This window comes from Halorubrum sp. B52 (assembly GCF_059752555.1).
This window is the reverse complement of sequence record NZ_MWTG01000007.1, coordinates 1-111937: the sequence shown is the minus strand read 5'-3', so window position 1 is coordinate 111937 and position 111937 is coordinate 1. Positions and strand designations below refer to the sequence as shown.

104 protein-coding genes, 3 tRNA genes and 1 pseudogene (1 of these 108 cut by a window edge) are annotated in these 111937 nt (G+C 70.2%); 54 read left to right on the top strand and 54 right to left on the bottom strand.

Annotated elements, in window-relative coordinates:
• Positions 1-139 carry the 5' portion of a DUF5786 family protein gene (locus tag B4V04_RS02060; RefSeq protein ID WP_144798660.1) on the bottom strand. It extends 47 nt beyond the left edge of the window, so only the first 139 of its 186 coding nucleotides appear in the window; it begins with the start codon at positions 137-139; its stop codon lies beyond the left edge, outside the window.
• A 185-nt stretch (positions 140-324) separates the two neighbouring features.
• Between B4V04_RS02060 and B4V04_RS02055 the strand changes: the two genes are divergently transcribed.
• A complete protein-coding gene (locus B4V04_RS02055; protein ID WP_498228735.1) occupies positions 325-1398 on the top strand; it encodes a polymer-forming cytoskeletal protein in 1074 nt (357 codons plus the stop codon).
• Positions 1399-1428: 30 nt separating this feature from the next.
• Here the strand turns inward: B4V04_RS02055 and B4V04_RS02050 are convergent, their stop codons facing one another.
• On the bottom strand, positions 1429-2193 hold the full coding sequence (locus B4V04_RS02050; RefSeq protein WP_498228733.1) for a ribonuclease H-like domain-containing protein: 765 nt from the start codon (positions 2191-2193) through the stop codon (positions 1429-1431).
• 134 nt (positions 2194-2327) lie between these two features.
• Between B4V04_RS02050 and B4V04_RS02045 the strand changes: the two genes are divergently transcribed.
• Complete coding sequence (locus B4V04_RS02045; RefSeq protein WP_498228731.1) at positions 2328-3071, top strand: SOS response-associated peptidase; 744 nt, start codon at positions 2328-2330, stop codon at positions 3069-3071.
• A gap of 85 nt (positions 3072-3156) precedes the next feature.
• Here the strand turns inward: B4V04_RS02045 and B4V04_RS02040 are convergent, their stop codons facing one another.
• Complete coding sequence (locus B4V04_RS02040; protein WP_498228729.1) at positions 3157-4011, bottom strand: ZIP family metal transporter; 855 nt, start codon at positions 4009-4011, stop codon at positions 3157-3159.
• 122 nt (positions 4012-4133) lie between these two features.
• Between B4V04_RS02040 and B4V04_RS02035 the strand changes: the two genes are divergently transcribed.
• Positions 4134-4388, top strand: coding sequence for a hypothetical protein (locus B4V04_RS02035; RefSeq protein WP_498228727.1), 255 nt, complete (start codon positions 4134-4136; stop codon positions 4386-4388).
• A 60-nt stretch (positions 4389-4448) separates the two neighbouring features.
• On the opposite strand, the gene B4V04_RS02030 is transcribed toward B4V04_RS02035, so the two are convergent.
• The 4 genes from B4V04_RS02030 to B4V04_RS02015 all read right to left on the bottom strand — a co-directional run bounded on the left by B4V04_RS02030 (position 4449) and on the right by B4V04_RS02015 (position 8802).
• Positions 4449-5894: a small ribosomal subunit Rsm22 family protein gene (locus B4V04_RS02030; protein WP_498228726.1), complete on the bottom strand. Its 1446-nt coding sequence runs from the start codon at positions 5892-5894 to the stop codon at positions 4449-4451.
• A 39-nt stretch (positions 5895-5933) separates the two neighbouring features.
• Entirely contained in the window at positions 5934-6707 is a 774-nt protein-coding gene (locus B4V04_RS02025) for a prephenate dehydrogenase (RefSeq protein ID WP_498228724.1), read from the bottom strand.
• A gap of 75 nt (positions 6708-6782) precedes the next feature.
• Positions 6783-8042, bottom strand: coding sequence for an MFS transporter (locus B4V04_RS02020; RefSeq protein ID WP_498228722.1), 1260 nt, complete (start codon positions 8040-8042; stop codon positions 6783-6785).
• A gap of 91 nt (positions 8043-8133) precedes the next feature.
• Positions 8134-8802, bottom strand: a complete 669-nt coding sequence (locus tag B4V04_RS02015; protein ID WP_498228720.1) for a thioredoxin domain-containing protein — start codon at positions 8800-8802, stop codon at positions 8134-8136.
• Between the two features lie 116 nt (positions 8803-8918).
• Between B4V04_RS02015 and B4V04_RS02010 the strand changes: the two are divergent.
• A pseudogene (locus B4V04_RS02010) lies at positions 8919-9212 on the top strand (DUF5779 family protein); the annotation flags it as partial.
• A 114-nt stretch (positions 9213-9326) separates the two neighbouring features.
• On the top strand, positions 9327-10301 hold the full coding sequence (locus tag B4V04_RS02005) for a nucleotidyltransferase family protein (RefSeq protein ID WP_498228718.1): 975 nt from the start codon (positions 9327-9329) through the stop codon (positions 10299-10301).
• 47 nt (positions 10302-10348) lie between these two features.
• Here the strand turns inward: B4V04_RS02005 and B4V04_RS02000 are convergent, their stop codons facing one another.
• The 5 genes from B4V04_RS02000 to B4V04_RS01980 all read right to left on the bottom strand — a co-directional run bounded on the left by B4V04_RS02000 (position 10349) and on the right by B4V04_RS01980 (position 16529).
• Positions 10349-10561, bottom strand: a complete 213-nt coding sequence (locus B4V04_RS02000) for a DUF8145 family protein (RefSeq protein WP_498228716.1) — start codon at positions 10559-10561, stop codon at positions 10349-10351.
• A 119-nt stretch (positions 10562-10680) separates the two neighbouring features.
• Complete coding sequence (locus tag B4V04_RS01995) at positions 10681-12147, bottom strand: DHH family phosphoesterase (protein ID WP_498228714.1); 1467 nt, start codon at positions 12145-12147, stop codon at positions 10681-10683.
• A gap of 111 nt (positions 12148-12258) precedes the next feature.
• On the bottom strand, positions 12259-14952 hold the full coding sequence (locus B4V04_RS01990) for a TRAP transporter permease (RefSeq protein WP_498228712.1): 2694 nt from the start codon (positions 14950-14952) through the stop codon (positions 12259-12261).
• A gap of 82 nt (positions 14953-15034) precedes the next feature.
• Positions 15035-15538: a DUF1850 domain-containing protein gene (locus tag B4V04_RS01985; RefSeq protein WP_498228710.1), complete on the bottom strand. Its 504-nt coding sequence runs from the start codon at positions 15536-15538 to the stop codon at positions 15035-15037.
• A gap of 1 nt (position 15539) precedes the next feature.
• Positions 15540-16529, bottom strand: coding sequence for a TAXI family TRAP transporter solute-binding subunit (locus B4V04_RS01980; RefSeq protein WP_498228708.1), 990 nt, complete (start codon positions 16527-16529; stop codon positions 15540-15542).
• Between the two features lie 160 nt (positions 16530-16689).
• Between B4V04_RS01980 and B4V04_RS01975 the strand changes: the two genes are divergently transcribed.
• Positions 16690-16763, top strand: a tRNA-Lys gene (locus B4V04_RS01975).
• 377 nt (positions 16764-17140) lie between these two features.
• Entirely contained in the window at positions 17141-18322 is a 1182-nt protein-coding gene (locus tag B4V04_RS01970) for a CaiB/BaiF CoA transferase family protein (protein ID WP_498228706.1), read from the top strand.
• Positions 18323-18355: 33 nt separating this feature from the next.
• On the opposite strand, the gene B4V04_RS01965 is transcribed toward B4V04_RS01970, so the two are convergent.
• Together B4V04_RS01965 and B4V04_RS01960 are read right to left on the bottom strand one after the other, a co-directional pair.
• Positions 18356-19171, bottom strand: coding sequence for an enoyl-CoA hydratase/isomerase family protein (locus B4V04_RS01965; RefSeq protein ID WP_498228704.1), 816 nt, complete (start codon positions 19169-19171; stop codon positions 18356-18358).
• 132 nt (positions 19172-19303) lie between these two features.
• Positions 19304-19720, bottom strand: coding sequence for a thiol-disulfide oxidoreductase DCC family protein (locus B4V04_RS01960; protein WP_498228702.1), 417 nt, complete (start codon positions 19718-19720; stop codon positions 19304-19306).
• A 162-nt stretch (positions 19721-19882) separates the two neighbouring features.
• Here B4V04_RS01960 and B4V04_RS01955 point away from each other — a divergent pair, with 162 nt between their 5' ends.
• From B4V04_RS01955 to B4V04_RS01920, 8 genes are all read left to right on the top strand, one after another.
• On the top strand, positions 19883-21592 hold the full coding sequence (locus B4V04_RS01955) for an HTTM domain-containing protein (RefSeq protein WP_498228700.1): 1710 nt from the start codon (positions 19883-19885) through the stop codon (positions 21590-21592).
• Between the two features lie 157 nt (positions 21593-21749).
• On the top strand, positions 21750-23861 hold the full coding sequence (locus tag B4V04_RS01950; protein WP_498228698.1) for a PAS domain-containing protein: 2112 nt from the start codon (positions 21750-21752) through the stop codon (positions 23859-23861).
• A 57-nt stretch (positions 23862-23918) separates the two neighbouring features.
• Positions 23919-24692 (top strand): response regulator receiver protein, encoded by a 774-nt coding sequence (locus tag B4V04_RS01945; protein WP_498228696.1) that lies wholly within the window; start codon positions 23919-23921, stop codon positions 24690-24692.
• A 101-nt stretch (positions 24693-24793) separates the two neighbouring features.
• Positions 24794-25534, top strand: coding sequence for an SDR family oxidoreductase (locus B4V04_RS01940; RefSeq protein ID WP_498228694.1), 741 nt, complete (start codon positions 24794-24796; stop codon positions 25532-25534).
• A gap of 315 nt (positions 25535-25849) precedes the next feature.
• On the top strand, positions 25850-26443 hold the full coding sequence (locus B4V04_RS01935; protein ID WP_498228692.1) for a DUF8114 family protein: 594 nt from the start codon (positions 25850-25852) through the stop codon (positions 26441-26443).
• Positions 26440-27333 (top strand): RNA methyltransferase, encoded by an 894-nt coding sequence (locus tag B4V04_RS01930; RefSeq protein ID WP_498228691.1) that lies wholly within the window; start codon positions 26440-26442, stop codon positions 27331-27333. Before B4V04_RS01935 ends, B4V04_RS01930 begins: the two co-directional genes overlap by 4 nt.
• Positions 27334-27470: 137 nt before the next feature.
• Positions 27471-28100 (top strand): AzlC family ABC transporter permease, encoded by a 630-nt coding sequence (locus tag B4V04_RS01925; RefSeq protein WP_498229931.1) that lies wholly within the window; start codon positions 27471-27473, stop codon positions 28098-28100.
• Complete coding sequence (locus B4V04_RS01920) at positions 28097-28480, top strand: AzlD domain-containing protein (protein ID WP_498228689.1); 384 nt, start codon at positions 28097-28099, stop codon at positions 28478-28480. The genes B4V04_RS01925 and B4V04_RS01920 overlap by 4 nt, the downstream gene beginning before the upstream one ends.
• 45 nt (positions 28481-28525) lie before the next feature.
• Here B4V04_RS01920 and B4V04_RS01915 read toward each other — a convergent pair whose 3' ends face one another.
• From B4V04_RS01915 to B4V04_RS01905, 3 genes are all read right to left on the bottom strand, one after another.
• Positions 28526-28894: a DUF8147 domain-containing protein gene (locus B4V04_RS01915; RefSeq protein ID WP_498228687.1), complete on the bottom strand. Its 369-nt coding sequence runs from the start codon at positions 28892-28894 to the stop codon at positions 28526-28528.
• A 63-nt stretch (positions 28895-28957) separates the two neighbouring features.
• A complete protein-coding gene (locus tag B4V04_RS01910; protein WP_498228685.1) occupies positions 28958-29308 on the bottom strand; it encodes a DUF8066 domain-containing protein in 351 nt (116 codons plus the stop codon).
• Between the two features lie 72 nt (positions 29309-29380).
• Positions 29381-31312: an aldehyde ferredoxin oxidoreductase family protein gene (locus tag B4V04_RS01905; protein ID WP_498228683.1), complete on the bottom strand. Its 1932-nt coding sequence runs from the start codon at positions 31310-31312 to the stop codon at positions 29381-29383.
• 276 nt (positions 31313-31588) lie between these two features.
• On the opposite strand from B4V04_RS01905, the gene B4V04_RS01900 reads away from it, so the two are divergent.
• The gene (locus B4V04_RS01900; protein ID WP_498228681.1) at positions 31589-32101 is read left to right on the top strand and encodes a VanZ family protein; all 513 of its coding nucleotides are present in this window, start codon (positions 31589-31591) and stop codon (positions 32099-32101) included.
• 15 nt (positions 32102-32116) lie between these two features.
• On the opposite strand, the gene B4V04_RS01895 is transcribed toward B4V04_RS01900, so the two are convergent.
• A complete protein-coding gene (locus B4V04_RS01895; RefSeq protein WP_498229929.1) occupies positions 32117-34006 on the bottom strand; it encodes a bifunctional metallophosphatase/5'-nucleotidase in 1890 nt (629 codons plus the stop codon).
• Positions 34007-34231: 225 nt separating this feature from the next.
• Here B4V04_RS01895 and B4V04_RS01890 point away from each other — a divergent pair, with 225 nt between their 5' ends.
• A complete protein-coding gene (locus B4V04_RS01890; protein WP_498228679.1) occupies positions 34232-35326 on the top strand; it encodes an archaeosine biosynthesis radical SAM protein RaSEA in 1095 nt (364 codons plus the stop codon).
• 171 nt (positions 35327-35497) lie between these two features.
• Complete coding sequence (locus B4V04_RS01885; protein ID WP_498228677.1) at positions 35498-35701, top strand: DUF8106 domain-containing protein; 204 nt, start codon at positions 35498-35500, stop codon at positions 35699-35701.
• A 44-nt stretch (positions 35702-35745) separates the two neighbouring features.
• Here B4V04_RS01885 and B4V04_RS01880 read toward each other — a convergent pair whose 3' ends face one another.
• The gene (locus B4V04_RS01880; RefSeq protein ID WP_498228675.1) at positions 35746-36609 is read right to left on the bottom strand and encodes a 5-formyltetrahydrofolate cyclo-ligase; all 864 of its coding nucleotides are present in this window, start codon (positions 36607-36609) and stop codon (positions 35746-35748) included.
• 154 nt (positions 36610-36763) lie between these two features.
• Here B4V04_RS01880 and B4V04_RS01875 point away from each other — a divergent pair, with 154 nt between their 5' ends.
• On the top strand, positions 36764-37480 hold the full coding sequence (locus B4V04_RS01875; RefSeq protein WP_498228673.1) for a DUF4013 domain-containing protein: 717 nt from the start codon (positions 36764-36766) through the stop codon (positions 37478-37480).
• Positions 37481-37689: 209 nt separating this feature from the next.
• On the opposite strand, the gene B4V04_RS01870 is transcribed toward B4V04_RS01875, so the two are convergent.
• Positions 37690-39315 (bottom strand): Na+/H+ antiporter NhaC family protein, encoded by a 1626-nt coding sequence (locus B4V04_RS01870; RefSeq protein WP_498228671.1) that lies wholly within the window; start codon positions 39313-39315, stop codon positions 37690-37692.
• 316 nt (positions 39316-39631) lie between these two features.
• Here B4V04_RS01870 and engB point away from each other — a divergent pair, with 316 nt between their 5' ends.
• Positions 39632-40252 carry a GTP-binding protein EngB gene (engB, locus tag B4V04_RS01865; protein ID WP_498228669.1) on the top strand — a complete coding sequence of 207 codons (621 nt, stop codon included), beginning with the start codon at positions 39632-39634 and terminating at the stop codon, positions 40250-40252.
• Between the two features lie 375 nt (positions 40253-40627).
• Here the strand turns inward: engB and B4V04_RS01860 are convergent, their stop codons facing one another.
• Positions 40628-41674, bottom strand: a complete 1047-nt coding sequence (locus B4V04_RS01860; protein WP_498228667.1) for a hypothetical protein — start codon at positions 41672-41674, stop codon at positions 40628-40630.
• A gap of 30 nt (positions 41675-41704) precedes the next feature.
• Positions 41705-42445 (bottom strand): DUF1405 domain-containing protein, encoded by a 741-nt coding sequence (locus B4V04_RS01855; protein ID WP_498228665.1) that lies wholly within the window; start codon positions 42443-42445, stop codon positions 41705-41707.
• A gap of 113 nt (positions 42446-42558) precedes the next feature.
• Between B4V04_RS01855 and B4V04_RS01850 the strand changes: the two genes are divergently transcribed.
• Positions 42559-43218, top strand: a complete 660-nt coding sequence (locus B4V04_RS01850) for an FxsA family protein (protein ID WP_498228663.1) — start codon at positions 42559-42561, stop codon at positions 43216-43218.
• Between the two features lie 106 nt (positions 43219-43324).
• Positions 43325-43398, top strand: a tRNA-Ile gene (locus B4V04_RS01845).
• Positions 43399-43515: 117 nt separating this feature from the next.
• Here B4V04_RS01845 and B4V04_RS01840 read toward each other — a convergent pair.
• Positions 43516-43977 (bottom strand): DUF6653 family protein, encoded by a 462-nt coding sequence (locus B4V04_RS01840; protein WP_144798610.1) that lies wholly within the window; start codon positions 43975-43977, stop codon positions 43516-43518.
• Positions 43978-44076: 99 nt separating this feature from the next.
• Complete coding sequence (locus B4V04_RS01835; RefSeq protein WP_498228661.1) at positions 44077-45078, bottom strand: arsenic resistance protein; 1002 nt, start codon at positions 45076-45078, stop codon at positions 44077-44079.
• Between the two features lie 180 nt (positions 45079-45258).
• On the opposite strand from B4V04_RS01835, the gene dhaK reads away from it, so the two are divergent.
• The 3 genes from dhaK to dhaM are packed head-to-tail and all read left to right on the top strand — an operon-like array spanning position 45259 to position 47416.
• Positions 45259-46260 (top strand): dihydroxyacetone kinase subunit DhaK, encoded by a 1002-nt coding sequence (gene dhaK, locus B4V04_RS01830; protein ID WP_498228659.1) that lies wholly within the window; start codon positions 45259-45261, stop codon positions 46258-46260.
• Complete coding sequence (dhaL, locus tag B4V04_RS01825) at positions 46257-47036, top strand: dihydroxyacetone kinase subunit DhaL (RefSeq protein WP_498228657.1); 780 nt, start codon at positions 46257-46259, stop codon at positions 47034-47036. Before dhaK ends, dhaL begins: the two co-directional genes overlap by 4 nt.
• Positions 47036-47416, top strand: a complete 381-nt coding sequence (dhaM, locus tag B4V04_RS01820; RefSeq protein WP_498228655.1) for a dihydroxyacetone kinase phosphoryl donor subunit DhaM — start codon at positions 47036-47038, stop codon at positions 47414-47416. Before dhaL ends, dhaM begins: the two co-directional genes overlap by 1 nt.
• Positions 47417-47419: 3 nt before the next feature.
• Here the strand turns inward: dhaM and ptsP are convergent, their stop codons facing one another.
• The 3 genes from ptsP to yqeC all read right to left on the bottom strand — a co-directional run bounded on the left by ptsP (position 47420) and on the right by yqeC (position 50303).
• On the bottom strand, positions 47420-49129 hold the full coding sequence (gene ptsP, locus B4V04_RS01815; RefSeq protein ID WP_498228653.1) for a phosphoenolpyruvate--protein phosphotransferase: 1710 nt from the start codon (positions 49127-49129) through the stop codon (positions 47420-47422).
• Complete coding sequence (locus tag B4V04_RS01810) at positions 49126-49452, bottom strand: HPr family phosphocarrier protein (protein ID WP_498228651.1); 327 nt, start codon at positions 49450-49452, stop codon at positions 49126-49128. Before B4V04_RS01810 ends, ptsP begins: the two co-directional genes overlap by 4 nt.
• A gap of 95 nt (positions 49453-49547) precedes the next feature.
• The gene (yqeC, locus tag B4V04_RS01805; protein ID WP_498228649.1) at positions 49548-50303 is read right to left on the bottom strand and encodes a selenium cofactor biosynthesis protein YqeC; all 756 of its coding nucleotides are present in this window, start codon (positions 50301-50303) and stop codon (positions 49548-49550) included.
• A gap of 104 nt (positions 50304-50407) precedes the next feature.
• Between yqeC and B4V04_RS01800 the strand changes: the two genes are divergently transcribed.
• On the top strand, positions 50408-52291 hold the full coding sequence (locus tag B4V04_RS01800; RefSeq protein ID WP_498228647.1) for an aldehyde ferredoxin oxidoreductase family protein: 1884 nt from the start codon (positions 50408-50410) through the stop codon (positions 52289-52291).
• Between the two features lie 17 nt (positions 52292-52308).
• Here B4V04_RS01800 and B4V04_RS01795 read toward each other — a convergent pair whose 3' ends face one another.
• The gene (locus B4V04_RS01795) at positions 52309-53511 is read right to left on the bottom strand and encodes a redox-regulated ATPase YchF (protein WP_498228645.1); all 1203 of its coding nucleotides are present in this window, start codon (positions 53509-53511) and stop codon (positions 52309-52311) included.
• 95 nt (positions 53512-53606) lie between these two features.
• Entirely contained in the window at positions 53607-53864 is a 258-nt protein-coding gene (locus B4V04_RS01790; RefSeq protein WP_498228643.1) for a DUF5789 family protein, read from the bottom strand.
• A gap of 115 nt (positions 53865-53979) precedes the next feature.
• On the opposite strand from B4V04_RS01790, the gene B4V04_RS01785 reads away from it, so the two are divergent.
• A complete protein-coding gene (locus B4V04_RS01785) occupies positions 53980-54522 on the top strand; it encodes a universal stress protein (protein WP_498228642.1) in 543 nt (180 codons plus the stop codon).
• 39 nt (positions 54523-54561) lie between these two features.
• On the opposite strand, the gene B4V04_RS01780 is transcribed toward B4V04_RS01785, so the two are convergent.
• The gene (locus tag B4V04_RS01780) at positions 54562-55554 is read right to left on the bottom strand and encodes a biotin--[acetyl-CoA-carboxylase] ligase (RefSeq protein ID WP_498228641.1); all 993 of its coding nucleotides are present in this window, start codon (positions 55552-55554) and stop codon (positions 54562-54564) included.
• Positions 55555-55692: 138 nt separating this feature from the next.
• On the opposite strand from B4V04_RS01780, the gene B4V04_RS01775 reads away from it, so the two are divergent.
• Positions 55693-56040: a 2Fe-2S iron-sulfur cluster-binding protein gene (locus tag B4V04_RS01775; RefSeq protein ID WP_498228639.1), complete on the top strand. Its 348-nt coding sequence runs from the start codon at positions 55693-55695 to the stop codon at positions 56038-56040.
• 161 nt (positions 56041-56201) lie between these two features.
• Positions 56202-56774, top strand: coding sequence for a DUF8526 domain-containing protein (locus B4V04_RS01770; protein WP_498228637.1), 573 nt, complete (start codon positions 56202-56204; stop codon positions 56772-56774).
• Positions 56775-56818: 44 nt separating this feature from the next.
• Here B4V04_RS01770 and B4V04_RS01765 read toward each other — a convergent pair whose 3' ends face one another.
• A complete protein-coding gene (locus tag B4V04_RS01765; protein WP_498228635.1) occupies positions 56819-57775 on the bottom strand; it encodes a DMT family transporter in 957 nt (318 codons plus the stop codon).
• Between the two features lie 182 nt (positions 57776-57957).
• On the opposite strand from B4V04_RS01765, the gene B4V04_RS01760 reads away from it, so the two are divergent.
• A complete protein-coding gene (locus tag B4V04_RS01760; protein ID WP_498228633.1) occupies positions 57958-58440 on the top strand; it encodes an Lrp/AsnC family transcriptional regulator in 483 nt (160 codons plus the stop codon).
• 485 nt (positions 58441-58925) lie between these two features.
• On the opposite strand, the gene gatE is transcribed toward B4V04_RS01760, so the two are convergent.
• Both gatE and B4V04_RS01750 read right to left on the bottom strand, forming a co-directional pair.
• Positions 58926-60809 (bottom strand): Glu-tRNA(Gln) amidotransferase subunit GatE, encoded by a 1884-nt coding sequence (gene gatE / locus B4V04_RS01755; protein WP_498228631.1) that lies wholly within the window; start codon positions 60807-60809, stop codon positions 58926-58928.
• A gap of 664 nt (positions 60810-61473) precedes the next feature.
• Positions 61474-61558 (bottom strand) — tRNA-Leu (locus B4V04_RS01750).
• A 186-nt stretch (positions 61559-61744) separates the two neighbouring features.
• Between B4V04_RS01750 and B4V04_RS01745 the strand changes: the two genes are divergently transcribed.
• Together B4V04_RS01745 and B4V04_RS01740 are read left to right on the top strand one after the other, a co-directional pair.
• On the top strand, positions 61745-62305 hold the full coding sequence (locus B4V04_RS01745; protein ID WP_498228630.1) for a DUF420 domain-containing protein: 561 nt from the start codon (positions 61745-61747) through the stop codon (positions 62303-62305).
• Positions 62306-62350: 45 nt separating this feature from the next.
• Positions 62351-62887, top strand: coding sequence for a metal-dependent hydrolase (locus B4V04_RS01740; protein ID WP_498228628.1), 537 nt, complete (start codon positions 62351-62353; stop codon positions 62885-62887).
• 15 nt (positions 62888-62902) lie between these two features.
• Here the strand turns inward: B4V04_RS01740 and B4V04_RS01735 are convergent, their stop codons facing one another.
• The 5 genes from B4V04_RS01735 to B4V04_RS01715 form a co-directional block, all read right to left on the bottom strand.
• Positions 62903-63604 carry a halocyanin domain-containing protein gene (locus tag B4V04_RS01735; protein ID WP_498228627.1) on the bottom strand — a complete coding sequence of 234 codons (702 nt, stop codon included), beginning with the start codon at positions 63602-63604 and terminating at the stop codon, positions 62903-62905.
• 66 nt (positions 63605-63670) lie between these two features.
• Positions 63671-65170: an amidophosphoribosyltransferase gene (gene purF / locus B4V04_RS01730; protein ID WP_498228625.1), complete on the bottom strand. Its 1500-nt coding sequence runs from the start codon at positions 65168-65170 to the stop codon at positions 63671-63673.
• Between the two features lie 148 nt (positions 65171-65318).
• A complete protein-coding gene (locus B4V04_RS01725; protein ID WP_498228623.1) occupies positions 65319-65702 on the bottom strand; it encodes a DUF5820 family protein in 384 nt (127 codons plus the stop codon).
• Positions 65703-65774: 72 nt separating this feature from the next.
• A complete protein-coding gene (rqcH, locus tag B4V04_RS01720) occupies positions 65775-67982 on the bottom strand; it encodes a ribosome rescue protein RqcH (RefSeq protein WP_498228621.1) in 2208 nt (735 codons plus the stop codon).
• An 85-nt stretch (positions 67983-68067) separates the two neighbouring features.
• Complete coding sequence (locus B4V04_RS01715; RefSeq protein WP_498228620.1) at positions 68068-69822, bottom strand: tRNA uridine(34) 5-carboxymethylaminomethyl modification radical SAM/GNAT enzyme Elp3; 1755 nt, start codon at positions 69820-69822, stop codon at positions 68068-68070.
• A 123-nt stretch (positions 69823-69945) separates the two neighbouring features.
• Between B4V04_RS01715 and thiC the strand changes: the two genes are divergently transcribed.
• Entirely contained in the window at positions 69946-71394 is a 1449-nt protein-coding gene (thiC, locus tag B4V04_RS01710; protein ID WP_498228619.1) for a phosphomethylpyrimidine synthase ThiC, read from the top strand.
• 75 nt (positions 71395-71469) lie between these two features.
• Positions 71470-72987, top strand: a complete 1518-nt coding sequence (locus B4V04_RS01705) for a DUF790 family protein (protein ID WP_498228618.1) — start codon at positions 71470-71472, stop codon at positions 72985-72987.
• A 36-nt stretch (positions 72988-73023) separates the two neighbouring features.
• Here the strand turns inward: B4V04_RS01705 and B4V04_RS01700 are convergent, their stop codons facing one another.
• Positions 73024-73566: a DUF7122 family protein gene (locus B4V04_RS01700; protein WP_498228616.1), complete on the bottom strand. Its 543-nt coding sequence runs from the start codon at positions 73564-73566 to the stop codon at positions 73024-73026.
• Positions 73563-74492, bottom strand: a complete 930-nt coding sequence (locus B4V04_RS01695; protein WP_498228615.1) for an RsmB/NOP family class I SAM-dependent RNA methyltransferase — start codon at positions 74490-74492, stop codon at positions 73563-73565. The genes B4V04_RS01700 and B4V04_RS01695 overlap by 4 nt, the downstream gene beginning before the upstream one ends.
• Before the next feature lie 116 nt (positions 74493-74608).
• Here B4V04_RS01695 and B4V04_RS01690 point away from each other — a divergent pair, with 116 nt between their 5' ends.
• A complete protein-coding gene (locus B4V04_RS01690; protein ID WP_498228613.1) occupies positions 74609-75349 on the top strand; it encodes a proteasome assembly chaperone family protein in 741 nt (246 codons plus the stop codon).
• A gap of 23 nt (positions 75350-75372) precedes the next feature.
• Here B4V04_RS01690 and B4V04_RS01685 read toward each other — a convergent pair whose 3' ends face one another.
• Together B4V04_RS01685 and B4V04_RS01680 are read right to left on the bottom strand one after the other, a co-directional pair.
• Complete coding sequence (locus tag B4V04_RS01685; RefSeq protein ID WP_498228611.1) at positions 75373-76734, bottom strand: isochorismate synthase; 1362 nt, start codon at positions 76732-76734, stop codon at positions 75373-75375.
• Positions 76735-76817: 83 nt separating this feature from the next.
• Positions 76818-77456: a molybdopterin-dependent oxidoreductase gene (locus B4V04_RS01680; RefSeq protein WP_498228609.1), complete on the bottom strand. Its 639-nt coding sequence runs from the start codon at positions 77454-77456 to the stop codon at positions 76818-76820.
• A gap of 298 nt (positions 77457-77754) precedes the next feature.
• Between B4V04_RS01680 and B4V04_RS01675 the strand changes: the two genes are divergently transcribed.
• The 3 genes from B4V04_RS01675 to B4V04_RS01665 all read left to right on the top strand — a co-directional run bounded on the left by B4V04_RS01675 (position 77755) and on the right by B4V04_RS01665 (position 80335).
• On the top strand, positions 77755-77970 hold the full coding sequence (locus B4V04_RS01675; RefSeq protein WP_094522403.1) for a DUF7120 family protein: 216 nt from the start codon (positions 77755-77757) through the stop codon (positions 77968-77970).
• A 110-nt stretch (positions 77971-78080) separates the two neighbouring features.
• Positions 78081-78359: a UPF0058 family protein gene (locus B4V04_RS01670; protein WP_144798579.1), complete on the top strand. Its 279-nt coding sequence runs from the start codon at positions 78081-78083 to the stop codon at positions 78357-78359.
• Positions 78360-78433: 74 nt separating this feature from the next.
• Positions 78434-80335, top strand: coding sequence for a rhomboid family protein (locus B4V04_RS01665; RefSeq protein ID WP_498228608.1), 1902 nt, complete (start codon positions 78434-78436; stop codon positions 80333-80335).
• A gap of 21 nt (positions 80336-80356) precedes the next feature.
• Here the strand turns inward: B4V04_RS01665 and B4V04_RS01660 are convergent, their stop codons facing one another.
• A complete protein-coding gene (locus B4V04_RS01660; RefSeq protein WP_498228606.1) occupies positions 80357-80980 on the bottom strand; it encodes an METTL5 family protein in 624 nt (207 codons plus the stop codon).
• A gap of 3 nt (positions 80981-80983) precedes the next feature.
• Complete coding sequence (locus B4V04_RS01655) at positions 80984-81385, bottom strand: DUF7961 family protein (RefSeq protein ID WP_144798576.1); 402 nt, start codon at positions 81383-81385, stop codon at positions 80984-80986.
• Positions 81386-81675: 290 nt separating this feature from the next.
• On the opposite strand from B4V04_RS01655, the gene B4V04_RS01650 reads away from it, so the two are divergent.
• The 4 genes from B4V04_RS01650 (at position 81676) to B4V04_RS01635 (ending at position 86328) form a co-directional block, all read left to right on the top strand.
• Positions 81676-82632: a transcription initiation factor IIB gene (locus tag B4V04_RS01650; RefSeq protein ID WP_144798575.1), complete on the top strand. Its 957-nt coding sequence runs from the start codon at positions 81676-81678 to the stop codon at positions 82630-82632.
• Positions 82633-82757: 125 nt separating this feature from the next.
• Positions 82758-83192 carry a universal stress protein gene (locus tag B4V04_RS01645; RefSeq protein WP_498228605.1) on the top strand — a complete coding sequence of 145 codons (435 nt, stop codon included), beginning with the start codon at positions 82758-82760 and terminating at the stop codon, positions 83190-83192.
• 27 nt (positions 83193-83219) lie between these two features.
• Positions 83220-85118, top strand: a complete 1899-nt coding sequence (menE, locus tag B4V04_RS01640; protein ID WP_498228603.1) for an o-succinylbenzoate--CoA ligase — start codon at positions 83220-83222, stop codon at positions 85116-85118.
• A gap of 61 nt (positions 85119-85179) precedes the next feature.
• The gene (locus tag B4V04_RS01635; RefSeq protein ID WP_498228602.1) at positions 85180-86328 is read left to right on the top strand and encodes an acyl-CoA dehydrogenase family protein; all 1149 of its coding nucleotides are present in this window, start codon (positions 85180-85182) and stop codon (positions 86326-86328) included.
• A gap of 25 nt (positions 86329-86353) precedes the next feature.
• On the opposite strand, the gene B4V04_RS01630 is transcribed toward B4V04_RS01635, so the two are convergent.
• Positions 86354-87028: an MBL fold metallo-hydrolase gene (locus B4V04_RS01630; RefSeq protein WP_498228600.1), complete on the bottom strand. Its 675-nt coding sequence runs from the start codon at positions 87026-87028 to the stop codon at positions 86354-86356.
• Between the two features lie 145 nt (positions 87029-87173).
• On the opposite strand from B4V04_RS01630, the gene B4V04_RS01625 reads away from it, so the two are divergent.
• Positions 87174-89012, top strand: a complete 1839-nt coding sequence (locus B4V04_RS01625) for a MutS-related protein (RefSeq protein WP_498228599.1) — start codon at positions 87174-87176, stop codon at positions 89010-89012.
• On the top strand, positions 89005-89475 hold the full coding sequence (locus B4V04_RS01620) for a DUF8009 family protein (protein WP_498228598.1): 471 nt from the start codon (positions 89005-89007) through the stop codon (positions 89473-89475). The genes B4V04_RS01625 and B4V04_RS01620 overlap by 8 nt, the downstream gene beginning before the upstream one ends.
• Before the next feature lie 287 nt (positions 89476-89762).
• On the opposite strand, the gene B4V04_RS01615 is transcribed toward B4V04_RS01620, so the two are convergent.
• The 4 genes from B4V04_RS01615 to B4V04_RS01600 form a co-directional block, all read right to left on the bottom strand.
• The gene (locus B4V04_RS01615) at positions 89763-90848 is read right to left on the bottom strand and encodes a class I SAM-dependent methyltransferase (protein ID WP_498228597.1); all 1086 of its coding nucleotides are present in this window, start codon (positions 90846-90848) and stop codon (positions 89763-89765) included.
• A 13-nt stretch (positions 90849-90861) separates the two neighbouring features.
• Positions 90862-91467 carry an OsmC family protein gene (locus tag B4V04_RS01610; RefSeq protein WP_144799916.1) on the bottom strand — a complete coding sequence of 202 codons (606 nt, stop codon included), beginning with the start codon at positions 91465-91467 and terminating at the stop codon, positions 90862-90864.
• Positions 91468-91690: 223 nt separating this feature from the next.
• On the bottom strand, positions 91691-92500 hold the full coding sequence (locus B4V04_RS01605) for a helix-turn-helix transcriptional regulator (RefSeq protein ID WP_498228595.1): 810 nt from the start codon (positions 92498-92500) through the stop codon (positions 91691-91693).
• A gap of 339 nt (positions 92501-92839) precedes the next feature.
• Positions 92840-97582, bottom strand: a complete 4743-nt coding sequence (locus B4V04_RS01600; RefSeq protein ID WP_498228593.1) for a DUF7997 domain-containing protein — start codon at positions 97580-97582, stop codon at positions 92840-92842.
• A 111-nt stretch (positions 97583-97693) separates the two neighbouring features.
• On the opposite strand from B4V04_RS01600, the gene malA reads away from it, so the two are divergent.
• From malA to B4V04_RS01585, 3 genes are all read left to right on the top strand, one after another.
• Positions 97694-99793: an alpha-amylase MalA gene (gene malA, locus B4V04_RS01595; protein ID WP_498228591.1), complete on the top strand. Its 2100-nt coding sequence runs from the start codon at positions 97694-97696 to the stop codon at positions 99791-99793.
• A gap of 121 nt (positions 99794-99914) precedes the next feature.
• On the top strand, positions 99915-101405 hold the full coding sequence (gene malQ, locus B4V04_RS01590; RefSeq protein WP_498228589.1) for a 4-alpha-glucanotransferase: 1491 nt from the start codon (positions 99915-99917) through the stop codon (positions 101403-101405).
• A gap of 4 nt (positions 101406-101409) precedes the next feature.
• A complete protein-coding gene (locus B4V04_RS01585) occupies positions 101410-102441 on the top strand; it encodes a sodium:calcium antiporter (RefSeq protein WP_498228587.1) in 1032 nt (343 codons plus the stop codon).
• 4 nt (positions 102442-102445) lie between these two features.
• Here B4V04_RS01585 and B4V04_RS01580 read toward each other — a convergent pair whose 3' ends face one another.
• A complete protein-coding gene (locus B4V04_RS01580) occupies positions 102446-102658 on the bottom strand; it encodes a PLDc N-terminal domain-containing protein (RefSeq protein WP_144798562.1) in 213 nt (70 codons plus the stop codon).
• 159 nt (positions 102659-102817) lie between these two features.
• Between B4V04_RS01580 and B4V04_RS01575 the strand changes: the two genes are divergently transcribed.
• The 5 genes from B4V04_RS01575 (at position 102818) to B4V04_RS01555 (ending at position 107208) form a co-directional block, all read left to right on the top strand.
• Positions 102818-104086: a Zn-dependent hydrolase gene (locus B4V04_RS01575; protein ID WP_498228586.1), complete on the top strand. Its 1269-nt coding sequence runs from the start codon at positions 102818-102820 to the stop codon at positions 104084-104086.
• Between the two features lie 76 nt (positions 104087-104162).
• Positions 104163-105119 (top strand): mechanosensitive ion channel family protein, encoded by a 957-nt coding sequence (locus B4V04_RS01570; protein ID WP_498228584.1) that lies wholly within the window; start codon positions 104163-104165, stop codon positions 105117-105119.
• A gap of 295 nt (positions 105120-105414) precedes the next feature.
• Entirely contained in the window at positions 105415-106419 is a 1005-nt protein-coding gene (locus B4V04_RS01565; RefSeq protein ID WP_144798559.1) for a transcription initiation factor IIB, read from the top strand.
• Between the two features lie 107 nt (positions 106420-106526).
• On the top strand, positions 106527-106706 hold the full coding sequence (locus tag B4V04_RS01560) for a DUF7836 family putative zinc-binding protein (RefSeq protein ID WP_144798558.1): 180 nt from the start codon (positions 106527-106529) through the stop codon (positions 106704-106706).
• Positions 106707-106974: 268 nt separating this feature from the next.
• A complete protein-coding gene (locus B4V04_RS01555; protein ID WP_094522443.1) occupies positions 106975-107208 on the top strand; it encodes a UPF0058 family protein in 234 nt (77 codons plus the stop codon).
• Positions 107209-107379: 171 nt separating this feature from the next.
• Here the strand turns inward: B4V04_RS01555 and B4V04_RS01550 are convergent, their stop codons facing one another.
• Both B4V04_RS01550 and B4V04_RS01545 read right to left on the bottom strand, forming a co-directional pair.
• On the bottom strand, positions 107380-107766 hold the full coding sequence (locus B4V04_RS01550) for a DUF555 domain-containing protein (RefSeq protein WP_498228581.1): 387 nt from the start codon (positions 107764-107766) through the stop codon (positions 107380-107382).
• Between the two features lie 88 nt (positions 107767-107854).
• Positions 107855-108781, bottom strand: a complete 927-nt coding sequence (locus tag B4V04_RS01545; protein ID WP_498228580.1) for a DNA-3-methyladenine glycosylase family protein — start codon at positions 108779-108781, stop codon at positions 107855-107857.
• A gap of 166 nt (positions 108782-108947) precedes the next feature.
• Here B4V04_RS01545 and B4V04_RS01540 point away from each other — a divergent pair, with 166 nt between their 5' ends.
• Positions 108948-109445, top strand: coding sequence for an SRPBCC family protein (locus B4V04_RS01540; RefSeq protein WP_498228579.1), 498 nt, complete (start codon positions 108948-108950; stop codon positions 109443-109445).
• A gap of 16 nt (positions 109446-109461) precedes the next feature.
• On the opposite strand, the gene B4V04_RS01535 is transcribed toward B4V04_RS01540, so the two are convergent.
• Positions 109462-110349: a DMT family transporter gene (locus tag B4V04_RS01535; RefSeq protein ID WP_498228577.1), complete on the bottom strand. Its 888-nt coding sequence runs from the start codon at positions 110347-110349 to the stop codon at positions 109462-109464.
• A gap of 107 nt (positions 110350-110456) precedes the next feature.
• Here B4V04_RS01535 and B4V04_RS01530 point away from each other — a divergent pair, with 107 nt between their 5' ends.
• A complete protein-coding gene (locus B4V04_RS01530; RefSeq protein ID WP_498228575.1) occupies positions 110457-110753 on the top strand; it encodes a DUF8124 family protein in 297 nt (98 codons plus the stop codon).
• 44 nt (positions 110754-110797) lie between these two features.
• On the opposite strand, the gene B4V04_RS01525 is transcribed toward B4V04_RS01530, so the two are convergent.
• Entirely contained in the window at positions 110798-111688 is an 891-nt protein-coding gene (locus tag B4V04_RS01525) for a hypothetical protein (RefSeq protein ID WP_498228574.1), read from the bottom strand.
• Positions 111689-111937: the final 249 nt, after the last annotated feature.

Sequence of the window (111937 nt, the reverse complement as noted above, 5' to 3'; positions counted from 1 at the left end):
CCAGGTCGTCGGTGGACGCGCCGCCCTCGATGGACACCTCGCCGTCGTGGTCGTGCTCGTGGACGTTCACGGCGCCGTCGTCGTCGGTGTCAACGTCCTGATCCTTCTGCTCGCTCTCGTCGTACGATCCGAATCCCATACCGAACCCTCCCGCGCCGGACTCAAAAGGGTAGTGACCCGATGGCGGTCCGAGAGGGAGTCGCACGCGCGGCGCCCGGGATTCCGCTCGCGACCGCCGGGGGCGTCGATCCTTCACGCGCCGCGCGTGTGACGCGCGTCGGACGACCCCACACCGTTTATACGCGCGGAGGGAGTTCTCCCGGTGTGTCGCTGCGAGGAGACGGTCCGATAGAGGAGCTCGCGGTCCCGTCCGAGACGACCGTCGAGGAGCACGACCTCGTCGTCGACGGCGACGTGCTCGTCGGCGGCCAGTCGACGGTGGAGTTCGGCCTCCGCGGGCGCAACGTCGCGATCGGCGAGCGGGTGCGCGTCGGCAACGACATCGAGGCCGAGGGCGACTGCCGGCTCGACACGTGGTGTACCGTCGACGGCAACGTGCTCGTCGGCGAGGACGCGTACCTCGGCGAGCGGGTCACCGTCACGGGCCGGCTGATGGTCTCCGGAGACCTCGACATCGGCGACGACGTGTCGATCGAGGAGGGGTTCGAGGCGAACGGCTGGATCGTCATCCGCAACCCCGTTCCCACCATCGTCTTCTACTTCATCGTCCTCTCACAGCTCCTGCGGGTCGGCGAGACCGACGCGGCCGACGAGCTCGCCGAGGCGCTCGCCGACGGCGACGACGTGCGCGACCCCCTGCTGGTCCCGCGCGGCGCCGAGATATCCGACGACGCGTGGCGCGTCTCGACGCCCGCGACGGTCGGCGACGACTGCCGAATTCACGGCAATCTGCGGGCGGAATCCGTCCACGTCGGCGAGCGGAACGAGGTGTTCGGCTCGCTCCGCGCCCGCGAGGGCGTCACCGTCGGCGCCGAGACGGTCATCCACGGCGACGTCACCACCCGCGGCGGGACGGTCACCATCGAGGCCGGCGCGCGGGTGCTCGGCGACGTCTCAGCCGGCGACCTCGTCGTCCACGACGGCGCCGAGATCGACGGCTCCCTCCGGGCCCGCGGCGAGATGAAGCTGATCCAAGAGACGGAGAGTGCGACGGACGACGACGAAGCGGCAGACGACGAACCGACGGAGTCGGCCGACGACGAAACGGACACGGAGGGCGAAGAGGCCGAGAGCGACGAGGCGGACACGGAGGGCGAGAACGCCGACGACGAAGCGGACACGGAGGGCGAGGACGCCGACGACGAGGCGGACGCCGAAAGCGACGTGGAGTCGGAGACGACGGAGATGCCGGTCGACCCCGACGCCGAAGCGACGTAGCGGGCCCCGTCGATCGATTCTCGGACCGCCCTACCGCTCGGGAGCGACGCCGACGAACACGTCCTCGTGGAGCCGCTCGCAGACGACGTCGGCGAGCGTTCGGAGGTTCTCGGTGTCCTCGCGGTTGTACGAGACGAGCGTGTCGAGCGCGTCGGCGTCGCCGCGCTCGTACTCGCGCCAGAGTCGGACCGCGTCCCGCCCCGAGATGTCCGGGCGGTCGCGGTCGATCCCGATCTCCTTCTCGATGGGCTTTAGCCCCCCGGAGAGCCCGATCCGCTTGCAGGGGTACATCAGGTCGAGATGGGGCGTGTCGACGTCGATCCCGAAGGAGGTCTCGAGGAAGGGGACGTCGAAGCGCGCGCCGTTGAACGTCGCGAGCAGGCTCGCGTCGGCGAACCGCTCGCGCAGGCGGTCGGCGGTGAGGTCGTCGCCGGCGACGAGCGTCGTCGTCTCCCCGTCGCGGTGGAAGCTCACGGTCGTCACCCGGTCGCGGTGCTCGTCCAGGCCGGTCGTCTCGATGTCGAAGAAGCAGGTCTCCTCGCGGAAGTTCTCGTAGAGCCGCCAGCGCTCCCCGCTCGGGAACGCGCGGTCGAAGTAGGCCGCGTCGCCGTCGTCGAGGCGCGTCAGGGCCTCGGCGATGAACGACTCGATCCGGTCGGCGGTGGTCGAGCCGACGCCCGCGACGTCGACCGCGGGGTCGAACTCCTCCCACGCGGTGACGCCCTCGCGCCAGAGACGGCGCTCCGTCGTCTCGCCCACTCCCTCGACCGGGATGAAGCTGTTCTCGATGCGCATACCCGACCGCGGCGTCGCGCGGGCAAAAACCCGACGGGAGGCGACGGGATGAGAGAACGGCAGGCGGCCCGGACGGGGACCGACGGCGAGGCCGACCGCTGCTTAAGTATCGGCGGCGCCAACTCCCGCCATCAATGTGCGGCCGCTATACGCTTTTCACACCCGCCGCCGACCTCGAGGCGCGGTTCGGCGCCGACTTCGGCGGCGTCGAGCCCAGCTACAACTGCACTCCCGGCCAGGAGCTGCCGGTGATCGCCGACGAGGACCCGACCGCCGCGACCCGGATGGAGTGGGGACTGACGCCCTCGTGGGCCGACGAGTCGTTCGGCCTGATCAACGCTCGCGCCGAGACGGTCCGCGAGAAGCGGAGCTTCGCCGACGCCTTCGAGCGGCGGCGGTGTCTCGTCCCCGCCGACGGCTTCTACGAGTGGGTCGACGGCGGCGGGCCGGACGGAGACAACGAGCGAGGCGACCCCGGGAAGACGCCCTACCGCGTCGCGTTCGAGGACGACCGTCCGTTCGCGATGGCGGGGATCTACGAGCGGTGGGAGCCCCCGGAGCCCGAGACGACGCAGACCGGGCTCAGAGCGTTCGGCGGCGGGTCGGACGACGGCGGCGAAGGCGACGGCAACGACGGCCCCGCGGAGACGTTCACTATCGTGACGACCGAGCCGAACGACCTCGTCGCCGAACTCCACCATCGGATGGCGGTGATCCTGGATCCTGACGAGGAGGAGACGTGGCTCCGCGGCGACGCCGACGAGGCCGCCGCGCTGCTGGATCCCTACCCGGCCGACGAGCTGACGGCGTACCCGGTGTCGACGCGGGTGAACTCGCCCGGAGTCGACGCGCCGGAGCTGATCGAGCCGGTCGACTGAACACCGCGTCCTCGACGGTGTCGGCGTGTCGGACGGGGAGGCGGAGTCCGGGGCGGAGTCCGGAGCGGTCGACCGCGGAGCGCGGTCAGGCCGCTAGCGAGATGTCCAGGTACAGCATGATGACGACGCCCGCCATGAGCCCGAGCGTCGCCACGCGTTCGTGACCGCTCCGGTGCGTCTCGGGGATGATCTCGTCCGAGATGACGAACAGCATCGCTCCAGCGGCGAACCCCATCGCGTACGGCAACAGCGGCTCCACCACCGTGACGGCGACGGCTCCGAGCACCGCCAACGGAATCTCGATGACTCCGGCTCGTACCCCGGCGATCGCGGCGTACAGTCGGCGGTCGAGGTCGGCGTTTATCGCCGCCACGGAGACGGCCAACCCCTCGGGAATGTTCTGGAGGCCGATGGCGAGCATCAGCGACAGCGCGCCCCCGAGCCGCGCCGGGTCCGTCCCGGCCGCACCGAACCCCACGCCGACGGCCAACCCTTCGGGCATGTTGTGTAGCGTGATGGCGAGGATGAACAAGACGACGCCGGTCAGCCGCTCGTCGGTGACCGGAAGCGTCTCGTTCGGCTTCGCCGCGTCCGTTCGACGGGAGCCGGTGAGGAGGTAGTGCGCGTGGGGGACCAGCGCGTCCGCGCGGTCGAGAAACAGCGCGCCGATCCCCACGCCGATAAGCGTCGGGACCGGATTTCCGCCCGAGTACTCCTCGATGCCCGGGAGGATGAGGCTGGTGAACGCGGCGGCGAGCATGACGCCGGCCGCGAATCCGAGCATCCCGTTGAGGGACCGCTCGGACGGGTCTCTCCAGACGAGAACGAGCGACGCCCCGAGGAGATTCATCGCGGCGATGACGACGCCGCCGACGAGCGCCTGCATCACCGGTGACGTCCCGGCGACCCGGACGAACACCTCCGTGAGTTCGAGCGCCATCGTCTGCCGGTACATCAGATTGAGCTTATAAATACCCACCGAGGTACCGAGGGAGTCGGTCTTCGGCGGCTCTGCGACGGTGGGAGCAACCTTTTAGTTCCTATCGGATAAATGAGGTATAGATGCCCTCCCCCCTCCAAGCAGGTCTTCCCGGCGGTCCGGAGCTGATCGTCGTCCTCTTACTCGTCGCGGCGCTGGCCGTGCCGTGGGCGCTCGCGTCGCTGCTCGTCTACCTGGACGCGACGGATCGGAACAGCCGCCACGCGCTCGCGTGGACGCTCGGCGCGTTTCTCGGCGGCGTGGTCGTCTGGGTCCTCTACTTCGCCGTCCGCGACGAGGTCGGTCCGAGCGGATCGGTCGTGCACGGCCGCCCGTGATCGCGGGGTGACGGGGCTCGCGAGCGGCGCCGCCGAGTCGTGGCGGAACCGACCGCCACCTCAGGGCGCGACCAGGTCGACGACCGTCTCGTCGTCGACGACGACGTTGTACGCGCCCTCGTCGTCGTTCCAGAGCACGAGGCCGTTCTCGACGAACACGACCGCGCCGTAGTCGGCCCGCCGGAGGTCCTCGTTGAGCGCGGTCTCGCGCGTGCAGACCAGGTAGTGGTCGACCGTCTGCGAGCCGTCGCCGACGCGGTAGAGGGCGTTGTCGCCCGCGCTGAGGTCGTGGCTGAGCTTCACCGCGAGCAGGTTCACGCGGTCGGTGACGTGGTCCTCGGAGTCCGCCATCCGCGCGCAGCGGCCGTCGCTCGCACGGACGTCGACGCGGCGCTTCCCGTCGGGACGGAGGATCGCGTACGCGAACTGCACGTCGACGTTGACGAACTCGCCCGGCTCGTCGGTCGACCCGCGCTCGGCCGCCTCGTCGAGCCGCCGCTGGAAGGGGGGCACGTCGAGGTCGTCGGCGACGTCGAACGACCAGCCGCCGTCCGAGGGGGTCGCGTCCGGCCAGAGCCGGAGCGTGGGCGAGTACGTCTCGACGCCGCTCGTCGGCGTGACGACCGCGCGCTCGATCTCCCGGAGCCCCATCGCGGTGTTGCGGTCGGCGGGCGCGAAGGCGACGACGCTCCCGTCGTCGGCGAGGCGAGCGAGCGCGGCCTCGACGACTGCGACCGGGTCCGCGAGCTCCGAGAGGACGTTCCCGAAGACGACGAGATCGAAGGGGTCGTCGGTCTCGGCGGCCGCGGAACCGCCGCCGTCGACCCCGAGGAACGACTCCGCCGTCGTCTCGTGAATCGTCGGCCGGAAGTTACGGCCCGTCTCGTCGAGCAGGCGATCGAGCACGTCGGCCGCGGCGCTCGGCTCGACGGCGTGGTAGTCGACGACGGCGTCGTCGGGCAGGTAGTCGTGGAGGCCGAGCGCGGGGCCGCCCACGCCCGCGCCCACGTCGAGGACGCGGAGCGTCCGGTCGAGCAGCCCGTTCTCGACGAGGTCGTCGAGGACGTACCCGACCGTCGCGTAGTAGGCGGGGAGGTGGTAGATCGCGTACCCGAGCGCCGCCACTCGGTCGTACTCGACGTCGTTCTCGTAGAGGTAGTCGGTCTTCAGCCGCCGGACCGCCTCGCGCAGCTCCGCGCCCGACTCGCCGCGGTGCCAGTTCGCGCCGAACTCGGCGACGAGGAGGTCTTCGAGGGCGAACGCGTAGGACTCCGGGAACGCCGTCGGCGCCCAGCCGGGATCGGGGATCGGCCCCTCGGGGACCGGCTCGAAGCTCCCGTCGTCGCGCTCGCGCAGCCGGAGGTCGAACGCCTCCTCGCGGAGCGTCTCGCGGACGACCGCCGGGTGCGGCGTCCCCTCGACGTACTCCGCGATCTCCTCGGGGTCGATCGGTCTGACGTTGCGCAGGTAGTTGGCGTTGTTCCGGACCGCCTCTCTGTCTATCATGGGTGGGTCACTCGTCGTCCGCGTCGGGGTCGCGTCGGCTCACTCGTGCCGCTCCCGGCCCTCGCGGTCGCCGCGGGCCGCCTCGTACAGGTCGGCGAACGCCTCGGAGTCGGCGTCGGCGATCTCGCGGGCCGCCGCGGCCACGTCGTCGGCGCCGTCGAAGGCGCGCTGGATCTCGGCGTACACCTCGGGCGCGCCCTCGGTGACGGTGTCGGCGACCTCGTCGAGCGCGGCCGAGACCGGGGTGTGGAACTCCTCGCGCACGTCGTCGCCCGCGAGCCGCCACGCGAGGACGGCCGCGTGCGCGCCGGCCTGCACCGTCTCCATCGCCCGGTCGTGCTCCGCGGCCGTCGTCTCGAACACCTCGTTGCCGCCGGCCTCGATCGCCGCCGCGATTCCCTCGACGACCGGGCCGCCCTCGTCGACGACGCAGGCGACGTTACCGGGGACGCGCGGCGGCGCGAACAGGGGGTGGAAGCTCGCGCGTTCCAGGTCCGACGCGTGCTCGCGCATCGCCGCGATCGCGTCGGTCATCTCGCCGGAGACGTCGAGGATCGCCCGCTCCGCGCGGGGCGCGTACGCCTCGACCGCGGCCGGGACCGCCGACATCGGCACCGCGAGACACACCGCGTCGTGGGTCGTGTCGCCGTCGGCCGGCACCGCCCTGGCGTCGCGCGAGGCGGCGGCGTCGCGGGCCACGTCCGGGTCGCGGTCGGCGAACGCGACCGTCGGGTCCACCGGCGACTCGTCGGCCGACACCGTGTCGGCGATCCACCGGCCGATCTCGCCCGCGCCCACGACGAGTAGGTCCATCGGTTGCCCGAACGGAGGGCGCGCGAGGCTTAAAAAGGCTCGACTCGGGCGGCGGGCGCTACTCCACGAGCGTCGCTACTCCGAGGTCGACCGCTCGGCGCCGCCGCGGAGCCCGAGGAGTCCCTCACCAGGCGCGAGCGCCCGAACGGCCGGGAACAGGGCCAGTGCGATGGCGAGCTCCAGCCCGCCGACCGCGAGGAACGCCGGGGTGTAGCCGAACGCGTCCGTGGCGCCGCCGCCGACGAGGAAGCCGGCGAGGAAGCCGAGCGAGCCGAACACGTTGAACAGCCCCATCGCCGCGCCGCGGGCCTCGGGCTCGACGAGGTCCGTGACGAGCGCCATCGTCGCCGGCGCCATCAGCGCGCCGCAGACCCCGACGAGGACCATCAGGCCGGCCGCGAGGGGGTACGTCGGCGCGACGCCGACCCCGATCGTGACGACCCCGTACGCCACCGAGCCGACCACGACGGGGAGGAACCGGCCCACCCGGTCCGACAGCGACCCGAACGGGGACTGGAGCAGCGCGAACGGGACGAAGAAGAGCGCGAGCGTCGCCCCCGCGCCGGCGGCCGAGAGGCCGAACGTCGCGGGGTCCTGGAAGTAGTAGACGCCGACCAGCGCGAAGAAGCCGGCCGTGAGCCGGTCGACGAACCCGAACGCCAGCGGGACGAGCAGTCCCCGGGTCGTCCGCGCCCGCGAGAGCACGTCGCGGAAGCCGGCGTCTCCGGCGGCGCCCTCAGCTCCGTCAGTACCCGTCTCGCTCCCCACCGCTCGGTCGTCGACGGTCGCCGCGAGCAGGCCCGCGCCGGCGAGCACCGCCGCCCCGGCGTACACGGGGTAGAAGGGGTCGAGGTCGGCGAGCGCGCCGCCGACCACGGAGCCGACCGCCGCGCCCAGCCCGATCGCCGTGCCGGCGGCGCCCATGTTGCGTCCGTTGCCGCCGCGGAGGTCCATCAGCGACGTGATCGCGAGTGAGAACGCGCCGATCGTGAGCGCCCCGCCGACGACGCGGACGGCGAGCGCCGCCCGGAAGCCGAGGCCGATCTCGGGCACCGCCGCGAGCGCGACGTACGAGGCGGCCCCGCCGAGCGCGCCGGCGACGATCAGCGGGACCCGCTTTCCGAGCGCGTCGCTGAGGGCGCCCCAGACGACGGCGAAGGAGACGAACGCGCCGAACTCCGCGACGAGGAACCACATCCCGGCGTCGATGCCGGCGGGCGCGCCGAGCGCGACCACGAGGCTCGGGACCCCCGGGTAGAGTAGGACCTGCGATATCAACACCGCGAGCACGACGGCGCCGAGCAGGCGTCGCTCCCCGCGGTCCTCGTCGCTCATTGACTTATAAATGGAGGCGGACGGACAAAAGGCCGACGCACGGGCGGACGGCGGCACCGACCGGGCCTGCGCGCGCGCCGAGGGCCTCCGGTTACAGCGCCGATTCGATCGCGGCCGCGACCGTCTCCGCGCGGTAGTCGTCGGTCGGCTCGCCGTTCACGAAGATTGTCGGCGTCCCCTGAACGCCCATCGACTCGCCCTCGCTCCGGTCGCTCATCGAGGCCTCCTCGTACGCCACGAACTGCGCGTCGGCGATGGCGGCGCAGGGGTCCGCGCCGGCGGCGTCGGCGGCGGCGCCGATCGCCTCGCCGCTGTAGCTGCCCTGCGACTCGAACGCCGTCGAGGCGAACTCGAAGAACGCCTCCGGACCCTGACGCGCGCCCACGCCGCGGGCGGCGCTGGCGACGGGGACCGCCCACGCCTCGTTGACGGGGATCGGGAAGTCCCAGTGCTCGTAGCGCACCTCCCCGGGAGCGACGTACTCCTCGCGGATCGCCGGGAAGTGCTCCAGCTCGTAGGTGGCGCAGTGACCGCAGGTGAAGTCCACGAACGACTGCACGACGACGTCGGACTCGGGGTCGCCGATGACGGGCCGGAACTCCAGGTTCGGGTCCGTCGGCTCGGCGAGGTCGCAGTCGTACTCGCCCGTGTCGATCGAGTTGCTCCCGCCGCCGTCGCCTCCGCCGCCGAGACACCCCGCCGCGCCGACGACGCCGACCGACGCCGCGCCCGCGAGCAGGGACCGCCGCGTGCGTTCCATATCGTCCGCTGGGGTCGGCGCGCACTTAACGACTCCGCGACCCGACCGCGGCGCTCGGCCTCCGACGCGGCCGCACGGGTCCGAACGTTTTTGCCGTCGCCTCGCGACCCTGAGGTATGAGCGACTGGGACCTCGACTTACGCGACGCCGAAGAGCAGATGGACGAGGCGATCGCGGCGGCCGGCGACGTCGTCCTCGGCGTCCTCGACGGCACGACCGACCCGGAGGAGTGGGTCCGCAGCGTCGACTACGGCAACACCCTCGTGCTGTCGATCGACGGCGACCTCAACGAGCTCGCCGCCGGATTCGCCCGCGAGGTGAAGGACATGGGCGGCGAGCTGATGCACTTCCGCGGGTTCCTCGTGGTCACCCCGCCCGGGGTGGGCATCGACACCGACCGGCTGAGCGAGTAGGTCGCGTCCGCCGCTTCCCACTCGGGGACCGTCCCCCCGTACGCCCCTGCCGCGTTTTCGGTGGTTGACAGGAGCAAAAGAAGTATGCCACCGGGGTGAGACGGGGGTGATATGAAAGCCGTCGTACTCGCGGGGGGATACGCGACCAGACTCTGGCCGATCACCGAGCACCGTCCGAAGATGTTCCTGCCGGTCGGCGACAACACCGTCATCGACGAGATCTTCGAGGACTTCGAGGCGGACGACCGCGTCGACGAGGTGTTCGTCTCCACCAACGAGCGCTTCGCCGACACGTTCGACGAGTACCTCACGGACAGCCCGTTCGAGAAGCCGACGCTCTCGGTCGAGGAGACCGTCGAAGAGGACGAGAAGTTCGGCGTCGTGGGGGCGCTCGAACAGCTCGTCGACCGCGAGGGGGTCGACGACGACCTCATCGTCGTCGCCGGCGACAACATGATCAGCTTCGACTTGGCCGAGTTCGCCGACTTCTTCGAGTCGAAGGGGACGCCGACGCTGGCCGCCTACGACGTCGAGGACCGCGAGCGCGCCAAGTCCTACGGGCTCGTCGAGCTCGACGGCGACGAGGTCGTGAACTTCCAGGAGAAGCCCGACGACCCGAAGAGCACGCTCGTCTCCATCGCGTGTTACGCGTTCCCGGCGGAGACGCTCCCCGACCTCTCGACGTACCTCTCGGACGGGAACAACCCCGACGAGCCGGGCTGGTTCCTCCAGTGGCTCCAGGGGCGCGGCCCGGTTCACGCGTTCACCTTCGACGGGGCGTGGTTCGACATCGGCACCGCCGACAGCTACCTCGACGCGGTCGAGTACGCCCTCGACGGCGGCACGCTCGTCGCCGACGACGCGACCGTCGAGGGCTCCGACCTCGGTGACGTGGTCCACGTCATGTCGGGCGCGACCGTCACCGACTCGACGCTCGACCGCTCGGTCGTCTTCCCGGACGCGACGATCACCGACTCCGAGATCCGCAACTCCGTGATCGACGAGGGCGTCACGCTGGAGGGCGTCGATCTGTCCGGCGCGCTGATCGGCTCGTACACCTCGATCACCGACGGCGACGACTTCTGACCGACGGCGACCGAACCGCTCGTCGCGCGGCGCTATTTGCGTTCCGACTACTCGCCAGCCGAGGCGTCGGCCTGTTCGTGTGTGTGATGATAACAGTCGAGCTCGGGGCCGCCGCCGTCGCTCGCGGGGTCGAAACACACCCGCCGGTACCGATCGTTGTCGAGGAGGTTGACGACGAACCCGTCCGCGTGGCGGGACACGGACTCGTAGGGGTCGCCGCAGGCGGGGCAGGTCGCGGGCGGGTCCTCCGGAACGTGCATGGTTGGCGCGGCGCCTCGCGCGTCGGGAGTACGGGACAGACGAGTAAAACGGATCCGGCGGTCGCGGCCCGACCGGTCGGCGTCGTTCCCGCCGTCGATTCCGCTACGACCCGTTCACCCTACGACCCGTTCCCGCCGTCACCGGTCCCGCCCTCGACGCCGAGCGCGTCGAACAGCTTCCGGCGGACGGCCTCCTCCGTGAGGTGCAACAGGGTGTCGCGGTTCTCGCCGCTCGCCTCGATACCGGTGAAGATGCCGAGGGGGATCGAGAGCGACCCCTGCGTGGAGTGGCCGGCGGCGTCGCCCATCTCCGAGAACGCCTCGTCGAGGACGTTGCCGATGTTCAGGCGGATGTCCTTGGAGCGCGCGGCGAGGTAGATCGTGTCGTCGGCGATCCCGAGGACGGCGGTCGTCGTGATCCCTTCCAGGTTGAGCAGGTGTTGGGCCGCCTGCGCGAGCGCCTCGCGGTCCCTGATGAAGCCGGCCGTCGAGAAGAGGTGGCTCCCCTGTACCTCGCGGTTCTGGATCGCCTCCGCGAGCACGTCCAGCGTCTCGGGGCTCATCGACGGCGACTCCACCTGTTCGAGCGTGTCGTGGTTCGCGAACGGGTGGAGGTAGGCGGCCGCCGTCAGGTCCGCCGGCGTCGTGTCCCGCTTGAAGTCGAGCGTCTCGGCGCGGATCCCATAGAGGAGCGCCGTCGCGACCGCCTCGGTGGGCGACTGGTCGAACTCCTGGAGGTACTTCGTGAGGATCGTCGACGTCGAGGAGACGTTGGTCCGCACGTCGACGAACCGGGCGTCGAACGGGACGTCGGCCTCCAGGTGGTCGATGTACACGTCGATCTCGACGTCGAAGTCGAAGCCGTCGTCGGCCGACTTCGCGAGGTCGACCGCGGCGACCGTCTGGTACTCGGAGAGGTCGGGCGCGTCCGACCGCGCCACGAGGTCGATCCCGAGGAGGTTGACGAACGCCCGGTTCTCCTGGTGGCCCACGTCCCCCGAGTAGAGGATGTCGGCCTCGACGCCGAACGCGTCCGCGATCGCCTGGAGCGCGGTCGCCGACGCGATCGAGTCCGGCTCCGGATTGTCGTGGGTTAAGATCGCCATCCGGCCGCCGCCCTGCTCGATGATCTCCGCGAGCTGGCGGGCCATGTACTCTAACTCGCCGGTCTCGAGCGACTGCAGGGCGCTGTCGGCGATCACCGTCGAGGGATTGATCACCACGTCGGCGCCGCGCTCGCGGAGCTCGTCCTCGCTGACGGGGTCGGAGGCGCGGACGACGACGTAGTGGTCGCCGCCGACGTCGCGCACCGCCGAGACGGCGGCCTTGTTCGCCTCGACGTCGCTGGCGAGGATCAGCACGATGTCGCGGTCGTCGAGCTCGTCGACGACGTCGGGCTCGGCGATGTCCTGCACGCGGGCGTTGAGGTCCTGGTCGCGGAGCGCCTCGACGCGGCTCTCGTCGCGGTCGAGGATGAGGACGTCCTTGCCGCGGCTCGTCAGCTCCTCCGCGACCGCGTGTCCGACGCTGCCACAGCCGAGGATCGCGTATCGCGTCCGCGCCGATCCGGATGCCCCACTACTCATTGCACGTGATTTCCCCGGGACGACACTTAACGGGTGCGCTCTCCGCGTGGGACGGTCAAGGCGGGAACACGGAAACGAGACGAGCGGACGGGACGCGTGCCGTCGCGCCGCCTACTGCGCCGCGACGTCCGACGACTCCTCGACCGGTTCCGGATCGACCGATTCGCGGCCCGCGCGCCGCCGGTTGCGGATGAGCCCGACGACGAGCATCGCCGCGCCGACGCCGCGAGCGATCAGCTCGTTCGTGACCGAGTAGAGGCCGACGTCGACGCCCGCGAGCCCCAGGGCGGCGCTGGCCGGGAGCAACACCATACCGGGCACCGACAGCAACACCGCGGCGACGATGAGCGAGACGCGCGAACCCGAGCGCACGTCCGTGTGGTAGTACCCGATGATCGCGACGCCGAGCGCGTAGACGCCGGCGAACACCGCGAGGATCGGCGCCGCGACCTCCGGCAGGAAGAAGCCGAGGTCCCCAACGTCTGCGCCCGTCAGGATCGACCCCTGTCCGTCGGTCGTGCGGAGCAGGAGGATCCCCGGCGAGAACACGAAGGCGAAGGGGACGAGGATCTTGTTCAGCGACAGCAGGAACGCCTGCTTGCCGGTGTCGAAGGGGTCGGACTTCGCGATCCCGGCCGCGGCGTACGCGGCGACCATCACCGGGGGCGTCACGTCGGCCATCAGCCCGAGGTAGAGGACGAACAGGTGGACCGCTAAGATCGCGATCCCGAACTCGGGGAGGACCGGACCCAGCAGCACGACGATGATGATGTACATCACCGTCGTCGGCATCCCCATCCCGACGATCACGGCCGCGAGGCCGGCGAGGATCAACAGGAGGACGAGCGACCCGCCGCTCACGCTGATGATGAGCGCCCGGAGGCTCCCCCCGAGTCCGGTGATGCCGATGACGCCGGGAATGACGCCCGCGGCGGCCACCGCGACGACGACGATGGTCGCGGTCTTCGCGCCGGAGTCCATCGCCTTCAGCACGAACGCCCCGAACTGGCCGGCCCGCGAGTCCGCGACCTCCAGACCGGTCCGCTCGTCGAACCACGTCGCGGCGCCGACCACGTCGTCGTCGAGGTCGAGCAGCGGCGCGTCCCCGCTCGGGTCCGCCAGGAGGAACGCGAGGCTGATCGCGGTGACGACGGTCGGGAGCGACGCGGCCGCCGCCCCGAGCGCGGCGGTGATTCCGAGGTCGACCGGCTCGGCGCCGTACAGTACGCCGACCGGCGTCCGCCCCGCGTAGAATAACGAGACGGCGAACAGCGCGTAACCGGCGGCGATGCCGCCGACGAGGTACGTTCCGGTCCGCTCGTTGTAGGCCGCGACCATCGCGATGAGCGCCACGGTCGCGACGATCGTGAGCCATCCGGCACGCCCCACCGAGAGCCGGGCGATCACGAGGTAGTGCAGGAGGAGCGCGAGCGGGACGAGGTAGAACCACCCGCGGCGCATGTGCGGGCCCATGTCCAGCAGCTCGGACCGCTCCAGTCCGCCGATCCCGCGCTTGGCGGCCTCGAAGTGGACCATCACCCACATGCCGAAGAAGAAGGCGATGGCGGGCAGCGTCGCGGCGATGACGACGTCCCGGAACGGCGTTCCGGTGTACTCGACGATGAGGAACGCGGCCGCGCCCATCACCGGCGGCAGGATCTGACCGCCGGAGGAGACCGACGACTCGACGGCGCCGGAGAACTCCGGCGAGTAGCCGGAGCGCTTCATCAGGGGGATCGTCAGCGCGCCCGTCGTCACGGTGTTCGCGACCGACGACCCGGAGAGCATCCCCATGAAGCCGGAGGCGACGACGCTCGCCTTGGCCGGGCCGCCCTTGCGCGTGCCCGTGATCGAGTACGCCAGGTCGATGAACCACTTCCCGGCCCCGGACATCTCCAGGAACGCGCCGAACAGGATGAAGATATAGATGAACCGAACGGAGACGCCCACCGGGACGCCGAGGATCCCCTCGACCGTGTACCAGAGGTTCTGGACGATCTGGTTCCAGCGGAGCTGCGAGGTGGCGAAGGTCCGCGCAACCGGCAGGTCCCGCGGCAGGAGGTAGCCGTACTTGGCGTACAGCAGGAAGAGACTCACGAGCAGCGTGAGCAGCAGGCCGAGCGCCCGCCGCGTCGCCTCCAACACCAGGAGGATCGCGAGCACGCCCATCAGATACGCGAGGCTGTAGTCGGCGAGGAAGCCGAGCTCCAGCGCCGCGAGCCGCGGAACGACCTCGCCGAGCGTCCCCGCGCCCCCGAGTCCCCGCACGCGGATGACGTCCGTGATCTCGTCGTACTGCGTGACGTAGTAGATCGTCGGGAACGTCGAGAGGAGGATTAACAGGAGGTCGGACGGGGTGATCCGCGTCGACTCCTCGTCGACGAAGGCCCACCAGACGGCCCCGCGGACCGCCTCGGCGGCCCGAGTCGCCGGCGAGTCGCCGACGCGGCTCCGAACCGCCGCCGGAAGCGCTCCGATCCGTCGTGTGACCGCCCCCGACCCGGTCGATCCGGGGAACAGGAGAAACGCCATCACGAGCGCGAAGTTCACGTGGATCGCCCGGATCTGCAGCGACGCGAGCGACGCGAGTTCGACGACCCCGAAACCGGGGACCGTGAACTCGAAGACGAACCCGCGCGCGCCCAGCCACAGCTGGAACGACGAGAAGAGGATCCCGACGACCGCCACGGCGATCAACGGGATCCCCGTCAGCGACCGCCGGTTGTCGATCTCCTCGAAGACTTGGTCCGCCTCGTCGCTCTCATCCGGATCCGGTTCGACCGCGTCAGATGTGTTCGTCGTCACAGTTGTGGTGTCCTCCGGTGTGTGTCGCGTCCGCCGCGCCGTGCGTCCGCCGCGCGGCAAGGGGTCGCCCTCGCGACCCGTTTCAGCGTCGTTCGACAGTCAGTTCGACCGCGCCGTCGTCGCTCATGGCCGCGATGTCGTACCGCTCGCCGCCGACGATCAGGTCGTGGTCGGCGACCGATCCCGTCTTGAGATGAAGCGTTTCGTACGTCGTCGACGGCGGGTCGTACACGTACCGCCCGTCGCGCTCCGTCACGTCGGCCTGCGACGGGAGCCCGGCGCCGAACGAACTGAACTCCATCCGCGTCATGACGAGCCCGTCGTCCGACGCGACGTACACGTCGCAAACGAGCGTCTTCTCCACGCTGTGGGTGTACTCGATCGCGATCTCAGTCTCGTCGCCGACGGGGGCGGCGAGCAGTTCCGCGCCGTCGTCGTCGGTCACGACCAGGGTCCGTTCCCCGGTTCCGGGGTCGGCGCCGCCGAGGGCGACGCCGGCGAGGATCGCGAGCAGTGCGAGGACCGCGGCGCCCGCGACGAGGAGCGACCCGCCGTCGATCGCCGTCGCCCGCGATCCGGGAGTCACGCTACTCGAAGTAGCGGGCCGCTCCCTCGTGCAGTTCGATCGACATGCCGTCCTGCGCCGAGTCGGCGGAGATGAAGTCCGTCTTGATCGACAGCTGGTCGAGGTTCTCGAAGATGGCCTCGGTGACCGCCTCGACGGTGTCCGCGGAGAACTCCGACCGCGTCGCGATCATCGCCTGGACGGAGACGGTGTCGACGTCCTCGTCGATGCCCTCGTAGGTGCCGGCGGGGATGGTGTCGTCCGCGAACCAGGAGGCGTCGTCACGGGCCGCCTGCCGCTCCTCGTCGGACATGTTGAGGATCTGTACGTCGGTCGTCGTCGCGAGCTCCTCGACCGCGCCGACGGGCCAGCCGCCGACGACGAACGCGGCGTCGACGTCGCCGTCGCGGAGCTGGTTGGCCGCCTGCGTGAAGTCGGTGTTCTGCTCGTCGAAGTCGTCGGTGGTGAGTCCGCCGGCCGACTCGAGGATCTGGAGCGCGTTCACCTGCGTCCCGCTGCCGAGGTCGCCGGTGTTGACGCGCATCCCCTCCAGGTCGGAGAGCGAGCTGACGTCTGCGTCGGGGTTGAGCAGGACGTGGATGGTCTCCGGATACAGCGTCGCGACGCCGCGGAGGTTCTCCACCGGGGAACCGTCGAACGCGTCGAGCCCCTCGCCGTTGCGGGCGAAGTAGGCGATGTCGTTCTGGATCAGCGCGAAGTCGGCGTCGCCGTTGCCGAGGCTGCCGACGTTCTCGACGGACGCGCCCGTCGAGGAGACCTCGACCGGGAAGTCGGTCTGGTCCTCGATGATCCCCTCGAACTCGCCGGACAGCGGGAAGTACGTCCCGCCGGTGCCGCCGGCGTGCCAGCGGATGACGTCGCCGCCGTCGCTCCCGTCGCCGCCGTCGCCGCCGTCGCCGGAACAGCCGGCGATTCCGACGACGCCGGCCGCGGCCGCGCCTCGGAGGAGTGTCCGCCGGTCGATCCGGCCGTCGATTTGATTGTCTAACATACGACAGTTGATACACAACAGGAGTTGATAACGGTTTCCCATGAGACCGTCGCGCTCGCACGCGATCGCCGCTCGGTCCCAACGGTTCGCGGCGTGACCGACGTCTCGGGCGGCGTCGAATGAAAAGGCCTTTTACCTCGTCAGGGGTAGAATTCGGTGAGGGCCGGTAGCTCAGTTAGGGAGAGCGACGGACTCTTAATCCGTCGGTCGCGTGTTCAAATCGCGCCCGGCCCGCTTCTTCATCGAGCGATTCCGAGTCGCGCGGATCGCATGACGGCACCCTGACCGATTCAGGTCCGTCGCATTTGCGGGTAGATTTCGTTCGGTGACCGAACGGTCCCCCCTCACGTGTGGCATCTACGATCATAGCCCGCTCCCACTTCGGTGTAACGTTGTTTCAAATTCAACATACTACGTAGGCCACTCGGTCATTTTGAACCGACCGACGATCGGTCTGATCTCGGTTTCTATTCGACTGTGACAGTCGGTGACTAGTTGTGAGTCTCTGTTGAAACCCTCGGTAGACGCTGTATTCTACCGCGGTCGCGTTCCTTGAGCTCGGTCGAGGAATGGTCGATAACGTTTTATAGTGATCATCTGTTCCACGCCATGTGCCACCGATACGCCCTCTCAATGATATCACCGTTGTCGAACTCGGCCAGGTTGTCGCAGGCCCCTTTGCGACGATGACGCTCGGCGATCTCGGTGCCGAGGTGATCAAGATCGAACCGCCGGGACGCGGTGATCTTGCCCGGAGCGTCGAGCCGGCACCGGAGTATTTCGATACCGTCAATCGTAACAAGCGAAGCGTCGCCCTCGATCTCAAATCCGAGTCGGGACAGGCCGTCGCGCTCGACTTGCTGGCGGAGGCGGACGCATTCGTTGAAAACACCAAGCCGGGGCGTATCGACACGTTCGGGCTCGATCTCGAGTCGGTACGCGCGGTCAACCCGGAGATCGTCTACTGCACCATCACTGGGTTCGGCGCGGAGAGCCCTTACGAGAACGTTCCGGCCTTCGACATGATCATCCAGGCGATGAGCGGGATCATGGCGCTGACCGGACGCGAGGGCGAAGCGCCCCTGTGGTCGGGGCTCCCGAGCGGCGACCTCGCGGCGTCGATGTACGCAATTCAGAGCGTTATCGCGGCTCTCTACGCACGGGAGGCCGGAGAGATTGACGGCGAGTACGTCGAAGTGCCGATGCTCGACGCGGCGATCTCCTGGTTATGCTCACGGGCGGCGTACACCTTTCGCCACGACGAGCCCCGCCCCCGAACGGAGCGACATACCGGGATGGCGCCGTTTGGCCCCTTCGAGTGTGCCGACGGGCGGATCGTCGTCGCCGCGGGCACTGACCCGCTCTGGCAGGAGCTCTGTACAGTGATCGATCGCCCCGACCTCGCGGCGGACGACCGCTTCGGATCGATCGCCGATCGGCTTGAGAACCGCCCGGCGCTGATCGACGAGCTCGACGCGACGTTCGCCGAGACGTCCCGCGAGCAGTGGCTCGAGCGACTCCATGATCGACAGGTTCCCGCTGCCCCGATCTACGATACGAAGGAGGTCTGGGAGGACGAACACGTCCTACAGCGGGGACTGCGAACGGCCATGTCTCGGACTGACGCTCCCGACGCCGACGTTATCGCTCCGCCCGCACGCTTCGAGCGACTCACTTCGGATTGTCGCGACCCACCGCCGGAGCTCGGCGGCGATACCGACGCTATCCTGACCGATCTCGGATACGACGAAGCGGCGATCGACCGCCTCCGATCCGAGGGGGCTGTCGAGTGACCGTCGGCGAGTAACGAGCGGTGGCGCGTCGTGTTACGGTTTCTCCGTTTCGTTCATCCACTTGATGGCCGCTCCTACCCCTTCCTCCTCGCGGATCTCGAAGAATTTCCGTCCGGGACCGGTCTGGTGAGAGAGCGTCGCGAGATAGCCGCTGTTTCTGACCGCCGGTCGGTACCCCTGCGTCTCGATCACGTCGTTGAGCATGTGCTTCGTGATTTGGACGGTCGCTCCGGGCGTCTTCTTTATCGCCTCGACCTCGGCCAGCGCCTCGTCCATCAGTTCGTCGTGCGGGACCGTTCGGTTCACCATCCCGATGCGTTCGGCCTCCTCGGCGTCGATCGTCTTGCCGGTGTACATCAGCTCACGAGCGTGCTTGATTCCGATGACGAAGGGGTAGATCAGGGACAGCGACAACCCGCCCATCCGGACGCCCGGGTAGCCGAACGTCGCCCGATCGCTCCCGATCGTGAGGTCGCAGGTCAACGCCAGATCGCTCCCGCCGGCGAGCGCCGCGCCGTTGACGGCCGCGATTACCGGAACCGTGAGTTCGTGGATCGTCGTGAAGAGCGGCAGGATCTGCTGTTGGCGCTCCAGGCCGTCCTCGACGGTCGGCACGCCTTCCTCGTTTGTACCGCCGGATTCCGAGAGGTCGTATCCGGAGGAGAAGGCGTCGCCGTTGCCCGTGATCACGACCGCCCGAACCCCGTCGGCCTCCTCGGCGGCCTCCACCGCGTCCGCGAGTTCGACGACCAAGGCCTCACTCAGCGCGTTTTTCTTTTCCGGGCGGTTCAGACGGAGTATCGCCGCGCCGTTAGTGATCTCGTATTCGACGAGCCTGTCTTCGGACATTCTCGGAAGATCGCCGGGTCACCTAATCAAAACAGCGGTGTCTGTTACGCTTACGGGGTTCGCCATCACGGCCGTCGGTGAGCCGCCCGTCCGGACGGCGGGAGGCCTCACCGGCGGTCCGAGCGGCACCGATCACTCCAGAAACCGCGACTCGACGTCTCCGGACGGCATCATGCACCGATCCTTCTCGCCGAACCACCGGTATCGGTGGTCGGCGACGAAGTCATAGATCCGGTCGCGGACCGATCGGGGAACGTACCGGAACGGAGAGAGAAGCCGATACGCACCGCCCAACCCCGTCGCGATCTGGATGATCGCCGACGACTTCACGTAGCTCTCTCCGTCTTCGATCAGGACGACCGATTCGAGTTCGTCGCTCGGGAGGTCGTGTTCGGCAAGCAGCGCCTGTCCGACGTCGGACTGGAGGGAGGCGAAGCGGTACTTCGCTTCGTCGTCGCGGGGGAGTATGAACTGCACGAATCCGCTACAGAGGTTACAGACGCCGTCGAAGAGGACGATCGCGTCGGCGTCCGGGGGCTCTGCGGCCATGGCGACGAAGTACGCGGCCGCCCCAGTTCACGCTTTCGGTCACCGCGGTCCGGTCTCCTCTCGCCGGCGGGAGACCCGACGAGGGTCAAACGAACGTTTCAACTTACAACAAGCTTATGCCGGCTGAACTGAGATTCCTGCTGAACTCTCCGCTACGAAATTATGGAACGAATGCCCTCCACCGCCACCGCTCGGTCCCGACTCTCGAACGGCCTCAGTCGACTCTCCGCGGCGCTCGCCGCGCGCGTCGCGGTCGATCTACGCGCGCTCGCCGCCTTCCGGATCGGGCTCGCGGCGCTGTTGCTCGCCGACCTCGCGCGGCGCTCGCGCTCGCTGACCGCCTTCTACACCGACTACGGCGTGCTCCCCCGGCGAGCGTTCTTCTCGGACTACTCGACGAGCCAGACGCTGTACGCGCTCTCGGGCGAGCCGTGGGCCGCGGCGCTGCTGTTCGCCGTCGCCGGCGCGTTCGCCCTCGCGCTGCTCGTCGGGTACCGAACGCGGCTCGTGACGGTCGTCTCGTGGCTGCTGCTGCTCTCGCTGCACGCCCGGAACCCGATGGTGTTGAACGCGGGCGACAGCCTGCTGCGCATGCTGCTCTTCTGGGGCGTCTTCCTCCCGCTCGGCGCGCGCTGGTCGGTCGACGCCGCCCGGCGGGCGGACGCGCGGGTCGAGACGGGATCGGACGCCGATTCCGCGGCGGAAAGCGGCGTCGGGCCTCGGGCGGAGAGCGACGCCGCGTCCGAGACGCCGGGTCCGAGCGGTCCCGCCGTGGCGAGCGTCGCCACGATGGCGGTCCTGCTGCAGATGCTACTGATGTACGTGACGAACGCCGTCCACAAGCGGGAGGGCGACCTCTGGATGAGCGGCGAGGCGGTCGCGTACGTCATGCAGGCCGACCACTTCACCTATCTGCTCGGCAACCACGTCGCCGATTTCCCCGGCCTGTTGCGCGCGCTCACGGCCCTGTGGATCGGGCTCCTGTTCGCGTCGCCGCTGCTGCTCCTGCTCACCGGGGTTCCGCGCGCCGCGATCGCCTCGCTGTTCGTCGGCATGCACCTCGGGATGGCGGTCACGATGCGGATCGACCTGTTCCCGATCGTCGTCGTCGTCGGCTTCATTCCGTTCTTCCAGACGCCCGCGTGGGACGCCGCCGAGCGCGCAGTCGCCCGTCTGGGGTGGTCGAGGTCGCTCGCGCGCTGGCGCGCCCGCCTCGAGTCCCGGGCGAGAGCCGTTCCGTCGCTTCCCCGACGCCCGTCGCTCCCTCGACGCGAGTCGTTCGCCCGCCCGACCGCGTCGGAGCGCCTCGACGGCCTTCGCAGCGCGGACCTCACCGCGGGCCTCGCCCGCGGACGCGTCCTCTTCTCGACGGTCCTCCCGTACGTCTTCCTCGTGTTGATCCTCCTCTCGGGCGCGCAGGCGGTCGACTACGCCGAGGTCCCCGACCCCGGCGAGGACGTCTTGGACGCCGTCGAGATGGACCAGTCGTGGCGGATGTTCGCCCCCGACCCCACCCACACGACGCGGTGGTTCGTCGCGCCCGGAACCCTCGAAGACGGGACCGAGCGGGACGTGCTCAGAGACGCGACGGTCGATTTCGATCGCCCGCGGCGCGCGGAGACCACCTACCCGACTTCGCGCTGGCGCAAGTACCTCACGAACGTCTACTCCGCCGACAACGAGAACCACCGCTCGTACCTCGCGAACCACCTCTGTGAGGAGTGGAACCGGACCCACCAGACGGGCGTCGAGAACGTGACCGTCTACCAGCGGTACGAGCGGACCGACCCCTACAACGGAACCGTCGAGGCCGGGGGCAGGGTCGAGCTGATCGAGTACGACTGCTCGGGCGAGTTCGTCCAGAACGAGTGAGGTCGGACCGTCTGGACGGGCGCGGAGGCGATCGCTCGCGTCCGCCGACCATTGGTAATCCCCCACGTCACGCGATTGGCGGCCAGAGAGGGCGCTGCGATGCTACTACTGATAATTGGGGTTGTAGATTTTTATTCTTCACCGTAGTCGCCCAGGTATGGAGCCCCGAACGGAATCGGTTCGGACGGTCGTTCACGTCGGCCCCGCCGTGGACCGGGTCCGGGAAGCGGCCGCGAAATCGACGGTCGTAGACGGACCGGACCGCGTCGTCACCGTCGATCCCGAGGCTATCGAAGACGCCTCGGCGGACCCGGCCGACGTACGGCTGATCGTCTGCGAGTTGACCCCGGCGTCAGGCGTCGATCCCCTCGTCGCGATCCGCGAGGCGTTTCCCAACGTCCCGTCGCTCGCGGTCACCGGCGACGACACCGCTGTCGACGACGCGCTCGCGGCCGGGGCGACCGACGTGCTGGTCCGCCGGGACGGCGTCGACGAACCGACGCTGCTCGCTCGACGGATGGACACAGTCTCGACCACGCCGACGCGGCCGCCGCTCGCCGCCGAGCCGACCGAACGTCTCCTCGACACGATAGACGACGCGTTCTACACGCTCGACACGGACGGCGCGCTCATGCGGTGGAACGACCGCCTCCGAGAGATCACGGGATACGGCGACGACGAGTTGGAGAGGAAGAACGCGCTGGAGCTCTTCGCCGGCACCGACAGAGACCGGATCGGAGACGCCATCGAGACCGTGTTGGAGACCGGTACGGCCGCCGTCGAGGCGGAGCTGATCGCGAAGGACGGCACGGCGACTCCGATAGAGTTTACGGGCGCCATCGTGACCGACGCCGACGGGACGCCGCGGGGCATCGTCGGCATCGGTCGGGACGTGACCGATCGCCGGGAACGCGAGGACCAGCTGTTGCGGCTCCGACAGGCCGTCGAGACGGTCGTCGACAGCGCGCCCCTGACGCTTTTCGAGGTCGAGCCCGACGGGACGGTCCCGACGGTCCGTGGCGAGACCCTGTCGCGGCGGCTCCGCCGTCGGGTCTCACCCGGAGACGACGTCGCGGAGGTCTTCGGCGACCAACCGCGGATCCGCCGCGCGGTCGACGCCGCGTTCGCGGGCGAGTCCAGCCACGATCTCGTCGAACTGCCCGACGCGACGCTCGAAACGTGGCTCCAGCCGTCACTGGACGAGACCGGCGCCGTCAGTCGCGTGATCGGCATGACCCTCGACGTGACGGAGCGGGAGGAACGAGCCGGCATGCTCGATCAGATCCAAGCGAACGCCGGCGAGGTCATCTGGATGACCTCTCCGAGCAAGGAGTCGATGGACTTCATCACCGATTCCTACGAGACCGTCTGGGGGCGCTCGCCCGAGACGCTCGTCGAGGACGCCACGTCGTTCGTGCAGGCGATCCATCCCGACGACCGCGAGCGGGTCGAGACGGCGTTGGCCGAACAGCGCGAGGACCCGGACGCGTACGAGGAGACGTATCGGGTGACCCGACCGGACGGCGAGGTCCGGTGGGTCCACGACCAGTCGTCCGGCGTCTACGAGGACGGTGATCTGACGCGTATCGTCGGCATCGCGACGGACATCACGGTCCGGAAACGCCGCGAGCGGGAGCTCCGGTTGAAAAACCGCGCCATCGAGACCGCGCCGGTCGGGATCGCGATCCACGAGGTGACCGGATCGAAGGGCCCGATAACGTACGTGAACGAGGCGTTCAAAGCGACGACGGGATACGAGCACGACTCGATCGCCGGCGAGGGCCTCTCGGTGCTCGTCGGCGGCGGGACGGACGACGGTCGCATACGGGAGCTTGAGACGGCGCTCGAGGCGGGCGAGCACCGGTCGGTGACCTCCGTGCTCCACCGCGCGGACGGGACCCCCTTCTGGGGCCGGGTCGCCGTCGCTCCCGTCGTCGAGACGGACGGCGACGTGACGCACGCGGTCACGTTCATCCGGGACGTGACGGAGTCGAAGGAGCACGAGCAGTCGGTTGAACGGCACCTGTCGGAGTTCGGTGAAGTGCTCTCGGAGGATCTCGGAGTCCCGTTGCGGGAGGCGAAGAGACACCTAGACGCGGCGGTCGACGACGGAACGGACGAGGAGCTCCGACGGGCGACGCGGTCGATCGAGACCGCCATCTCGCTCGTCGACGACCTCGCGACCGTCCACTCGTTCTCGGTCGAACCGCGACACCTCTCGGAGTCGATGCAGGGGTCGGCGCCGGGGTCCACCGCGGGGGACGAGTGAGATGAACGACAGCCGAGGTCGCTCGGCCGCTCGATCGCCGGTCGGTAGGCGATCCCCGTGAGTCACCCGGCACCGGCGATCGTCGTCTGCGAATCGAACAGGACGAGAGCGGACCTCTACAGTCTCTGGCTCGACGACCGCGAGGTCCGACAGGCGCTGACGCGGTCGCAGTTCGTCGAGGCGTTCGACGTCGATACCGCGGTCGTCGTGTTGGAGCACTCGTTCGGCGACGAAGGGGCGGAGCCGATACTCGAGCGAGTCGGAGCGCAGGCGCCTCACTGCCGCGTGGTCGGGATCCGAGACCGGTCGAACGCGACGCCGGAACTGGGGTACGACCGCGAGATCGAACGACCGGTGTTCGAGGCGGAGCTCACCGAGTCCGTCGCGGCGCTGTTCAACCGCGCGAACTATCACCTGCTGCTCGACCTGTACTACAGGACCACGGTCGTGATCTCGACGTACGAGTGGCGGGCCGACGGCGACCTGTCGGACGACGAGCGGTACGGGCGACTCCGAAACCGGGCCGATCGCATCCAGAACTACTTGAACGGGCTCCGGCCGCGGATGAGCGACGAGGACGTCCGCGCCGTCGCACGGGGGATCACGATCGCCGGCGTCGACGCCGCCGACGCCGTCGACGCCGACGCGACGATCGAGAGCAAGTACCGGCCCGACGACTGCTCGCGGTGCGGACAGGACTGGAGCAAACCGATAGACGGCGGCGATTCGGCCGCGCGACTGGCGGCGTACGTGTGGCGCTGCGTCAACTGCGGGCACGTCGACATGCGCGCGGACCCGAACCACCAGCACGTCAGCTCGTTCAGACGCTGAACCGGGAGAGGCGGCCGATCCGGCGGTCGGCGGTCCGACGAACGACCCCCGAGTTCACCGCGACGCGATCTTTTATCAGCGATGTCGCCGACAGCGTACCCATGGTGACACTCGACGACGCGGCGGTGCTGGTGACCGGCGCGAGCTCCGGGATCGGCGAGGCGACGGCGCACGCGCTGGCGTCGCGAGGCGCGGACGTCGCCCTGCTGGCCCGCCGACGCGAGGCGCTGGAGTCGCTCGCGGCGGATCTGGAGGCCGACCACGGCGGCAGCGCGCTGGTCGTGGACGGCGACGTGCGCGACCGGGCGACGAGCGAGGCCGCGGTCGAGGCGGTCGTCGACCGGTTCGGCGGGCTCGACGCCGTCGTCTCCAACGCGGGGGTCGGCCGCGGCAGCGACGTGGCGACGATGACCGACGAGGAGTACTTCGCCATGCAGGAGACGAACGTCGACGGGACCTTTTTCCTCGCGCGAGAGGCGATCCCGCACCTGAAGGAGAGCCGGGGGACGCTCGTCGTGGTCGGGAGCTTCGCGGGCCAGTACCCCCGCTCGTTCAACCCGGTGTACGCCGCGACGAAGTGGTGGGTTCGGGGCTTCGCGCACAGCGTCGCAGCGCAGGTCGGCGAGGACGGGGTCGCCGTCTCCGTCGTGAACCCCTCCGAGGTCCGCACGGAGTTCGGCAGCGAGGACGGCGAGCCGTTCGAGGAGCGGTTCGAGCCCGGGACGGTGACCGAGCCAGAGGAGGTCGCCGAGGCGATCGCCTTCGCGGTCACCCGCGAGGGGTCGTCCGCACAGGAGATCGACCTCTTCCGCCGGGACAAGTTCGGCGACACGCTGTCGTAGGGGGACGCGAACGCCGACGGCGGCGGTCGGAGCCTCACTCGTCGACGGCGGCGATCAGATTCACTCGTCGTCGGCGTCGATCGGCGCGCCGCACTCCGGACAGACGTCGTCGGCCCGCGTGACGGCGAGGTCGCACTCGGGGCAGAACCGACGGTCGCAGGCGGGGTCGCCCATGCCCGAGAGACGTCGCTCACTCCGCATAAACCCGGCGGGGGCCGCCGGGAGCCGATCCCCGAACGGGGCGCGTCCGGCCGCCGGAGAGTCGCTCGGCCGGGGAAGGACGCGCTTTTATCCGCGCCACGTGTAGCGTCGCGCATGGCGAAAGTGAGCGTCGGCCTCCGCGGATGGCGGTTCGACGAGGAGGAGATATTCACCGGCGACGGCGAGCTCAAGCCGCTCGACGAGATTCCCGAGGGGCCGCGCGAGCGGCTCTTCAGACTCGTCGGTCTGGTCGAGGAGCCGTGCGACGTCTGTTATCTCGAACACGGCGAAAGCGAGGTCCACCGCTGTAACCAGGCCGAGATCGTCTACGGGGAGCCCAACGGAGAGGTGCTGCTCTGCCCCGAACACGAGCCCGACCTGATCTACTGGTACCGCGAGGAGGGCGGCAGCGAGTACGCCGGCGGCCTGGAGTTCGGCGACCGCTTCCACGAGTGGGTCGCGGCCGGCAACGAGGCCCCGGAGGGGTACGGCTCCGTCGAGCACGTCGAGGAGGACCCCGACGGGCTCCCGGACCTGCCGGACCAACAGGAGATCCAAGAGCGCGTCGAGCAGGACTTCGAGGGCGACCGGATCGACATCCTCGAACTCGCCGGCGAGGGAGGCGACGGGGGTTCCGAAGACGACAGACTGAGCGAGGACGACCTCGACGACGTCGACCTCTCGACCGACTACCCGTCGAACCGATGAGCGGAGCGGACGAGGGCGGGAGCGTCGAGCGCGACGAGGCGGCCGGTGAGGGCGACGACGTGACGGGCGACGGCGACGACGCGACCTTCGAGAGCGACGGCGACGACGTCGCCCGCGAGACCCGCCGCGAGCCGGTCGTGGTCGTCGTCGAGCCGGAGACGCCCGGTAACGTCGGCACGATCGCCCGAGCGATGAAGAACTTCGGCCTCTCCGACCTCAAGCTGGTCGACCCGCCGGAGCTCACCGAGGACGGCGAGGCGTACGGCTTCGCGGGCCACGCCCGCGAGGACGTCCTCCCGGACGCCGACGAGATCACGTTCGACGAGGTCGTCGAGAGCTACCACACGGTCGGCACCACCGCCATCACCGGCGAGGACGACCGGAGCCACGAGCGGTTCCCGTTCAAGACCCCCGCCGAGCTCCGAGAGTCGCTGAAGGCCGTCGACGCGCCCACCGCGATCGTGTTCGGTCGGGAGGGCCGCGGGCTCAACAACGAGGAGCTCTCGCGGCTCGACGAGGTGTGTTCGATCCCCGCGGACGACGACTACCCCGTCTTGAACCTCGGGCAGGCCGCGACCGTCCTGCTGTACGAGCTCCGCGAGCTCACCGTCGACGAGACGCAGCTCCCGGACACCGCGGTCACGCGGGCCCCCGAGGGCGACGTGGAGCGCTTCCACGAGTTCTTCGGCGAGTTCCTCGAAGCGACCGGCCAGCGCGAGCACGTCCGCGAGAAGAACGCGCTGCTGATGCGCCGGCTGCTCGGGCGCGCGCACCCGACCGAACGCGAGGTCCACTCCCTCCTGGGGACGTTCCGCAAGGCGAACGCGAAGCTGGAGCACGCGGAGCACCTCGCCGCGAAGTACGACGAGCCGGTGTACCCGCGGGAGTGACCGTGGAGGGAGAGATCACCGAGGGCGACGCCGACGGCGACACGACCGACGGCGGCGCCACCATCGACGGCGACCCCGGAGACGAGACGCTCGTCGACGGCGACCTCTGGGCCGGCGTGCGCGACGTGTCGCCGCTGATGCTCGGGATCGTGCCGTTCGCGCTCGTCGCCGGCATCGCGGCGGTCGACGCCGGCCTCGGGCTGGCGGAGGCGGTCGGGATGTCGGTGATCGTGTTCGCCGGCGCCTCCCAGCTCGCCGCGCTCGACCTGCTCGGGTCGAACGCCCCGCTGGCGGTCGTCGTCGGCACGGCGGTCGTGATCAACGTCCGGATGGTGATGTACTCGGCCTCCATCGCGCCGTACTTCGCCGACTACGGCCGTCGGCTCCGGGCGGGCCTCGCGTACGTGCTCACCGACCAGGCGTACGCCATCTCCGTCGCGGAGTTCGAGGAGAACCCCGGGCGGAACCGCTGGCGGTACTACCTCGGCGCAGGGGCGTCGCTGTGGGTGGTCTGGCAGATCGGGACGGTCGCCGGCGTCGTGGTCGGCGCCGGCGTCCCGGACGCGTGGGGGCTCACGTTCGCGGTGCCGCTCGTCTTCCTCGCGCTGCTCGTCCCCGCGATGAAAGACAGACCCACCACCGCGGCCGGCGTCGCCGCCGGCGCGGTCGCGGTCGTCGCGGCCGGGCTCCCGCTGAACCTCGGGCTGCTCGTCGGGGCGGTCACCGGCATCCTCGTCGGCCTCGCGACGGAGGCGCGAGAGCGATGACGGGCGCACCCCTCGGCGCGCTCACGCTCGGCCAGTCGGGCGGCCTCGGCGCCTCCGCGCGCGTCTGGATCGCCATCCTCCTCATCGGGGTCGCGACCTACGGGTTCCGGCTCTCGTTCATCCACCTGTTCGGTCGGATCGACGAGGTGCCCGCGCAGATAACACGCCCCCTGCGGTACGTGCCGCCGGCGGTGCTCGCCGCGCTCGTGCTCCCCGACCTCGTGACGCTGCGCCCCTCGGTCGCCGCGACGCTCCTCGACGACCGGCTGATCGCGGGCGCCGTCGCCGGCGTCGTCGCGTGGCGGACGGAGAACGTGTTCGCGACGATCGCGGTCGGGATGGCGATGCTGTGGCTGTTCAGGTTCGTCGTCTTCGCGTGAGGCGTTCGGCCCGGCCGCCCGTCGGCCCGGACGCCCCCGGCGCCCTCAGTCGATCCGCTCCGGATAGCGCCGCGCGAGGAGGGCGACCGCGACGGCGCAGACCGCGGCGAACGGGACCGCGGTCGCGACGCTCACGAGCCCGCGAGCGGGCGGCACGGCGTACGACACGGCGGCGACGGCGAGGAGCGCGTAGCCGAACGCGGCGATCCCGAGCAGCGTCGGCCGGGCCCGGGGCGAGCGCCAGAGCCGCGTCCGCGTCGCGGCCCCGGTGACGATCCCGGCCGCGAGGCCGACCGGGAGCCCGACGATCGCCGAGAACGCGATCCGGGCCGCGAGCGCCTCTGTGAGGACGGCGGCGACGACGAGGAACGTGGTGAGCGCGACGCCGAGCGCCGCGAGGGGACGGGCGTTCATAGCGCACCGGATCGGTAGCTCACGACTTAAGTGACGCGCCGGATTCCCAGTTCGGGGACCGATCTATCGCTCGCGCTCCGTGAGCCGGTCCGTGGAGGCCGCTTCGCGGTCGGAGGGCCGGTCCCCGGACGATCCCGCCCTCCCGGTCGCGGAATCGAACCGGGACTCCCGCTCGGCCTCGCGCTCGCGAACCGCGGCGATCCGCTGGGCCGCGTCGGCGAGCGCGTCGAGCGCGGCGAACGCGCGGTACCCGAGGTAGAGACCCATCGGGAGGAAGACGCCGACGATGACCCCGAGCAGAATCTGTGCGACGATCAACACGGAGTAGACGAACGTCAGGAGGGCCGCGGCCGCGACGGCGATTCCGATCCGCGTGCGGAGGGCCTCGGAGGGGGAGAGCGGGTCGTGCGCCATGGGCGTCGCTACCGACCCGAATCACTTAAAAATAAACGCGGAGCGGACCGTTGCGCCGCGGCGCGGTCGCGTTCAGTCGTCGGCCGGGGCGGCGGAGTCGCCGGCGGAGACGCCGGTGCCGGGGCCGATGTCGATGCCGAGCGCGTCGAGCTTCTCGTCGGGGACGACGCCGTCGACCCAGCCGCGGGTCTCGTAGTACTCGGCCTTCATCTCGTCGAGCTCGCAGAGCTCGCCCTCGCTGGCGCCCGTGCCGGGGATGGCGTCCGGGTGCCCGTCGATGAAGCGGTTCGGCAGCGTGTCGTCCGCGCCGTCGAAGCCGGCGAGGTTGTTGAAGTAGCGCTCGAGGTTGTAGACGCGCTCGCCCGCCTCGAACAGCTCGTCCTCGCTCACGTCGCGGCCGGTCATGCCGTTGTACTGGAGGACGTACTCCTCGATCCCCTCGGCGAACGCGCTGAACTTGCAGATGTCGAAGGAGTCCGACACGGCGTGCAGGTCCTGGAAGGTGGCGGTGAGCTCGCCTTTCCCCTCCCACTCGTACGGGTCGACCTTCTCCGGGATGCCGAGAATCTCGGCGGCCGGCGTGTACCCGCGCAGGTGGCAGGCGCCGCGGTTGGAGGTCGCGTACGCGATCCCCATCCCCTTCATGCACCGCGGGTCGTAGGCGGCCATCGTCTGCCCCTTCACCGAGAGCTTGTTGCCGTGGGCGTCCTTCGCGTCGGCGACGCGCTCGGGCCCCTCCGCGAGGAGGTCGCCGAGGTCCGAGGAGCGGTGGCCGATCTCGTCGAGGAGGTCGATCATCGTCTCGGAGTCGCCCCAGTCGAGGTGGCCGACGCCGTCGAGCTTCCCCTCCTCGCTCATCTCCATCGCCATCGCCATCATGTTGCCGGACTCGATGGTGTCGATGCCGAGGTCGTTACAGCGCTCCAGCATCAGCGCGATCTCGTCGCGGTCGGTGTGGCCGGAGTTCGGGCCGAGCGCCCACGCGGACTCGTACTCGTACGACTCCGTGCGGACGTTCATCTCCTGGCCCTTGTGCGTGACGTTGACCTCGACCTCCTTCTTGCACGCGACCGGGCAGGAGTGGCACGTCGGCTCGTCGACGAGGATGTTCTCGCGGACGTTCTCGCCGGAGACGCGCTCGGCGTCCACGTCGACGCCCTCCGCGTCGTTGTACGCCTCCGTCGAGGTGTACTTCGCGTTCTTCGAGGGGAGGCCGTCCATCTCCTCGGTCGCGTTCATCAGGACGTTCGTCCCGTACATCGAGAGCCCGCCCTCGTTGGGCGCGGTGACGTCGGACTCGCGGATGACCTCCATCGCCTGCTGGTAGCCCTCCTGGAACGTCTCGGGGTCGGCCGGTTTCGGCATGTCGGTGCCCGATTTCACGACGACGGCCTTCACGTTCTTCGCACCCATGACCGCGCCCGTGCCGCCGCGGCCCGAGGCGCGATCGTCCTCGTTCATCACGCAGGCGTAGCGGACACCGTTCTCGCCGCCCTGCCCGATCGCCATCACGGAGAGGTTCTTGCCGACGGAGCCGTCGACCTCCTCGCCGAGCGCGTCGATCGTGTCGTGGACGCCCTGGCCCCAGAGGTGAGAGGCGTCGCGCACCTCGACCTCGCCGTCCTCGACGAGCAGGTAAACGGGGTCGTCGCTCTCGCCGTCGAGCAGGATCCCGTCGAGTCCGGCCCACTTGAGCCGCGCGCCGGACCAGCCGCCGTGGTGCGAGTCGGTGACCGTCCCCGTCAGCGGGGACTTCGTCACCAGCGCGATCCGGCCGCTCATCACGGTCTGAGTCCCCGTGAGGGGGCCCGTCATGAACGCCAGTCGGTTCTCCGGCCCCAGCGGGTCCACGTCCGGACCGGCGTCGAAGACGTACTTGACGCCCAGCCCGCGCGCGCCGATGTACTTCTCCGCGTCCCCGTCGTCGATGCCTTCGTAGCTGACGTCGCCGTCGCCGAGATCGACCTGTGCCACTCTGTCTCTGTAGCCGCCCATTTCAGTCATGTAATGCTCGTTCATTATAGACGGACCGTAGTGGGTTAGTTGTTCACCTCTTGACGTAGCCGATATCGGTTACTATTCCGCGCGCGTCTGGCGGGCGAATTTTATATATGCGGCACGTCGCCGGCGCGGTCGTTATCCGAAGACGGTGACCCGATCGGGGGATCGATCCGGAAGCGGCCCCGGCGTCGTATAAGCGAGCGGTTTCGGCGGGGAAGCCTCTCGGTGGCCGTTCCCCCAGGCCGTGAGCCCTAACTCCCTTCGAGGCGAACCGCGAGCGTGACGGGTTCCGACCGCGATCGGCGGGCCGAGACCGACGGGCCGGTCGCGGTCACCGGACGGACCGCGGAGCGACCGCGACCCGTCGCGGCCGCGTTCGCGGTCGTCGTGTTCGTCGGCTCGCTGGTTCCGGTTCCGACGACGCCGGGAGAGAGCGGCGGCGCGCTCGGCGAGATCGGTAGTGCGCTCGGCGAGATCGGTAGTGCGCTCGGCGAGGTGGCCGGCGCGTTCCCGGTCGAGATCGGGGTCACCGCTCCGTTTCACTTCCTCGGCTACGCGGTGCTCGCCGCCCTGCTCATTCGCGCGACGGAACGGGAGCCACGGGTCGCTTCGGTCGTCGTCGCGGTGACCGCGGCGACGGCGTTCGGCTTCGGGATCGAGCTCGTGCAGGCGCCGCTCCCGTGGCGATCGTTCGCGTGGAGCGACGCCGCCGTCAACGCGGTCGGTGCGGTCGTCGGCGCTGGCGGGCACGCGTTCCGACGGCTCGGGTCAGCCGAACGAACCGCACGGTGACCGCGACCGAGTCCCTCACCGTCCGACGGAAGCAGTGCGAGCGCGATCCCGCTTCCGCACGACGGCCTCGACGTCGGCGTTGAGCCGCGAGCGCTCGAAGTAGACGTGGTCGAACTCGCTCGACTCGTACTCGCCGTAGAGGTCGAGTGCGACGCTCTCGCTGCCGTCAGCGTCGTCGAGGATCTCCCCGAGCTCGCCGTCGTCGACCCGGACGATCAGGTTCTCTTCCTCCTCGTCGAAGGCGACGTTCTCGGCGTCGAGATGCTCGCCGTCGGGCGACCACACCGCGACGGTGTCGTTCGCGACCGACTCGACGTCCGCCGGCGCTTCGAACCGTTCGACGACCTTCCCGCGCTCGTCCGCGGTGACCGACGCGTCGGGGAGGTCGCGGTCGACGCGCTGCATCCGGCCCTCAACCGTGGGGGCGACGGTGTCGCGCTCTCGTAGGTACTCGACGACGAGCGTCACGAGCAGTTCGTCCGTCGCTTCGATCACGGGCTTGTCTTCGAGCGGATATCCGCTCCCCCCGTTGGCCATGAAGCTGTTGACGGCCACAGCGTAGGTCTCGTCGGAGTCGAGCGGCTCGCCGCCGACGCGGACGTCCCGGATCTGATCGTCGACGCCCTCGTGGGGGACCCACTCGAAGCGCACGCCGCTGACCTGCTGGGAGATCTCCTCGCCGAAACTCTGCCCCGTTTCGCTCTCCAGCGTGACGACCTGGCTCTCCAGCGTCTCGACGAGCTCCTCGCCCGTCAGCTCCAGCGTGACGAGCGTGTTCGGGAACGGCAGCGTGTTGAAGATATCACCGCCGGTGATCTCGCCGGGACCGTACACGGAGTCCGAGCGGATGCCGCCCGCGTTCGTGATCGCGACGTCGGCGTCGGCCCGCTCGCGCATCGCGTCGGTGATCAGGTTGCCGTATCCGGTCTCGCGGTGGTAGTTCGAGCCGAACGTCGCGTCGAGCGGCGTCTCGGTCTCCACAATCACCGAGTCGAGCCCCACGTCCGCGCGGTAGTCGTTGATGATCCGAGAGGCGGTGGGATCCCTCTCGATGTCGTCGGAGACCTCGATCAGCCGCCCGTCGAACGAGGTAACGTCGCCGTCGGAGATCGTCAGTTCGATCTCGCTGAGGTAGGCCGCTCGGGCCCGCGCCTCGGAGATGATCGACCCGTCGACCTCCTCGGGCGGGTAGAACTGCTCGTCGTCGCCGACCACGACGACGTCGATGTCGTCGTCCGCGTCGGCTTCGGCGAGCGCCTCCGCGTCGTCGATGCCGGTGTGCGCGAGCGCGACGACGACGTCGACGCTCTCCTCCTCTTTGAGTCGCTTCGCCTCGGCGGGCCCGGTCTCGGTGTAGTCCTCGATAGTGACGCCTTCCGCTTCGAAGTCGATGTTCGTCTTGCCGGTCGTCGCGCCCTCGTCGGCGAGTCCGATGATCCCGACGCTGACGCCGCCGCGGTCGACGATCCGCGTCGACTCCGTGCCGTCGAACGCCTCCCCGGTATCGCTGTCGACGAGGTTCGTCGCGAGCCAGGGGAACTCGGAGTCGGCCGTCACGTCGGAGACGGCGTCGAACCCGTAGTCGAACTCGTGGTTGCCGATCACGTCGGCGTCCGGTTGGACGTTGTTGAGCACGTCGACAGGCGCCCGCCACTGCGAGACGGGACTGAGCGCGTGCGGCCCCACCTGATCGCCGCCGCCGACCACGACGACCGGGCCGTCAGCGGCCTCACGGCGCTGCTCGATAAGCGTCACCAGCCGCGGGAAGTCCTCGTCCTCCGCGGCCGCCGTCTGGACGTCGTTGTACGACAGAATCGTCAGCGTCGTCGCTCCGTCTCCCTCTGCGGCCGCCGCCGATCCCGACACGAGCGACCCGCCGAGAACGATGCCTCCCGCTCGAAGCACGTCGCGCCGTCCGTAGTCACGGTCCCGTGACATCGTTTTCTCCAATTTGGCGACATTTATAAAATCTTTCTATAAATTGGAATATAGTTATCACGAGCGGCCCATTCCGGTAAATATACTCGAACCGTCGCAGTGAGACGCCGCGGCGAAACCGACGCGGCGACGGCGACCCTCCGAGTCCGCGATGACGACACGGCTTTACGCGCTCGCCCGCTTCTTCCGGTAATGAGCAAGCCGAGCCCCGACGCGTACGAGCAGGGGCGCGGGATGGACGCGCACAACGCCGTGATGCGCGACATCCGCGCCGAGCGCTCGGAGACGTACGACCCGACGCAGCCGACCCGCGTGTGGATCGACGAGGACAACACCCCCGACGGGGTGGTGAACTCCCTCACGATCATCCTGAACACCGGCGGCTGCCGATGGGCCCGCGCCGGCGGCTGCACCATGTGCGGCTACGTCGCCGAGTCGGTCGAGGGCGGGAGCGTGGCCCACGAGGCCCTGATGAACCAGATCGAGGTGTGTCTCGACCACGAGCGCGAGGAGGCGGACGCGCCCGCCGAACTGATCAAGATCTACACCTCCGGCTCGTTCCTCGACGAGCGCGAGGTGCCCGCGGAGACCCGCCGGGCCATCGCCGAGACGTTCGCGGACCGCGACCGGATCGTGGTGGAGTCGCTGCCGGACTTCGTGAGCCGGGAGAAGATCGGCGACTTCGCCGACCACGGGATCGCGACCGACGTGGCGGTGGGACTGGAGACGGCCACCGACCGGGTGCGCCACGACTGCGTGAACAAGTACTTCGACTTCGCCGACTTCGAGGACGCCTGCGCCGAGGCGGCCGCGGCGGACTCCGAGTTCGCCGCCGACGTGGGGATCAAGGCGTACCTCCTGATGAAGCCGCCGTTCCTCGCGGAGCCGGAGGCCGCCGCCGACATGATCGACTCGATCCGGCGCTGCGCCGATGTCGACGGCTGCCACACCGTCTCGATGAACCCGACGAACGTCCAGCGCTACACGATGGTCGACGAGCTGTTCTTCGAAGGCGGCTACCGGCCGCCGTGGCTCTGGTCGGTGGCACACGTCCTCGAGGAGACCGCTGACGTCGACGCCATCGTCGTCTCCGACCCCGTCGGGCACGGCTCCGACCGCGGCGCGCACAACTGCGGCGAGTGCGACGACCGCGTCCAGACCGCGATAAAGGACTTCGACAAGCGACAGGACCCGAGCGTCTTCGAGCAGGTCTCCTGCGACTGCGAGGCGACGTGGGAGCACGTGATGGCGGCGGAGACGAGCTACAACATGCCGCTGGCGCGCTAGGGACCGTCGATCGGAAACGACGGTGGCAGACGCCGCTTGTGTTTATTCAACTTTCCGAAACGATCGTAGCGTTTTGAACCGAATATCGGCGTATTTTTGATTCACAGATCGGAATATACCGAACGATCAGGTCGAACAAGACCCATATACGTCCGGATACTACGGGGAGACATGAACGCAGTCGCCAGCGGTCCCCGGTCGTCCCGCCGGAAGTCGGTCCTCTTCTGTGCGGAGTGCAGCTTCCAGAACCCCGTCTCGGAGGGGTGGCTCGTCGTCAGCGACGGCGACGAGCGCACCATCGTCTGCCCCGAGTGCGGTCACGTCGCCGACCACCGCACGGAGCGGTCCGCGCCGTCGACGAAGTGCGCGGACTGAGGAATCCGAACTGAGCGGTCCGCGGTCGGCCGACCGAGTCCCTCCTATTTTCGCTCCGGTGCCCGCTCGGCGAGCACCGGGATCTCGTCCAGTCGCTCCGAGTCGAGCGCGTCCCAGTCGATCCCCGACGGGCGCTCGTACGGCGTTTCGGTCCGGACCGTTCGCTCCGGCGTGACGATCAAGTCGAGCGGCACGTCGTGGGCGTCCGGAGCCGGGAGCGAGGGTGACGGGGCGGTGCCGCCCTCGTTGCGGACCTCGCCGGCGAGAGCGGACCCCGGCCCGTCGATCACGGAGAGCTCGTGGACCGTGGTCGCCACCGTCGTCGCGTCGTCGTCGGGCTTCACCCGACTGCCAGAGGCGCGGAGCGCCTCTCTGTCGACCGCGTCGAGCTCGCTGAGCACGCCCCACTCGAGGTCGCTGTACCCCTCGCCCTTGCCGATCCGCGCGCCGTCGGTCGCGACGGCGACGGAGCCGGCGACCACGAGGTCGACGTGCGGGACGTCCTCGGGGGCGACCGGCGTCCCGTGCGTCGAAATCCCGGAGACGGTGGTGGCGTCGTCGATCGTCGGGCGATCCGTGTCGCCGTCGTCGGACGTCTCGTCGTCCGGACTCGCGAGGTCCCCCGGGTCGAGCCGGAGGAACGGGTCCGGGTCGCGCAGACGCGGCTGCGCGACGTACACCGTCTTGCCGGCGCGGAGCGCGGCGCGCCTGACCGGGAGCTGCGGCGCGTCGGGGTTGCATTTGAGCGTCTCGGCCGCGGCCCACTCGTCGGTCTCGGTCAGTCGCTCGCACGCCGCGTCCGCGCCCGCGAAGTTCGGGATCCGGTCGTGGGGCGGGAACGGGAACCGCGCCTGGTCGCCCGCCTCGAACGCGTCCCAGACGGCCTCCCGGACGGCCTGTTTGTCCATGCGGGAGGGAGCGCGCCCGGCGACAAGTAATCCCCGAACGCGGCCCGACCTGGCGGGCGTCGCCGGTCGCGACTCGGGCCGACCCGCGACCGATCGATCGACCGGGCAACAGTTACCGCCGCGCTTATGTATCAGATCGGTGTTGATTCGGCGTATGTTGGAAGACGGACTCTCGTATCCGGTACGCGGCGACTGGATCGGCCGAATCGTCATCGGCGGCGTGCTGGGGTTCCTCTCGGTGCTCGTCGTCCCGGCGTTCCTCATCGTCGGCTACCTCGTGCGCGTGCTGGAGAAGACGATCGGCGGCGACGAGGTGCCGCCGGAGTTCACCGACTGGGGCGACCTGCTGATGACGGGCGTGATCGGGACGATCATCACGATCGCGTACACGGTGATCCCGGCGGTCGTGTACGGTGTCGTTGTCACGGTCGTGTTCGGGACGGGCGGCGCGATCGGCGGTGACGTCGGCGCGCTCGTCGGCGTGGTCGGCGTGCTGCTGGCGCTGGCGTTCGTTCCGGTGCTGTTCCTCGTTTACTACGCCGTCCCCGCCGCGCTGTCGGCGTACGCGGCCCGCGGCGAACTGGGCGCCGCCTTCGACCTCGACCTCCTGAAGCCGGCGCTTTTCAGCACCGAGTACCTCGTCGCGGTGCTCTCGCCCATCGTCGTGGCCGTCGTCGTCTGGATCGCCACCGCGGTGCTGGCCGTCACCGTCGTCGGCCTGGTGCTCGTTCCGTTCGTCCAGTTCTACGGGCAAGTGGCCGTCTTCCGGATGTTCGGCTCGGCGTTCGCGGCCGTGAACGACCGGATCGAGGGCGGCTCGGTCGGCGGGGAGACGGTGACGGTCGACGACGACGCCGGCGCCACGGCCTGATCGGGTGGTCGGAGAGCGGCGACCGCGGCCCGGCGGTCGTGACAACCTCGATCTGGCGGTCGCGACGACGTTTTTTGAATCGGTCAGCCCTCCAGAGGCGGTCAGAAACCGGTCAGTCGTCCACGCGGGGCGTAGAAAAAGTCGCGGTCGGCCGCGCGGTCAGGTCGGCCGCGCGGTCAGGTCGGCCGCACGGCCAGGGCAGCCGCGAGTTAGTCGTCGTCGGTGGCCGACCGGCCGCCGGCTCGAACCGTGCGGGTCGCCGCCACGTCCTTCCGGTTCGCGTCGAACTCGGAGAGCACGTACACCAGACCGACGAGCGTGGCCACGCCGATCGGGAGCAGCACCAGCGGCGTGATCCGGGTGGCGCCCCACACCGTCAGCAGCGACGCGGCCACGATCAGCACCGTCGTGGCGTAATAGATCTGGGTGCGGACGTGATCGATGTGGTCGGCGCCGGTGAACGTCGACGAGAGGATCGTCGTGTCGGAGATGGGCGAGCAGTGGTCCCCGAAGATGGCGCCGCTGAACACGGTCCCGATCGCGACGGGGAGCAGCGCCGGCGTGGCGCCGCCGACGCTCCACGCCAGCGGGACCGCGATCGGCGTGACGATCGCCATCGTTCCCCACGAGGTGCCGGTCGAGAACGCGATGAACGCGGACGCCAGGAGCACGACGACGGGGAGCAGCGTCGGGGTCACGAAGTTCTCCGCGATGTTCGTGACGTAGATCCCCGTGCCGAGCGCGGTGGTGACCGTCCCGATCGTCCACGCCATCACGAGGATCGTGAGCGCGGTCAGCATCATTCCGAAGCCGTCGATCACGGTCTCCATCGCCTCGTCGAGGTTGGCGAGGCCGCTCCCGACGCCCATGACGAGCGCGACGGCGACCAGCGTGAACGTTCCCCACAGGAGCGCGTCGACGAACGCCGCGTTGCCGGCGATCTCGAACACCGACGCGCCGGGCTCCGAGGCCCCGAGCCCCGTGTAAGCCGCGCCGCCGACCACGACCGCCATCAGCGAGAGCGTCGGGACGGCGAAGTACCGGAGCTGCGGCGAGTCGGTGAGCACGTCTCCGAGGCTGTCTTCGGCGCTCTGCATCGGGATCGCCCCGTCCCGCAGGACCTTCCCCTCCGTCGCCGAGCGGTGTTCGGCGTCGAGCATCTCGCCGAAGTCGCGCCCGGTGAAGACGACGATCCCGACCATCACGACGGCGAACAGGCAGTACATGTTGAACGGGATGCTCTGTAAGAACAGCGCGAACGCGTTGGGGACATCGCCGGCCTCGACGGAGACGCCCGCGGCGCTGTACCCCTCGCGGATCATGCTCAGTTGGTACGCGACCCAACTCGAGATGCCGAACGTCGCGACGGGCGCGGCCGTCGAGTCGATGATGTACGCGAGTTTCTCGCGGGAGATCTGCACCTCGTCGGATATCTCTCGCATCGTGGTGCCGACGATCGCCGTGTTCGAGTAGTCGTCGAAGAACCAAAGCATACCGAAGATCCACGTCGCTCCGCCGACCTTCCGTTGGCTGTCGAGCCTGGCGGTGACCGTGTCGGCGATGGCGTTCGCCCCGCCGAGCCGCCAGATGAGCGCGACGCCGGCGCCGAGGAACAACACGATCAGTATGATCTTCGCGTTGAACGCGCTCTCACCGATCGAGGAGACGAGCCAGTCCAGCGTCTGCGTCACGCCGTGGCTCGTCGTGAAGATCACGCCGCCGGACCAGATCCCCAGGAACAGCGAGAGGACCGGCTTCCGCGTCACGATCGCGAGCACGATCGCTAGGAGCGGCGGCACCAGCGAGATGGCACCGAACGTCTCGGCGCCCGTCATGCGCCTCCCCCCGAGCGATCCGGTCCGGGCGAGGGAGACGACCGACCCTCGACGGACGATCGCGACCCCCGTCGCACGCGTTCCGGCGCGTTGACGCGGGGTTGCTCCGGCTTCGTCGGACCGATACGACGGTTGCGAGCCCTCGTCGAGAGCACCATGTTACTATGACCCACACCGGGGCGAAGGTTATAAATATATTGGAAATTTCACAATAAATATTATATAATGTGTGATATGATTCGGCTCCGTTCGACGTAGCGTCCGGTTCTCGGCCGACGACGCGCCTTTTAAACCGCTCAGTCGCCCATGGGCGCGTATGTTCGAAGACCGGCCGGACCGCGACGCCGAAGTCGTCCTCGTGGGGCGCTCGAACGTCGGCAAGTCCACGCTGATGCGCGAGCTGACGGGTCACGACTTCTCGACAGGCGGCAAGCCGGGAGTCACCCGTCAGCCGAACCACTTCGACTGGGCCAGCGAGGGGTTCATGTTCACCGACCTGCCCGGGTTCGGCTTCATGTCCGGGGTCGAGGAGGAGCACCGCGAGGCGATCAAGACGAACATCGTGCGCTACCTGGAGGAGAACGCCGACTCGATCCTCGCGGGCGTCGTGGTGATGGACGGGAAGGCCGCCGTCGACATCATCGACCGCCACGCCGAGCGCGGGAACATCCCCCACGACGTGGAGATGTACGGCTTCCTGGAGGACGTCGGCGTCGAGCCCATCGTCGCCGTCAACAAGACCGACAAGATCGACGACCTCGACGAGCGGCTCGACGAGATCTGCGACCGGCTGGGGCTGTACCCGCCGTGGCAGCAGTGGTCCGACCGGATCGCGCCGATCTGCGCGAAGCGCGGCGACGTCGAGGCGTTAGAGGAGTGTCTCCGGACGCGCTTCCACGAGCACAACCGCGACGACCTGCTGAAGTTCGTCTCGTAATCGGGCGGTTCGGGTAGGACCGTGAGTTCGGTTCGAGAGGTCGCGGGCGTTCGTTTATAAGTCGATACTGGTTGCTCGGCGGTGACCACCTCCAAAGCCCCAGCCACGAGGACTCGCGCGGCTCGCTGCGGTCCTCGACCGGTCGCTTCGCTCACAGTCTGCGGTCCTTGCGTCACCGTGCGTCGTCCTCGTGGCTGCCTCTTTGAGTCCCACCCCGCCCAGCACCGCACAGCCTCACGCCTCCCCAGCCTCGCGGCTCCCTACGGTCGCCGCGTCCCTCGCGCGTGCTCCTCGCGGCCTATCGGCCGCTCGGAGGCACGCGCCACCACAGTCGATTTATAAATAGTGCGTGTCGGTACCCCGGAGCTAACAGTCTTAGAACTCGAAGCCGACCGCGTCGCGGTCGGGCCGGATCGGGCTCTTCGGATACGGCGGCGACGCCTCGGGATCGTTGAACGGGCGGGGAGCCACGTCGTTCGGGGCGTCGGGGTAGAAGAGCGCGGCGAGCGTCTGGATCGCGATCCGCCCGCTGGCCAGTTCGAACTGGCCGCCGCTGTACGGGCGGATGCCCTCTCGTTCGCAGTACGCGATCGTCTCGAACAGCGATTCGAGGGTGCCGAACCGGGAGGGTTTGACGTTGCAGTAGCCGGGGTCGACCGGGAGCGATTCGAGGCTTTCGACGCCGTCGATCGGGTAGTCGAAGGAGAGCCGATCGGCCTGCGGCTCGACGAGGGGGCTGGTCTGCGGCGTGAACGCCGGGTCCTCGACGATCGCGGCGGGGAACGCGGCGAACACGTCGCGATAGAGCTCGGGGTCGGGCTCGGCGTCGACGTCGGTGCCCTCGTACCAGCCCTTGAGGTCGAGGATCCGGACGGCGTCCGTCTCCCTGAGCGTCACGAACGCCTCCTCCGGCCAGTCGGGGGTCGGGTCGAGCTTGAACTCCAACTCGTCGTCGAGTTCGAGCAGTTCCTCGACGCGGTCAGTCGTCGGCGGTTCGCCGAGCCGGGTAGAGACGACGAATCGGACCGGGTCCGGCTCGATCCCGAGGAACTCGCCGAGCGACTCGTCGCGCTGCCGGAGCGCCAGGTCGAGGGCAGCGCTCTCGACCGCCCACCGGCGGTAGTTCCGGAAGTACTCCCGCGTGGGGGGCTCGTGGGCGAACAGGTCCTCGTCGTCGAGGCGAGCGGAGAGCTCGTCGATCGTCCACTCGCCCTCGATGTCGATCGGGTCGGTCCCCACGAGGGCCGCGTGGTCCTCGGTCTCGTAGGTCACGTCCTCGCCCCGGCCGACGACGCCGTCGCCGGCGAGCCGGAACTCGGTCGTGGTGCGCTCGAACCCGCTGGTGGTCTCGCCGGTGTATCGGCGCCGGTCCACCGACTCGATCGTCACGGACAGCTCGGCGATCTCCTCGTAGGCGCTCATGAGTCGTCAGACGCCCTCGGAGGACTTAAATCAGGGACGCGGACCGTCGCCGTCGGGAGTCGCTGCGCCGCCGTCGCGTCCGTACCGCGCCCGGAGCGTCTCGACGTGCGTCCCGAGCGTCCAGAACAGCGGGATCACGGTGAGCGCGACCGCGCCGGCGGCCGCGACCTGCAGCACCGTGGTGGTGAACCACGGGGTGGCGTCGGCGTACGGCAGCGAGGTGTGGGTCACGCCGCCGGTGACGGGGACGAAGTAGTCCATCAGGAGGTCGACGGTGTACCACGCGGTCGCGACCGCGATCGCCTTCGGCGGGAAGTCCGTGATCCGGTGGAGCACGAACGCCTGCACCACCATCCCGAGGTGGCTCACGAGGAGGAACGCGTACAGCGGCGGCCCCGACGTCTCGACGAACCGCGGCGCGAAGACGACGAGCACGTACGGGGTCCACAGCCCGAGCTTGATGTTCCCGAAGAACGCGAGCGTCGCGAGGGTATCGCTCGACCGCCCGACGGCCCACGCCCCGAGCGCGAGTGCGATGAGCAGCGTCGCGCCCGGGCTGTCCGGGACGAACGCCCACATCTCGACGGGCACCTCTTGGAACTGGAATCGGTAGTACCAGAAGCCGAACGCGGTGCCGACGAGGTTGATCGCGACGATGACCCACGCGAACCGGAAGGCGACGTCCTCCAGCGCCTTCGGCAAGGGCGCGACCCACCGCGGCAGCGACTCGCGCTCCGGGGGGTCGCGTCCGAGCGCGCCGACGATATCCATACGCTCGGGTCGGACCCGTCGCTCAAAGCCGTGGCGGTCGCGGAACGCGAGCCCGGGCGGGGCCGTCGACCGGACGAAAAGGGCTATGAGTCCCCGGCCGGAACGCTCGTGGTATGCGCCCGCGCACGCTGCTCGCGCTGCTGCTCGTCGTCCCCCTCGTGGACGCGCTGTTCCTGATCGTGGTCGCGACGCGGCTCGGGTGGGCGGTCACGGTCGCGCTGGTCGTGTTGACCGCCGTGCTCGGCATGCTCCTCTTGCGCGCCGAGGGCCGGGCGACGCTCGCGCGCGTCCAACGCAAGCTGGCCCGCGGCGAACCGCCCACCGACGAGCTGCTCGACGGCGGCCTGCTGATCGCCGCCGGCGCGTTCCTGCTCACGCCCGGGCTCGTCACGGACGCGGTCGGCTTCCTGCTCGCGCTCCCGCTCTCCCGGGTCCCGATCCGGATGGCGCTCAAGAGGTACGTCGTGGTGCCGTACCTCGACAGCGAGACCGGCGGCTTCGCTTCCGGCAACGTGTACATCGGCGGGTTCCCCGGCGACGGGGACGGAGCCGGCGCCGGCGGCTTCACGATGGGGGGCGGGTTCGGCGGCGGCGACGTCTCCGGCGACGATCCCGACGACTTCCCCGGCGCGGGCGGCGCCGGCGGACGCGGCGGCAGCGGAAACGGCGGGAGCGACGACGGCGGCGACCGCTTCGACGACCCGGACCACGCCGACGACGTGGTCGACGTCGACTTCACGGTCGAAGACGAGGAGTCCGAGCGAACCGACTGACCGCGAGACGGTCGCGACGAGGGGCGTCGAAACCGCGAGACGGCGGGGGAGTGTCGAAAGGAAACCCTTAAAATCCTACCCGCGCAACCACTGAATGCGCTCACCTGGGCCAATAGCTCAGTCAGGTTGAGCGCTCGGCTGATAACCGGGAGGTCCACGGTTCAAATCCGTGTTGGCCCACCTACTGCGCGCGGTCTCCGACCGCGCGGGATTGGTGGGCTGGGACTCCCCAGCCACCCAATTTCGTCGTTCTAACTCTCCAGAGGTGTCGCTATCGATGTCAGTCGCTCGCCTCGGCTACTCGTCGGTCGTGCGATCGTCGACGCCTCTCTCAGTGGCCGCCTCGTAGCGACGCACCAGAGCGCCGACGTACCAGAACTTCAGTCCCATGGAGACCGCACCGGCGAGCGCCGTCCGCGCGGGCTCTTCGCGGGACGCGGCGAGGAACGCGTACGCCGTTATCGGGACGTTGAGGAGGTTGAGAAAGCCGGGGTACGAGAGGGTGAGAGTACCGTTCCCCCGTTCGGTCCACCAGCGTTCGGCGAGGACGACCCGGGTCATCCACGCGTCGTCGTCTTCGACGGGCGAGAACAGCACCGGGTTAATGACGGTGAAGACGACGGCGACGGCCGCGAGCCGCCCGTTCCGGTGATACACGGCCGCGAGGAGGGCGGGAAGTACGAGGACGCGGCTCCAGCCGCTCTTGGGGTTCGAGTGCCGTTTCCAGAAGGCGTCCCTGAGCGAGTCGATGCGAGGCATACGCGCAGAGTCGTCGGCGATCGATAAGTAGGTCCGCTCTCTCACGGGACCTCACGGACCGATCGCGGAGACCCGGGAGGTCCGATCGGAGAGAATCGCTCACTCCCCCGACCGAATCGCGCTCAGCGAGATCCGCTCGGGCGCCTCCGGAAGCAACCACGCCGGCACGACTCGCGTGAGCACGACCATCCCCGTCAGCTCGACGAGCGTCTGCGTCACGACGACGGCGGGCGCCAGCTCGTAGCCCGCGGGAAGCGCTAACGCGAGCGGGAGCACGACCAGCGAGTTCCGCGTGACGGACGTGAACGCGAGCGCCCGGCTCGCCCCGACGTCGAGCCCGACCAGCCCGGCCGCGACCCGCGCGAGGAGCGGCATGACCGCGAGGAAGGCGACGTACACGGGTACGACCGCCGCGATCTGCCCGATCGACTCGCTCACCCGCGGGAACTGCGAGGCGACGACGACGAACAGCGTCGCGCCCATCGCCGGCACGGGGAGCCACCCCATCGCCCCCTGCCACGACGCGCCGCGCCCGGACCGCTCCGCCCACGCCTCGGTGAGCCACGCCAGCGCCAGCGGCAGCGCGATGATCGTCAGGAACGCCTCGACGAACGGGCCCGCCTCGATGACCGCGGCGACCTCCCGCCCCATGAACAGCCAGAGGTACGCCGGCAGCAGCGCGAGCTGGACTAACATTAGCGCCGGCGTGATCGCCGTGATCCGCTCTGAGTCCCCGCCCGCCAGCTCCGTGAAGGTGATCACGTAGTCGATACACGGCGTCAGCAGCACCATGAACGCGCCGACGAGGATCGCGGGGTTCGCGGGGAGCGCCCGCGTCAGCACCCAGACGACGACGGGGACGACGAGGAAGTTGACCGCGAGCGCCGCCGCGAGGAACCGCCCGTCGGTGAACGCCCGCCGCAGCCGCACGAAGGGGATCTCGAGGAACGTCGCGTAGAGGAGGACGACCAGCACGGGGTCGATGAGCCGCTCGACGAGCGGCGCCGCGCTCGGTCGGCCGACGGCGACCGCCAGCGCGAGCGCGACGGCGACCGCGTAGACCGCGACCTGCCGGCGGCGCAACGCCCGTTTGAGATCCATTTGCCGGCCCTTCGAGGCTCGCGGACAAGCGGCCTTCGTTTCGGGTCGCATGTTCGGCGACGACCGGGAGATCGACCCGCCGACGGCGATGACCGAACACCGAGTTCCCGAAAAGATCGGCGCAGAGCGTCCGAGGCGCCACTATCTTTAACAGAGCGCGGAGTGTCATTGAGAGTGATTATGAAGAAGCTGATCAACGACCCGGACGACGTCGTCGACGAGATGCTCGACGGGATGACCGCGGCGTACCCGGACCGGCTCCGCCGGCTCCCGGACACGCAGGTGCTCGTCCGGGACGACGCGCCGGTCGACGGGAAGGTGGCGCTGGTGACGGGCGGCGGGAGCGGCCACGAGCCGACGCACGCGGGGTACGTCGGCGACGGCATGCTCGACGGGGCGGCCGCGGGCGACGTGTTCTCCTCGCCGACGGCCGACGAGTTCGAGGCGCTGATCGGCGCCTGCGACGCGGGCGACGGCGTCCTCGCGATCATCAAGAACTACGAGGGCGACGTGATGAACTTCGAGACCGCGATCGAGCTCGCCGAGATGGAGGGGGTCGAGGTCGAGAGCGTCGTGGTGAACGACGACGTCGCCGTCGAGGACTCGCTGTACACCTCCGGGCGCCGCGGGGTCTGCGGGACGATCCTCGTCCACAAGGCCGCGGGCGCGAAGGCCGCCGAGGGCGCCGACCTGTCCGAGGTCAAGCGCGTCGCGGAGAAGGTGATCGACAACGTCGGCACGATGGGCACCGCGCTCACCTCCTGCGTCACCCCGGAGAAGGGCGAGCCCACCTTCGACCTCGGCGACGACGAGATCGAGCTCGGCATCGGGATCCACGGCGAACCGGGCACCGAGCGCACCGAGCTGATGCCCGCCGACGAGATCACCGAGGCGCTGACGGAGGCGGTCCTCGACGACCTCGACCTCGACGACGGTCAGGAGGTGCTCACGATCGTCAACGGGATGGGCGGGACCCCGCAGATGGAGCTGTTCGTCGTCAACCGCCGGCTCCAGGAGCTGCTCGGCGAACGCGGCCTGGAGACGTGGGACGCGTGGGTCGGCGACTACATGACCTCGCTCGACATGGCGGGCGCGTCGGTCACCGTCTGCGCCGTCGACGACGAGCTGAAGGAGCTGTTCGGCGCGCCGGTAGACACCCCCGCGCTCACTCGGACCCAATGAGCGAGGAGGAAAACGGGGAGGCGGCGTCGGGGGCGACGAGCGACGGCGCCGCCGTCGTCGCAGCGGTCGAGGCGGTCGCCGACCGCATCGAGGCGGAGCGCGACCACCTCACCGAGCTCGACTCCGCCATCGGCGACGCCGACCACGGCGGAAACATGGCCCGCGGGTGGGCGGCCGCCGCCGAGGCCGCCCGCGACCTCGACGACCCCGATCCGCAGGCCGTCTGCAGGACGGTCGGGAAGACGCTCATGGCCGAGGTCGGCGGGGCCTCCGGCCCGCTGTTCGGCGGCTCGTTCGTGTTCGCGAGCGCCGAGCTCGACGACGGCGTCACCGCCGAGAGCGCCGTGGCGTTCGCCGAGACGTACCTGGAGAAGGTCGAGGACCGCGGCGACGCCCGGGTGGGCGACCAGACGGTGGTCGACGCGCTCACGCCCGCGGTCCACACGTTCAAGAAGTCGGTCGAGACGGACGACCTCCCGCCGCTCGAAGCGCTCGCGAAGGCGGTCGACGCGGCCGAGCGCGGCGTCGCGTTCACCGTTCCGATCCGGGCGCGGAAGGGGCGCGCCTCCTACCTCGGCTGGCGCTCGGTCGGCCACCAGGACCCCGGCGCGACGAGCGCGCTGTTCATCCTCGAAGAGCTGCTCTCCACCGCCGCCGACGCGCTCGACAGCGAGGTCCCCGACGTCGACGCGACCTCGCCGACGATCCCGGACGAGGCGCCCGAAGCGGCGGCGGGCGACGGAGGCGGCGACGCGCCGCCGGGGGACGGGGACTGATGGTCGGGCTCGTCGTCGTCTCTCACAGCGAGCGCGCGGCCGAGGGGATCGCCGAGGTGGCCGCCGAGATGGCCGGCGACACCCTGATCGAACCGGTCGGCGGCGACGGGCAGGGAGGAATCGGCACCGTCCCCGACGCGATCGAGGCCGCCATCGACGACGCCGACGACGGCGACGGGGTCGTCGTCCTCGTCGACCTGGGCAGCGCCGTGATGAACGCCGAGGTCGCCGTCGAGCTGAGCGACGCGGAGGCCGTCATCGCCGACGCGCCGGTGCTGGAGGGCGCCGTCAACGCGGCCGTCGCCGCCACCGACCCGTCCGCCACGCTCGACTCGGTACGGGAGCAGGCCGAGGCGGCCCGCGGGATGGAGAAGCTGTAACGCTCACTCCGCGTCGAGGCCGAGAACGTCCACTACCTCGCGCCGCGTCTCGCAGGCGAGCGCCTCCTCGGCGAGCGCGCTCGCTTCCGCCGAGTCGACCGCCCGGACCCGCTCTTTCACCGCCGGGACGGTCACCGCGCTCATGCTGAGCTCGTCGAGACCGAGCCCGACGAGCAGCTCCGCGAGCGCCGGGTCGCCCGCCATCTCGCCGCACATCCCGACCCACGCGTCGGTCCCCGCCGCAGCCGACGCCGTCCGGTCGATCGCCCGCAACACCGCCGGGTGGAGCGGGTCGTGGTAGTCGGCGACCCCGTCGTTCTCGCGGTCGGCCGCCATCACGTACTGGGTCAGGTCGTTCGTGCCGATACTGAGGAAGTCGAGGCGCTCGGCGAGCGCGTCGGCGAGGAGGACCGCGGCCGGCGTCTCGACCATCGCGCCCAGTTCGGGAACCGCGTGGTCGACCCCCTCTGCGTCGAGGTCGGCGGCGACCGACTCGACCGCCTCGACGGCCGCCTCGACCTCCTCGATCCGGGAGACGAGCGGGAACATCACGGCGAGCCGCTCGTCGTCCGCGGCACCCCCGCCGCCCTCGCTCGCGGCCGCCCGCAGGAGCGCCCTGAGCTGCGTCTCGAACAGGTCGCGGTGCTCGTCGAGCGAGAGCCGGATCCCGCGTCGACCGAGGAACGGATTCGTCTCGTCCGGCAGGTCGAGGTACGGAACCCGTTTGTCGCCGCCCACGTCGAGCGTCCGGACGACGACTCGGTCGTCGGGGAACGCCGAGAGCGCGGCGGCCACGGCCTCGTACTGCTCGTCCTCGGTCGGCGGCGAGTCGCGGTCGAGGAAGAGGAACTCCGTCCGGAACAGGCCGATCCCGTCGGCGCCGCGGTCGACCGCGGGGGGGAGCTCCGCCTCGTTCCCGACGTTCGCGGCCACCTCGATCGGTCGGCCGTCTGCGGTCGCGACGCGCTCGGTGATCGCATTCGTCTCGCCCCCGCCGACCTCGGCCCGCGTCTCCGCGTCGGGGTCGACGACGACCTGTCCGCCCGCCCCGTCGATCAGGAGGTCGGCGCCGTCTTCGACCTCGCGGAGGGATTCGCCGATGCCGACGACCGCCGGGATCGACAGCGAGCGCGCGATGATCGCCGCGTGCGCGGTCCGGCCGCCCGCGACGGTGGCGATCCCGGCGACCGCGTCGGGATCCAGCTCCGCGGTGTCGCTCGGCGTGAGTCGCTCGGCCAGTAGCACGGTGCCGTCCGGGAGGTCGCCGAGGTCGACGAGGGAGTCGGCGTCCAAGAGGGCGCGGAGCAGGCGGTCGCGGACGTCGCGCAGGTCGTCGGCGCGCTCGGCCATGGGCCCCTCCAGCCCCTCGAACTGTTCGATCGCGGCCGCGAACCGATCGTCGACGGCGCGTTCGGCCGGCGTCCCGCCGCCGATCGCGTCCTCGACGTCCCCCACGAGTTCCGGGTCGTCGAGGAACTGCTCGTGCGCGTCGAAGACGGCCGCCTCCTCCTCGCCGACGCGCTCCGCGGCCCGGTCGCGGGCGCGTTGGATCCCCTCGCGCGCCTCGTCGCGGGCGCTCTCGAACCGCGCCAGTTCGGCGTCCGCGTCGACCGCGGAGGGGTCCGGGAGCGTCAGGTCCGCCTCGGGCCGATACCAGCGAGCCGCGCCGACGCCCGACAGCGGCGTGCTCCCGACGCCGGTGAGCGTCCTCACGTCGGGTCACCGCCGTCGGCGTCGGCCTCGTCTCGGTCGCTCTCGCCGTCCGCCTCCTCGACTTCGCTCGTGAGGAGGTCGCATATCGCGTCGAGCGCGTCGGCCGCCTCCGCCCCCTCGGCGACGACGCGGACCGACTCGCCGTGGGCGACGTTCAGCCCGCTCACCGAGAGCATGCTGTCCGCGCGGACGAGCCCGTCGTCGCCGTCCTCGACGCGACCGATCGAGACATCGGCGTCGAACCCGTTCGCGGTCTGCACCAGCTTCGAGGCGGGCCGCGCGTGGAGGCCCGCCTCCGGCACCACCGTCACGGTACGTTCCATGGGAACGGGTAGGCGAGGCTCGTCCTTATAAGTGCGTTCGGCGATCGTCTCGCGGCGCGAGACCGCCCGAGTTCGCCCGGCGGAACCGACCGGATTCACTCGACGACGTCGACGACCTCGCCCGCGATCATCCGCGCGAGCACGACCCGGGGCACGTCGGCGCGCTCGTGAACGACCCGAGCGATCTCCCGCGCGGTCTCCTCGTCGGCGTCGTCGTCGACCGCGTTTATCAGGGGAATCGCCGTCGCGTCCGGCGGCACGTCCTTCAGCCCGCCCGCGTCGTGGGCGAGCACGCGCCCGACCAGTTCGGGGGTGATCTCGTCGCCGACCGCGGCGTCGGTGATCGCGGCCACGCGCTCCGGCCGGTGGACCGCCTCCGCGGTCAGCGGCTCGCCGACCGCCCCCACGCTCGCCACCGGCACGACGCGGTTCGCGCCCGGCGGGACCTGCGGCTCGCGCTCGTTCGGTGCCTTCAACAGCCGCGTTCGGGCGCCGTCCGCCTTCACCAACACTGGCCCGTCGTGCGCGGCAGAGATCTCGTCGACGACGGCGGGGTCGTACCCTCGATACCGGTCGTCGCGCTCGCGCTCCGGGACGAGTCCGAGGGGGAAGGCGCCCTCGGAGCCGCCGTCCGCCCCGTCCGTCCCGACCGCGTCGAGCGCGGCGACCGGGTCGTCGGTCACGCGGACCTCGGCGACCTCGCGGTCGAAGATCGGGATCCGCACCGTCGCCGTGAGCACCGCCCGGTCGAGCCGGTCGGCCAGCGCGTAGAGAGTGGTCTTCTTCCCGCCGGCGCCGACGAGACAGGTCGTTCCCGCGGCCGCCCCCAGCGCGTCGACGACGTCGTCCATGGCCGGCGGTACGGGCGCCCGGGGCGAAAGCGCGTCGGTCGCTGCGGGCGGACCGTCCGCGGCGGCGTGTGGTTTAATCCCGTCCGAGCGCGACGGTGGTCACGATGACCGTCCCGGACCGGATCCTCCGCGTCGACCTCTCCGCCGGCCGGGTGCGCAGCGAGCGCGTCCCGGCGGCGTGGCGCGAGCGGTACGTGGGGGGGAAGGGGCTCGGCGCGCGCTACCTCTACGAGACGGACCCCGGCGTCGACCCGGAAGCGCCGGCGAACCGGCTCGCGTTCCTCGTCGGCCCGCTGACGGGCCACCTCCCCGGCGAGCCGCGCTACGCGGCCGTCACGAAGTCGCCCCTCACCGGTGCGTTCCTCGACTCCTACGGCGGCGGATCGTTCGCGAGCCGGCTGGCGGGGTCGCTCGGGGACCACCTCGGTGTCGTGATCGAGGGCGCCGCGGACGACCCCGTCGCGCTCTCGATCGGCGGCGGCGAGGCGACGATCGAGCCCGCGGGCGACCTCGAGGGGCTCGACGCGGCCGAGACCGACGCGGCGTTTCCCGACGCCGCGGTCGCCTGCATCGGCCCCGCGGGCGAGGCCGGGGTGCGCTACGCGACGATCGCCTCCGACGGCGGCGACCACCACGCCGGCCGCGGCGGCGCGGGCGCCGTGATGGGATCGAAGCGCCTGAAGGCGGTCGTCGCCCGCGACCCGCCGCCGGAGACGCCGCCGGCGCTGCGCGACCTCCGCGACCGCGACGCGGAGCGGTTCGCCGACAGCGACGCGGGGCGGTGGCTCGCCGCGGGCGACACCCTCGAGACGGTCTCATTCGCCGACGAGACCGGCGTGCTCCCGACGCGCGGGTGGCAGGCGCGCCGGTTCGACGGGGCCGACAACCTCGGGGTCGAGCGCGCGAGCGAGCGCGCCGCGGGGCGCGAGCGCCCGGACGAACCGGTCCCCGGCGGGTTCCGGGTCCCAGCAGGTGGCGGCGAGGGCGCCGACGGGGATTCCGATCCCGACGAGACCGTCCCCCGCGGCGGCACCCCGATCGCGCTCGGGGCGGGGCTCGGGATCGACGACTTCGACGCCGCCGCGGCGCTCGGGGGCGTCTGCGACCGGCTGGGGGTCGACGTTATCTCCGCGGGCAACGCGGTCGCGTGGGCGGTCCGCGCGAGCGAGGCGGGGCTGATCGACCCCGCCGATCACGGCGTTGACCGGAGGCTCTCCTTCGGGGACGAGGCGGCGGCGCGGGCGCTGATCGAGGGGATCGCCTCGCGGGCGACGCCGCTCGGCGACGCCCTCGCCGACGGGGTCGAGGCCGCGGCCGACCGGTTCGGCGGCGCGGACCTCGTCCCGACGGTGAAGGGGATGGAGCTCGCCTCCTACGACCCTCGGGGCGCCGCGACGATGGCGCTCGCGTTCGCGACGAGCGACCGCGGCGGGTGTCACCGGCGCGCCCGCCCGGTCGAGACCGAGGCGGTGGCGGATCCGGGATGGGACCCCGACGAGCGCGCCGCGGCCGTCGCCGACGAGCAGGACCGCCGCGCCGCATTGTGGTGTCTCGTCGCCGACGACTTCCTCGCGGACGCCTTCGGCCCGGAGACCGCGGCCGAGTGGTTCGCGGCGCTCGGCGACGAGCGCGACCCCGAGGACCTCCGGCTGCTCGGCGAGCGCGTGTGGACGCTGGGGCGGCTGTTCAACCTCCGCGAGGGGTTCACGCGGGCCGACGACGCGCTCCCCGAGGCGCTGACGAGGGACACCGCGGGCGGACCGGGTCGCGAACGCGACGGGGATTCGGATGGCGGGCGCGACGGGCTCGACCCCGAGGCGTTCGAGGCCCTCCTCGATCGGTACTACGCGTACCGGGACTGGGACCGGGAGGGGCGGCCGACGGCGCGGCTGCTCGACCGGCTCGGACTGGGAGACCTACCGGACGCGGCGACGCCGGTCGGGGCGGCCGAGGACGTACCGGACCTCGGCGGCGACGGCGACCGCTGAAAAACGGCTCTCGCCGACTACGGCGCGGCCTGCTTCGTCGAGACCAGCTCGATCACGTCGCGGTGGTCGAGCTCGTGGCCGGTCCCGACCTGGCGCCCGCTCCGGCAGTCGGTGCCGTGGAGGAGCCCCTCGCCGATGTCCGAGTGGATGTGGAACGCGAAGTCCTCGGTCGTGGACCCCTCGGGCAGGAGGAAGCAGTCGCGGAAGACGCCCTTCTCGTCTTTGCTCCCGTTCGCGGTGCCGGGGAAGACCGCGATGCACCCGAGCACGTCGAAGACGGCCGCCTCCAGCGCGCCCTGCACGCCGGTCCCGTCGTAGTCGGCGACGAATTCGCCGATCCGGTCGAGGCCGGCCGCCTGCTCGCCGGAGACGTCGCCGACGACGTCGAACGCGCTGTCGCCGGGCGTGTAGTCGACGACGCCGGCCTCGTTCGCGTTCTTCAGCGCCTTCTCGGCGTGGGCGCTCGCGGGGACGAAAGAGAGGTGGTCGTAGTCGGGATCCGCCGTGATCTCCTCCCAGTTCGCCTGCGCCTCGGGCGTGTCCATCTTGTTGGCGGCGACGACCATCGGCTTCGTGCGCTTGCGGATCTCGCGGGCGAGCGACGCCTCGTCGGCGTCGTCCCACGTCTCGGGGTCGAGTTCGAGCCCCTCGGCGAGGATGACGCGTTTCATCCGATCCTTGTCGATGCCGAACGCGGACATCTGCTCGGCGAGCTCCCTCTCGATGGCGGCCTCGGAGCCGTGGTAGCGCGTCTCGAACTTCTCGAGCCCCTTGCGGAGCACGTCGAGGTACCACTCGTCGAGCTCCTCCTCGAGGAAGTCGATGTCCTCGCGGGGGTCGTGGCCCTCGGTCGTCTCGCCCTCGATGTCGGTCTTGCCGGAGAAGTCGACGACGTGGATCAGCACGTCGGTCTCGTTGAGGTCGGTGAGGAACTGGTTGCCGAGCCCGCGCCCCTCGTGGGCGCCGGGGACGAGCCCGGCGACGTCGACGAGCTTCACGGGGACGTAGCGGGTCCCGTCTCGGCAGACGCCGACGTTCGGCGTGCAGCTCTCGTCGAACTCGGGGGCGGCGCAGTCGACGCGGACGTACGCCTCTCCGACGGTCGGGTCGATCGTGGTGAACGGATACGCGCCCTCGGGCACGTCGTTCATCGTCGCGGCGTTGAAAAACGTCGACTTCCCCACGGAGGGCTTGCCGACGAGGCCGATCCGATAGCTCATTACCCGCAGTGCGCGACCCGCGCCCAAAAGCGATGCGAGACGCGACGTGGCGTGGTGGAGGCTAACGCGGTTCGTTCGCGGCCCGAGCGGTCCGCTCAGGCGTCGCCGTCGGACTGGCCGGGCTCGCCGACCGCCTCGATCGGCAGGACGTTCTGGAGCGCGGCGAAGGCGTCCTCGGGGCTCTCGAACCGCTCCTGATCGATCTCGGCGAGGAGCTCGCCGAGGTCGGCGTCGCCGTCGGCGAACAGCACGGTCGTCCCCGCGCACGACTCGGCGAGGTCGCTCCGGGCCGCCGGGAAGGAGTGATCCTCGAATTCGGCCTCGACGCGCGACAGGTTGATCTCGGTTGTCATGGACGGATCTCGCTTCGGAGCGCCTTAAGCGCGCGCCTCGGTGGGATCGCCGCCAAAGAACCGGCAAAGCCTGCAAAGAGTTATGCGGTCGCAGTTTCATGTTATATGTGAACAGATGTCACTTTACGACCGGATCCTGGTCCCGACCGACGGTTCGGCCGAGGGGGAGCGCGCGGTCGCGCACGCGCTGGACCTCGCCGCGGTCCACGGCGCGTCGGTCCACGCCGTCCACGCGATCGACACGGCGAGCTACGCGGGGATGCCGATGGAGGCCTCGTGGGAGGGGGTCGGCGACCTCCTCCGAGGCGACGCCGACGAGGCCGTGGACGCGGTCGAGGAGCTGGCCGACGGGACCGGCGTCGACGTGGAGACGGCGGTCGTCGAGGGGTCGCCCAGCCGCGAGATTATCCGGTACGCCGAGGGCAACGCCTGCGACCTCGTCGTGATGGGCACCCACGGCCGCGGCGGGATCGATCGGCTCCTGCTCGGGAGCGTGGCCGAGAAGGTCGTTCGCGGGTCCGCCGTCCCGGTCCTGACGGTTCGGCTCGACGGCGACGTCCCGGGCGAGCCGAGCGTCGCGGAGGCCGCCGGCGAGGACGCGACCGCGAGCGACGGGTCGACCGACGACGCCGAGTCGGGGGCGACCGGCCGGACGTGAGGCCGACGGGGGCGCGTCGGTCCCGACGTCCCGCCGCGGTCAGCCGTCGGCGTCGCGGAGGTGCTCGCAGTCCCCGGCGTGGACGCGCCGCGTCCCGTCGTCGGCGTCGATCACGAGCGCGCCCGGCGACTCCACGTCGACCGCGGTCCCGACGACGGGACCGTCGAGAGTCTCCACACGGACGCGCCGCCCGAGCGTGCTCGCCCGCTCGCGCCACGCCGCGAGGATCCGGTCGGAGCGGTCCGCGGTCTCCGCGAGCGCCGCGAACCGCTCGAGCAGCGTCGCCGCGAAGCGCCGCCTGTCGACGTCGCCGCCGGCCTCGGCGCGCAGCGAGGCCGCGTCCGCGGGGAGCGCCTCGGGGTCGAGGTTCGCGTTGACGCCGACGCCGACGACGAGCCACGACACTCGGTCGGCCTCGCCCTCCATCTCGGTGAGGATCCCGGCGAGCTTGCGACCGCCGCGTCCGGGGCGCTCGGCGGCGTCCCCGTCCCCTTTCTCGGTTCCCTCGTCGCCCCCGACGAGCACGTCGTTCGGCCACTTGATGTGCGCGTCGACGCCGACTTCGCGGCAGGCGTCGACCGTCGCGACCGCCGCGGCGAGGGTGAAAAGCGGCGCGCGTGCGGGCGGGACCGTCGGCCGCGTGACGAGCGAGAGCCAGACGCCGCCGCTCGGGGCGACCCACTCGCGGTCCAGCCGCCCCCGACCGCCGGTCTGCTCGTCGGCGACGACGGCGACGTCGGCGGCGCCCTCGCTCGCCAGCTCGCGAGCGCGGTCGTTCGTCGACGGGAGGCCGTCGTGGTACTCGACCGAGTACGGCGCGTCGAGCCCGAACTCGATCCCGGCCGCGCTGTATGCGGGGTCCGCGGGGGCGACGTATCCCTCCGGCGTCGACTCGACGGCGAACCCCTCCCCGCGGAGCGTTTCGACCGCCTTCCACACCGCCGCCCGCGAGACGCCGAGCTCCGCGGCGAGCGCCGGGCCCGAGACGGGGCCGTCCGCAAGGGCGTCGAGCAGCGCGCGACGCGTGTCCATGTCGACGCCGTCGGCGCGGCCGTGGAAAGCCGTTCCGGGTCGCCCGCGCGACGCGCCGTTGTCGCGTGCGAGGGATCCCGTGTCGCCCGTGAGAGACCCGCTCACCTATGGGTCCGCGGGCGTAATCACGGGTGTCGCATGACCGAGGCCGACGCCGAGACCGTTCCCCTGATCGTCGTCGACGGCGACGAGCGCACCGAGCTGGCGGTCGAGCCGGGACGGAACCTGCGGCGCGCCCTGCTCGACGCCGACCTGTCGCCGTACGCGGCCGCAACGCGGCGACTGAACTGCGGCGGGCGCGGACTGTGTGCCACTTGCGGCGTCCGGATCCGCGAGGGGCCGCCGCCGGACCACTGGCACGACCGCCTCGCGGCGCGCTTCGGCTACCCGCGGCTCTCCTGTCAGGTGGCCGTCGACGGGCCGATGACGGTCGAACTCGTCGACAAGCGCGTGTGGGGGCCACGGGAGCGCGACGGGAACGACTGACGCGAGGATGGCCGGGCCCCGCGTCGCGGTCGCTCGGCCCGGAGACACCTCGTTTCCGGTGAAAACGGCGGGGAGTTCGATGTCGTCGCGCGGCGCGCGAGGCGGCGAGGCGATCCGCCCGTGTGCACAAGACACAAGGCCTCACAGGCGAACGCTCCGGTATGCAACCCTCCAAGGAGGAAGAGGCGTCCGACGGCGACCCGATGGACGACCTCGACGACCTCCTCGACGACGACCTCGCCGGGAGAGAGTCGACGTCCTCGCCGGACCGCGGAGAGCCGGAGGCCGCGACGGGCGGGTCGTCCGGACGGGCGGTCGACGCGGGCGACGACGGCGGGCGCGTCGGAATGAGCGGCCGTTGGTTCTCCGGGAAGGCGTTCGCGCTCTCGCTCGCCGCGGTCGCGGCAGGCGTCTTCCTCGGCGGCGCGATCCCCCTCATCGGCGGGACGGTCGGCTCGGCCGGGGGCGTGTTCCTCGCGGCGTTCCTGATCGGGCTAGCGCTGTCCGCCCGGCGGTACGTCGAGATGGGGGTCGCGGGCGCCGCGGCGGGAGCGCTCGTCGCCGTGACGAACGTCCTGAACGTCGGCTTTCTCCCGATCGGCGTCGACTACCTCCAGCAGTGGGGGCTCTCCCTGCTCGCGATCGGAGGCGGGCTCGGGCTCGTCGTCGCGCTGCTCGGCCACTACCTCGGCCGCGACCTCCGCGCCGGCCTGACCGCGGACGTCGAGGGGTGAGCGGTCCGATCGCCGGAATTCCGGCGGTCGGGTGCGGACGGCCCCTACTTTCGCCCGGTCAGCGCGGGCCAGTGATACGCGTCGAACCCCACGTACGCGGCGATCTCCCGGCGTTCGAGCGCGAGGAAGCCGGCGAGGATCGCGACGAAGCCGACGATCGCCTCCCCCCCGATCAGGCTGCCGAACAGGACCCAGCTCCCGACCGCGGCGACCACGGGCTCGGCGTAACCGACGAGGTGGAGCTGCGCGGGACCGACCGCGTCGAGCAGCGCGAAGTAGATCAGGAAGGCGACGACGCCCGACAGCAGCGTGAGGTACGCGAGCGAGACGATCGCGGTTCGGTTCCACTCGATCGCCGCCGGCGACTCGCCGAACGCGGCGGCGCCGACGAACAGGAGCCCGGCGCCGAGCACCATCGCCCACCCCTGGAGGGCGGCGATCGGCAGGTCGGTCCGGAGCGGTCGGAGCAGCACCGCGCCGAGCGAGAAGGCGACGGCGCCGGCGAACGCGAGTCCGACGCCGAGCAGGGTGGAGCCGCCGACCCCGGCCGCCGTCGGGTCGGCGATCACGACCACGCCGAGGACCCCGAGCGCGAACCCGCCGATCTCGACGGGACCGAGCCGCTCGCTCGGGAGGAGCAGGGCGGCGAACACCGCGGTCAACACCGGCGCGAGGCTCACGACCACCGCGGTGACCGCCCCGGAGATGTAGAGCTCGCCGACGTACAACAGCCCGTGGTAGGCGGCGATCACGAACGTCGCCGCGACGCCGACGCCGAGCCACTCGTCGCGGCCGCTGGGGACCGTCCGACCGGACGTGACCGCGGCGACGCCCAGCACGATCGCCCCGGCGATCGCGTACCGAACGCCGGCGAACAGCAGCGGCGGGAAGTAGTGTAATCCCGCCTCGATGGCGACGAACGAGGTGCCCCACAGGGTCGCGAGGAGGACGAACGCGGCGACGATAGATTCCGAAGTGGAGAGGAGGTTCCGTAGCTTCATTGAGTACCAGTTCGAAGTTTCTCGTGATGTTTAAACTATTCTCCTAGATCCATCGATATCCAGAATGAACAATCACGCATACGAACTGAATGCAATGCGGTCCCGAAACGAGAGCGCTTCTTGGATTCGACTACAAGTGTATCGGTCGGAATATACAACAATCCCTCACGCGAAGGGGCCGTATGGACGAGCGCGACGTGCGGCTGTTGAAGGCCATCTCGGACCTCGGCACCGGAAGCCCCGAGCGGCTCCACGAGGAGACGGGGATTCCGGTGTCGACGATCCACTACCGGCTGAACAACCTCCGCGAGGACGGGGTGATCGAGAACGACCTGTACGACCTCGACCACGAGGCGCTCGGTCTCGGCGTCACCGTGATCGTCGAGGTGCTCGCGAGCTACGAGGGGTCGTACGAGGAGTTCGCGGAGGAGCTGCTCGCCGTCGAGGGCGTCACGGAGGCGTTCTTCACGATGGGAGAGACCGACTTCGTCGTGCTCGCGCGGCTCTCGTCGTCGGACACCGTCGAGCGCCTCATCAGCGACTTCGAGGCTATCCCCGAGGTCGAGCGCACGAACTCGACGTTCACCATCGCGACCCTCCGGGACGAGCCGCGCGCGCCGGCGACGTACGACCTCGACACGCTGATCGCGGAGCTGACGGACTGAGGAGAAGGCGATCTCACGCGTTGGCGACGGCATTTTAAAGGAGAACTGGGAGTTGCGACGATTACATATAATGGATGTGCGGTGGCGCGCGCCTCCGAGCGCCCGCAGGGCGCGAGGAGCGTCGTGCGAGGGACGCGGCGACCGAAGGGAGCCGCGAGGCTGGGGAGGCGTGAGGCTGCGGTTGTGGTGCGGGGTGGGACTCAAAGGGGCAGTCGCGAGGGCGAAGCCCGGCGACGGTAGCACCGCAGCGAGCACCGCGAGCGAGGAGCGTGGTTCGAGAGAGCAAAGCTCTCTCGTCATCACGAGACGCCGAAGGCGTCTCGAACGACACCGAGCCGCGCGAGTCCTCGCGGCTGGGGCTTTGGAAGAGTTCACCGTCGGTCCGGTGTCAACTACGTATCGCCGAGCGGCTGGGGCTTTCGAGATGGTTACTGCAACGCCAGTAGCAATAGCTTAAAAACGATCGTCGCACCACACGTCAATGTCTACGACCGCTTGCCGATCTCCTCGCGGAGCACGTCGGAGACGACCTCGCCGTCGGCCTTGCCGCGGAGCGCGCCCATGGCCTCGCCCATCAGCCCCGAGAAGGCGCCCATCCCCTCCGCCTCGATCTGGTCGGCGTTGCGCTCGACGACGTCGACGACCGCATCGCGCACCTCGGCCTCGCTCACCCCGGAGAGCCCGGCCTCCTCGACCGCTTCTTCGGCCGTGAGCTCCGGATCCTCGGCGAGCGTCGTCAGCACCTCGGGAACGCCCTCCTTCGCGAGGTCGCCGCCCTCGACGAGAGCGAACAGGTCGAGGAAGTGCTCGTCGGTCAGGTCCTCGACGGGCGCTCCCTCGCGGCGGATCTCCGTCGTCGTCGACTCCAGCGTCGACGCCGCGAAGGTGGGGTCGACGCCGCGGTCAACCGCGGTCTCGAACAGCGGGAAGCGCCGCCCGAACGCGACCTGCTCGGCGAGCCCCCGATCGAGGCCGAACGCCTCGACGTAACGGTCGGTCTTCTCGTCTAAGAGCTCGGGCCGGTCCACGTCCGACGGGTCGGGCTCGACCGGCGGCACGTCGGTCTCGGGGTACATCCGCGCGGCGCCGGGCAGCGGGCGGAGGTACCGCGTGGTCCCGTCCTCGTTGGCGCCGCGGGTCTCCTCGGGGACGCCCTCGATCGCGGCGACGGCGCGGTCGGCGGCGGCCTCGATCGCGAGGTCGGCCGTCTCCGGGTCGGCGGCGACGATGGCGACCGCGTCCTCGGGGCCGGCGCCGACCGCCTCGCGGAGGGCGTCGACCTCCTCGTCCGTGACGCCGTACGCCGGCAGCTCGTCGGTGTGGAAGATGCCGCCCGCGCCGTGGCGCTTCGCGTGGTCGGAGAGCTCGGTGCCGAGCCGGCGGTCGGGCTGGAGCTCGCGGCCGACGAGCCCGTCGAAGCCGAAGAGGGGGACCGCCGTCACCTTCCCGCCCGCGTCGAGCGCGCCCCGGATGACGCCCGACTCCGTGTCGGCGAAGACGTCGGTCGCGTCCGCGACGTCGCCGACGCTCGCGTCGCGCTCGCGGAGCTCGTCGCGGATCGCGAGCAGCTCCGCCTGGCGACCGACCTCGCCGCGGACGATGTCCTCGATCCCCTGCAGGTCCTGGACGCCCTTCACCTCGACGCGGGCGCCCTCGGCGATGGAGACGTTCACGTCCTGCCGGATCGTGCCGAGCCCGCGCTTGACCGCGCCGGTCGACCGGAGCAGCATGCCGATGCGCTCGGCGGCCTCGCGGGCGCCCTCGGGGGTCCGGATGTCCGGCCCGGTGCCGATCTCGACGAGGGGGACCCCCAGCCTGTCGAGCGAGTAGACGACGCCGTCGTCCGTCTCCTCGACGCGCTTGGCCGACTCCTCCTCAAGCATGAGGTCGACGACGGACACGCGCCCCTCGCTCGTCTCGATCTCTCCCTCCTGGCCGAGGAGGATCGAGCGCTGGAAGCCGGAGGTGTTCGAGCCGTCGATGACGAGCTTCCGCATCACGTGCGCCTGGTCGACCACCGAGACGTCGAGCAGGTCGGCGATCTGCAGGGCGACCGACAGAGCCTCGTCGTCGACGCGGCGTGGCGGTTCGTCGTCCTCCTCAACGAGGCAGGTGGTGTCGTACGCGAGGTAGGTGAACTCGCGGTCGACGCGGCTCTCTTCCATCGCGGCGTCGTCGAGTTCGCCGAGCTCGCTCTTCGTCGGGTGGAGCCGGCGGGTGATCTCCCGCTCGGCGTCGGCGGGGTCGCGCTCGGTCGTCGGAGAGTCGCAGAACAGCTTCGTCTCCGTGTCGAGCTGCTGGTGGATCTCCAGCCCGGCGACGAGCCCCAGCTCCTCGTGGTCGTACTCGGGGGTCGCGTCCTCGCTCATTACGCGTACCTCCGGCAGGCCGGGACTAAAAGGGTGGCAGTTCGGGCGAGCGGTGGGCGGAGCGGTGGTGGCTGAATCGGATCGGTAACGCCGAGATGATATTTAAATAAGCGTGACCGACTGCGACGATCAGTAAAAAAAAGGCGGTGGCGCGCGCCTCCGAGCGCCCATCGGGCGCGAGGAGCGCGTGCGAGGGACGCCGCGAACGCCCGAAGGGCGTGAGCGGCGAGGCTGGGGAGGTGTGAGGTGCGGTTACTGTGCGGTGTGGGGCGGGACTCAAAGGGGCAGTCGCGAGGACGAAGCACACCGACGCAAGGACCGCAGGGAGCAAACGGTGTGAGCGACTGAGGACCGTGGTTCGAGAGAGCGGAGCTCTCTCGTCATCACGAGACGCCGAAGGCGTCTCGAACGACAGCGAGGTGCGCGAGTCGTCGCGACTGGGGCTTTGGAGGAGGTCACCGCAGGCTCATCACTCACATATAAACAGCCGACGGCAACACCTCGATCCGACTGATAACCGACCACGCTCACGGAGTAATACACCGCCGCCGGCGAAACAGAGACGAAGCCGTCGCTCGAATCGTAGCGGTCGGTCGGAATTGTGCGTGGGTGCTGTCGTAGAGACAACACCGTGCATCGGTGTGGCGGGTGTGCCGCCGAGCGATGCGTGGGACCGGATTTGAACCGGCGGACCTCTACAGGACAGCGCCCTCAACGCTGCGCCGTTGGCCTGGCTTGGCTACCCACGCTCGCGGTGTTCTGTCGCGTTCTCACGTACCCTTCCCCCAATTAAAAGCCCTTCCATTCGGCAGTGCCGTGTCGGGGAGTGACACCGGGCGACGGGGCGAGCCGCGTCGCGGTTCCGATCGAGCACGTCACTGGTCGGACGCACCGGAACCGGCACGCGTTTGGGGGAGGCGACCCTCGAATTCGCCATGTCCGAGTGGGCCCGCGAGAACGTCCCGCTTTTGACCGCGCTCTGCTCCGCCGCCGCGCTCGCCGTGGTGTTCGGCGCCGTCGGCGGCGCGATCCCGAGCGCTCTCCTGCCCCGCGCGAGCGACGCCGTCCTCGCCGCCATCCCGCACTTCAACGCCGCCGTCTCGGCGACGGCCATCGTCACCATCGTCCTCGGCTGGCGGGCCATCGCGCGCGGCGACGTGCGCCGACACCGCGCGCTCATGCTGACGTCGTTCGGCCTGTTCACGGCCTTCCTCGGCGCCTACCTCTACCGGCTGATCCACGTCGGCACGACCGAGTTCCCCGGCCCCGAGGTCGTCTACACCTACCTCTACCTCCCGTTCCTCGCGATTCACATCCTGCTCGCGATCCTGTGTCTCCCCTTCGTCTTCCACGCCCTCCTGCTCGCCGCGACCCGACCGTACGAGGAGCTGTACCACACCCGACACGCGCAGGTCGGCCTCGTCGCCGCCGTCCTCTGGCTGGTCTCCTTCGCGATGGGGATCGGCGTGTACGCCATGCTGTACCACGCGTTCTGAGGCGGCCGCCGAGGGTTGAAGCCGCCACAGCCCGTACGAATCGGCGTGCTGTTCGCGACCCACCTCCTCGTCGCCGTCGGCATCGGGTGGTTCGCGGGACACCCGCGAGTCCGGCGGCGTTTCGCCGGCGGTGCGGCGCCGACGCTCTCGACCGCACCGCCACTCTCGGTCCGGTGGCTCGTCGCCGGCGCCGCGCTCCCGGACGTGGTCGACAAGCCGCTCGGTACGCTCGGCGTCTTCGACGTCTACCAGTCGATCGGGCACTCCGCGCTGCTCGTCCCGCTCGCCGTCGCCCTAGCCGCGAGGCATCGACACGGGCTCGCGGTCGCGGTCGGCTGGGGGTCGCACCTCGCGCTCGACGCGCTCCACGTGGTCGTGAACGGGCGGGCGGGCGACGCGCTGTTCCTCGCCTGGCCGCTCCTCACGCGGTCCGATCCGCTCGCGATCCCGCCGGGCGAGTTCGCGCTGTTCTACGTCGGGACCCCCTCTTTCTTCCTCGAAGCGGCTCTGTGGCTGGCGGCCGTCGCCCTCGCGGTGCGTTCGCGGTTCGCCGCCGGCGCGGATCAGAAGAACGGTCAGTGAGTCGGGTTCGGTCCCCTACTCCTCGTCGTTCGCCATCCGGTGGGCCGCGTAAAAGAGGGGGACGAGCAGCGCGCCGGCGAACCCGAAGCCGAGCGCGAGCGCACCGATGTCGCCCGCGCTGAGGACGCGGCCGCCGCCGCCGTCGCCTCCATCCCCACCGTCGCCTCCATCGTCGCCGTCACCGCCGTCACCGCTCCCGCCGTCCCCACCGTCGCCGCCGTCTCCGCCCGCGTCCGGCTCGACGAGGTCGTCGTCGACTGACCCGATCGCGACGGCGCCCTTCATCCCGACCGCCTCGTGGGGGACACAGAGGTAGTTGAACGTGTCGCCCTCGGAGACGTCCTCGAACGTGTGCTCGAAGGTGGTCCCCTCGTCGGCGACGGCCTCGCCGCTGTTGAACGTCTCGTCGTTGGCGACGACGTTGTGCGCGCCGCCCTCGCCGGTCCACTCCCAGACGACCGTCGTCCCGGGGTCGATCAGGATCGCCGCCGGGCCGAACTTGAGCCCGTCGACCGCGCCGACGTCGACCGTGACCTCGTCCTGGCCGGTGTAGTCGTGAGTCCCGTCGTAGTTGTCCACGTCGTCGAGCCAGCCGTCGTACTGGGCGGCGGCGGTTCCGGAACCGGCGGCGAGGCCGGTCGCGGCGGCGGCGCTCGCGGCGCCGACCCTGAACAGCCCGCGGCGGCTCATCGTCGCGTCGTCGGCGTCGGATGTCATACCCGTACCTCCCGGCGTGGGCGTATTTAAATTCCCGATTCCGGGCTCACACCGCGGGAAGTCGAGTCAGTCGTCCGCCGGAGTGGGATCCGGCCCGACGGCGTCGAGGTCGCGGTCGCTCTCCTCGCCCTCGACGTCGAACGGGTACTCGCCGGTGACGCAGCCGAGACAGAGGTCGGCACGGCTCTCGCCCAGCGCCTCGGCGACGGCGTCGATCGAGAGGTACGAGAGGGAGTCGGCGCCGACCTCCTGCCGGATCTCCTCGGTGGACGCGTCGGCGGCGATCAGCTCGTCGCGGGTCGCCATGTCGATGCCGAAGTAGCAGGGCGCGATAATGGCCGGCGCGCCGATCCGGAGGTGGACCTCCTCGGCGCCCGCCTCGCGGACGAGCTCGACCAGCTGGGTCGACGTCGTCCCGCGGACGATGGAGTCGTCGATGATGGTGACCGACTTCCCCTCCACGGTCGATTTGATCGGGTTGAGCTTCAGCCGGACCGCGCGCTCGCGCTCGTCCTGTGTCGGCATGATGAACGTGCGCCCGACGTAGCGGTTCTTCATCAGCCCCTCGGCGAACTCGATACCGGCGTCGCCCTCCGGACGGGCCTCGCCGTCGGCGGTCGTCTCGCCGGCCGCGTCGGCGTAGCCGGAGGCGAACGCCCGGCCGGAGTCGGGCACCGGCATCACCACGTCGGCCTCGACGCCGGACTCCTCCCAGAGCTTCCGCCCGAGCTTGCGCCGCACCTCGTACACGAGGTTCTCGTCGATGACGGAGTCGGGGCGCGCGAAGTAGACGTGCTCGAAGAAGCAGTGGGCGGTCGACTCTCGCTCGACGAGCTGGTACGTGTCGTACCCCGTCCCGTCGGGGTCGAGGACGACGAGTTCGCCCGGGCGCACGTCCCGGATGAGCTCCCCGTCGAGGGTGTCGATGGCGGCCGACTCGCTGGCGAGCACGTAGCCGCCGTCCACCTTCCCGAGGCAGAGCGGGCGGTTTCCGAGGGGGTCGCGCACGCCGAGCACGGTGTCGTCGTGGGTGATCGCCAGCGAGTAGGAGCCGTGGATGCGGTTCATCGTGTGTTTGACGGCGCGCACCAGGTCCTCCTCGAGGAGGTTGCGCGCGAGGTCGTGGGCGATCACCTCGGTGTCGCCGTCGGAGGTGAACGCGTGACCGGCGGCGGCGAGCTCCTCGCGGACCTCGTCGGCATTCACGAGGTTGCCGTTGTGCGAGAGCCCGAGCGAGCCGGACTTGAAGGAGACGGAGAACGGCTGCGCGCAGCTCTTGTCGAGGCTGCCGGCGGTCGGGTACCGGACGTGGCCGATGCCGGTCCCGCCCGACAGCGACGCGAGGTCCCCCTCCTCGAACGCGTCGCCGACGAGCCCGCGCTCGACGTGGCTGTGCTGCTGGAACCCGTCGTGCGTGACGATCCCCGCGGACTCCTGGCCGCGGTGTTGGAGCGCGTACAGCGCGTAGTACAGCGGCCGCGCGGCCTCGCGGTCAGCGAGCGAGATGCCGACGACGCCGCACTTCTCTCGCGGCTCGTCAGCGGTGTGGTCCCCACCGGCGTTCATGTACGCGACGGTGGGGTGGCAGGCGATAAAAATCCTCGTGTTCGTGGTGCTATCGGGATCTACGCTGGGAGATATATCCACGAACACGGATCGAAACGGGCAAATCGGCCGACTGACCCGCCCCGCCCACACCCAGTCGGCGCCGCGTTCACTCCTCCCGAATTAACTCGTCCAACCGCTCGAAGTACTCCTCCCGCGGCACCTGGTAGGCGGCGCGGTAGTCCACGTCGCCGGCGGCGAACCGCTCCGCGACGGCGACGGCGGCGGCCGCGCCCGCCTCGCGGTCGTCGCGGGTCTCCGAGACCGCCTCGACCTCGGGCTCCAAGAAGAGGACCACGTGCCACTCGTCGGTCGCGTACTGGCCGGAGCCGGGGCGCGCCTTGCGCGCGCCGTTCGTGAGGTAGATGGTCGGCAGGCACTCGGCCGGGAGGTCGTCGCCGTCGAACACGTCGGGCCGGTAGACGAGGATGGCCCGCCCGCTCGGCTCCTCGTTCCACACCCGCCAGCCGTCCGGCAGCGCCTCGAAGCTCATGGGCGGAGTCGGGCGCGGAGGCTTGAAAGGGTCGCGCTCCGGGGCGAGCGCGGCGACGGTCCGCAGCCAGCCTCAGTCGACGATGTCCGACCCGCCCGCCGGAATGAACTCCTGAAGCTGGTCCGCGCTCGCGACCTTGCGGACGAACGACTGGTCGGCGAACCGCCCCTTCAGCTCGCGGTAGACCATCATCGCGGCGTCGTTCTGCGCGTACATCCCCGGCTCCAGCGTTATCGAGGTCGCCGCGCGGTCGACGATCGCCGACGGCGGCCCGCCGATGGCCCGGGTGACCGGCTCGCACTGGACGCCGACGGCGACCCGGCAGGGGACGTCCTCGAAGTAGGTGCGGTCGCCGCGGATCACGAAGCTCCCCTTCTCGATGTACTCGCCGCTCTCGGGCGTCTTCGACACCTGGTCCGGCTCGACCATGTAGGCGTCGCCCGCGCCGCGGCCGTCCTTCCAGTCCGAGGAGTACGAGACCGCGAACTGCGCGGCCTCCCGCAGCGTCTGGTCGGAGAAATCGACCGGGTCCGCGGACTCGGAGGGTCCGGCGGCCTTCAGCAGGGTCACCGGCCCCCCGTGCGCCTGCGTGTGGAAGAACCGGTCGTGTTTGCCCATGTACTTCTTGACGAGCTCCTCGTTCTGGTCGGCGTTGCGCCCGCCGATGACGAGGTAGCCCGACGAGGTGTGGAACCACCGGAAGCGGTCGTACCAGTCGTCTGGGCTCCGGATCGGAATCGAGGCGCGCGAGAGCCAATCGGTCTCGTACTCCTCGTCGTCCTCGTCGCCCTCGTCGTCGCCGCCGGCGTCGCCGTCGTCGGCCGCCTGCGTCGCCTCCCACTCCTTCTTGCGCTCTTTTACCGCCTCCAGCTCGCGGCGGGTCGACTCGATCGCCTCCATCGCGCCCTCCCTCTTCCCCTCGATGCGCTTCGCCTCCTGATAGAGCCGGTCGGCGTTGACCTCGACGCCGGCGCTCGCGTCGAGCTCGACGCGGACCGAGTCGGCGTCCTCGCCGTCATCGTCGCTTCCGGCCTCGAGCGCGACCGTCACGGTCCCCTCGCCGCCGTCGACGTCGACGACGGCCTCCGCCGCCGGGATGCCGCGCTCCGCGCCCGCGTCGAGCGTCTCGGCGATCTCGTCCCACGGGACCTCGTTCTCGCGGGCCTCTTGGACCGTCGAGAGCACCTCGTCGACGAGGTCGTAGTTGGCGTAGAGGAGCTCGGCGCGCTCGCGCTCCGCCTCCGCCTGCTCCTCGAACCCCTCGATCGCCCCCTTCTGCTGTTCGATGATCCGCTCCTGTTTGGCGATCTCTCCCTCGAAGTCGGGCCGAGAGGGGCTCGCGTCCGACGGGGCCTCGCCCGCGTCGGTGTCCTCGTTTTCGAGCCGGTAGAAGTACTCGTCGACGGCGGCGTTGAACGAGTCGAAGCCGACGCTCGGGAGCCCCTCGTGCTCGGAGAGCGGGAAGGGCGTGACGTCGACGACACGCGGGTCGCGGTCCTCGTCGCCGTCCCTCTCGTCTTCCTCGTCGAGCGCCTCCTCGTAGACGCGCGGGTCGATGTCGCCGGAGCGGAGCCGGTCGCCGATCCGTTCGAGCGCCTCGTGGAGCGCGCGGAGCTGGTCGTCGGTCGCCTCCTCGATCGGCGTCTCCTTCGGGACGCCGGCGCGGGTGCACACCTCCTCGGCGTAGAGCCCGCCGAGGTTGAGCTGCGTGGCGAGGGTCCGCACCACGTCGCTGTCGGACTCGCGCATGTGTCGCTCGAACCCGCCGAGGCTCACGTCGAGGGGGTTGAGCCGCGAGGCGGGGTACTCGTACTGCGCCCCGGGCGCGACGGTTCGGGACTTGAGCCGGACCGTCGACAGCGACCCCACGACCTCGCCGGTCTCGTCGAGCGCGGCGACGTTGCCCTGCCCGAACAGCTCGGCGACGAGCGTCGTGTTCTCGTCCTCGCGTTCGAACTCGAAGGTGAGGATCCGGTCGAACTCGTACTGCTCGACGCCCGCGAAGTCGGCGCCGGACATGCGGTTGCGCAGCATCTTCGCGAAGTTCGGCGGGCGGCCGGGCGCGTCCGCGACGTGGTCGGCGTCCGCGACGTGGGCGCGCTTCACGTCGCCCACCTCGATCATGAGCTCGACGCGGCCGCGGTCGAAGTCGCGGAGCTTCAGCCGGAGCAGGTCGTCGTCGTAGAGGTACGCCTTGTCGACCTTCGCGCCCTCGTACCGATTGAGCTCGGTGACGAGGGCCGCGAGGTCGATGCTCGACAGCTCCCGCTTCTGGTCCATACACGACAGAGACTCGCGGGCCGGAAAAAGGCGTGTCGTTGTGGGTGCGGGGCGTCGAGGAGCGGGCGGACGGGCCGGCGGCCGGCTACAGACGTTTCGACACGTACGGCCCGTCCTGGCGGTAGCCGAGCTTGTTCCGGTAGTACTCCCGCGCGCCGATGCCGGAGATGACGGCCATCTTGCGGTAGCCGGCGTCGCGGGCGAGCTCCTCCGCGCGTTCGAGCAGCTTCGTCCCGTACCCCCGATGCTGCCAGTCGCCGTCGCCGCCGATGGCGACCTCGCTGCCGTACACGTGCAGCTCGCGGATCAGCGCGGCGTCCTCGAGCTCCCGGCGGATCGCGTCGTCCTCGGTGCCGGGCGCGCCGGGCTGGTCCGGCGCGAACGAGGGGAACCGCAGGCGACAGAAGCCGACGAGTAAGTCGCGGACCGGGTCCTCGAACGAGATGAAGTGCTCCGTCCCGCCGCCCGCCTCGTAGGTCATCACGTCCAGTTCGACGTCGTCCGGATCCGGGTCGGCGTCGTTGTGGCCCACCTCGCGGGCGCGGATGTCGCGCTGGACGATCCCCTTCTCCTCGGCCCGCCGATCGGCGAGCTGTCGGAGGTTCGACTTCCAGACGCCGCCCTCGATGAAGTCGGCGGGGATATCGCGCTGGACGCGCTGGAGCCGGGTGTACTTCGGGACGTGGTCCATCGCCTCGGCGACGACGTCGGCCGCCTCCTCGTTCGTCAGGGGGTCGAACTCCTCGCGGCGCCACCGGTCGTACACGCGGGTCCCCTCGACGACGAGCGTCGGGTAGATCTTCAGGTAGTCCGGGCGCCAGTCCGGGTTCTCGAACAGCTGTCGGAAGTCCTCGACGCACATCTCCCGCGTCATCCCCGGCTGGCCGGGCATCATGTGGAACCCCACCTTGAACGCGGCGTCGCGCAGGCGGCGGTTCGCCTTCCGGGAGGCCTCGTTGCCGTGGCCGCGGTGCATCTCGCGGTTGATCCGCTCGTAGGTGGTCTGGACGCCGACCTCAACCTTGGTGCCGCCCAGATCGAGCATGCGGTCGATCTGCTCCGGGTCACACCAGTCGGGCTTCGTCTCGAACGTGGTGCCGATGTTGCGGATCTCGTTGGTCTCGTTCTCGGCGATCACGTCCTCGAGGTACTCGAACTCTGTCTCCTCGGGAGCGGGCGCGAACGACTCGCCCTCGGCGGGCTCGGGCTCCTTCTCGAGGTCGTAGTCGTTCATCGCCTGGAGCGCGCGCTTGACGAACCACTCCTGGTAGTCGTGCGAGCGCGCGGTCATCGTCCCGCCCATCAGGATGAGCTCCACCTTGTCGACCGGGTGGCCGATCTTCCGGAGCTGTTCGAGCCGGAGCGTGACCTGTCCGTACGGGTCGTAGTCGTTCTGCTCGCCGCGGGCCGCGGCGGGCTCGTGGCCCGTGTACGACTGCGCCGAGGAGAACTCGGAGGCCGGCCCGCCGGGGCAGTAGAGGCACTTCCCGTGCGGGCAGAGCTTCGGCGAGGTCATGATCGCGACCGGCGAGACCCCGGACGCGGTCCGGACCGGCTTCCGCTGTACCACCTCGATCACGTCGTCGCGGGCCTCGGACGGGGCGTGGTCCAGAATCTCGGTGTTCTTCGGGACCTTCGGCGAGGAGAACTCCGAGCAGGCGTCGAGCTTGGCGGACTCCAGACCGTCGCGATCGATCTCGCCCGCGAGGATCCGGTCGACGAGGTGCTCGCAGGTGCGGACGAACGCCTCGGACTCGGCGTCGGCCGCCTCGCCCGCGTCCGCGTTCCCGCCGTCGTCCTCGCCGCCGGCGTCCGCGTCACTCGCCGCGTCGGTACTCATTACGCTCCGATCGACGGGTTTCGGAGTTAAGCGTGTCGCACCCGCTCGCGTCGACCGGACCGGGGCGGCGGGACGAGCCCCTCATCCAAGGATATATTAGTTAGTGGTATAACTAAGTAATCAATGTCCTCGACACAGATTCAGCGGGCTCGGAGCGGCGAGGTCACTCCGGCGATGGAGCGCGTGGCGGAACGCGAAAACCGCGATCCGGAGTTCGTCCGTCGACAGGTCGCGGACGGGCAGGCGGTGATTCCGAACAACCACGCGCACGACTCGCTCGATCCGATGATCATCGGTCGAGCGTTCGCCACGAAAGTCAACGCGAACATCGGGAACAGCGAGACGACGAGCGACCGGACGGCGGAGCTCGAAAAGCTCCACGCGGCGGTCCACTACGGCGCCGACACGGTCATGGACCTCTCGACGGGCGAGCGCTTAGACGAGACCCGCGAGGCGAACGTCGCGTACTCGCCGGTGCCGGTCGGTACGGTGCCGATATACGAGGCGGTGAAGCGGGCGGACGACCCGTCCGAGATCACCCACGAGCTGCTGCTCGACGTGATCGAGAAGCAGGCCGAACAGGGGGTCGACTACATGACGATCCACGCGGGGGTGTTGATGGAGCACCTGCCGCTGACCGACGGCCGCAAGACCGGGATCGTCTCCCGCGGCGGCTCGATCCTCGCCCAGTGGATCGAGGAGAACGGGATGCAGAACCCGCTGTACGCGAAGTACGAGGCGATCTGCGAGATACTCGCCGAACACGACGTGACAATTTCGCTCGGCGACGGCCTCCGGCCCGGCTGTCTCGCCGACGCGAGCGACGAGGCGCAGTTCGCCGAGCTCGAAACCCTCGGTGACCTCACGCGCACCGCGTGGGACCGCGGCGTGCAGGCGATGGTCGAGGGACCCGGCCACGTCCCGATGGACGAGATCGCCGACAACGTCGAACGACAGCAAGAGGTGTGCGACGGCGCCCCCTTCTACGTGCTCGGTCCTCTCGTAACGGACGTCGCACCCGGATACGACCACATCACGAGCGCGATCGGCGCGACCGAGGCGGCGCGTGCGGGCGCGGCGATGCTCTGCTACGTCACGCCGAAAGAGCATCTCGGCCTTCCCGACGCGGACGACGTGCGAGACGGGCTCGCGGCGTATCGGATCGCGGCACACGCCGGCGACGTGGCGAACGATCTCCCCGGCGCGCGCGACTGGGACGACGCCCTCTCGGAGGCGCGCTACGAGTTCGACTGGCGCCGGCAGTTCGACCTCGCGCTCGATCCCGAACGCGCTCGCTCGTACCACGATCAGACGCTCCCCGGAGACAACTACAAGGAGGCGCGGTTCTGCTCGATGTGCGGCGCGGAGTTCTGCTCGATGCGTATCGATCAGGACGCCCGAGACGCGGACGGCGAGATGGGCGCCATCGACGGAGCGACCGACCTCGACGGCTCCGCCGCCGCGGCGGTAAACGTACCGCCGGTCGGCACGCACGACACCGGCCGCGTTCCGGACGAGATCGAGATCGACGGCGTCACGTTCACGCCGGACACCGGACACGCCGACGACTGACGGACTCTCGAACGACGCCCGCGCCCCTCGACCGGATCCGCCCGTTTTAGGTCGACCGGACCGTACCACGGGAGCGTGCTACGCAAGGACCTCCTGCGCGTCTCGCGGGCCGGCGGCGGCTACCGCCCGCGCTTTACGACTCGCGAGCACCGCCCGCTCGCGGCGCGGGTGCTCGGGACGTTCGAGTCCCGCGTCGGGGAGCGCCGCGGCGCCCTCGACGACGCGCTGGCCGCGCTGGAGGCCGACGCCGGCGACGCCGGCGGCGACTTCAAGCTCGTCCGCGGGCTCGCCGCGCTCGTCGAGCGGGAGTGCGCGTTCGAGACGCGGGCGGCGGTCCCCCCGCGTCGCGTGCGGCGGGCCGCGTTCGAGGCCGCGGAAGCGGTCGGCGTCGCGAGCGAGGCGGAACGGGAGGCCGCGGTCGCCCGCGCCGCCGACGCGCTGGGGATCGAGCCGGCGGACGTGGAGGCGTCGCTGTACGCCGACCGCGACGTCAACGAGGTCCTCGTCGACGCCGACGTGCGGTGGGGCCCGGACTCGCTCCTGACGCAGTACGACCTCTCCTTGGCCCAGACCGCCCTCTTCGACGCCACCGAGGTCCGGATTCGGTCGAACGACCCGAAGCGGCTCGTCTCAGCGGTGAAGCGGCTCCGGCTGATGTACGAGCTGGAGAAGACGCCCGAGGGCCGCGAGCTGGTCGTCACCGGGCCGGACGCGCTGTTCTCGCGGACCCATCGCTACGGGACCGCGTTCGCGCGGCTGCTCCGCACCGTCGCGGAGTCGGCCGAGTGGGAGCTGACGGCGACGATCGACGACCGCGGCCGCGAACGCACGATGCGCCTCTCCGACGGCGACGTGACGGTTCCGGGCGTCGAGCCGGTCGCTGAGCCCGACTTCGACAGCGGGGTCGAGGCCGACTTCGCCGGGCGGTTCCGCGGGCTCGACCTCGACTGGACCCTCGTGCGGGAGCCGGAGCCGCTCGAAACAGGGACGCGGGTGATGATCCCCGACTTCGCGTTCGACTACGACCACGCCGACTTCCGGCTGTTCTTCGAGGTGATGGGCTTTTGGACCCCCGAGTACGTCGAGAAGAAGCTCGGTCAGCTCGCGGACGTGGAAGAGGTGGACCTGCTGGTCGCGGTCGACGAGAGCCTCGGCGTCGGCGAGGAGATCGCCGCGCGCGACCACCGCGTCGTGAGCTACTCGGGGACCGTCCGCGTGAAGGCGATCGTCGACGTGCTCCGCGAGTACGAGGCCGAGTTCGTCGCCGACGCGGCCGCCGACCTCCCCGCGTCGCTGTCGCCGGACGCCGACGCGATCGCGCTCGACGACCTCGCGGCCGAACGCGGCGTGAGCGTCGAGGCGATCGAGGGCAAGGCGTTCCCCGACCACGAGCTGGTCGGGCGGACGCTCGTGCGGCCGTCGGTGTTGGAGGCGGCGAGCGAGGAGATCGAGGCGGGCATGGCGCTCTCGGCCGCCGAGTCGGTCCTCGACGGCCACGGGATCGACGACGCGAGCGCCGCCCTCTCGCGGCTCGGATTCCGCGTCGAGTGGGAGGGGCTCGGCGGCGGGACGGTGCGGGAGAAGGAGGAGTAACGGAGCGAGTCGACCGGGGCACCCGACGCCGCGGCGCTACTCCACGACCGGCAGGTCCGCCCGGCTCCCCTTCGGCACCACCGACCGCAGCTCGTCGTAGAGGTAGAGCCCGACGCCGATCGGCTCCTGCCCGCCGGCTATCTCGTGGGTCGCGATCAGGTACCCCCAGTCGCCGTCCCACTCCGGGAGGTCCTGGTCGTCGCCGGCCATGAAGGTCACAGCCCGCTCGGGGCCGAGTTCGATAGCGTTCTTCGTCGCGTGACCCCCGAACCGGGTGGCCGCCCGGCTCGTCGGCTTCCAGTGCTCCTGACGCGTCCGGAGGAACGTCATGCCGATCGCCTCCACCTCGCTGGGGTCGGTCGCCTCGCCGTTGAAGATCCACACCTTCCCGGCGCCCTTCTCCCAGAAGCTGTACCCCTCGAAGACGCTCGGGTCCACCCCGAACCGCTCCGCCCACCAGTCGAGCACCTCCCGCCGGCTCGCGCGCCCGTCGACCTCGCGGTCGTCGGGGGTCTCCGGCAGCCGGTCGAAGCGCTGGCCGTCGTTGGTCGGGTCGTCGGCGGGGGCGTCGTCGGTCACGCTCCGACCTCCGTGCTCTCGCCGCCCACGCGCAGCTTCGCGCAGAAGAACCCGCCCGTGTCGTTGTGGTGGGGGTAGACGCGGTGCGCGCGCGTCACCGACTCGTCGTACGTCTCGTCCTCCCACTCGGTGACGCCGGGAACCGTGTCCAGCGGGAGGTCGAACGCGACCAGCTCGCAGTCCTCGTTCGCGGTGACGTGGTCGAGCACCGCCTCGTTCTCCTCGGGCGCGAACGTGCAGGTGGAGTAGACGACGGTGCCGCCGGGCCGGGTCGCCTGCACGGCGCGCGCCAGGACCCCCTTCTGGATCCCGGCGACCGCGTGGACGTGATCGAGGGTCCACTGGTCGACGACGTCCGGGTTCTTCCGGCAGGTGCCCTCGCAGGAGCAGGGGGCGTCGACGAGGGCGCGGTCGAATTCGTCGAACGCAAGCGGCTTCGTCGAGAAGTTGCGGGCGTCCTGGTTCGTGACGATCGCGTTCGTGATCCCGAGCCGTTCGGCGTTGTGCCGGAGCGCGGAGAGCCGCCCGAGGTTGTTGTCGTTGGCGACGACGGTGCCCTCGTCGTCCATCGCGTCGGCGATCTGGGTCGTCTTGCTGCCGGGGGCCGCGCAGGCGTCCCAGACGCGTTCGCCGGGCTGCGGGTCGAGCGCGAGCCCCGGCAAGACGGAGACCTCCTCCTGGCCGTGGGTCCAGCCGTGGATGTACGGCCAGTTGCCGCCGGGGTTCCCGTCCGGGAGTCGAAAGAGCCCGTCGTGCCACTCGACGGGCTCGTAGGCGACGCCCTCCTCCTCGAAGGCCTCGCGGACCCGAGCGGGCGAGGCCGCCATCTCGTTCACGCGGACAACCGAGGGCAGCGGCCGGTCGCAGGCCGCGCGGAACGCCGCCGCGTCGTCGACGAGCGGCTCGTACCGCGCTAACGGATTCATGGCCTCCCTTTCGCGCCGGCCCGTTAGTCGGTTTCGGGACGGGCGCGGCCGGAGGTCCCGCGCGCTCGCCCTCTCGCCGCCGTACCTTTAGGTCGCTGCCCGGAGTAGGCGAACCCATGGCACGCATCTCCGTCTTCGACGACGACGTCTCGCTGGAGGAGCCGACGCTGGTAGAGGGGTTCCCCGGAGTCGGTCTCGTCGGGAAGATCGCGACGGACCACATGATCGAGGCGCACGAGATGGACCACTACGCGAACGTCCACTGCGACGGGCTCCCGCGGGTGGCCGTCTACCGCGAGGACAACCGGGCGCTGACGACGCCGGTCCGGCTGTACGTCGACGCGGAGAACGACCTCGTCGCGCTCCGCAGCGACGTACCGGTGAACCCCGGCGCCGCGACCGAGGTCGCCGGCTGCCTGGAGAGCTGGTTCGCGGAGACGGCGACGTTCCCGATCTTCCTCTCCGGGCTCGGGAAGGAGAAGGGGGAGGCGCCGCCGGCGATCTACGGCGTCGCGACCGGCGACGGCGGCGACGCCCTCGACCGCGCCGACGTCGGGGACCCGCCCGAGGCCGGGCTCGTCTCCGGCCCGACGGGGGCGATGCTCGCGGAGTCGCTGGAGCGCGACCGCGACGCCGTCGGGCTCGTCGTCGAGTCGGATCCGCAGTTCCCCGACCCCGAGGCCGCGCGCGTCCTCATCCGGAACGGGATCGACCCGATCGCGGGCACGGAGACGCCGACCGACGGGCTCGTCGATCAGGCGTCCGAGATCCGGGAGGCGAAGCAGGCGTTCGCCGAGCGGATGCAGCAGGCGACCGAGGAGAGCTCGCAGGCCGAGCCGCTGAAGATGTTCCAGTAGGTGGCGCGCGGATACGCGTGGCCTCAGTCGTCGTCCGCGACGACCGAGCCGGTCCCCGCCTCCAGCTCGTCGAGGATCGGCCGGTACTTGAGCTGGATCTCGTCCCACTCGCGGTCGGGGTCGGAGTCGGCGACGAGCCCGACGCCGGCGAAGAGGGTGGCCCGCCGGGCGGTCGCGACCGCCGAGCGGATCGCGACCGCGAACGCGCCGTTACCCGCGGCGTCGATCCACCCCACAGGCGCGGCGTACCAGCCGCGGTCGAACGGCTCCGTCTCGTGGATCGTCTCCAGCGCGCGGTCCGGCGGGAGCCCGCCGACCGCGGGGGTCGGGTGGAGCGCCTCGACGAGCTCGAGCACGTGGCGGTCGTCGCTGAGCTCGGCCGTGATCGGCGTGTGGAGGTGCTGGACCGTCGCGAGCCGACGGACGCGACGCTCGCCCGCGGAGACCGACGCCGCGAACGGCTCCAGCTGCTCGCGGACGGTGTCGGCGACGAGCCGATGCTCGTGGACGTTCTTCGCGTCGTCGAGCAGCTCCCGGGCGAGCCACTCGTCCTCCTCGGGGGTCTCGCCCCGGCCGGTGGTCCCCGCGAGCGCGTCGGTCTCGACGGTCCGCCCGCGAAGCGAGACCAGCCGCTCCGGGGTCGCGCCGAAGAAGGCGCTCCCGCCGCCGTCCGGCTCGAAGTAGTATCGGTGGCAGTCCGGGTACTTCCTCGCGAGCCGCTCCAGCGTCGCCGCTCGCGGGAACTCGGCCGCCAGGTCCGCCTCCAGCGCCTGCGCGAGGACGACCTTCCGCAGGTCGCCGCCGCGGATGCGGTCGACCGCGGCCTCGACGCTCTCGCGCCACGCCTCGCGGCTCGTGGTCCGACGGGTCTCCGCGATGCCGGGGCGCGGCGGGTCGCTGCCGTCGACGTCGACCGCGGAGAGGCGCTCGACCTCGTCCGCGAGCCGGTCTTCGACCGCGTCGACGGCGGCGTCCGGGCCGGCGGCGTTCACGGTGAGCCACGTCCCGTTGTCCGCGAACGTGAGCTGGACCCGCGGGAGCACGAAGCGCGCCTCCGGGAACGGGCCCCACGGGTCGCCGTCGCAGGCCCCCTCGTGGAAGGCGAAGCCGCCGAAGACCCGGGGGCGAGCGGCCTCGGTCCCGGCGTGGACGTCGCCGGAGTCGAACAGGTCGGCGGCGGCGCTACGGATCTCGGCGAACCGCCGCGGGCCGTTCGCGGTCAGCGTCGCGGCCGCACCGCTCCCGAGCACGAGGGCGTCGTCCGGGGCGCTCCACGTCGTCCGCGGCGCCGAGAGGGCGTCGAACGCGGCCGCGAACGGGGGCGCGTCGACCGCGGTCGTGCGGCTGACGAGGGGCGGAGCCGACGTCGAACGCGCCCGTTCCATTGAACGACGGTCGGTACCGCGGCCCCTTTATCCTGACTATCGCGGGGGTCGGCGGGGGCGTCGATCTCGGGGGCGTCCGATCGTCAGCCGTACCGCTCCTCGTTCCACGGGTCGGCGGTGTCGCTGTAGCCGCGCTTCTCCCAGTAGCCGAGCTCCTTCTCCGTGAGGAACTCCACGCCGGAGACCCACTTGGCGCCCTTGTACGCGTACTTGTGCGGGGTGACGACCCTGATCGGCCCGCCGTGGTCCGCGGGGAGATCGTCGCCGTCGTAGCCGTACGCGAACAGGACGCCGTCGCGCGTGCACTCGTCGAGCGAGAGGTTCGTCGTGTAGCCGTCGAGCGCGTGGAAGAGGACGTGTTCGACGTCGTCGCCGACCCCGGCGCGGTCGACGATCTCGGCGAACTCGACGCCGGTGAACTCGCAGTCGAACTTGCTCCACCCGGTCACGCAGTGGAAGTCCTGTCGCTGGGTGACGGCCGGGAGCTCCCGGAACTCCGAGAGCGAGTACGCGAGGGGGTCGTCGACGGCGCCCCAGACCTCGAACGCGAACGTCTCGGGGCTCCACGAGGGCGTCCCGCTCTTCGAGAGCACCGGGAAGCGATCGGTCTCGCGCTGGCCCGGGGGGAGTCGGTCGTCGCCGTACTCGCGGTAGAGCCCGGTGAGGTCGTCGACGTCGCCGTCGGTGTCGGCCGCGGCGTCCGAGGCGCCGGATCCACTCATACGCCGGCGTAGGCGTCGCGCCCACCTATGGGTATCGCTCCGCGTCGCGCTCCCGACTCGGGGAGCGACGCCGGTGGCGGGAACGTCGCCGTCGCTCGCGACGACGGAAGACCGCCGATCGAGCGGCGGGAACTCGGGTGCGGCGAAACGTGTCGTATATGTTCTAGAAATTTCGTATAACGGATCTAGAGTTTAGATATTTCGAACTGAAGTTTCAGATCTGCCGCCGTGAGATTTCCCATCTCCGTATCGTCGACGCCACATTTATATACCCATTGCCATTACTCCCGGGCAGGAAATGCCACGAGTAGAGATAACCGTGCCGGAGCATCTGGAGATGCAGATCGCCCAGATGGTCGAGCAGGGAGAGTTCCTCAACCGGGAGGAGGCGGTGGAAGAGCTCCTTTCGACGGGGATCAAGGCGTACAAGACGAGCGGACCGAGAGACGAGGACGACTCCGGCGGGTTCGAGGACGAGGGCATGATGGGCCACGAAGACGAGTACGTGTTCTGAGTCGACGACCGGCTCCGCGGTCGGCGTTTTCGTTCGTGTCCGACGACGCCCGACAGCCGTGCGTATTCCCCTCAACAACCCTTAAAGTGTCTACGCCCCGTATCACGGGTATGCACAAAGACGAGCTCCTCGAACTCCACGAACAGATGGTGACGATCATGGAGCACTTCCGCTCGCACGAGACCGTCGACGGCTCGCTGTTCGACCCGTACGACGAGTTGGAGGTCGACCCCTCGCACGTCCACAAGTCGAAGAGCGAGCACAAACACGCCGTGTTCGTGCTCGGCAACGCCCTGGCGAACGCGATGAGCGAGGACGAGTTCTCCCCCGCCGGCCGCGTCGGGAAGCGCATGGAGGAGCTCGCGGACGACGCCGAGAGCAAGATCTGAGGGCGCCGCTCCTCCGGACCGCCCTCGACGACTGACCCGCGGATTGATATGCGACCGACCGCTCCTTCTCCCACATGGTCTCGGAGGCGCTGACGTCCGACGCCGCTCACCTCGCCGTCGGCGGCGCGCTCGTCGCCGTTTCGCTCGCCGTCGTTTATAAAACGGACCGACCGAACGGGGCGTGGACCCGCGCGCTCCGCTCGCGCTTCCTGCTCGGCGTGCCGTGGGGGACCCTGGTCGCCGTCGCCGGCGTGATCGGGGTGTACCTCTTCGTCCAGAGCGGGCTGGAGAACCCGGACCGCCCGGTCGTGATCCCGTTCCGCTCGTGGTCGTACCTCTACCCCGAGGGGGTCCTCTGGTCGAGCTTCGCGCACGCCGGCCGGGGACACATCACGGGAAACCTCCTGTCGGCGCTCGTCGCGGGGGGAATCGCCGAGTACGCCTACGGTCACTTCCCCGGCGGTCGCGACGTCGACGAGGAGACGGGAACGCTGCGAGGGGCGGTTCCCCCGCGCGAGTCGCTCCCCTCGCGCGAGTCGCTTCGACGGCTTCGGTCGGAGGGAGGTACCGGGTTCGGCCTCGGTGCCGTCGGGCTCCCGACCCTCGCGTCGCTCTCGGCGCTTGCGTCGCGCACGGACGCCGATTCGCTCGCCGAGAACCCGTACGTCCGCGCGTTCGCGGTCGTTCCGGGGGCGATGGCGCTGTTCGGCGTCGTCGCCGCGCTGTTCGCGCTGGGGCCGGTCATCGGGTTCTCCGGGGTCGTCTTCGCGCTGTGGGGGTTCGCGCTCGTCTTCCATCCCGTCGGCACGATCGTGGCGCTCACGGGCGCGACGCTGGTGAACGTCGCCTACGAGACCCTCCGGAATCCGGTCGTCACCGCCGGGGCGAGCGGCTTCTACGGGCCGCCGGGGTGGGCGAACGTCGCGATCCAGGACCACGCGCTCGGACTCCTCACGGGCGTCCTCGCCGCGGCGTGGCTGGTCCGGCGGCGGCGGGAAGGGGTCGACGGCGGCGCCGGCACCGACGCCGGAGCCGAAACCGCCGCCGACGGCCGCCGAACGACCGCTCTCGTCGCGTTCGGGGCGGTCCTCCTCTTCGGCGTCTCCCGTCGGCTCTGGGCGGTGTACTGGTACCTCGGGAACGAGCGGTACGAGCTGTATCGGGCGCTGGGGTTCGGACTGCTCGCGGCGCTCGCCGCGATCGTCGCGCTCGCGGTCGCGGGACGGGACGAGCCGCTGCGGCCCGACCTGGCCGTGCCGTCGCCCGAGACGGTCCGGGGGGCCGTCCGGTCCGCCACGCCGGCCGGGGTCGGCCTCCTGTTGCTCGCGTCGGCGCTGGCGGTCGTCGCCGGGCCGGGCGTGGTCCCGAACCTCGTCGCCGTCGACGACGGCGACCTGCCGGGCGATCCGATCGAGATCGACGGATACCAGGTGACGTACGCGGAGAACGTGGAGAATCAGCAGGTGAGCGTCGTCGACGTCGAGGCGTTCGGCCGGTCGACGAGCGTCAACACCTCGGGGGTGATCGTGAAGAACGCTGACCGGGAGATCTGGACGACGGCGGTCTCGCGGGGGAGCCTCGCCTTCTGGGAGTACCGCGCCGTCGACGTGGGCGGGACGGGGTGGCGCGAGACCGTCTGGGTCCAGCGGGTCGGCTGGGTCGCGTCGAACGGCGGGCCGGCCTACCGGATCGACGCCGTCCGGAACGAGACGCGCACGACGCTGTTCACGAGCGAGCCGGTGCGGGCGGAGCCGCGGATCGACGGGCGCAACGTCACCGTCGCCGCCGTCGAGGGCGGGTTCGAGCTGCGCGTCGCCCACGAGGGCGAGACCGAACGGGCGGCGCTCCCCGCGGCCAACGAGTCGGTGGCGTTGCAGGGCGTCGCGTTCGTCCGGGAGGACGACGCGGTGTTCGCGGAGCGCGGGGAGACGCGGGTGCGGATCGCGACGCGGGAGCGGTACGAGGGGCGGCAGTGATCGGGGCGTGACCCCGCGGGCTCACGCCCACTCGATCCGGTACACCTCGGCGTCGACCTCGCGCGACTCGTCTTCGTGGTGGTCGAACTGCGCGTCGATCGCGAAGTCGGCGGCGAACGCGTGGGTCACCTCGCCGCCGTTGTCGGCCGCGAACGCCTCCACGAACGCCTCGCTGCCGGCGTTGTGGACCGAGTAAGAGACGGTCGCGACGCTGCTCGCCGTCCTCAGGAATCCGCGATCCGCGTTCCGGTTCCCGTCCTGCGCGCCGAACGGGGGGTTCATCACGACGGTCACCGGGTCGGGCACGGCCAGGGGGAGTCGCGTCGCATCGGCCTGGATCCAGTGGACGGGGGCGCTCGCGGCCACCCGGCGCTGGTTGGCGACCGCGGTGACCAGCGCGTCGCGGTCGAGCTCGACGCCGAGGACGCGGGCGGGGCCGCGGAGGGCGGCGGCGAGCGCGAGCATCCCGGTCCCCGTGCCGAGGTCGAGGACGGTGCGACCGTCGACGTCGCCGTGGAGGTCCGCGAGGTGGACGACGTGCGCGGCCAGGTCGGGCGGCGTGGGGTACTGTTCGAGCGCGACGCGCGGCTCCTCGAACCCGGCGACGACGCCGAGCTTCGTCGCGAGCGAGCGCTTCGACGCCATTCGTCAGGCCGCCGTCGCGTCGCCGCCGGTCCGGACGAGCTCGACCCCTTCCCGACGGGCGCGCTCGGCCAGCGCCGACAGCGCCGGCTCCGCGGCGGCGGGATCGGACACCTCGCCGAGACGGACCTCGATCCGGCCGGCGCCGAGGAACGACGCGGCGCGGACGTACTCGCGGAGCCGGTCGGCCTCCCGCTGCGTCGAGAGCGTGTCCTCGCAGTCGAAACAGGCGTCGACCGACAGCGTCGCCGGCTGGTAGCCGCGGGCCGAGAGCTCGGCCTTGAGGTCGCGGAGGTGTTCGGGCGCGGTGCTGTCGAGGTCGGCGGCGTCGATGACGATCGGGTCGATCTCCGCGGGTCGACAGCCGCGGAGCGTCCCCTCGATCCCGTCGGACTGCGTCGTGCTCATGGAAACCAATATGTTGTAGTTATACAAAAGTCTTTGTGAATGTCTAGTAGTAATTATTGAGCCGGGCGCCGAGAGCCGAATGTGACCCACCGCGACGGTCACGTTTCGTGTTCGACGGCCGGCGGCGGCGACGTCTCTGCGGGCGGTAGCGTCCGCGCGAGATCGTCAGAAACGTGCGTGTGAAGCGCCAGAGGCCGTACTCAGGCCGGAGCAGACGAGCCGCTACCGACCGACGGCGCGTGCGGATCCGGGACAAAGGTTTAAATACGGCAATAACCAGAAACCTTATAATGGAACGTCCGAGCCGCCAGCGTCAACAGGAGCGGAACACCGAGCGAGAGTCGGACGAGACGGAGACGCTCTCCTGCCCGGAGTGCGAGTCGGAAGAGATCGTCACGGACGCCGACCAGGAGCTCGTGTGCGAGGACTGCGGGCTGGTGTTGGACGAGCGGAACATCGACCGCGGCCCGGAGTGGCGCGCGTTCAATCACTCGGAGCGGCAGTCGAAGTCGCGCGTCGGCGCCCCCATCACCGAAACGATGCACGACAAGGGGCTGACGACGACGATCGACTGGAAGGATAAGGACGCGTACGGCCGGTCGCTCTCCTCGGAAAAGCGGTCGCAGATGCACCGGCTACGGAAGTGGCAGGAACGGATCCGCACGAAGGACGCGGGCGAGCGGAACCTCCAGTTCGCGCTCTCGGAGATCGACCGCATGGCCAGCGCGCTCGGCGTTCCGCGGTCGGTACGCGAGGTCGCCTCGGTCATCTATCGACGCGCGCTCAACGAGGACCTCATCCGCGGGCGGTCGATCGAGGGCGTCTCCACCGCCGCCCTCTACGCCGCCTGCCGACAGGAGGGCATTCCGCGGTCGCTCGACGAGGTCGCCGACGTCTCGCGCGTGCCGCAGAAGGAGATCGGCCGGACGTACCGCTACATCTCGCAGGAGCTCGGCTTAGAGCTGAAACCCGTCGACCCCAAGCAGTTCGTTCCGCGCTTCGCCTCCTCGCTGGAGCTGAGCGAGGAGGTGCAGTCGAAGGCGACGGAGATCATCGACGTCTCCGCCGAGCAGGGACTCCTCTCCGGGAAGTCCCCGACCGGTTTCGCCGCCGCCGCGATCTACGCCGCCTCCCTTCTGTGTAACGAGAAGAAGACCCAGCGCGAGGTCGCCGACGTCGCGCAGGTGACCGAGGTCACCATCCGCAACCGCTACCAAGAGCAGATCGAAGCGATGGGATTCCGCTAGCGGCGACGCGGGCGGAGACGGCGTTCACCCGGCGCGATCGGAAACGCGACGCGGTCGTGCGGTCTTCTCGCGAGGCGCCGCTCGTGATCGGGTTTTTAATCGGTACCGAGCGTAGCGAGGGTACGATGTACTCGCAGATCCTTGTGCCGACGGACGGCAGCCCCGCGTCTGACGCCGCGATCGAACACGCGATCGACCTCGCCGGGCAGTACGGCGCCACGCTCCACGCGCTGTACGTCGTCGACGGCGCGGCGTACTCGACGCTCGAAGCGGGCGCCGAGATCGTCGTCGACGCCCTCGAATCCGAGGGGAAGGAGGCCACGCGGCGGGTCGCGGACGCGGCCGAGCGCGCCGGCGTGGAATGCGAGACGACCGTCGCGACGGGGACCGCGTACCGCTCGATCCGCGACTACGCCGACGAGCACGACGTCGACATGATCGTGATGGGGACTCACGGCCGGAAGGGGCTCGACCGGTACCTCCTCGGCAGCGTCACCGAGCGGGTCGTCCGGACTTCCGACGTGCCGGTGCTCACCGTTCGACACCCGACCGATGAGTGAGTCGCCGCCGCGACGGGGGTGACCCCCGTGCGCGACTGGCTGTCACACCGGGTGTCCGCCTCGCCGGACGACGCGGCGCTCGTGAGAGCCGAGGACGGCGAGGCGTGGACGTACACGGACCTCGACCGGCTCGTCTCGGAGACGGCCGGACGCCTGGTCGCCCACGGGATCGAGGCGGGCGACAGGCTCGGCGTGCTCACGCCGCCGTACGTCGGGACGGTCGGGCTGGTCCACGCGGCGATGCGGATCGGCGCGACGTTCGTCCCGCTCGGGCAGGGACTCACGCCCAGGGAGCTCTCGGAGCGGATCGAACGGGCGGAGCTCTCGGCGGTCGTCTGCGCGGAGCCGACAGAGGACGACGCGCTGGCGGCCGTCGACGGGATAGACGACACGCCCGTCTTCTCCGTCGACGACCCGGCCGACGCGACCGTCACCGCCGTCCACGACGTGGAGCCGGCGACGGTCGACCCTCCGGAGTGGGAGTTCGGCGATCACCTCTGTATCCTCTTCACCTCGGGCACGACAGGGGAGCCCAAGCCGGTCCCGCTCACCGCCGGGAACGTGTACAGCTCCGCCGTCGCCTCCGCGTTCCGGCTCGGGGTCGACCCCGGCGACCGATGGCTCGTCTCCCTCTCGTTGCACCACATGGGCGGGCTCGCGCCCGTCTACCGCTCCGCGCTCTACGGGACGACGCTCGTGCTCCGAGAGGGGTTCGACGCCGGCGGCACCGCCGACGACATCGACGCGTACGACGTGACCGGCGTCTCGCTCGTGCCGACGATGCTCAAGCGGATGCTCGACAGGCGCGGCACCCTCTCGGACACGCTCCGCGCGGTCCTGCTCGGCGGCGCGCCGGCGCCGGACGAGCTGCTGGAGCGCTGCCGCGACTACTCGGTCCCGGTGTATCCGACCTACGGGATGACCGAGTCCGCCTCGCAGATCGCGACGGCCACGCCCCGGCAGACGAAGGGCCGGCTCGGCACCGTCGGCCGGCCTCTGTTCGGCACCGACGTGACGATCGTGGACGAGGACGGCGCGCCGGTCGAGGCCGGCGAGACGGGCGAGATCGTCGTCGACGGCCCGACGGTGACGCCGGGGTACCTGGAGCGCCCGCCGGAGCCCGGCGACGAGTCCACCGCCGAGCTCGACCGCTCCGCGTTCGGCCCGCACGGGCTCCACACCGGCGACGTGGGACGGTTCGACGAGGACGGCTACCTCTACGTGCTCAACCGGCTCGACGACCGGATCATCACCGGCGGCGAGAACGTCGAGCCCGGCGAGGTGAGCGACGTGCTCCGGCGGTTCCCCACGGTCGAGGACGTCGCCGTCGTCGGCCTCGACGACGAGACGTGGGGCGAGCGGGTCGCCGCGCTGCTCGCGGTCGACGACGGGACCGGGGAGACGGTGGACGAGGCGGCCCTCGCCTCGTTCGCGCGGGAGCGACTCAGCGGGTTCAAGATCCCGAAAACGATCGCCCTCGTCGACGAGCTCCCGCGGACCGTCTCGGGCACCGTCGACCGGGAGGCCGCGCGGGAGGCGCTTCGGGAGGGCGGTCGGGCGCTGAACAGCGGTCCTGAGACCGAGCTGGAGACGGCCGGATTCGAGCCCTGCGATCCGGCCGAACCGCCGGACGGCGACGACGCCGGCTATCCCGAGCGCGACCCCGTCGAGATCGACGACGCGGAGGCGGTCGCGAAGGGGGGCGATCCCACCGACGAGGAGGGAACCGAAGACGACGGCGAGGGCGACGCCGACGTCGACACCGCGGGGGACGCCGACTCCGGCGGCCGAGACGGCGACTCTGATGACCGAGACGGCGACGCCGACGATCCCGCCGACCGAAACGGGGACGGCCGAGAGAACGAGAGTCCCGCCGCGGTCGACGGCGAGATCGTCGACACTGAGGAGACGCGAAGCGGAGAATAAACTCTCCCACAGTTTTTCGTTATTCCACGAACGTTTTGACCGCGGGGACCGCGGATCGCACATGGATCTACTCGACGACAGCGTCGTGCCGGAGCACGCGCGCGACGTGAAGGCCGAGGCCCGCGAGTTCGCCGCCGAGCACATCGCGCCGAACGCCGAGGCGTACTACGACTCGGGCGACTACCCGTGGGAGGTGCTGGAGGCGGGGATGGACGCCGGGCTCGTCGCGCAGGACATCGGCGAGGAGTACGGCGGAAAGGGGTTCGACCTCGCGCAGATCCTCGCGATCGCGGAGGAGTTCTACCGGGCCGACGCCGGCATCGCGCTCACGCTCCAGCTCGCGAGCTTCGGCTGCGAGATGGTCGAGCAGTACGGCACCGACGCGCAGAAGGAGGAGTACCTCCGCCCGGTCGCGGAGAACGACCAGATATCGGGGCTCGCCGTCTCCGAGCCCGAGACCGGCTCCGACCTCGCCGGGATGACGACGAAGGCGGAGAAGGTCGAGGGCGGGTACGAGCTCACCGGCGAGAAGTACTGGGTCGGCAACGCGGTCGAGGCCGACTGGCTCACCGTCTACGCGAAGACCGGCGAGAGCGACGACCGCTACTCGAACTACACTCTGTTCATCGTCGAGACGGACAGCGAGGGGTACGAGGCGGAGCACATCCCGGAGAAGATGGGGATGCGCGCCTCCAAGCAGGGCCACATCGTCTTCGAGGACTGCTTCGTCCCCGAGGAGAACGTCGTCGGCAGCGAGGGCGGCGGCTTCTACGTGCTCGCGGACTTCTTCAACCACGGCCGCGTGGTCGTCGGCGGCCACGGGCTCGGGCTCACCGCCGCCGCCATCGAGGAGGCCGAGGAGTTCGTCCACGGGCGCAACGCCTTCGGCCGCACCGTCAACGAGTTCCAGGCGGTCCAGCACACGCTCTCGGACATGCGGATCGGCTTCGAGTCGGCGCGCGCGCTCAACTGGCGCGCCTGCGAGAAGGTCGCGAACAACGAGGACGCGGGCTACTGGGCCGCGCTGGCGAAGACGAAGTCCACGGAGGTGGCCACCGACTGCGCCGAGAAGGGAATGAAGCTGCACGGCGGCCGCTCGATCCTCACCGACCGCCGGATCGCCCGCGTCTACCGCGACGTGCGAATTCCGGTGATCTACGAGGGCGCGAACGACATCCAGCGGAACCTGATCTACCGGCAGTCGCGGTAGGCCGGCCGCGGCGGGCCACTCCGTTCTAAATCCGATCCGCGAGCGCGGCGAGCGCCCCGCTCCCGCCCGACGCGAGCGGATCGCCGTGGCCGACGCAGGCCACCTCGAAGGGCGGGGCGCGCTCGTCGAGGTCGCGGACGCTGTCCAGCACGTCGCCCGTGTCGTAGCTGATGAGCCACTCGGACGGGGAGAGCGCGCCGTCGGACGCCGAGACGAGGTCGCCGAGGAGCGCGACGCCGAGCGACTCGCTCACGTAGGCGACGTGTCCCGGCGTGTGCCCGGGGGTGTGGTAGGCGGTGAACGAGCCGAGTCGCTCGCCGTCCGCGACCGCCTCGATGTCGAGGTCCGGGAGGGTCGTGAACGCTCCCGTGAGCCGCTGGAGCGCGCCCTTGTGGTTCCGGAGCGGCGGCGACCGCTCTCCCCGGAGGAGCGCCGCGTCGAACGCGCCGGCGTACACGGTCGCGTCGAGCTCCGGCGTCAGCGCGGCGAGCGTCCCGACGTGGTCGAGGTCGTAGTGGGTCAGGAGCACCCGCCCGACGTCCGCGACGTCGACGCCGGCGTCGGCGAACCCCTCCCGGATCGCTTCCTCGTCCCACGGCGTTCCCGCGTCGACGAGCGTGGGCACGTCGTCGTCGACGAGGTAGGCGCTGACGCCGCGCAGCTCGAACCGCCACACACCGTCCGCGAGTTCCGTGGCCATGACGGGTGGTAGCGACCGACGGGGTTTGACGGTGGCGACCGGCGGGTGTGGGGCCGGCGGCCGGGGGACCGCGGGGACGCGCCGCGTCCGGCGCTCGCCCCGCCGCCGACGAAAACGCCAAGACGCCGCGCCGTCACGTCGGCGTATGCGACTCGAGGACTACTGGGGGATCGGCCCGAAGACGAGCGAGCGGCTCGTCTCGGCGCTGGGGACCTCGCGGGCGATCGAAGCGATCGAGTCGGCCGACGTGCGGGCGCTCGTCGACGCCGGGCTCCACCGCGGGCGCGCCACCCGGATCCTCCGCCGGGCCAACGGCGAGGCCGGCATGGGCGTCCTCGCGACGGGAGACACCCGCTCGGTGTACGACGACCTGCTCTCGCTGGCCGCCGGCCACGCCCTGACCGCCCACGCCGCCGACCGGATCCGGGTGTTGACGCCGCTTTCCGACCGGGAGGCGGTCGAGGAACGACTCCACGGCGTCGTCGCCGCGCGCGACGCGTGGGAGGGGCTCGCCGAGGGCGACCGCGAACGGGTGACCGAGGCGTTCGACGCGTACGACGACGCCGAGGGCTCCGACCTCGCCGCCGTCGAGACGGCCCTCGCGCTGCGGGAGGCGGGGCTCGACGACGGCCCGTTCGAGGCGATCGGCGAGCTGGAGGCCGAGCGCCTCCGGGAGGCCGCCGACGCCCTCGCCGACGTGCGCGGGTCGATCGACCCGACGGCGGTCGAGGAGGGGGAGATCGAGATCGCTCGCGGCGCCGACGCGGAGCTGGACCGTCTGCGCGATCAGCGCGACGCGGCCGAGGAGCTGGCGAACTCCGCGTTCGACGTGCTCGACGCGGTCCGGGACGGCTCGCTGCGCGACTTCGAGGCGCTGGAGGCCGCGACGATCGACCACGTCGCGAGCGAGACCGGCGTCGACCCGGCGACGGTGCGGTCGGTCGCGCCGGACGACGCGCTCGACGCCGCCGACTTCGTCTCGGCGACCCTCCGCGACCTCGCGGCGGAGCTGGAGGGGGAGGTCGCGGCGCGCGAGGCGGCGGTCGCCGCCGACATCCGCGAGCGCCTCGGCGGAACGGCGACCGAACCGGACGGGGAGAACGGCGAGGACAGGGCGCGGGACGGCGACGTCGCCCGCGCCGTCAGCGCCGTCTCGGACGCCGCCTTCCTGCTCTCGCTAGCGCGCTTCGCGGCCGCGTACGACCTCGTTCGCCCGACGCTCGTCGACGACGGGATCGCGGTGCGGCAGGCGCGCAACCTCTTTGTCGCCGGCGACGTGCAGCCGGTGTCGTACGCGGTCGGGACCCACTCGCTCGCGGGCGACGCGGGCGTCGCGAGCGTCGACGCGCCGCCGACCGGCGACCGCGTGAGCGTCCTCACGGGCGCGAACTCGGGCGGAAAGACGACCCTGCTGGAGACGGTCTGTGCGGTGGCGCTGCTCGCGTCGATGGGGCTGCCCGTGCCCGCCGAGGAGGCCCAGGTCGGCTCCTTCGACCGGGTCGTCTTCCACCGCCGGCACGCCTCGTTTAACGCCGGCGTGCTGGAATCGACGCTGAAGTCGGTGGTGCCGCCGCTGGTCGAGGACGGGCGCACGCTAATGTTAGTCGACGAGTTCGAGGCGATCACGGAGCCGGGACGCGCCGCCGACCTGCTGAACGGGCTCGTGACGCTCACCGTCGAGCGGGGCGCGCTCGGCGTGTACGTCACGCACCTCGCGGAGGACCTGAGTCCGCTGCCCGACGCCGCCCGGATCGACGGAATCTTCGCGGAGGGGCTCACGAACGACCTCGAACTGCGCGTCGACTACCAGCCGCGCTTCGGGACGGTCGGCAAGTCGACGCCGGAGTTCATCGTCTCGCGGCTCGTCGCGAACGCGAGCGACCGCGGCGTCCGGGCCGGCTTCGAACACCTCGCCGGCGCCGTCGGCGAGGAGGCCGTCCAGCGTACCCTGTCGGACGCCGAGTGGACGAGTGGCGATGACTGAGGGCGACGGGGACGGGGGCGACGACGAGGAGCGGGCGGCCGGTCCCGATCGGATCCGATCCATCGCGGTCCACCGCGACGACGTCGCGAGCGCGCTCGAAGCGACCCTCCGCAGCGACCGCGACGTCGTCTTACGGATGACGCCACCCTTCTCGGGGCGGATGCGCGCCCGACTGCACGCCGTCGACGCGGACGCACCCGACGGCCGCGGTGCGAGCGAGAACGACGACGGCCCGGCTCCGATCCGCGTCGATCCGCGGGACCTCGTCGCCGACGTTCCGCCGTATCCGGAGGTCGACGAGACGGCGGCGGACCACCCCGACGCGGACATCGAGAGGCGTCGTGAACTCCACGCGGCGGCCGTCGAGTCGTGGCGCGAACGCGTCAGAGAGTCGATCGTCTCGGTAGTCGAGGTCGCGGTCGGTGACGCGACCCGCGAGGTCGACGTGACCGCGCTCGGGTGACTCCGGCCGTTTAAAAACGCCTCTGTTGAGATCCGTATTGCTCGATAGAGAATCCGTGCCGGATACAGAGTATCTGATCAGCAAAATTGTCAGTCGTCCATTCGAAACATTCTGCGGTTAAAATAGCCGCTAGTTAGCGAGGCATCCTTGCCTAGGGCCCCGGAACGAATACAGTCGGCACATTTTGACAGCTTCTACCAGATGACGGGGCGAGAAGACGGACGTCGCTGCACGGTTCTCGATTGGGCGACCAGCGAAAGTAGAACGGAATTCCCTCAGAGAAGAAGTTAGGGTTTTGCTTCGAAGACCAGACTGGTCGGCGTCTCGGCCGCCCGGCGGAAACGCGTGAACCCGCCTCCGGTGACGACCTCTCGCGTTCGGTCCTCTCCCGCCTGCGCGCCGAGCCCGTACCCGACGTCTTGACTGAGCGAATTTGGCGTACAGGCAAGTGTCGAAATAGAGTATCCGAGGCGGCCAAACGGGGTGAGATTGTTTTCCACCTGGTCATCGGCGTACGGTTCGACGATCATCCACGCACCGTTCTCGCTTAGCGTCTCTCGGACGTGAGCAGCCACCCCGACGGGATCCCCCATGTCGTGGTAGCAGTTGAACATCGTCACGAGGTCGTAGTCGGAGCCGGTGTACTCCCGCGCGGTCGCCGCTTCGAAGCTAACGCGGTCGGCCACACCCGCCTCTTCCGCCCGCTCGCGCGCTACCTCGATCGATTCCTCATGGTAGTCGATGCCGACGACCGTCGAATTGGGGTACGCTTCGGCCATGCGGATCGTCGGCGCGCCGTGACCACATCCCACGTCGACGATCCGGCCCCCCGATTTCAGCCTGTCATCGACGCCGTCGAGCGCTCCGATCCAGTCGAGCAGGAACGCCCCGTAGGACGGCCCGAAGAAACGTTCCGTCCCGTGGAACACGTCCTCGTCGTGTTCGTGCCAGCCGATGCCTTCCCCCGTTCGGAAAGCCTCCTTGAGTTCGGGGCCTATCTTTGCCACTGACCCGACCAGCTGGAACGCACCGGGCATGAACACGGGGCTCTCCTCGTCGGCCAAGATGTGCGCCTGCTCCGGGGTGAGGTAGTACCGGTCAGTCTCAGTGTCGTAGGTCACGTACCCGCCCGCGGCCTGCGAGCGCAGCCACTCACGAACGTACCGCTCGACGGTTTCGGTTCTGTCGGCGAGTTCAGATGACGTGAGCGGCCCCTCGTCATCAAGCGTCTCGTACAGCCCGAGCTCGTCACCGATGACGACCAGTGCGGCGTGAACCGTCGCACCGAGATCGACGAGGGAGGTCTCGACGAGTTCGCTTAGTTTCGCTTCGTTTATCGGTTCGAGTTTGTCTGTGTCTAATGATTCACTCATCGTTGTTCACCGATCAGTCGTCTCCCGTCGCTTCGGCGGGGGTTTTGATGTGTAGCTGGATGTCTTGAGCGAGTGATAACAGCGTGTAGACGGGTGCTCGTCGCGCCCACTCATCGATCAGGTCGTCGTCGATGTCTTCCCCGTCAATTTCGACCTCCGCGGTCAGATTCTCGTACACCGAGTCGGCCTCCTTGAGTTCAGCGAGACTAAAGAGGACCGCCGGATCGAAGTCCGTCCCGACGCGCGTCCGAAGACGGTCGATGTCGACGCCGTTCGCGGCGGCGTTGATCGTGATGCCGACGTTGATACAGGCGGCGAGCGCAGACAGCGCCGCTTCGATGGGTTCGATTCGATCGGTCGCGCCGACCCACCCACCGGCGTCCAGTACCTCCTTCCAGGCGCCGTACGGGACGGTGTATTCACGCGTCTCGCGAGCGACTGTCTCGCCGCCGAGGTCGTAGCTATCGATCTTTGCCAGGCTGTGCGCGGCCGTCCCCTCGTAGGTCGCGGCCGCCCCGAGGCCGAGCTGAACGGCTTCGGGATTCTCGGCCGCGTGTTCGGCGAATCCTTCGAGTGTTTCGAGGTCGATCCCGTGCATGAGTTGCCGGTCGTCAGTCATTGTTTCGTTGTACCTCCCGACAAGCGACACGACGACCCCTGAGACGTTGTAGCTATCTCGTGCGATTTCGGCAGGCCCTGCCATTCTTTCAGCGACTGCACACGCGGCAACAGGTGCTCACTGAACTCCGCCGAGAAACCGATGCCAGACCGGTCCGTCCTGCGAAGTAGAAGAGGAGGCACTGAGCGACCGGATGGACATCGCGCTCACGCGACCGGGAACGTCACTCCATGTAGGCTTCGGGGGTGACCGGTCGCGCATCGGTCTCGAAGGACGCATACGTCGATTCTGCCCACTCGCGGATAGCCGGAACGTCGGTGTCGATCAGTGCCTGGACTGACCCGCTGTCCTGCTCGTAACAGCTGATGGTAACTCGGGTTTCCAGCAGGCCAATTCCGCATTTGGGGAGTTCGTCATGCTCGAGAATCGTGAAATTGTCTCGTTTTTCCATCTCTAAACTGCGCTCGGGATACGTCGTGATGAAGTATGCGTGACAGCTCGGTCGGTCGACTAACGTTATGTCTACACTGGCGTCGACCAACGAGAGGAGCACGTCGAAGCAGGGCTCCATCAAGGCAACCTCTGGTCGGAGATAGCGGACCTCGTTCGTCTGCCTGAGAAGCGACTTGAATCGGTTCACGGGACGGTAGGGTGAATCGGGCTCCGAAAGTGTGACAGTCGTCTCACCCCATGTCTCGATCGGGACTTCAACCATCTCGTCTGGAAGCCAGTGCCAGATGTCACGCAGCTTCCGCTCGGTTTCGAAAAGTTCGATCAGATCCTCCATCCCGGTCGCGATGGCCTCTCCCAACCGCGTTGCCACATACTTGTACCCGTCCTTTCGAACCCAAGCGCGGTCTTCGAATTCGCTTAACGTTCGTCGGACCGTCGACGACGACATCTCAGTCAGCTCACAGAGTTCGGAGCGACTCCGGGGACGCTCCGTCAGCGCAACGAGCATCGGGATGCGATGTTCGGATCGAGAGAGGTACCCGATGTCGGCGATCGGCGAGTCACTGGCAAGTGAATTCATACCATACATAGCCGAGGTACGATAATAATCATTCGCTTCGGGGGTGTGGCGACTACATCTAACGGGATACGGAGGGTGTGTGACTGTCACCGAGCTCTCTATCTCTTGGAGAATCCTCGGATAAAGTGCCAGAAAGATTCTTCCAACCCATACAGCAGGGTATCGTCATAGATCGTTATAAACCCCTTCAGCGGTACGCAAATCATCTGAACGAACCGATTCGGTTAAACATATCTGCGACGCGTATTTGCGATCGATAAGCGCCTCTCTGTTCAGCACGGCTCCTAACTCCCGTCATCTGTCGAGGATTTCAACGGAACGATAAAAACCGCGAACCGCTTACAGCCGCAACCGCTCGACCGACGTGCCGGCGTCACCGAAGTCGGCGAGCGCCGCGTCCGCGTCGTCGCCGTCGGCGGTCGCCGCCGCAACGACCACCGTGTCGGCCTCGAGGTCGGCGTCCAGCCGGACCTCGTACTCGCCATCGTCGGTAGTCGCCAGCGTGGAGCCGTCGGCGGCGTACACCGCGACCGCGTCGCCGTCGGTCTCGCCGGAGACCACCAGGTCCCCGCCCGCGTACTCGACGGCGGCGGTGAGGTCGGGACCCGCGGGCCGGTCGCGCTCGACGTAGCGCTCGCGGACGGCGGTCGGCGTCTCGACCGGCTCGCCGGCGTCGACGCCGTGCGCGAGCCGGATGAAGCCGGCCATCGACCACGCGAGGGGGGTCGCCCCCCCGGTGCCCTCGCCGAACTCCCAGCCGTAGTCGGTCGGGTGCTCGCGGTCCCACACCTGCTCGGGGAGCATCCGCCCGGAGTTGCCGAAGCCGGCCATCGTCTCCAAGAGGGCGTCGGGCTCGAGATCGTCCTCGTCGGTGCCGCCGAAGGCGTCCGGGCCGTCGGCGCGGGCGCGGAGCTCGTACTCGCCGCGCTCGCCGGTGAAGATCGGCCACAGGCGCCCGCGACCGTCGCCGGTGCCGGCCCACGGCGCGCCCGGGTCGCCGGCGGCGATCTCGCCGTAGGCGTCGCCGACGTAGCGGTACCACGCGGGGCCGTACGGCGTGTCGACGCGGATCGAGTCGTCGACGACGGAGACGGAGTTCCGGACCGTCTCGTCGTCGGCCGGCTTCACGCCGAGCCGGACGAGCTCGAGGAAGCCGCCGTCGACGATCTCCCGCTCGTCGTACGTCGGCCCGTCGTTGGCGATCGTCCGCGGCCGTCCGGACTCCGGGTCGCCGTCGGCGGTGATCCGGAGGTAGTACGGCGTCTCGGCGTGGCGCTCGGTCCCGGTCGACGTCGCGCACCACTCCTCGACGCGCGCGGCCCAGTCGTCCGCGAGCCCGAGCCACGCGAGGGCGTCGGCGCGAAGTTCCTCCGGAGCGTGACCGCCGCCCGACCCGACCGCGCCGCCGTCCGACTCGATCCGGTCGGCCTCCGCGAGCGCGAGCGCGGCGCCGCAGACGAGCCCGGCGATCTCGGCGGCGATGCTCGACGGCGAGAATCCGGCCTCCTCCTCCCAGCGCTCCTGTGCCGTCTCCGGGCCGTTCTCGGCGATGTAGCCGAGCGAGCGCCGGACCTGGTCGTAGCTGTAGTCGGCTTCGGTGGGACCGAATCCGTGCTCGTACAGCTGCCACGCCATCACCGACGGGAACGCGATGTTGTCCATCTGCTCGCCGCCCCACCGGGTGCGCCCGTCGATGTAGGTGTTCTGCGGGAGGAAGCCGTCCGCGTCCTGCTGGGTGTTGTAGAGGTACGCGAGCGCGTTCGCGCCGCGCTCGACCTCGCCGACCTCGATCAGCGCCGTGAACACCTGGTAGAGGTCGCGCGACCAGACGAAGTTGTAGCCGTAGCCGCGGTCCTCGGCGGCGTACTCCGTCTCGCCCCACGGCACCGACGGGCTGGCGATCCCCGCGCCGTCGTGGCGCTTGTCCTCCACGGCCGCGAGGGTCATCAGCGCGAAGCGGTACTGCGCCTCCAAGTCCGCGTCGCCGGTCACCGAGTCCGGGAACTCCCGGTCGGAGAGCCAGTCGCGCCACGTCTCGACGTACGAGGCGGAGACGTCGTCGAAGCCGCGCGAGATGGCGCCGCGGGCCTCGCCGAGCGCGGCCGCGGTGTCCGCGTTCTCGGCGAATCCGAGCGCGACCGTGTCGGAGACCGCGGTCCCGCTCCCGACGAGGCCGGCGAGCACGACGTTGCCGGTCGCCTCCGCGGCGCCGTCGCCGCGCTCGCCGTCGCCGAACAGGGCGTCGGCCTCCTCGCCGCCGGCCGCGAGGACGCTGGCCCACTCGAACCGGTCGTCGCTGGCGAGCGCGAGCGCGACCTCGAAGGAGTCGCCGTCGTCGTCGACGAGCTTGCCCGTGTTCCGCTCGGCCGCGTCGTCGTTGCGGGCGAGCAGGTGGTAGCCGTCGGCGCCCGCCACGCGGTCGCCCCGGTCGTTGGTGCCGACGTTCGTGATCGTCGTGTCGACGAGGGCGTACACGTCGTACTCCCGCTCGCCCTCGAAGTCGACGTCGGCGAGGACCGCGTCGCCGTCCGTGTCGACCGCGTACTCGACGGTGAGCGTCCACTCGTGGCCGTGGCCGTCGCCGGTCTCCCGGATCGTCTGCGTGTACGCCAGCGCGTCGCCGACCGTCGGCTCCGTCGTCCGCTCCACCGTCTCCGTCGTGGTGACGTGGCTCGTCTCGTCGAACGTCCGGACGGTGTGGCCCGTTTCCGGGTCGGCGACGAGGAAGTCGAACGTCCGGACGTTCATCACGTCGATCCGCGGGAACCGCGCCTCGGTGAGCGCGCCCTCGGTCAGCGTGAACCAGACCGGGACCGGGTCGTCGGTCTCGTGGTCGGCGGGCGTGCCGACGCCGAACTTCCGTCCCGTCGTCCAGTGGGGCGCCTCGTCCGGCCCGGTCGGTCGGTCGTGCGGGACCGGGAGCGCGCCGTGCTTCGCGAGCGTCACCGTCGCCTCGATCCGGAGCGCGTGCGACCAGCCGATCGGCGTCGCGCTGTCGAGGTCGCCGTCGTCGAACGCCTGCTCGGCGAACAGCCCGGCGTCGTTGACGAAGTGGCCGTCGGGCTCGCAGAGCGCGTACAGTTCGCGGGCCGCGCCGAACAGCTCGTCGGCGTCGTCGCCGTCGACCTCACCGTCGCGCTCGCGGATCAGCCCGCCGAGCCCGGCGGCGGCCGTCGCGCCCCACAGCGTCGCGATCGACCACACCTTCGCGGCGCCCTGCTCGGCGGTGCGCCAGTCGTCGCCGGTGAACCTGACGAGCCCCTCGACGTCGGCCGTCTCTCGGCGGAGCGCCTCGACCGAGTTCCGGACGTGGGTCGCCACGCGGTCGAGGAACAGCTCGAAGTCGGCCGTCGCGACCGCCGCGCCGGAGCCGTCGGTGACCGCGCCGTCGACCCCCGCGCGCTCCTCGCGCAGCGCCGCGTACTCTGCGGTCGCGCCCGCGAGCGCGAACGTGCTGGCGTCCGCTCGGTCGTCGCGGCTCCCAGCGCTCGCGCGCTGCGGGAACCGTTCGGTGTCGGGGTTCCAGCGGTCGTCGAGCCCGGCGAGCGCCTCGTCGGCCGCCGCGGCCGCCGCGACGCGCGTCTCGTCGTCGACCGGGGCGCGGGCGACCGCGGCGAACGCGCGGAGGTACGTCGCGCCGGTGTGGGTGAACCGTCCGAGCGCGTTCTCCCAGCAGTTCTGACAGCGGCGAGGGAGCCCGTCGTCCTCGGTCGTCTCGCGGAGGAAGGCGACCGCGTCGGCGATCGTTGCGTCGATCCGCTCGCGCCACTCCTCGGGGAGGTCGGTCGTCCGGCGGAGGCGGGCGAGGAACGCGACCACGGACGCGGGCTGGTCGAGCTGGTCGTTCGGCCCGGCGGTGCCGTTCGCGCCCTCGATCCGGGCGTTCGCCCATCCGGGGGCGACCTTGCCGGAGTCGGCCCAGACGCGGTGGGGCCACGAGCCGTCGGCGTCCTGCGTGCGGCAGAAGAAGGCGGCCGTCGCGAGCAGCTCCTCGTCGGCGTCGAGACCGATCTCCTCGCTCGCGCTCAAAAGCGCTGTCGCGGTCTCCGCCTCGTCCCGGAACCAGGTGTAGCCGTAGCCGCCGGTGGTCGTGTAGAAGGGGTCGAACTCGGGGGCGGCGATCCGGGCGCCGGACTCGGCCGTCAGCAGGTCGAGCGCGCGGAGGTCGCTCGCGATCACGCCGCGTCGCGGGACGTCCTCGGGGACCGTCGGCCCCCGGCCCGACGCCGCCTCGCGGAGGTCGTCCGCGTCGGGATAGGCGGTCGCGATCCGCGAGAGCTCCTCGATCCGCCGCTGGCGGTCGGGGCCGTCGGAGAGCGCGTCCATCGCGTCCTCTCCGGTGTCTCGGGTCTCCTGCCGGTCCACGACCGCGCGGCTCGCCAGCGTGACGCGCTCGGTCCGGCCGTCTCGCTCGAACGGCGCGCGGACGACGACGTCGGGAGTGAGCCGCGAGTCCTCGCGCTGGTCGATCTCCCCGCGGTGGGGGAACCCGTTCTCGTCCTCGCCCAGCAGCTCCGTGATCGTGCGGAGCCGCTGGCCGTGCGCCGCCGAGAGCCCCGTCGACGCAGTGAGGAAGTCGTGCTCGGAGCGGTGGTACACCTCGACGACGCTCCCGTCGGCCGGCCCCGCCTCCTGGTGGACGAGGTTCCCGACGCGGCCCTCGACCATGTCGGGCGAGAACGCGCAGGCGGCCACGAGCTCGGCGCCCGCCGGCGGCGCGCCGCGCAGTTCGACGTGGGTGAGGTGGGTGTCGCTCACGACGAGGTCGAACTGGTGGATCGTGTACCGCCCCGCGTCGTACTCGGTCTCGACGAGCGGGGTGTCGCCGTCGTAGTGTTGACGCGTCGTGGTGAGATCGTCGAACCAGCGGACGCCGCGGCCGGCCGTGATCCCCATTCGGAGCCGGTCGGCCCCGCCGACTCCCGACAGGGAGTACGAACAGTCGTGGACGGTGCCGTCGGGTCCGACGTGGACCAGACGGCCGTCGTCGCCCGTGAACGCGCCGGCGGTCGTGGGACGCTCCGCCGGATAGCGCTCGCCGCGCCGACGTTCGTGCTCCGTGAGAGCGGTACGCAGTCGCATAGTTTCCCTGCGATTCCCTGAGTAAAAGCCTTGACGAACGAGGCGAGCCGTCGGCCCGACGCGATCGAGCGAAGAGCAACACCGAAGACCCCGGGCGTTGATGAGTGTCCCATGCACCACCCTGGACCCCCCCGATTCCTCTCGACCGGGGAGACGACGCAGCTCGCGCCGCGGGATCCGGACCCGACGGCGAGCTACGAGTGGCGCGTCGCCGACGCGCCGCCGGACAGCGAGGCGACGGTCGGCGACGAATCGGTGACGGAGTTCACGCCGGACGTTCCCGGACGCTACCGCCTCGGCCTCGACGCGCCCGACGGCGACCACCTCCTGACGATCCGCGCGTTCGCAGCGAGCTACGAGGGCGTCGACGTCACCGGCGGCAGCGGCACGGCGATCCGCGACCGCGACCCGGACCGCGCCGAGATCGACTACGGCGCCGAGCGCGCCCACGAGGGCGTCGGAAAGCCGCGCGTCCGGCTCGACGCGACCGTCGAGGAAGGGAACGACGGAGGCGAGAGCAGCGAGGTCGTCGTCCGGGCGACGCCAGCGCCGAACCCCGAGTCCGCCCTCGACGCGGCCGACCTAGCCGTCGCCTTCGTCGTCGACGACCGCGACGTCGAGCGCGCGCTCGCGGAGGGACGACGCGACCCGCGGGACGCGGCCCGGACGACCGACGACGGGCGCGCCCTCCGGGTCCCGACCGACGCCGTGCCGGACCGGCTCCGCGTCCACGGGGTCGCCGTCGCGCGAGAGCCGGGGCGCGAACAGCGGGTGAGCGTCGCCGACGCGGTCGCGGTCGAGCGGGCCGGTCAGGGGGCGCTCCCCGACGCGGACGAGTCGAACGACCCGGACCCGACGGCCGTGACCGGCGCCGACGGGCCCGCCTTCGAGACCGTGCGGCTCAACCAGCCGCCCGAGTGGACGAGCGACGCGACCGTCTACGAGGTGTACGTCCGGACGTTCGCCGACGCCGACGAGGGCGAGGCGTTCGCGGAGATCGAAGCGCGGATCCCGGAGATCGCCGACCTCGGCGTCGACACGCTGTGGCTCACCCCCGTCCTCCAGCACGACGGGAAGCCCCACGGCTACAACATCGTCGACTTCTTCGACGTGGCCGAGGACCTCGGCGACCGCGACGACTACGAGGCGCTCGTGGAGGCCGCCCACGACAACGGGATGCGGGTGCTGTTCGACTTCGTCGCCAACCACACCGCGCGCGACCACGAGTGGTTCAGAGACGCCTATCGGAACCCGGAGTCGCCGTACCGCGACCGCTTCGAGTGGCAAGAGTCGGGCGAGCCGGGGACGTACTTCGACTGGGAGCTGATCGCGAACCTGAACCACGCGAACCTCGACGTGCGGCGGTTCCTGCTCAACGTGATCGACGAGTGGGCGCCGCTCGTGGACGGGTTCCGCTGCGACATGGCGTGGGCCGTGCCCGACTCGTTCTGGCGCGAGCTCCGCGACCGGGTGAAAGCGAAGGACCGCGAGTTCCTGCTGATGGACGAGACGATCCCGTACATCCCCGGCTTCCACGAGGGGATGTTCGACGTCCACTTCGACGCGACGCTGTACTTCCAGCTCCGGCAGGTCGGCCGCGGCGCCGAGCCCGCCGCGTCGGTGCTCGACGCGGTCGACCAGCGCGCGGAGATCGGCTTCCCCGACCACGCCGGCTTCCTCCAGTACATCGAGAACCACGACGAGACGCGCTACCGCGTCGAGTGCGGGGACGCCGCCGCGGCCGCCGCCGGCGCCGCGACGTTCACGCTTCCCGGCGTGCCGATGGTGTACGCCGGCCAGGAGATCGGGCAGCGCGGCCGCCGCGACGCGATCGCGTGGGACCACGCGCGCGAACCGGTCCGCGAACGCTACGAGCGCCTGATCGCGACCCGAGAGGACCATCCGGCGCTCGGCTCCGACGGCGACCTCGAACGGGTGGGGTACCACGTCGCCAGCGGCGACCTCGACGAGCGACCGATCGTCGCCAGCGGGGACGTCCACCCCGACGACGTGGTGGCGTTCCGCCGGCGCGACGACGCGGAGTCGCTGATCGTCGTCCTCAACTTCGCCCCGGAGCCGGCGAGCGTCGCGGTCGACGCCGACCACGCGGGCCGCGATCTAGTCACCGGCGACTCCTGTGTCGTCGTCGACGGCGAGGGGACCGAGCGGATCCGCGTCGACGAGGTCGCGGTCGTCCGGGAGCGGGAGTGAGCGTCGGGCGGGGTCGATCCTGACTTCTGCGTCGATCCTGACTCGAGCGTCGGTCCGGGGCGCCGCCCGCGATAGTGACACGGACGCAACGCTTGAGTCGGTGGGGGTCGCAGGGGGACGCATGCGATTCGACCGCTCCGACGGCGTGTTCTGCCACGTCACCTCGCTGCCGGGACGACACGGGATCGGCGACCTCGGTGACGGCGCGGAGGCGTTCCTCTCGTTCCTCGGCGACGCCGACGTCGACCACTGGCAGATCTGCCCGCTCGGGCCGACGATACACGGCGCCGGGGAGTCGCCGTACCAGTCGCCGTCGGCGTTCGCCGGCAACCCCCTCCTGATCGACCTCGACGGGCTCGTCGCCGACGGCCGGCTCGACGAGGCCGACCTCGAACCGGTCCCCGACTTCCCCGACGACCGGGTCGACTACGGCGCGGTCCGCGAGTACAAGCTCCCGCTGTTGCGCGACGCCTTCGAGCGGTTCGACGCCGCGGACGCGCCCGAGGCCGAGGCCGACCTCGACGCCTTCCGCGAGCGCGAGCCCTGGCTCGACGACTACGCGCTGTTCCGGGCGCTCGCCGAGGCGCGCCCCGAGGGGACGTGGGTCGAGTGGCCGGAGCCGCTCCGCACCCGCGACCCCGAGGCGCTCGCCGACGCCCGCGAGGAGCACGCGACCGAGGTCCGGTTCCGGGAGTTCGTGCAGTGGACGTTCGACCGGCAGTGGCGCGACCTCCGCGCGGTCGCGGCCGAGGAGGGCGTCTCGATCGTCGGCGACGTGCCGATCTACGTCGCGCTCGACTCGGCCGACGTGTGGGCGAACCCGGAGGCGTTCCGGCTCGACGAGGGGAACCGCCCGACCGAGGTCGCGGGCGTCCCGCCGAACCCGGGCGACGACGGGCAGCGCTGGGGGAACCCCGTCTACGACTGGGAGCGGCTCGCCGAGCGAGAGTACGACTGGTGGATCGCCCGGTTCCGGCGCCTGTTCGAGCTCGCCGACGTGGCGCGGCTCGACCACTTCCTCGGGTTCGCGAAGTACTGGGCGATCCCGGCCGACCGCGACGACCCGGCCGCCGGCGAGTGGCGGGAGGGGCCGGGCCGCGACCTGTTCGAGACGGTGGAGCGCGAACTGGGGCAGGCGCCGTTCATCGCCGAGGACCTCGGCTTCGAGGAGCCGGCGATGAACGAGCTGATGGCCGAGTTCGGCTTCCCGGGGATGCGCGTCCCGCAGTACGCCGACTGGTGTCAGGAGGGGAACCCGTACCAGCCGATGCACTACCCCGAGGGCGTCGTCGGCTACACGTCCACCCACGACACGGACACGTGGGTCGGCTACTTCGAGGACCTCCCCGAGCGCCAGCGCGACTGCTTCAGGTACAACGTCGGCGCCGACGGCGACCGCGCGCCCGAGTGGGAGGTCATCGACGAGGTGTGGAGCTCCGAGGCGGTGCTCGCCGTGACGACGATGCAGGACCTGCTCGGGCTCGGCAGCGAGTCGCGGTTCAACGAGCCGGGGACGATCGACGGTAACTGGGAGTGGCGCGTCACTCGGGACCAGCTCGACGACGAGATCGCCGACCGGCTGTGGGAGCTCGCCGGACGGCACATCCGGTAGCGCGGTGCTCGGGAGCATCATCCCCAGTTCGCCGCTCGTTCACGTCGCGGTGATCGCCGGGGCGACCGCCGCCATCTGGGTCGGCAGCGGGTGGCTCGAGGAGGCGGCCCAGACGCTCTCCGCGTACTACGGGCTGCCGGCCGTGGTGCAGGGATCGATCGTCGTCGCCGTCGGGTCGAGCTTCCCGGAGCTGGTGAGCGTGCTCGTCACCGCGCTCGTCGGCGTCTTCGACATGGGCGTGGGCGCACTCGTCGGCTCCGCCATCTTCAACGTGCTCGTCATCCCCGCGTTGGCGGGGCTCAACGCGGAGGGCCCGCTGGAGTCCAGCCGGACGATCGTGTACAAGGAGGCGCAGTTCTACATGATCGCCGTCGCGGCGCTCGTCGTGACGTTCTCGCTCGGGGTCATCTACGTCCCGGTCCCTTCGGAGGCGATCGCGGGCGAACTGACCCGACCGCTGGCGCTTATCCCGCTGACGCTGTACGGGCTCTACCTGTTCATCCAGTACCAGGACGTCGGCGACGCCGGCGTGGAGACGGTCCGCGAGGGGATCGACGTCGGCCGGGAGTGGGGGAAGCTCGCGGCCGGGCTGCTCGTCATCGTGGTGACCGTCGAACGGCTGGTCGCGTCGGTGGAGTCGCTCGGCGCGACGTTCGGCATCCCGGAGTTCCTCGCGGGCGTCACGATCGTCGCGGCGGCGACGAGCCTCCCCGACACCCTAGTGAGCCTCCGGACGGCGGAGGAGGGGCGCGGCGCGACAAGCCTCGGGAACGTGCTCGGCTCGAACACGTTCGACCTCCTCGTCGCCATCCCGCTCGGGGTGCTCATCGTCGGCCGCGTCGAGGTGAACTTCTCGACGGCCGTGCCGATGTTCGGCGTGCTCACGCTGGCGACGGTGCTTCTGTTCGCGGCGCTCCGGACGGACCTGTCGCTCACGAGCCGCGAGTCGTACGTCCTGCTCGCGGCGTACCTGCTGTTCGTGGCGTGGGTGGTCGCAGAAACTGTCGGAGCGACGAGCCTCTTGCGGGGCGTGTGAGCGCCTACCGGTTCCGACCGATGATGAAGTAGAGGACGAGGCCGAGCAGCGGCGCGAGGAAGGCGACGATGGCCCACAGGAACGCGGGCTGGTCGCTGCGCTGCTTCGCGTCCGAGTAGATCCAGACGATGATGGCGAGCTGTACGAGCAGCACCAGCAGACCGAACAGGAAGGCGATCCCGCCGGCCAGGGCCTCCTGCAGCAGTATCGGGGACATCGGTCGAACGCACTCGGGGGCGTAATAAGTGTCTTTGGGGCTCGGATCGCTGCCCCGAAATCGTCGCCCTCGGCCCCGGCTCCGGCCGCGATGGCGGCGTCGCCCTCGGCCCCGCCCCGACCACGAACCGTTTTGGTCCGTCGGCGCTCCGATCCGCGCATGGACCTGCCAGTCGACGCCGACCGCCTCCGCGCGGACCTAGAGGCGAACGCGGCGTTCGGACGCGTGGAGTACGACGATCCGGAGAAGCGCGGGCGGACGAACCGGACCGGGAGCGAGGCGAACGCCGCCGCCCGCAACCGGCTCGTGGAACGGATGGAGGCGACCGGCCTCGACGTCGCCGTCGACGAGGTCGGAAATATCCTCGGCACGTGGACACCGGAGTCGGCGGACCCGGCGGCGGCCCCAGCCGTGAGCGGGAGTCACCTCGACAGCGTCCCCGAAGGCGGGATCTTCGACGGCCCGCTCGGGGTGTACGCCGCGCTGGAGGCGGTGCGGGCGATGCAGGCTGCGGGCGTCGAGCCCGATCGGCCGGTCGGCGTCGTCAGCTTCACCGAGGAGGAGGGGTCCACGTTCGGCAACGGGCTCCTCGGGTCGAGCGTGGCGACCGGCGAGACGACCCTCGACGAGGCCCTCGCGTCCGAGAGCGACGACGGAGAGACGCTGGGCGAGGCGCTCGACCGGATCGGCTACCGCGGCGACGACGCGATCGACCCCGCGAGGTGGGCGGCCTTCTACGAGCTCCACGTCGAGCAGGACACCGTTCTGGAGGATGCGGGCGCGGACGCCGGCGTCGTGACGACGATCACCGGGATTACCCACTGCGAGGTGGCGATCGAGGGCGAGGCGAACCACGCGGGCGCGACCGCGATGGGGGACCGGACCGACGCGCTCGCGGCCGCGAGCGAGTTCGTCCTCGACGTGGAGTCGGCCGCGAACGCGGTCGTCGACGAGTCGAGCGCCTCCGCGGTCGGCACCGTCGGGTCGCTCACCGTCTCGCCGAACGCGACGAACGTCGTTCCGGGCCGCGTCGACGCCGGAGTGGACGTGCGCGACGTCGAGGCCGAGTCGATGGAGAGTATCGTCTCGGCCGCGCGCGACTCGCTCGCCCGGTTGGAGCGCGAGCGGGGCGTCGAGACGTCGCTCGAGCGCCCCTTCGACGTGGCGCCGACGCCGATGAGCGAGCGGCTCCGGGAGGCCGCACACGCCGCCGCGGCCGACGCCGGCCGGACCGCGATCGACCTCCACTCCGGCGCGGTGCACGACGCGATGCGCGTCGCCCGCGTCACCGACGCCTCCCTGCTGTTCGCGCCCTCGCGGGACGGGATCTCGCACAACCCCCGCGAGTGGACCGACTGGGCGGACTGCGCGGCCGCGACAGAGGTGCTCGCGGGCGCGCTGGCACGGGTCGCGGTCGGCGGGGAGTGACCGGTCCGGAGCGTCGCGGTCGGATCGGACGACCGGACGTCACAACCGTTTTGCCGGTCGGCCGCGACCGGCGAGCGTGAGACGTCCACTCGCGCTCGCCGCCGTCGCCCTCGGCGTCGTCGCCGCCGTCGCCGGCACGCTCGTGGGGACGACGGACGCCCTCGGCGGCTGGCCCGACCTGGTCGGCTACCCCGCGACGCTCGTCGTCGGGCGGGCGCTGCTCGTCGTCGCCGTGGGGGCGCTGCTGTACGGGTCGTACCGCTTCGCGGTCGGCGTCCTGATGCGGTCGGCGAACAAGCGGCGCGCGTACAACACGCGCAACCTCCTGCGGCTCGTCTTCGGTTTCGTGGGGACGATCGCGACGCTGGCGGTGCTGACCGAGAACTGGCTCGGGCTTTTATTCTCGCTCGGGGTCATCGGCTTCGCGGTCACGTTCGCGCTCCAGCAGCCGCTCCTCTCGCTGATCGCGTGGGTGTATATCACCGTGAAACAGCCCTACGGAATCGGCGACCGGGTCCGGATCGACGACGCGAAGGGGGACGTGATCGGCGTCGACTTCCTCGTGACGACGCTGTGGGAGATCAACGGCGAGCTGGTCACGACGAACCAGCCGTCGGGGCGGGTGGTGACGGTGCCCAACAGCGTCGTGCTCTCCTCGAACGTCGTCAACTTCGGCGGGGGCGGCTCCCCGTACGTGTGGAACGAGGTGGGCGTGCAGGTCGCCTACGAGACCGACCTCGACTTCGCGCGAGAGGTTATGGCCGAGGAGGCGAGCGACCTGGTCGGCGACGAGATGGCCGCCGGCATCGCGGCGTACCGCGAGGCGCTCGCCGAGACGCCCGTGGAGCTGGAGGTGTACGACAAGCCGACGGTGAACGTGACGCAGGGCGAGTCGTGGGTGGAGCTCCGCGTCCGGTACCTCACGCATCCGCGCCGCGGACAGCGCGTGAAGAACCGGCTGTACGAGCGGATCCTCGACCGCTTCAACGACGCGCCCGACCGAGTGGCGTTCCCGGTGAGTCGGAACCGGTAGCGGACGGCGATATCGGCGACCGATGACGCGGTCGCCGGCGGCACCGACCGACAGCGACCCGCGGATCCAACATGATTTATATACCGGGAAGTTTCGGTTCGTTGTCGCGTCGTCGATCACGCCGAGAGTTCGAAGCGCCGTAAACGGTCGTTATCGCGACTATCGAGCCGATTCGCCGAGACGTATGCTAACTCGACTCGCGCAGCATTTATATGCTCTGACTACTTACTATTGGTTAACGAATCGGCTCGCCCGGCACCAGTATTTCAGTCGGGAGTTCGATCGGAGAGAACCCATGACAGAAACACGTACGCGCGATTACGGCGGAGAAACGGAGCGAGAGCGAACGAGCCGGGATCGGACGACGGAGACCGACGAGTCGGAGTCGACGGCGGCGGAGCGGACGACGACCTGTCCCGAGTGCGGCGGGAGCCTCGTCACCGACACGGAGCACGGCGAGACGGTGTGCGACGACTGCGGGCTGGTCGTCGAGCAGGACTCGGTGGACCGCGGGCCGGAGTGGCGCGCGTTCAACTCCGGCGAGCGAGACAGCAAGTCGCGCGTCGGCGCTCCGACGACGAACATGATGCACGACAAGGGGCTCTCGACGAACATCGGCTGGCAGGACAAAGACGCCTACGGGAAGTCGCTGTCGAGCCGACAGCGCCAGAAGATGCAGCGGCTCCGCACCTGGAACGAGCGGTTCCGCACCCGCGACTCGAAAGAGCGCAATCTCAAACAGGCGCTCGGCGAGATCGATCGGATGGCCTCGGCGCTCGGCCTCCCGGACAACGTCCGCGAGACCGCCTCCGTCATCTACCGCCGCGCGCTGAGCGAGAACCTCCTGCCCGGCCGCTCGATCGAGGGGGTCGCGACAGCGTCCCTGTACGCGGCCGCCCGACAGGTGGGGAACCCGCGGAGCTTAGACGAGTTCACCGCCGTTTCCCGCGTCGACAAGATGGAGCTCACGCGGACGTACCGCTACGTCATCCGCGAGCTCGGGCTGCGCGTCCAGCCGGCCGACCCCGAGAGCTACGTCCCGCGGTTCGTCTCTCGCCTGGAGCTCTCCGAGGAGACGCAGCGGCTGGCCCGCGAGCTCCTCGACGGCGCGAAGGAGAGCGGCATCACGAGCGGGAAGTCCCCGGTCGGGCTCGCCGCCTCCGCGGTGTACGCGGCGGCGCTCCTCTCGAACGAGAAGGTGACGCAGAGCCAGGTGTCGGACGTGGCCGACATCAGCGAGGTCACCATCCGGAACCGGTACAAGGAGCTCCTCGAGGCGAGCGAGGGGTTGGCTCCCTGACACGGCCGTCCGAACGGTTCTCTTCCTGTCATTTTATCCCGCGTCCGAGCGCCTTCGAATCGCTCTCGCCACGTACGTTTTTAACCCGGCCGCGTGTACGACCGGCCATGGTGGATGCGTTCGTCAGACTCGTCTGTCCGGAGTGCACCAAGGAGTGGCAGGACAACCCCGCTGATCTCCAGAACCTCCGCTCGAACTTCAGCTGTCCCGAATGTCACGCGACCCGCCGGCTGACGGAGTTCATGCGGACCGAGCGCGACCTCGAGGCGGTCAAGCAGTTCCAGTAAATCGCTGCGGCTGCGTTCGCGTCCGCGGGATCTCCTCGGCGGATCGTCGCTCTGGGCGGACCGCCGCGCCCGAGACCGGTGAACCGACTTCCCGGCGCGACAGCGTCGCGTCTCGGAGTCCGATCGACGAGCGTCGGTCGGCAGAACCTTCCCGATCGATAACCCGAAAATACCCGTCTACGCCTCCTAGAGGGCGAATACGCAAAGTCCCTTGGTAACGTGACTCAAGATAATAATATAAACCTCCGGTAGCAAGGGGCTGTTACTCATGAAGAAGCAGGAGCTCATCCATCTTCACGGCCTTCTCGCGGAGGTACGAAAACAGTGCGAGTTCTGGAACGAGGACATCGACCTCGAAGCCTACGAAGAACTGGGCGTCAAGCCGACATCGATTCACAAGTCGAAGACCGACCACAAAGCGGCCGTTTTTAAGCTGACCGAGGGGATCACGGAGCCGATGGAAGAGTCCGAATCGGAGCCGCTGGCCCCGACCGCAGACTGAGATTTCGTTCCGCTTCCCGTCGTTCCTCGCCCCTCTAGCGCAAGCCGTACTCGCGCTCGTCTCTCGCGCGGTCGATCCCGGTGGAGCCGTTCATCCGTACGAGATCCGTCGACACGACAGAGCCTTCGGCTCGCTCCGATCCAGTCGGTTTCGCTGGGAGCCGCCGGGGCGCTACGGTCCGTCGTCCGGAGGCGAGTCCGACTCGGCCTGGTCCTCGTCGTCCGCTTCGATCACCTCGACGTCGAGCACCTTCAGGGGGATGTTCCGGAGGCGCTGGCCGATCTCCTTGCGCGCGACCCGACTGGCGTGTTCGGCGCGTTCGACGTTGAACACGTCCATGTGGAGTTCGAGAGCGACGAGCGCCTCGTCGGCGGCGACGAAGGCCGGCGGTAGCTCCTCGCCCGCGGGCGACGTGCGGCTCCCGGTGTCGATCTCGACGTAGCTGAGGTCCGGATTCAGCATCTCGCCGGTCTTCGATATCGCGATCCGGACGGCTTCGTCGGCGGTCCCAACGTCGTACACCGGGACGGCGGCCTCCACGACGACTCGGCAGTCCATCACGGTACCACCTACCACACGATCCAATATGAAACTTCGGCCGACAGGTCGAAGCGCCGAAACGACGGCCGCCCGCGACCGTCCCGACTCACTCGCCGCCCGCCCGGAGGTAGTAGAACACGTACGTCTGGGCGTAACCGGCGTACTCGCCGCCGAAGCGTTCGCGGATCGCCCGCGACGTCTCGGCGTAGTTCCCGCGCTCGCAGTCGGGGTAGTACTCCTCGATCGTCGTCCGGATCCAGGTGTCGAGCGGCACCGCCTCCAGGAAGCCCAGCGAGAACAGCAGCACGCAGTCGGCGACCTTGTCGCCGACGCCGACGAACCGCGTCAGCGACTCGCGCGCCTCCTCGTACGGGAGGTCCACGGCCGTAAGCGGGTCAGCCTCGCCCGACGCGACCATCTCGGCCGTCCGCCTGACGTAGGGCGCGCGGTACCCCAAAGAGAGGTCGCGCAGGTCGTCCTCTGTCCGTGCGGCGAGCCGCTCGGGCGTCGGGAACGCGTGGTACTCCGCGCCGCCGAGCTCGACGACGTCGCCGTACGTCTCCCGGAGGCGTCGCTGCATCCCGTGGATCCGCGCGACGCGCATCTGCGCCGAGCAGATAAAAGAGATCAGACACGGGAAGACCGGGTCGCGGGTGAGTCGCATCCCCTCGTACGCGTCGTACGCTCGTTTGAGCAGGGGGAGGTCCGGGGTCGCGTCGAGGATCGCGTCGAGGTCGTCGTCGAGCCGGAACAGGTGTTCGAGCAGCGGGACGGCGTCGGTCGCCGACTCCCAGTAGAGCGTCCCGTCGTGGACGCCGCCCTCGTGTCTGACCCGCAGGGGGACGCGCTCATCGACGACGCCGGGAATCGGTGAGACGACCGTCTCGTACCACTCGTCGCCGCCGTGCGCGTGGAGGTCCGCGTAGGTGTCGCCGTCGGCGCGGTTCCAGAGGTAGCTCTGGCCGCTCTCGACGGTCGCCTGCAGGTCGAACGGACCGGCCAACTCCGCGATATCTATCGCGCCTCGTTCCATTACCGATCCGAGGGGGTCGCAGCGGTATTCGGATTTCGGTACCGGCCGAGGCTCGCGACGTCGCGCTATCGGTGTCGGGGTTCGGCGTCGACGACACCGCGGGCGAATCGCCGGCAACCCCCACGGGCGAAGCGGGGTTTTTGCCCGGTCGCCACGTAGCGAGGGTATGCCGACGTACCGCCGGACGACGCGCGTGCCCGCGCCCATCGACGAGGTGTGGGCGTTTCACTCCACGATCGACGGCCTCCGCGCGCTCACGCCGGAGTGGATGAACCTCCGCATCGGCGGCGTCGAGGGACCGGACGGGGAGCCGGACCCGGAAGTGCTCGCCGAGGGGTCGCGGATCCGGATGTCGATGCGGCCGTTCGGCGTCGGACCCAGACAGCGGTGGGTCTCCCGGATCGTGGAGCGGGAGCCCGACGGCGACGCCTCGGTCGAGGGGAGCGCGCGCTTCGTCGACGACATGGTCGGCGGCCCCTTCCGACGCTGGGAGCACACGCACGCCTTCTACGACGACGGCGAGGAGACCCTCCTCGTCGACACCGTCTCGTACCGGCTCCCGCTCGGGCCGCTCGGCGACCTCGCCGGGCCGTTCGCGAAGGTCGGGTTCGAGGGGATGTTCCGCGACCGACACCGGCGGACGATCGAGCGGTTCGAGGCGTAACGGATCGACTCCGACGTCAGCTCGACGCGCCCGTGGACGTCAGCGCGATCCCGGCGAGGACGACGGCGCCGCCGGCGAGCGTGACTGGCGTCGGCGCCTCGGACAGGAGGAGGAACGCGAGCAGCGTCGCTCCGACCGGTTCGCCGAGCAGCGACACGGACGCCACGCTCGACTCGACGTGCGCGAGCGCCCAGTTGAGGACGGTGTGTCCGAGCAGGCCCGGGCCGAGTGCCAGCCCCGCGAAGATCGCCCACTCGCGCGACGGATACCCGGCCAGCGGGTGCCCTTCCGCGAGGACGAGGGCGAGGAGCGAGGCGGTACAGACCCCGTAGACGACGACCACGTACGGGACGAGCGAGACGCGCTGCCGGAGCGACCGACCGGCGAGGACGTAGCCGGCCGCCGTCACCGCGCCGAACAGCGCCAGGCCGTTTCCGTAGAGCGGTCGCGGTCCAACGAGCACCCCGCCGAGGAGGTCGCCGACGGACATCGCGACCATCCCCGCGACCGCGACCGCGATGCCGACGGCCATTCGGCGCGTCACGCGCTCTCGGAGGAGCAGCCACGCGCCGAGCGCGACGAACACCGGCTGCGCCTGGACGAGCGTGACGCTCGCCGCGACGCTCGTCCACTCCAGGCTCTCGAACCAGGCGGCGAAGTGGAGCGCGAGCGCGACGCCCGACAGCGTCGCGAACGCGAGGTCGCGGCGCCCGATCCGTGTGAACTCGGTCCGGTACCGCCAGAGCGCGACCGGGAGCAGCGGCAGCGTCGTGAACAACACCCGGTAGAACGCGGCAACCGAGCTCGGCGCCTCGCTGAGCCTGACGAGGATCGCCCCGGCGCTCACCGCGACCACCGCGGTGGCGAGGGCGGCCGCCGGCGGGACGCGGGGATCGGTCGACATCGAGTCGTCAGTCGGTTCCGGCCCCCGTCGCTTACCGGTTTCGGGACGAAGCGGCGCGTCCGGGACGCGCCGACGGAGATTTGCGACTCCGGTCCGAACGTCGGCGCATGTGCGCAGACACGTTCGGCGTGGGCGTTCACCTCACCGAGGAGGAGCTCCAGTTCGTCGTTCACGTCCCGTCGGACGTCGACTCCGGGTGGACCGACCCCGAGGCGTTCCAGTCGCTGGTCGCCGAGACCGTCTGGGACCTGCTCGATCAGCAGGCCGTCCTCGAGACCATCGCCGAACGGTTCGAGACGGGGACGACCGTCACGCTCGGCACGGTCACGCTCGAACCGGACGGCACCGTCGTGTCACACGAGCTCAATCCTCCGGGGGCAGCGCCGGGCGACGGGACGGAGTGAATCGGACGGGTGAACGCCACGAGACCGACCGAGCCACCGACGGCTCAGTCGTCGCCGACGGTCTCCGGCCCGCCGTCCGAGTCCGTCTCCTCCGCCGACGCCGCCAGGACGGCTCCGACGACCCACATCCGGTCGGGGTCGTACGCGGTGAGGTCGTACCGCGTCGAGCCGACGGTCTCCCCCCAGGTGTCGAGCACGCCGAGTCGCACGAGGCCGGACAGCGTCGCGCCGAGCGTCCGCGGCGTCGTCTCCGGGTCGGAGAGGGCGGCGTGCACCTGCCGCGACTGGGGGTAGTTCCGCGTACAGCGCTCTATCCCGTCACGCGCCTCCGCCCAGTGACGGCGCACGTAGCCGAACGTCGTCGGATCGTCGCGGTGTAGTCGGTCCAGCGCTCCCGCGACGGGGTGGTCGACGCTCCCCACGTCGCCGGTCGGATCGAATATCGATCGGACGTCCGCGGCCACTTCGGGGCGGTACGAACACCCGACGATCACGTCGGCAACGCCCGACAGCCCGCGCAGCTCCGTCACGAACGACCGAGTCGAAGCGACGCCTCGGTCGGTTACCACCGGAGCGATGTCGTCTATGACGACGGCGGGCGCTTCCCCCTCAAAGTCGTCGACGTACGTCGACACGGCGTCCATCACGCGATCGAGTGACGCGGACGCGTCGAGCATCGTGTACGCGAGCCGCCGCCCCGGAACGACCTGCGTCGTCGCCGTCGATCCCCGAGTGGTGTCGCTCGCGGAAACGATCGCCTCACGAGACGGTCCCGATCCGGGCGAACTGCGCCATCCGCGCCGCCACTCCTCGAGTCCGGTTCCGAACAGCACGGAGATCAGCCGGTCCGGCGGCACACCGTCACGGACCGGCGGCTGTCCCGTCGCGGACAGCCGCACCGTGACGTCGTGGTCGGGATCCGTCGGAACGGCCATCTATGACGTTAGCTTCATCGACAAAATTGATAAACTTATGGGTAGACATCTCAATATTGAAATTCGGGCGCGGGGCAGCCGAGCGGCGACGCGACGTGAGATCGTGCTGTCGACGTGACGCGGTCCCGTACTGTACTTGTCGGGTGCGGTGGTGCGAGGAGCGCGTCCCGCTGGCTCGCGCTCGGCGTCGATTGAAAACGGGTGGGGCAATCGCCCCGGATGAATGGGCAGGCGGCGAACCGCGGTTCC

Bases quoted from the DNA above. Each gene is read 5' to 3' on its own strand.
- B4V04_RS02050 (WP_498228733.1), bottom strand. From the start codon at position 2,193: ATGCGCATCGAGAACAGCTTCATCCCGGTCGAGGGAGTGGGCGAGACG.
- B4V04_RS02045 (WP_498228731.1), top strand. From the start codon at position 2,328: ATGTGCGGCCGCTATACGCTTTTCACACCCGCCGCCGACCTCGAGGCG.
- B4V04_RS02040 (WP_498228729.1), bottom strand. From the start codon at position 4,011: ATGGCGCTCGAACTCACGGAGGTGTTCGTCCGGGTCGCCGGGACGTCA.
- B4V04_RS02035 (WP_498228727.1), top strand. From the start codon at position 4,134: ATGCCCTCCCCCCTCCAAGCAGGTCTTCCCGGCGGTCCGGAGCTGATC.
- B4V04_RS02030 (WP_498228726.1), bottom strand. From the start codon at position 5,894: ATGATAGACAGAGAGGCGGTCCGGAACAACGCCAACTACCTGCGCAAC.
- B4V04_RS02025 (WP_498228724.1), bottom strand. From the start codon at position 6,707: ATGGACCTACTCGTCGTGGGCGCGGGCGAGATCGGCCGGTGGATCGCC.
- B4V04_RS02020 (WP_498228722.1), bottom strand. From the start codon at position 8,042: ATGAGCGACGAGGACCGCGGGGAGCGACGCCTGCTCGGCGCCGTCGTG.
- B4V04_RS02015 (WP_498228720.1), bottom strand. From the start codon at position 8,802: ATGGAACGCACGCGGCGGTCCCTGCTCGCGGGCGCGGCGTCGGTCGGC.
- B4V04_RS02005 (WP_498228718.1), top strand. From the start codon at position 9,327: ATGAAAGCCGTCGTACTCGCGGGGGGATACGCGACCAGACTCTGGCCG.
- B4V04_RS02000 (WP_498228716.1), bottom strand. From the start codon at position 10,561: ATGCACGTTCCGGAGGACCCGCCCGCGACCTGCCCCGCCTGCGGCGAC.
- B4V04_RS01995 (WP_498228714.1), bottom strand. From the start codon at position 12,147: ATGAGTAGTGGGGCATCCGGATCGGCGCGGACGCGATACGCGATCCTC.
- B4V04_RS01980 (WP_498228708.1), bottom strand. From the start codon at position 16,529: ATGTTAGACAATCAAATCGACGGCCGGATCGACCGGCGGACACTCCTC.
- B4V04_RS01965 (WP_498228704.1), bottom strand. From the start codon at position 19,171: ATGTCCGAAGACAGGCTCGTCGAATACGAGATCACTAACGGCGCGGCG.
- B4V04_RS01960 (WP_498228702.1), bottom strand. From the start codon at position 19,720: ATGGCCGCAGAGCCCCCGGACGCCGACGCGATCGTCCTCTTCGACGGC.
- B4V04_RS01955 (WP_498228700.1), top strand. From the start codon at position 19,883: ATGGAACGAATGCCCTCCACCGCCACCGCTCGGTCCCGACTCTCGAAC.
- B4V04_RS01950 (WP_498228698.1), top strand. From the start codon at position 21,750: ATGGAGCCCCGAACGGAATCGGTTCGGACGGTCGTTCACGTCGGCCCC.
- B4V04_RS01940 (WP_498228694.1), top strand. From the start codon at position 24,794: ATGGTGACACTCGACGACGCGGCGGTGCTGGTGACCGGCGCGAGCTCC.
- B4V04_RS01935 (WP_498228692.1), top strand. From the start codon at position 25,850: ATGGCGAAAGTGAGCGTCGGCCTCCGCGGATGGCGGTTCGACGAGGAG.
- B4V04_RS01930 (WP_498228691.1), top strand. From the start codon at position 26,440: ATGAGCGGAGCGGACGAGGGCGGGAGCGTCGAGCGCGACGAGGCGGCC.
- B4V04_RS01925 (WP_498229931.1), top strand. From the start codon at position 27,471: ATGCTCGGGATCGTGCCGTTCGCGCTCGTCGCCGGCATCGCGGCGGTC.
- B4V04_RS01920 (WP_498228689.1), top strand. From the start codon at position 28,097: ATGACGGGCGCACCCCTCGGCGCGCTCACGCTCGGCCAGTCGGGCGGC.
- B4V04_RS01915 (WP_498228687.1), bottom strand. From the start codon at position 28,894: ATGAACGCCCGTCCCCTCGCGGCGCTCGGCGTCGCGCTCACCACGTTC.
- B4V04_RS01910 (WP_498228685.1), bottom strand. From the start codon at position 29,308: ATGGCGCACGACCCGCTCTCCCCCTCCGAGGCCCTCCGCACGCGGATC.
- B4V04_RS01905 (WP_498228683.1), bottom strand. From the start codon at position 31,312: ATGACTGAAATGGGCGGCTACAGAGACAGAGTGGCACAGGTCGATCTC.
- B4V04_RS01890 (WP_498228679.1), top strand. From the start codon at position 34,232: ATGAGCAAGCCGAGCCCCGACGCGTACGAGCAGGGGCGCGGGATGGAC.
- B4V04_RS01885 (WP_498228677.1), top strand. From the start codon at position 35,498: ATGAACGCAGTCGCCAGCGGTCCCCGGTCGTCCCGCCGGAAGTCGGTC.
- B4V04_RS01880 (WP_498228675.1), bottom strand. From the start codon at position 36,609: ATGGACAAACAGGCCGTCCGGGAGGCCGTCTGGGACGCGTTCGAGGCG.
- B4V04_RS01875 (WP_498228673.1), top strand. From the start codon at position 36,764: ATGTTGGAAGACGGACTCTCGTATCCGGTACGCGGCGACTGGATCGGC.
- B4V04_RS01870 (WP_498228671.1), bottom strand. From the start codon at position 39,315: ATGACGGGCGCCGAGACGTTCGGTGCCATCTCGCTGGTGCCGCCGCTC.
- engB (WP_498228669.1), top strand. From the start codon at position 39,632: ATGTTCGAAGACCGGCCGGACCGCGACGCCGAAGTCGTCCTCGTGGGG.
- B4V04_RS01860 (WP_498228667.1), bottom strand. From the start codon at position 41,674: ATGAGCGCCTACGAGGAGATCGCCGAGCTGTCCGTGACGATCGAGTCG.
- B4V04_RS01855 (WP_498228665.1), bottom strand. From the start codon at position 42,445: ATGGATATCGTCGGCGCGCTCGGACGCGACCCCCCGGAGCGCGAGTCG.
- B4V04_RS01850 (WP_498228663.1), top strand. From the start codon at position 42,559: ATGCGCCCGCGCACGCTGCTCGCGCTGCTGCTCGTCGTCCCCCTCGTG.
- B4V04_RS01840 (WP_144798610.1), bottom strand. From the start codon at position 43,977: ATGCCTCGCATCGACTCGCTCAGGGACGCCTTCTGGAAACGGCACTCG.
- B4V04_RS01835 (WP_498228661.1), bottom strand. From the start codon at position 45,078: ATGGATCTCAAACGGGCGTTGCGCCGCCGGCAGGTCGCGGTCTACGCG.
- dhaK (WP_498228659.1), top strand. From the start codon at position 45,259: ATGAAGAAGCTGATCAACGACCCGGACGACGTCGTCGACGAGATGCTC.
- dhaL (WP_498228657.1), top strand. From the start codon at position 46,257: ATGAGCGAGGAGGAAAACGGGGAGGCGGCGTCGGGGGCGACGAGCGAC.
- dhaM (WP_498228655.1), top strand. From the start codon at position 47,036: ATGGTCGGGCTCGTCGTCGTCTCTCACAGCGAGCGCGCGGCCGAGGGG.
- B4V04_RS01810 (WP_498228651.1), bottom strand. From the start codon at position 49,452: ATGGAACGTACCGTGACGGTGGTGCCGGAGGCGGGCCTCCACGCGCGG.
- yqeC (WP_498228649.1), bottom strand. From the start codon at position 50,303: ATGGACGACGTCGTCGACGCGCTGGGGGCGGCCGCGGGAACGACCTGT.
- B4V04_RS01800 (WP_498228647.1), top strand. From the start codon at position 50,408: ATGACCGTCCCGGACCGGATCCTCCGCGTCGACCTCTCCGCCGGCCGG.
- B4V04_RS01795 (WP_498228645.1), bottom strand. From the start codon at position 53,511: ATGAGCTATCGGATCGGCCTCGTCGGCAAGCCCTCCGTGGGGAAGTCG.
- B4V04_RS01790 (WP_498228643.1), bottom strand. From the start codon at position 53,864: ATGACAACCGAGATCAACCTGTCGCGCGTCGAGGCCGAATTCGAGGAT.
- B4V04_RS01785 (WP_498228642.1), top strand. From the start codon at position 53,980: ATGTCACTTTACGACCGGATCCTGGTCCCGACCGACGGTTCGGCCGAG.
- B4V04_RS01780 (WP_498228641.1), bottom strand. From the start codon at position 55,554: ATGGACACGCGTCGCGCGCTGCTCGACGCCCTTGCGGACGGCCCCGTC.
- B4V04_RS01775 (WP_498228639.1), top strand. From the start codon at position 55,693: ATGACCGAGGCCGACGCCGAGACCGTTCCCCTGATCGTCGTCGACGGC.
- B4V04_RS01770 (WP_498228637.1), top strand. From the start codon at position 56,202: ATGCAACCCTCCAAGGAGGAAGAGGCGTCCGACGGCGACCCGATGGAC.
- B4V04_RS01765 (WP_498228635.1), bottom strand. From the start codon at position 57,775: ATGAAGCTACGGAACCTCCTCTCCACTTCGGAATCTATCGTCGCCGCG.
- B4V04_RS01760 (WP_498228633.1), top strand. From the start codon at position 57,958: ATGGACGAGCGCGACGTGCGGCTGTTGAAGGCCATCTCGGACCTCGGC.
- gatE (WP_498228631.1), bottom strand. From the start codon at position 60,809: ATGAGCGAGGACGCGACCCCCGAGTACGACCACGAGGAGCTGGGGCTC.
- B4V04_RS01745 (WP_498228630.1), top strand. From the start codon at position 61,745: ATGTCCGAGTGGGCCCGCGAGAACGTCCCGCTTTTGACCGCGCTCTGC.
- B4V04_RS01735 (WP_498228627.1), bottom strand. From the start codon at position 63,604: ATGACATCCGACGCCGACGACGCGACGATGAGCCGCCGCGGGCTGTTC.
- purF (WP_498228625.1), bottom strand. From the start codon at position 65,170: ATGAACGCCGGTGGGGACCACACCGCTGACGAGCCGCGAGAGAAGTGC.
- B4V04_RS01725 (WP_498228623.1), bottom strand. From the start codon at position 65,702: ATGAGCTTCGAGGCGCTGCCGGACGGCTGGCGGGTGTGGAACGAGGAG.
- rqcH (WP_498228621.1), bottom strand. From the start codon at position 67,982: ATGGACCAGAAGCGGGAGCTGTCGAGCATCGACCTCGCGGCCCTCGTC.
- B4V04_RS01715 (WP_498228620.1), bottom strand. From the start codon at position 69,822: ATGAGTACCGACGCGGCGAGTGACGCGGACGCCGGCGGCGAGGACGAC.
- thiC (WP_498228619.1), top strand. From the start codon at position 69,946: ATGTCCTCGACACAGATTCAGCGGGCTCGGAGCGGCGAGGTCACTCCG.
- B4V04_RS01695 (WP_498228615.1), bottom strand. From the start codon at position 74,492: ATGAATCCGTTAGCGCGGTACGAGCCGCTCGTCGACGACGCGGCGGCG.
- B4V04_RS01690 (WP_498228613.1), top strand. From the start codon at position 74,609: ATGGCACGCATCTCCGTCTTCGACGACGACGTCTCGCTGGAGGAGCCG.
- B4V04_RS01685 (WP_498228611.1), bottom strand. From the start codon at position 76,734: ATGGAACGGGCGCGTTCGACGTCGGCTCCGCCCCTCGTCAGCCGCACG.
- B4V04_RS01680 (WP_498228609.1), bottom strand. From the start codon at position 77,456: ATGAGTGGATCCGGCGCCTCGGACGCCGCGGCCGACACCGACGGCGAC.
- B4V04_RS01675 (WP_094522403.1), top strand. From the start codon at position 77,755: ATGCCACGAGTAGAGATAACCGTGCCGGAGCATCTGGAGATGCAGATC.
- B4V04_RS01670 (WP_144798579.1), top strand. From the start codon at position 78,081: ATGCACAAAGACGAGCTCCTCGAACTCCACGAACAGATGGTGACGATC.
- B4V04_RS01665 (WP_498228608.1), top strand. From the start codon at position 78,434: ATGGTCTCGGAGGCGCTGACGTCCGACGCCGCTCACCTCGCCGTCGGC.
- B4V04_RS01660 (WP_498228606.1), bottom strand. From the start codon at position 80,980: ATGGCGTCGAAGCGCTCGCTCGCGACGAAGCTCGGCGTCGTCGCCGGG.
- B4V04_RS01655 (WP_144798576.1), bottom strand. From the start codon at position 81,385: ATGAGCACGACGCAGTCCGACGGGATCGAGGGGACGCTCCGCGGCTGT.
- B4V04_RS01650 (WP_144798575.1), top strand. From the start codon at position 81,676: ATGGAACGTCCGAGCCGCCAGCGTCAACAGGAGCGGAACACCGAGCGA.
- B4V04_RS01645 (WP_498228605.1), top strand. From the start codon at position 82,758: ATGTACTCGCAGATCCTTGTGCCGACGGACGGCAGCCCCGCGTCTGAC.
- B4V04_RS01635 (WP_498228602.1), top strand. From the start codon at position 85,180: ATGGATCTACTCGACGACAGCGTCGTGCCGGAGCACGCGCGCGACGTG.
- B4V04_RS01630 (WP_498228600.1), bottom strand. From the start codon at position 87,028: ATGGCCACGGAACTCGCGGACGGTGTGTGGCGGTTCGAGCTGCGCGGC.
- B4V04_RS01625 (WP_498228599.1), top strand. From the start codon at position 87,174: ATGCGACTCGAGGACTACTGGGGGATCGGCCCGAAGACGAGCGAGCGG.
- B4V04_RS01620 (WP_498228598.1), top strand. From the start codon at position 89,005: ATGACTGAGGGCGACGGGGACGGGGGCGACGACGAGGAGCGGGCGGCC.
- B4V04_RS01615 (WP_498228597.1), bottom strand. From the start codon at position 90,848: ATGAGTGAATCATTAGACACAGACAAACTCGAACCGATAAACGAAGCG.
- B4V04_RS01610 (WP_144799916.1), bottom strand. From the start codon at position 91,467: ATGACTGACGACCGGCAACTCATGCACGGGATCGACCTCGAAACACTC.
- B4V04_RS01605 (WP_498228595.1), bottom strand. From the start codon at position 92,500: ATGAATTCACTTGCCAGTGACTCGCCGATCGCCGACATCGGGTACCTC.
- B4V04_RS01600 (WP_498228593.1), bottom strand. From the start codon at position 97,582: ATGCGACTGCGTACCGCTCTCACGGAGCACGAACGTCGGCGCGGCGAG.
- malA (WP_498228591.1), top strand. From the start codon at position 97,694: ATGCACCACCCTGGACCCCCCCGATTCCTCTCGACCGGGGAGACGACG.
- malQ (WP_498228589.1), top strand. From the start codon at position 99,915: ATGCGATTCGACCGCTCCGACGGCGTGTTCTGCCACGTCACCTCGCTG.
- B4V04_RS01580 (WP_144798562.1), bottom strand. From the start codon at position 102,658: ATGTCCCCGATACTGCTGCAGGAGGCCCTGGCCGGCGGGATCGCCTTC.
- B4V04_RS01575 (WP_498228586.1), top strand. From the start codon at position 102,818: ATGGACCTGCCAGTCGACGCCGACCGCCTCCGCGCGGACCTAGAGGCG.
- B4V04_RS01565 (WP_144798559.1), top strand. From the start codon at position 105,415: ATGACAGAAACACGTACGCGCGATTACGGCGGAGAAACGGAGCGAGAG.
- B4V04_RS01560 (WP_144798558.1), top strand. From the start codon at position 106,527: ATGGTGGATGCGTTCGTCAGACTCGTCTGTCCGGAGTGCACCAAGGAG.
- B4V04_RS01555 (WP_094522443.1), top strand. From the start codon at position 106,975: ATGAAGAAGCAGGAGCTCATCCATCTTCACGGCCTTCTCGCGGAGGTA.
- B4V04_RS01550 (WP_498228581.1), bottom strand. From the start codon at position 107,766: ATGGACTGCCGAGTCGTCGTGGAGGCCGCCGTCCCGGTGTACGACGTT.
- B4V04_RS01545 (WP_498228580.1), bottom strand. From the start codon at position 108,781: ATGGAACGAGGCGCGATAGATATCGCGGAGTTGGCCGGTCCGTTCGAC.
- B4V04_RS01540 (WP_498228579.1), top strand. From the start codon at position 108,948: ATGCCGACGTACCGCCGGACGACGCGCGTGCCCGCGCCCATCGACGAG.
- B4V04_RS01535 (WP_498228577.1), bottom strand. From the start codon at position 110,349: ATGTCGACCGATCCCCGCGTCCCGCCGGCGGCCGCCCTCGCCACCGCG.
- B4V04_RS01530 (WP_498228575.1), top strand. From the start codon at position 110,457: ATGTGCGCAGACACGTTCGGCGTGGGCGTTCACCTCACCGAGGAGGAG.
- B4V04_RS01525 (WP_498228574.1), bottom strand. From the start codon at position 111,688: ATGGCCGTTCCGACGGATCCCGACCACGACGTCACGGTGCGGCTGTCC.